Below are 115,343 nucleotides of genomic sequence, written 5' to 3' on the forward strand. Positions count from 1 at the left end.
TTTGAATCTTGCCAGCAGTTTATCGGCTTGTGGTGGCAGGAAGGCTATGAAAAAGGCGAAAGAAGATATCGATTAAAGCTACACTAAGACAAGCATAAACTTTCCTCTTGTCCCATATAAGTAATTAGAGGGACTAGCTGGAGGAGGAAAGGTATGAAGAGAATTCGAATTATCTCTTTTGCGCTCGCTGCGGTTGTTTTGTTTTTTTTAGTTAAACAAGAATTTCAAATTACAAAATCGTGGCGAGCTTGGAATTTACCCTTATCAGGGAAAGTGATTGTACTAGATGCTGGGCATGGTGGGCCAGACGGAGGGGCTGTTGGTGGAAAGGATATTGTAGAAAAAGATATTACACTTGAGATTACAAAAAAGGTACAAGATTATTTACAAGAACAAGGTGCTTTAGTTATTTTAACGCGTGAAGGAGATTATGATTTAGCTAATAAAGATACAAAGTCATATAGTAGACGTAAAGCAGAGGATTTAAAAAAGCGTGTTGAGATCATTAATAAGCCTGATGTAGACTTTTTTGCGAGTATTCATTTAAATGCCCTAACTAGTAGTGGATCTAAGGGCGCACAAACGTTCTACTATCGTTCTTCTATTGAAAATGAACGGGCTGCGAAATTTATACAAGCTGAATTGAGAACAAGCTTAGAAAATACGAATCGTTCTGCTAAAACAATTCCTCACGTGTATTTATTGAAGTATGCCAAAACACCAGGTGCTTTAATTGAGGCTGGCTTTTTATCGAATGTGAATGAAAGATATATGTTAAATTCGGAGAAATACCAACAAAAAGTAGCTGCTGCAATATATCGTGGTATATTACGTTATTTTACGGAAAAAGGAAATCCTCCAGAATAAGGAGGATTTTTTCGAGTTTCTCTCGTTAACGAAGTTTTCCGAAAATATGTTATACTGGAAATGTAAACGCATTTATTTCAAAAATAAAGAGAGATAAATTTAATTAACAATACGTTATTTTTCATACAGGGGGCTGGGCTAATTATGGTAACAAAAGAGCAGGTAGTGGAAGCATTGGAAGGGATTGTAGATCCGTTTATACATAAAACGTTAAAAGAAACAAATGCAATTAAAGAGGTGACAGTCAAGCCTGAGAAGGAACATGTAAGTGTTAAAATTGCAATTGTAAAGACGGGTACAGCGGAACAAATGCAGTTGCAGTCTGGAATTGTAAAGTTAGTAAAAGAACTTGGAGCAACAACAGTGGGACTTCGTTTTGCAGAATTTACAGAAGAGGAATTAGCTCAGTTTGCACCACCGCAAGAGGAAGAGAAAAGTGAATCCTTATTATCACCGAACTCAAATACAACATTTTTAGCAGTGGCAAGTGGAAAAGGTGGAGTAGGGAAATCAACTGTTTCTGTTAACCTTGCAATTGCTTTAGCTCGTTTAGGCAAAAAGGTTGGTATCATCGACGCGGATATTTACGGTTTTAGTGTACCGGATATGATGGGTATAGAAAAACGTCCAATCGTAAGAGGTGATAAGATAATACCAGTGGAGCGTCTAGGCGTGAAAGTAATCTCAATGGGATTCTTTGTAGAAGATAACGCACCTGTTATTTGGAGAGGACCGATGCTTGGGAAAATGTTAAATCACTTTTTCACAGAAGTAGAGTGGGGTGATTTAGATTACTTAGTATTGGACCTACCACCAGGTACGGGTGATGTTGCTTTAGATGTACATTCGATGTTGCCGGCTTGTAAAGAGATTATTGTAACAACGCCGCATCCAACAGCGGCATTTGTAGCAGCGCGCGCTGGAGCCATGGCTTTACGTACAGAACATAGTATTCTTGGTGTTGTTGAAAATATGGCGTATTTTGAAAGTAAAGCGACTGGTGAAAAAGAGTATGTGTTTGGAAGAGGTGGAGGAGATAAATTGGCTACGGAACTCCAAACGGATATACTTGGCCGAATTCCACTTCAACAACCTGATTGGAATAAAGAGGACTTTGCGCCGTCAGTATATGAAGATACACATACAACGGGTCTCATTTATCGTACGATAGCTGAGACAGTTATTGATAAAACAGCTGTTACACAAAAATAAAGTAGTAATGAGTGGACAATATATACATTGTCCACTCAGTGCTATAATTTTTATTATTGTTCTTTGTTCCCATCTTGAGAACCGCCTTCACCACCTGCGCCTTTCTTATCAGACCCACCTTTTTCGGCTTTTTGTACACCTTTACTAATGATGTCAATCATCTTAGCTTGGAAGAGAGGACTTTCGGCAGTTTCAGTTAGTACTTGCTGTAAATATTGACGATATTCTTTACTCTTCATTGTTTGTAACATAATTTTCTCTACTTCAGGATTTTTCATAATCTCTATAACACCTGATTGGTATTCAGGATCTTTTAGTAAAGTTTTCATTAAGTTTGTTTGTTCTTTTCCCATACTTTTAGCAAATTTCGATGAGAACTCAGGGTCTTTAAAGAGCTTTTCCCAGAATTGTTGCCCTTTTTCAGATACCAGTGCATCTTCAATCGTTTTCTTTACTACTGTTTCATCTAGTATGAGTGCTTGTTTCATTTTTTCATCAGTTAATACATCTTGGATCGCTTTTTTTCCTTGATCGGTTTTTAAAATATCAACAATCATTTTTTTTGTTTGATCATAATCAAGTTCGGATTTTGCTTCTTTTTCTTGTGCACATGCCGCTAGTGCTATAAATAGAAAAGAAGAAATCAAAACGAGCAGCATCCGTTTCATAAGTTGGAGCTCCTTTCAGCAAAGTTCTCTTTTTTTAATATAAATCTCTTTAAGGAATTTATACATTAACATGGCTAGCTTTTTGAAATTGTCATTGTTACAATTTAATTAGAAATATAAGAATAATGGGGGATGTGTTGTGAATAGCCGCAAGTGGGTACGACTATTTTTTACGACGTTGTTTCTTGGTGGGATTAGCACAGTCTTTATTGGTTTTGTTTTAGAGTGGGACAAGTACGCTAAATTTTTTCAAAATTTCGACGGAAAAGAGATTTTAGCAATTTCCTTTTGGTTGATGGGCGTAGGATTTATTTTTAGTGTTATAAGTCAAATGGGGTTCTTTGCGTATTTAACGATCCATCGTTTTGGATTAGGGATGTTTCGGTCATCTTCTTTATGGAATACAGTGCAACTGTTCTTTATTGCGTTCGTATTGTTTGATTTCGTTTATTTAAGGTCAGTACTTGTTGCAAATGGGGAAGTTTCATTAGGGAATAACATACTTGTTGCTGGGATGTTATTTATGTTTGGGGCAATTGTCGCTTATATAAAGAGTAAAGAAACGAATAAAAAAGCATTTGTTCCCGCTCTGTTCTTTATGGTTGTTGTAACAATTCTTGAATGGGTACCAGCGCTCCGGATTAATGATACAGATTGGTTATATTTAATGGTGATACCACTTTTATTATGTAATTCATATCAGTTACTTGTATTGCATCGTTTAATTGGACAAAAGAGTAAGTCAGCTTAATGAGGAGAGTGGATTTTTAATTATCCAGATTCTTATCGTCTGTAAATGCTAGGATAAAAAAGCTCTGCTATCTTAACAAAAGATAGCAGAGCTTTTTATGTGTGAAGAACCGTGTAGAAAGGAACTACTTAATATCTTCACTTTTTGTACTTGTGTTGGAAATAAGTTGTGATACAGATGTTTGTTCATATCCGTCGCTCTTTAATTTTTGTAAGAGTAATGGTAAAGCCTTATTTGTTTGAAGGGCAGAATCAGAAGCATGTAATAAGACGATATCTCCACCCTTTAAATTGCTAGAGACTGTGGAAATGATTTTATTTACGCCGGGATTTTTCCAGTCATTTGAATTGTTACTCCAATGAACGATGGTGTATCCGAGTGATTCCGCTATTTTAAGAGTTGTTTTGTTAAAATCGCCACTAGGTGGACGTAATAGCTTGACTTGTTTTACGCCAAGTTTCGTAAAAACATCTTGTGCCCGCAAAAGATCTCGTCGTATTTCATTTGCTTCTAGTGAAGTGTAGGATGTGTAATTATAGCCCATACTACCAATCTCATGTCCATCTTTCATGATGCGTTCGACAATATCAGGGTGTCTTTCAGCCCATGCAGCAGAGAGAAAGAAGGTTGCATTCTTAATTTCTCTTTCTTTGAGTGTATTAAGGATTGGAATAGCTTTTTTGTCCCCCCAACTAATGTCAAACGTGAATGCAACTTGTTTTTTTGCAGTGTCCCCTTTGTAAATCACTTTAGGGCCAGTAGCAGTTGAAAAAGCAGATTCATGTGAATATGTTTTTAAAAAGAGTAGCCATGCTGTAAATAAGGAAAGTACGATTATTAAGCTAATGTGTTTAAATGTTCTTTTACTCGTAATAAAAAAGAAAAACATAATATTACGCCCCTTTGTCCAATCCTTTTCAGTTACATATATGCTTTAAATTAAAAAAAGAGAACAAGGGATTAATATCGTAAGTGGTGGATATAATGAGTGATAGAATTTTGTTTTTTGATGATACAGTATTGATAATTGAAAATAAGTGGGGCGTTTATCGGTACACGTAAGGAGTTATTGGGGTGATAATTTGCTTGGGATTATGTTGACGAAGGAAGAGAGAAAAGAAATTGAATACATACTGAAGAGAGAGTTAGAGGAATTTTTATTTGATTTTGAAGATGAGCGTATACATAGCGTTGTAAAAAAGGCGATGGAAGAAAGGTATAAAATCATTTTTTGTTTATTTCGGAGAGTTGCTAATAGGGAAGAATGTATTCGTTATGTAAGAAAAAGAATTTTTTATTAAAAAGTGTTGACGCTAAGAGTAAGGATATGATAAATTAATAAACGTCGCTGATGCAGAAACGCAGAAAACGACAAAAAAGAAATTAAAAAACTTAGTTGACATCGAAAAATGAAGATGTTAACATAAGGAAGTCGCAAATGAGCGACCAAGTAGTTCTTTGAAAACTGAACGAAACAAACAACGTGAACGTCAATTTTTATTTTTAGATGCTAGACAAACTAACTTTATTGGAGAGTTTGATCCTGGCTCAGGATGAACGCTGGCGGCGTGCCTAATACATGCAAGTCGAGCGAATGGATTAAGAGCTTGCTCTTATGAAGTTAGCGGCGGACGGGTGAGTAACACGTGGGTAACCTACCCATAAGACTGGGATAACTCCGGGAAACCGGGGCTAATACCGGATAATATTTTGAACTGCATAGTTCGAAATTGAAAGGCGGCTTCGGCTGTCACTTATGGATGGACCCGCGTCGCATTAGCTAGTTGGTGAGGTAACGGCTCACCAAGGCGACGATGCGTAGCCGACCTGAGAGGGTGATCGGCCACACTGGGACTGAGACACGGCCCAGACTCCTACGGGAGGCAGCAGTAGGGAATCTTCCGCAATGGACGAAAGTCTGACGGAGCAACGCCGCGTGAGTGATGAAGGCTTTCGGGTCGTAAAACTCTGTTGTTAGGGAAGAACAAGTGCTAGTTGAATAAGCTGGCACCTTGACGGTACCTAACCAGAAAGCCACGGCTAACTACGTGCCAGCAGCCGCGGTAATACGTAGGTGGCAAGCGTTATCCGGAATTATTGGGCGTAAAGCGCGCGCAGGTGGTTTCTTAAGTCTGATGTGAAAGCCCACGGCTCAACCGTGGAGGGTCATTGGAAACTGGGAGACTTGAGTGCAGAAGAGGAAAGTGGAATTCCATGTGTAGCGGTGAAATGCGTAGAGATATGGAGGAACACCAGTGGCGAAGGCGACTTTCTGGTCTGTAACTGACACTGAGGCGCGAAAGCGTGGGGAGCAAACAGGATTAGATACCCTGGTAGTCCACGCCGTAAACGATGAGTGCTAAGTGTTAGAGGGTTTCCGCCCTTTAGTGCTGAAGTTAACGCATTAAGCACTCCGCCTGGGGAGTACGGCCGCAAGGCTGAAACTCAAAGGAATTGACGGGGGCCCGCACAAGCGGTGGAGCATGTGGTTTAATTCGAAGCAACGCGAAGAACCTTACCAGGTCTTGACATCCTCTGAAAACTCTAGAGATAGAGCTTCTCCTTCGGGAGCAGAGTGACAGGTGGTGCATGGTTGTCGTCAGCTCGTGTCGTGAGATGTTGGGTTAAGTCCCGCAACGAGCGCAACCCTTGATCTTAGTTGCCATCATTAAGTTGGGCACTCTAAGGTGACTGCCGGTGACAAACCGGAGGAAGGTGGGGATGACGTCAAATCATCATGCCCCTTATGACCTGGGCTACACACGTGCTACAATGGACGGTACAAAGAGCTGCAAGACCGCGAGGTGGAGCTAATCTCATAAAACCGTTCTCAGTTCGGATTGTAGGCTGCAACTCGCCTACATGAAGCTGGAATCGCTAGTAATCGCGGATCAGCATGCCGCGGTGAATACGTTCCCGGGCCTTGTACACACCGCCCGTCACACCACGAGAGTTTGTAACACCCGAAGTCGGTGGGGTAACCTTTATGGAGCCAGCCGCCTAAGGTGGGACAGATGATTGGGGTGAAGTCGTAACAAGGTAGCCGTATCGGAAGGTGCGGCTGGATCACCTCCTTTCTATGGAGAATTGATGAACGCAGTTCATCAATAAACGTTGACTTGTTTTGTTTCGTTCAGTTTTGAGAGAACTATCTCTCAAGTTTAAATGTATGTTCTTTGAAAACTAGATAACAGTGTAGCTCATATTTTTTTAATTTTAGTTTGGTTAAGTTAGAAAGGGCGCACGGTGGATGCCTTGACACTAGGAGTCGATGAAGGACGGGACTAACGCCGATATGCTTCGGGGAGCTGTAAGTAAGCTTTGATCCGAAGATTTCCGAATGGGGAAACCCACTATACGTAATGGTATGGTATCCTTACCTGAATACATAGGGTATGGAAGACAGACCCAGGGAACTGAAACATCTAAGTACCTGGAGGAAGAGAAAGCAAATGCGATTTCCTGAGTAGCGGCGAGCGAAACGGAATCTAGCCCAAACCAAGAGGCTTGCCTCTTGGGGTTGTAGGACATTCTATACGGAGTTACAAAGGAACGAGGTAGACGAAGCGACCTGGAAAGGTCCGTCACAGAGGGTAATAACCCCGTAGTCGAAACTTCGTTCTCTCTTGAATGTATCCTGAGTACGGCGGAACACGTGAAATTCCGTCGGAATCTGGGAGGACCATCTCCCAAGGCTAAATACTCCCTAGTGATCGATAGTGAACCAGTACCGTGAGGGAAAGGTGAAAAGCACCCCGGAAGGGGAGTGAAAGAGATCCTGAAACCGTGTGCCTACAAATAGTCAGAGCCCGTTAATGGGTGATGGCGTGCCTTTTGTAGAATGAACCGGCGAGTTACGATCCCGTGCGAGGTTAAGCTGAAGAGGCGGAGCCGCAGCGAAAGCGAGTCTGAATAGGGCGTTTAGTACGTGGTCGTAGACCCGAAACCAGGTGATCTACCCATGTCCAGGGTGAAGTTCAGGTAACACTGAATGGAGGCCCGAACCCACGCACGTTGAAAAGTGCGGGGATGAGGTGTGGGTAGCGGAGAAATTCCAATCGAACCTGGAGATAGCTGGTTCTCCCCGAAATAGCTTTAGGGCTAGCCTTAAGTGTAAGAGTCTTGGAGGTAGAGCACTGATTGAACTAGGGGTCCTCATCGGATTACCGAATTCAGTCAAACTCCGAATGCCAATGACTTATCCTTAGGAGTCAGACTGCGAGTGATAAGATCCGTAGTCAAGAGGGAAACAGCCCAGATCGCCAGCTAAGGTCCCAAAGTGTGTATTAAGTGGAAAAGGATGTGGAGTTGCTTAGACAACTAGGATGTTGGCTCAGAAGCAGCCACCATTTAAAGAGTGCGTAATAGCTCACTAGTCGAGTGACTCTGCGCCGAAAATGTACCGGGGCTAAATACACCACCGAAGCTGCGAATTGATACCAATGGTATCAGTGGTAGGGGAGCGTTCTAAGTGCAGTGAAGTCAGACCGGAAGGACTGGTGGAGCGCTTAGAAGTGAGAATGCCGGTATGAGTAGCGAAAGACGGGTGAGAATCCCGTCCACCGAATGCCTAAGGTTTCCTGAGGAAGGCTCGTCCGCTCAGGGTTAGTCAGGACCTAAGCCGAGGCCGACAGGCGTAGGCGATGGACAACAGGTTGATATTCCTGTACCACCTCTTTATCGTTTGAGCAATGGAGGGACGCAGAAGGATAGAAGAAGCGTGCGATTGGTTGTGCACGTCCAAGCAGTTAGGCTGATAAGTAGGCAAATCCGCTTATCGTGAAGGCTGAGCTGTGATGGGGAAGCTCCTTATGGAGCGAAGTCTTTGATTCCCCGCTGCCAAGAAAAGCTTCTAGCGAGATAAAAGGTGCCTGTACCGCAAACCGACACAGGTAGGCGAGGAGAGAATCCTAAGGTGTGCGAGAGAACTCTGGTTAAGGAACTCGGCAAAATGACCCCGTAACTTCGGGAGAAGGGGTGCTTTCTTAACGGAAAGCCGCAGTGAATAGGCCCAAGCGACTGTTTAGCAAAAACACAGGTCTCTGCGAAGCCGTAAGGCGAAGTATAGGGGCTGACACCTGCCCGGTGCTGGAAGGTTAAGGAGAGGGGTTAGCGTAAGCGAAGCTCTGAACTGAAGCCCCAGTAAACGGCGGCCGTAACTATAACGGTCCTAAGGTAGCGAAATTCCTTGTCGGGTAAGTTCCGACCCGCACGAAAGGTGTAACGATTTGGGCACTGTCTCAACCAGAGACTCGGTGAAATTATAGTACCTGTGAAGATGCAGGTTACCCGCGACAGGACGGAAAGACCCCGTGGAGCTTTACTGTAGCCTGATATTGAATTTTGGTACAGTTTGTACAGGATAGGCGGGAGCCATTGAAACCGGAGCGCTAGCTTCGGTGGAGGCGCTGGTGGGATACCGCCCTGACTGTATTGAAATTCTAACCTACGGGTCTCATCGACCCGGGAGACAGTGTCAGGTGGGCAGTTTGACTGGGGCGGTCGCCTCCTAAAGTGTAACGGAGGCGCCCAAAGGTTCCCTCAGAATGGTTGGAAATCATTCGTAGAGTGCAAAGGCATAAGGGAGCTTGACTGCGAGACCTACAAGTCGAGCAGGGACGAAAGTCGGGCTTAGTGATCCGGTGGTTCCGCATGGAAGGGCCATCGCTCAACGGATAAAAGCTACCCCGGGGATAACAGGCTTATCTCCCCCAAGAGTCCACATCGACGGGGAGGTTTGGCACCTCGATGTCGGCTCATCGCATCCTGGGGCTGTAGTCGGTCCCAAGGGTTGGGCTGTTCGCCCATTAAAGCGGTACGCGAGCTGGGTTCAGAACGTCGTGAGACAGTTCGGTCCCTATCCGTCGTGGGCGCAGGAAATTTGAGAGGAGCTGTCCTTAGTACGAGAGGACCGGGATGGACGCACCGCTGGTGTACCAGTTGTTCTGCCAAGGGCATAGCTGGGTAGCTATGTGCGGAAGGGATAAGTGCTGAAAGCATCTAAGCATGAAGCCCCCCTCAAGATGAGATTTCCCATAGCGTAAGCTAGTAAGATCCCTGAAAGATGATCAGGTTGATAGGTTCGAGGTGGAAGCATGGTGACATGTGGAGCTGACGAATACTAATAGATCGAGGACTTAACCATATAATATGAAGCTAATGTTATCTAGTTTTGAAGGAATATATATTTAAAATTCCTTTGGACATTCTCAAAAGAATGTGTATAATGATAAAAGTCTGGTAATGATGGCAGAGAGGTCACACCCGTTCCCATACCGAACACGGAAGTTAAGCTCTCTAGCGCCGATGGTAGTTGGGACCTTGTTCCTGTGAGAGTAGGACGTTGCCAGGCTTATATTGTTCCGCAGTAGCTCAGCGGTAGAGCTATCGGCTGTTAACCGATCGGTCGTAGGTTCGATTCCTACCTGCGGAGCCATTATGCTTCCATAGCTCAGCTGGTAGAGTACTTCCATGGTAAGGAAGAGGTCACCGGTTCAAGCCCGGTTGGAAGCTTGGGAAAAGTTTTGTTTTTTTTTGGCCCGTTGGTCAAGTGGTTAAGACACCGCCCTTTCACGGCGGTAACACGGGTTCGAATCCCGTACGGGTCACCACTTTTGGAGGATTAGCTCAGCTGGGAGAGCACCTGCCTTACAAGCAGGGGGTCGGCGGTTCGATCCCGTCATCCTCCACCATATATTTTTAAATGTCGGAGGGGTAGCGAAGTGGCTAAACGCGGCGGACTGTAAATCCGCTCCTTTGGGTTCGGCAGTTCGAATCTGCCCCCCTCCACCATTTTCTTTAAAATAACCTGAGAGGGTTTATTTTTTTGAAAAGATAACCATACTAGTAAATATTAATGGGCTATAGCCAAGCGGTAAGGCAACGGACTTTGACTCCGTCATGCGCTGGTTCGAATCCAGCTAGCCCAGCCATTTACGAGCCATTAGCTCAGTTGGTAGAGCATCTGACTTTTAATCAGAGGGTCGAAGGTTCGAATCCTTCATGGCTCACCATTTTCGCGGAAGTAGTTCAGTGGTAGAATACAACCTTGCCAAGGTTGGGGTCGCGGGTTCGAATCCCGTCTTCCGCTTAATTACTAAGGGGTCTTAGCTCAGCTGGGAGAGCGCCTGCCTTGCACGCAGGAGGTCAGCGGTTCGATCCCGCTAGGCTCCATATAAATAGGAAAAGCTTACATCAAATGATGTAAGCTTTTTTTGTGTTTAAATTCCACTCAAAAAGGAAACTTTTCCGTATATCGTTTAAAATGAAAAAAAGGGATTGAATAAGGGGGGATAATTATGAAAGTTGTCATTGCATCGGATTCATATAAAGAAAGCCTGAAAGCTATAGAGGTATGTGAAGCTATTGAAAGGGGCTTTGCAGCAGTTTTTCCTAAAGCAGAGTACGTTAAAGTACCAATTGGAGATGGAGGTGAAGGAACGGTCGAATCTCTTGTTGGTGCTACAATGGGGGAAATTATATCACTTAATGTGACAGGGCCGCTTGGGGAGAGTGTGCAAGCCTATTATGGTATGTCTAAGGATAAGGAGACAGCATTTATTGAAATGGCGGCAGCATCAGGATTACAACACGTTCCAACTGAAAAGAGAAACCCACTTATTACAACGACAAAAGGGACAGGTGAACTGATATTACATGCATTAGATCAAGGAGCTAAACACATTATTTTAGGGCTTGGAGGAAGTGCTACAAATGATGGTGGGGCAGGTATGTTGTCTGCTTTAGGCGTAGAGTTTATTAATAGGAAAGGTGAAGTAATTGAGCCCTCTGGAGGAACATTACATTTGATTACTGCTCTTAACCTTTCTCGTATGGATACACGTTTGAAGGATATAAAGCTAGAAGCAGCATGTGATGTCGACAATCCATTAGTTGGACCAAAGGGAGCGTCTTTTGTATTTGGGAGACAAAAGGGTGCGAATGTAGAGATGATGAAAGAGCTAGACGGGAATTTAAAACATTATGCTAATATACTTAAACAGTATGTATCTTTTGATGTGTCCCTAATACCTGGTGCAGGGGCAGCTGGAGGAATGGGAGCGGCTGTCGTTGCAGTACTAAAGGGACAGCTAAGAAAAGGGATTGAAATTGTATTAGATTATACAAATTTTGATAAGTGTATAGAGGGTGCCGATCTTATTGTAACTGGTGAGGGAAGGATAGATGAACAAACAGCTTATGGAAAAGCTCCTGTTGGTGTCGCGAAGCGGGCGAAATGTCGTCATATTCCTGTAATTGCTATTGGTGGATCTGTATCCTCGAATTATACGACTGTTTACGAAAAGGGAATTGATGCAGTGTTTAGTATTACGGCTAGCCCAATGACATTAGAAGAAGCATATAAAGCGGCAGAAGAGAATATCGAAATGACAGCAAAAAATATTGCAGCAGTGTGGAAACTAGCATCAGAAAAACGCTTCTAAGTGTAGAAGTGTTTTTTAAATTCAGTTATTTGAGGATATTTTGTGTAATTCTAGGTATTGATGGAGAAAGGCACGGATAAAAATATTAGCTGATAGAAAAGTTAGTTGGTTCATTAAGTTAACTTTATACATAGAATAGTTTAAAAATCGGGAGTCCAACATAAATATAAGTGAATAAAATGTATATCCATGCAGAAAAATGTCGAGTTGAGTCAGACTATATAAAAGATTTAAAATATTTAGTGAAGGCATAAAAGGGGGATACTATCTATGAAAAAAGAAATCTCAGTTATTGGAGTTCCAATGGATTTAGGACAGATGCGTCGCGGGGTTGATATGGGACCAAGCGCGATCCGTTATGCAGGGGTAGTTGAAAGAATTGAACAAATTGGATATGACGTAAAAGATATGGGAGATATATGTATAGAGAGAGAAAAAGAAGTAGATGAAAATACAAAGTTACGAAACCTTACTCAAGTTGCAACTGTATGTAATGAACTAGCGACTAAGGTTGATCATATTATAGAAGAAGGTCGTTTTCCACTTGTATTAGGCGGTGATCATAGTATTGCTATCGGTACGCTAGCTGGTGTGGCGAAACATTATAAAAATTTAGGTGTTATTTGGTATGATGCACACGGTGATTTAAATACAGAAGAAACATCACCATCTGGAAATATTCACGGTATGTCACTTGCTGCAAGTTTAGGTTATGGACATTCTTCACTTGTAGATTTATATGGGGCATACCCGAAAGTAAAAAAAGAGAACGTTGTAATTATAGGTGCACGTGCATTAGATGAAGGGGAAAAAGACTTTATTCGTAATGAAGGCATTAAAGTATTTTCAATGCATGAAATTGATCGTATGGGTATGACGGCTGTTATGGAAGAAACAATGGCTTACTTATCTCATACTGACGGTGTTCATTTATCATTAGATTTAGATGGTCTTGATCCTCATGATGCACCAGGAGTTGGGACGCCTGTAATTGGTGGTTTATCGTATCGTGAAAGCCACCTAGCGATGGAAATGTTAGCAGAAGCTGATATTGTTACATCTGCTGAATTTGTTGAAGTAAATACGATTTTAGATGAGAGAAATAGAACAGCAACAACAGCGGTTGCTTTAATGGGTTCTTTATTCGGTGAAAAACTAAAATAAATGTAAGAAAAGCAACTGAGAAGTTGCTTTTTTTATTTGAAAATAGGCGTATAATAATGACTTATATTATACTGTAGGATAAGTAGGATAAGAAAGTTTGACATCTTACCAATTTAAGCTAAAGGGGGGCGTTTGTAATTGTCGTTTGGTTCATGTATGGTATAATTAACTAGTTGTTGGAAATACATACAGATAGAGCATAAAATAATATTTCAATATATGGATAGAATTGCTCGTAAGTAGGAGGAAGGGTTAGCATGCCTTTTGAAGATACGACCATTTTGAAATATCTTAGTACGGCATTAGATATTGCTGTTGTATGGTTTATTATATATAAGCTAATTCTTATAATTCGGGGCACGAAGGCTGTGCAACTTTTAAAAGGTATTACAGTTATTATTGTCGTCCGGATGATTAGTATTTTACTTGAATTGCATACGCTATATTGGCTAACGGAACAAGTATTAACGTGGGGATTTTTAGCCGTTATTATTATCTTCCAGCCAGAATTGAGAAGAGCACTTGAGCAGCTAGGACGGGGTAGCTTATTTTCGCGTGTGGGAACTCACGAGGACGATGAACCTGAAATTGTTGCAACAGCGATAGCGAAAGCAACGGAATATATGGGAAAACGTAGAATTGGTGCACTAATTACTTTGTCAAAAGAGACTGGGGTGGATGATTATGTAGAAACGGGTATTCCGCTAAATGCAAATGTGTCATCGGAATTACTCATTAATATTTTTATCCCTAATACCCCTCTTCATGATGGAGCAGTAATTATGCAGGGAAGTACAATTAAAGCAGCAGCATGTTACCTTCCGTTATCAGAAAGCCCATTTATTTCTAAGGAGTTAGGAACTAGGCATCGCGCTGCAATGGGAGTTAGTGAAGTCACTGATAGTATTACAGTAGTTGTATCGGAAGAAACAGGCCAAATTTCTTTAACGAAAAACGGTAAGTTACATCGTGATTTGAAGACAGAACAGCTGAAGGACATGTTGTTAGCAGAATTTAGTGGGAATGAAAAAACGACTTCTTCGTCTTTATGGAATTGGAGGAGAAAGCGTCATGGATAAGTTAATGGAGAATCATTGGTTTTTAAAAGGAATCTCATTACTATTGGCGTGTATGCTTTTCATGTCAGCAACTTTAACTGAAAAAAATACGACATCGAGTATATTACCTTTCGTAAATGAAACGAAAGAAACATTAACTGATTATCCTATTACCCTTAAGTATGATGAAGAGAAATATATTGTAAGTGGTATTCCATCAGGTGGAGTCAAGGTGAAGTTGGAAGGTCCAAAATCAGCAGTTGCTACAGCAAAAGCAAAAAAACAATTTGATATATCAGTTGATTTGCGAGATAGTCAAAAAGGAACGTATGAAGTTTCTTTAAAAGCGAACGGGCTTCCAGATGATGTGAAGGGGACAGTTCAGCCAGCAACAATTAAAGTCACTCTTCATGAAAAAGCGAAAAAGTATGTTCATGTAGATTTAAAATTATCAAATGAAGACCAGATGACAGCAGGTGCTACCATTGAGAAATCAAGTATTAAGCCTGACACTGTTGAAGTAGTTGGAACAAAAGAAGAAATAGAAAGTATTTCATCTGCTAAGGCATATATAGATTTAAAAGGTGTTAATAAAACAGTTACAAAAACAGCAGACGTTACATTATACAATAAAGAAGGAAAACGTTTAAATGTAAAAACAAGTCCATCTAAAATAAGTGTAACGGTGAATGTAGCAACACAGGCTACAGCAAATAATGTCGAAAAAACAGTTCCTTTAACATATTCGAAAAAGGGGAATTTACCAGAAGGTTTAGCTGTTACAAATATTAGTGTTGAACCAAAAGAAGTAACGATAGCAGGTCCAAAAGACATTTTGGATAATATACAATCTATAGAGGGGGTCGAGGTAGATTTTAGTCAATTGACGGATTCTACAACATTCGATGCCTCTGTTTTATTGCCAAAAGGTGTAACAAGTGCAAAACCAAATCAAGTGAAGGTTTCCGTAGGGGTACAAAAGGTAAAACAAACGAAAAGTAAAACTATTGATGGTATCCCGATTCAAAAAAGTGGAATTCCGAATGATGTTACTGCGCAGCTACTTTCGCCACAAGATGGAAAGATAAGCGTTGATATTTCAGGAGAAGCAAGTATAGTAGATAAAATAACAGCTGCTCAAATAACAGCGGCGATTAATCTGCAAAATATATCTCCGGGGACGAAAGATGTTTCTATTCAAGTGAGTGGTCCTGGTAATATTTCGATAGAAGCAAAACAAAAAAGTGCTAAAGTCACAATTGTGAAGAAAGAAAAGCCGGATAAAGAAGTACAGGGTAATATTGAACAACCAGATTCAAAAAACAATCAAGAAAATCAAACTGAAAAACCAAAAAATCCTGAACCAGATCCAGAAAAGGATCAGGAAAAAGACAAAGAAAAAGAAAAAGAAAAAGAAAAAGACACAGAAAAAGAAAAAGAAAATGGCCAAGAAACGAGCCAAGAACCAACAGTAGATAATCAAAAAGAGCACGAAAAAGGAGCGAATAATAATGGGTAAATATTTTGGTACAGACGGAGTACGCGGGGTTGCAAATAAGGAATTAACACCTGAATTAGCTTTTAAAATAGGACGTTTTGGCGGCTATGTATTAACAAAAGATACAGATCGTCCAAAAGTAATTATTGGCCGTGATACACGTGTATCTGGACATATGCTAGAAGGAGCTTTAGTAGCAGGCCTATTATCAACTGGAGCGGAAGTAATGCGCCTTGGTGTTATTTCTACACCAGGTGTGGCTTATTTAACAAAAGCTTTAGGGGCGCAAGCAGGTGTTATGATCTCTGCATCTCATAACCCAGTACAAGATAATGGAATTAAGTTCTTCGGTTCAGATGGATTTAAATTAACAGATGAGCAAGAAGCAGAAATTGAAGCGTTATTAGACAAAGAAGTTGATGAGCTACCACGTCCAACAGGTACTAACCTTGGACAAGTGAGTGATTACTTTGAAGGTGGACAAAAATATTTACAATACATTAAACAAACTGTAGAGGAAGATTTCTCTGGTTTACATATTGCTTTAGATTGTGCACATGGTGCTACATCTTCTTTAGCTCCATATTTATTTGCAGATTTAGAAGCTGATATTTCAACAATGGGAACTTCACCGAACGGTATGAATATTAACGCTGGAGTAGGTTCTACGCATCCAGAAGTGTTAGCTGAATTAGTAAAAGAAAAAGGTGCTGACATTGGTCTTGCTTTTGATGGTGACGGAGACCGTTTAATCGCAGTAGACGAAAAAGGAAACATCGTTGATGGCGATCAAATTATGTTTATTTGCGCGAAGTATATGAAAGAAACTGGTCAATTGAAACATAATACAGTTGTTTCAACAGTTATGAGTAACTTAGGTTTCTACAAAGCGCTTGAAGCAAACAATATTACAAGTGATAAAACAGCAGTTGGTGATCGCTACGTAATGGAAGAGATGAAACGTGGTGGATATAACCTGGGCGGAGAACAATCAGGTCATATTATCTTACTTGATTACATTACAACTGGTGATGGAATGTTAAGTGCACTTCAACTTGTAAACATCATGAAAATGACGAAAAAGCCATTATCTGAGCTTGCAGGCGAGATGACAAAATTCCCACAATTACTAGTAAACGTTCGTGTAACAGATAAAAAACTAGCATTAGAAAACGAGGAAATTAAAGAAATTATTCGTGTTGTAGAGGAAGAAATGAACGGAGACGGTCGTATTCTTGTTCGTCCATCTGGAACAGAACCACTTATTCGTGTAATGGCAGAAGCACCGACACAAGAAATTTGTGATGGGTATGTACATCGTATTGTAGAAGTTGTGAAAGCGGAAGTTGGAGCTGAATAATTTACCAAATTTGTTTTAAAAGGAGCACAAGAAGTGCTCCTTTTTCATATGTTTTATAGACAATGAAAAAAATTTCATTGACGATTTATATTGTTTGTTATACGATGGTCTTGTTCTTTTTCTCAAAGGAAATATTGTAAATTATAAAAGCGCCAGAACTACAAGTAGTGTAGTTGACGAGGTGGAGTTTATCGAGATTTCGGCGGATGACTCCCGGTTGTTCATCACAACCGCAATCTTTTACTTAAAACATTAAGGTGACTTAGTGGACAAAGGTGAAAGTGTGATGAGAGAAAAGGAACGGATGAATACTAGCTGTATAAGTATATACGGACTTTAACCCAATCGAGAGGAAGGTGAAAGCCGTTACAAGCTTACAGGGCTAGCAATATGTAATCCGTTTTTTTAATATAAATAAATGGTATCGGACTATGTCGTTACATGTTCGCAAAGCAGTGTAAGCATTTGTAACGGCGACTAAACATGTGTGGAATCGTAGGATTTATTGGAGAGCAAGATGCAAAGGAAATTTTATTAAAAGGTTTAGAAAAGCTAGAATATCGCGGATATGATTCAGCAGGTATTGCAGTACAAGCAGAGAACGGTGTTGTTGTATACAAAGAAAAAGGCCGTATTGCAAAACTTCGCGAAGTCGTAGAAGAAAACGTAGCAGCAAGCGTGGGAATCGGTCACACACGCTGGGCTACACACGGTGTTCCAAGCAAACTAAACGCGCATCCGCATCAAAGTACATCAAAACGCTTTACACTAGTTCATAACGGTGTAATTGAAAACTATGAGTTAGTGAAAAAGGAATATTTACAAGATGTAACGTTCGTAAGTGAAACAGATACAGAAATTATCGTGCAACTTATGGAACAACAAGTAAGTACAGGACTAAGTGTAGAAGACGCGTTCCGTCAAACGTTATCTCTTTTACATGGTTCTTACGCAATCGGACTACTTGATGCTGAAAATCCAAACATGATTTATGTTGCTAAAAACAAAAGCCCGCTATTAGTAGGTGCTGGTGATAACTTTAATGTTATTGCAAGCGACGCTATGGCGATGTTACAAGTTACAGATCAATTTATCGAGTTAATGGATAAAGAAATGGTAATCGTAACAAAAGAAAGCATTACAATTAAAAACTTACAAGGTGAAACGATTGAACGTGCACCGTTTACAGCGGAATTAGACGCAAGTGATATTGAAAAAGGAACGTATCCTCATTTCATGCTAAAAGAAATCGACGAGCAACCACTTGTAATCCGTAATATTATTCAAAAGTACCAAGATGAAAATGGCGAAATTGAATTAGATCAAGATATCCGTAACGCAATTTTAGATAGCGATCGCATTTACATCATTGCATGTGGAACAAGTTATCATGCAGGTCTTGTTGGAAAGCAATTCATTGAGAAATTTGCGAAAGTACCAGTTGAAGTACATGTAGCAAGTGAATTCTCTTACAACATGCCATTATTAACAGAAAGACCATTCTTCATTTACATTTCACAAAGTGGTGAAACAGCTGATAGCCGTGCAGTACTTGTGCAAACAAATGAAATGGGTCATAAAGCATTAACAATTACAAACGTACCTGGTTCTACGCTTTCTCGTGAAGCTGATTATACACTTCCTTTATATGCAGGACCAGAAATCGCAGTTGCATCGACGAAAGCATACACAGCACAGCTTGCAGTACTTTCAATCTTAGCGGCTGACATTGCAAAAGCAAAAGGTGAGGTTCTTGATTTCGATTTAACACATGAATTAGGACTTGTAGCAAATGCAATGGTAGTACTTTGTGATCAAAAAGAAGAGATGGACGCATTAGCAAAACAATTTTTAGCAACAACGCGTAACTGCTTCTTCATCGGACGTAGCGTAGACTTCTTCGTAGGTTTAGAAGGTGCGTTAAAACTAAAAGAAATCTCTTACATCCAAGCAGAAGGATTTGCTGGAGGAGAATTAAAACACGGTACAATTGCCTTAATCGAAAACGGTACACCAGTTATCGCACTTGCTACACAAGAGCACGTAAACCTTGGAATTCGTGGTAACGTGAAAGAAGTAGTAGCACGCGGAGCTAACCCATGTATCATCTCAATGAAAGGCTTAGAAATGGAAGGTGACAGCTTCGTATTACCAGCTGTACACGAAGCACTAGCACCGTTAGTAGCAGTTATTCCATTCCAACTTATCTCATACTACGCAGCGCTTCACCGCGAATGTGACGTTGATAAGCCACGTAACTTAGCTAAGTCTGTTACTGTTGAGTAGGAGATTGGTAGAGTAACTAGATTATTGTAAATTTAAAATAAAGTCACGACGTTTATAAAAAAGTTGTGAAGCTTTGCCCCTTTGGATATGATTATCTAAAGGGGCATTTTTGTGTCGAAAAAAAGAACATCTAAAATCGATAAGTGGATTAAAGAGGGGCAAGGAACTGGCAGTGGGAGAGATTATCAGCCTTGTCTTGAAATTCAAGATGATCCCTCATTAGATCGGTCAGTGGGATTTAAAAAGTATAAAAACCGGCAGACAGCATGAGGTTTTATCGGATTTGGGACGGAACTACTTTTATTTAACTGAATTTTCTGTTGTTATTCCGGATATTCGTTGATGGAAAAAAACACTGATTAAAGTTTCACTTTATTGAACAAATTAGATTACTAGACATTACAAGGGGGTTTATTAATGAAGGTGAAAGAAAAAACATATTTAAGTATAGAAGAGATTATTTCATTACCAACCTTATCAGGTGCAAATATAAGTGATGACGGCAAAGGCGTAGCATTTGTTAAGAAGACGACTAACTGGAAAGACAATACATATAGGAATCATGTATGGGTATATGAAAAAGATAAGGGGCAGAGTTACCCATTAACAAATGGGGATATAGATAGTACATGCTCGTTATGGTCTCCAAATTCTAGGGATATTGCATACCTTAGCCCTGTCGGTAATGGGAAAAATCAAATCTTTGTTAAGTCACTAGATGGTTATAGTGAGTTACAAATTACTGATGAGAAAGAAGGGGTCAGTACATTCAAATGGGAGCCTACTGGTAAAGGTTTTTATTATGTTGCACAGTCAAAAGAATGTGAGGAAATAAAGAAACGTAAAGAGCTATATGGGGACTTCCAACATGCAGGTAAGGAACATCGGAATAATTGTTTATATTACATTAAAATAGAAAAAGGGATACAAAATGATAAAGAGGAACGTGAGATTAGCGGTGTTTATCAACTAACGGATGGTAAGGATTTTTATATACATAACTTTGATATTTCAAATGATGGGACAAAGGTTGTATTTATGGCTACACCAAGCCTAAACGATCATATGAATGGTGATCTATACATATTAGATGTTGAAGCTGAGGAACTACAAAAGATGAATGTAGATAAGTTGTTGGGCGGGAGCGTTTGCTTTTCTCCTGAGGGCAGCAAAATATGTTACTCAGCAAGCATAAGGGAGAAGGAGTACTATAGAAACCATATACAAGAAAGTGCATTAGAGATATATGATATGAATACTGGAGAGGTAATTCAGCCTCTAACAAACTTTGATAGTACGGTTATGCCATTACAGTGGACAGATAAGGGGATTTTAATTAGATGGCAGGATAAAACTAATTATCTCATTGGGTTGCTATGTGAAGATGGCACTGTGGAAATGTTAAGTGACAAAGTAGATGGCTTTATAATGGATGCTTCTATAACAAGGGATGGACATCATATATCCCATAGTAAGGCTATAACAAATGAAACCTTTGAAATCTATTTAGACGATAAAAAAATAACGGATGAAAATAGCTTTTTTAAAGGGAAGCTGAAAAGTAACAGGGAAATAATCTCATGGCAAAGTAGTGATGGTTTTGAAATAAAGGGTGTTTTATCAACCCCAGTAGATTTTGATGCCAACAAAAAATATCCCTTATTAGTAGTAATCCATGGTGGTCCGGCTTGGGCATCTTTTCCGATATTCTCAGACTGTTTTAATGAGAAATATCCGATTGAGCAGTTTATCGAAAAAGGCTTTATAGTTTTAGAGCCAAACTATAGAGGAAGTTCTGGCTATGGTAATGAGTTCTTAAAAGCCAACTATAGAAAACAGGGAATTGCTGACTACGATGATGTTATATCTGGAGTGGATAAACTAGTTGAGCAAGGGATTGCAGATAAAGATAGAGTAGGGGTTATGGGATGGAGCAACGGGGGATATATATCAGCTTTCTGTTCTACATTTAGTAATAGATTTAAAGCTATTTCAGTTGGAGGTGGAATTACTAACTGGAGTACCCATTATGTGAATACAGATATACCTTACTTTATTAGAATGCATTTAGGAAATACTCCATGGAATGATCCAGAGATATATACGAAAACATCACCAATGACGTATATTAAATCAGCCTGTACGCCTACCTTAATCCAACATGGCGAAAAGGATGCAAGGATTCCAACTTCCAATGCATATGAGCTATATCAAGGGTTAAGGGATATGGAAGTTGATACAGAATTAATTATTTTTAAAGGAATGGCATATAGTTCTGATCAGCCAGGAATTAATGTGGCCATTATGAAGCAGAATTTGATGTGGTTTTCACACTATATTCTTGGAGAAAGTATGAAAGGTTTTAGGGTTTTATAATGGCTTGTTTTAGTCTTTAAGCTTTTTAGGTGCTTGAAATAAAGTCGTACACATTTATCCGGTTATATATGATTGAGTTTAACATTTCGGATAAGGCAAACTGTGAAATATTTTGGTGTAAATGAGAAAAGAGCCTGAATGTAGGCTCTTTCCTTATTTATATTTAAAAGATGAACTATTCTTATGCAGTTTTACTTAATTTATATGCTTCACGGTTATTTTTTTTGAAAAGTTTTGGGAAAACATAACCATCTAATCCAATACGTCCAGCATTATGTCCTGCAACTAAAATGAACATAGTTAAAATAAGCAGGTTTGGGTTTACACTAACAGTTCCGCTTAATAAAAATGAAAGGTTCATTATGATGCCGAAAAATGCAGCTGTTTTTGTTAATCCACCTAAAATCAAACCTAGCCCTACTAAAATTTCTCCCCATTGAACTAAAAAGCTAAATAGGTCTGCGTTTGGAAGAACAAAATGTTGAAGAAAATCTGCCCACCAACCTTGTACTGCAGGGTGGTCACCTGATGCTTGAGCGATAGCTCCTTTTAGAAAACCACTTGCATCAAAAGACTGTCCAAAAACTTTTCCTATTCCAGCAGCGAGCCATGCATATCCTATGTAAAGTCGTAAAAATAATAATATGAAAGTAGCGCGTTTATCAGTTCTTAAAAAATTGATAACCATTGAAATCCCTCCAATGTATTGTATTTACATGTTTATTATATATCCATTGTGAATAAATTCACAATGGAGGAAATGTGAACAAAGATAGGTTAGGAGTAATTGTTTTATTTTTTGTAACATTTCATCTATTTTGGTAGACTAATAATGGAGATATATCAAAAGGAGGCAAAGAGTAGATATGTGGATGAACTTGTAATGATTAGAAATTAGATAGATGAATTTTTCTCTCGTAAGTGAGGGTTTATTTACCTATCTGTAAATCATTCAAGGACTGCATATTTAGCTTGTACATCCCCTTTGTAAGGGTAGATGCCTATGTGGGGAAATTTATATCTCTTATATAAAATATGCGTCCTTTAAACTTGGAGGAGTATATGATGAATCAATTGAAAAATAAAGTAGCTGTTGTTACAGGCGTTAGTCGTCTAGACGGTATAGGAGCAGCTATTTGCACGGAGTTAGCAGAGGCTGGATACGATATATTTTTTACGTATTGGACAGAATACGATAAAGAGATGCCTTGGGGCGTTGATAAAAATGAACAAATACAATTAAAAGAAAAGTTGATACAAAACGGTGTCAAAGTATCGAGCATGGAGTTAGATCTAACTCAGAATGATGCATCAAATCAGCTTATAAATAAAGTTACTGAACAATTAGGGTACCCTCATATATTAATTAATAATGCAGCATATTCTACAAATAATGATTTCTCTAATTTGACTGCTGAAGAACTAGATAAGCACTACATGGTAAATGTTCGTGCGACTACATTGTTAAGTAGTCAATTTGCCCAAGGTTTTGATAAGAAATCTGGTGGTAGAATTGTGAATATGACGTCGGGACAATTTAAAGGACCTATGGCAGGAGAATTAGCGTATGCAACAACGAGGGGAGCAATTGACGCTCTTACTAGTACGTTGTCAGCGGAAGTGGCCCATTTAGGGATAACAGTGAATGCAATTAATCCAGGTCCAACTAGTACAGGATGGATGACTGAGGAGATAAAGCAAGGATTAAGACCGATGTTTCCTTTCGGCAGAATTGGTGAGCCAAAGGATGCAGCAAGACTTATTAAGTTTTTAGTGAGCGAAGAAGCCGAATGGATTACAGGGCAAGTTATTCATTCAGAAGGTGGATTTAAGAGATAATTTTATAATTAAAAAGAAGGTATCTCATTTCAATGAGATACCTTCTTTTTAATCTTTCTTCAATCTTCGTGCTATACCATTCCCTAATGACTGTAATCCTTGAACGAGGATAATCAAAATAAAGACTGTTGCATACATTACTTCAGGTTCGTAGCGTAAATGTCCGAATCGATATGCTAAATCACCAAGGCCGCCAGCACCTACAAGTCCAGCCATTGCTGTTGCACCGATTAAGCCGATCGTTGCGATTGTTAATCCAAGTACGAGAGACGGGCGAGCTTCTTTAACCATAACGTGCCAAATGATTTTTAAAGTAGAGACTCCCATTGCTTGATATGCTTCAATGACACCGCGATCCACTTCTAATAAAGCAGTTTCCATTAAACGGGCAATGTAAGGGGCTGTGAAGACAACAAGTGGTACGATAACACCTTGCACGCCAATGGACGTTCCCATTAGAAACTTTGTAAAAGGTAAAATGAAGAATAATAGAATGATAAACGGAAGAGAACGAATGATATTAATAACTGTATTAAGAATAGGATAGATAATTTTATTTTCTCGCTGTCCACCAGGTCTCGTTAAAACAAGTGTGACACCGAGTGGTAATGCAATAAGAATAGAGATAAGTAGTGAAATAGATGTCATTTGAAATGTTTGAATTGTTGCTTCCCATATTACGTTACCCCACTCATCCAAAAAGGACTTGTTTCCCATAATCTGTTCTACCTCCTTCTACGATGATCCCTTGTTCTTGTAAAAATGATAAGGCACGGTGTACTTCACTTTTTTCACCTTGCATATGAACGATCAGTTTTCCATATGCCTCATGTTTTAACTGCGTAATATTGCCTGATAAAATATTCGGATATACGTGGAAACGTTTTGTAGCGATAGCTAACGCTGGTTCTCCTGAAGCGGTTCCTATAAATGAAAGTGTTACGATTTCCCCGGTGCTTTGTAGTTCTTTCTGTACATCTTCTGGAATTTTAGCTGCAAACGCGCTATTTACAAATTTCTTCGTTGTTACATGTTGTGGGTTTGTGAAAATATCTTTTACGGTTCCACTTTCGACTACAGCCCCATGTTCCATTACAGCAACGTGGTCACAAATACGCTGGATGACATTCATTTCGTGTGTAATTAGCAAAATCGTAATTCCGATGTCTTCGTTGATCTTTAATAATAAATCAAGAATAGAATCGGTCGTTTCCGGATCTAATGCGCTCGTTGCTTCATCACTTAATAAAACTTCAGGCTCATGAGATAGTGCGCGAGCGATCGCTACACGTTGTTTTTGACCACCAGATAATTCACTTGGATAGGCATCTTTTTTATTAAAGAGATCAACAATGCGTAAATACTTTTCTACCCTTTTTTCAATTTCATTTTTGGGAAGACCAGATAGACGTAAGGGTAGTGCGATATTTTCATAAACGGTAACGGTTTTAAGTAAATTGAATCCTTGAAAAATCATGCCGATCTTTTTTCTCGCCTTTGCGAGTTCTTTTGTCGATAAGGTTGTTAACTCTTGTTCATTTACAATGATATCTCCTGTCGTTGGTTTTTCTAATAAATTTACACAACGGATTAATGTACTTTTACCAGCGCCACTATATCCGATGATTCCAAATACTTCGCCCTTTTTTACTTTAAGGGAAGTTGATTTAAGAGCCTCAACATTCCCTTTTTTTGTTGTAAATACTTTGGAGACGTTTTTTAATTCAATCATTATAGTCAGCTCCTACCAAGACGGTAAAACAGAACCATCGAATTTTTTCTCAATGAAATCTTTTACTTCTTTAGATTGATAAGCTTTCTTTAATTTATTAACAACAGCATCATCTTTATTTTCAGTACGAACAACGACCCAATTTACATATGGTGAATCTTTTCCTTCGCGGAAAATAGAATCTTTCGCTGGGCTTAATTTTGCACCTAATGCAAAGTTTGTATTAATTGCAGCTGCCTTTACTTCACTTAGCTGTGTTGGTAATTGAGATGCCTCTAATTCAACAATCTTTAAATTTTTCGGGTTTTCAATTACATCTTTTGCAGTCGCTTTTTCTGTAGCTTTTGGATCAACCTTTAAAACACCTGCTTTTTCAAATAGCTTTAAAGCACGAAGCTCATTTGTTGGATCATTTGGGACAGCGATTGCATCGCCCTCTTTTAATTCTTTTACATCTTTTAAGCTTTTAGAATATACACCCATAGGGAATGTTACTGTGGAAAATACTTCGGTTAATTTCATGTTGCGTTCAGCTTTAAATACGTCTAAATAAGATTTAGTTTGATAGCTATTTACATCGAGGCTTTTTTCATCTAAAGATACGTTTGGTGCTACATAATCATTAAATACCTTTACATCAATTTCGAGACCATCTTTTGCTGCCACTTCTTTTACCTTTTCAAAAATTTGTTCATGCGGTCCACCCGTTACGCCGACAGTAATCTTTTTCTCATCTAATGCTTTTACCTCTTTATCAGAATTAGCACCACATGCACCTAACAATAATACCGCTCCACTTACAATACTTAATAACACCTTTTTCATCTATAATTCCCCCTTAATATACGTTCCAAAATAAAAAGCACCTCTCAAAAATAAGAGAGGTGCCGAATAGACGAAATAGGTTCCTCTCTTATCTTCCAAAACGAAAATCGTTCTGCAGGAATTAGCACCTTAGCTTATACGTTATAAGCTCGGTTGCCGGGCATCATCGGGCCAGTCCCTCCGCCACTCTTGATAAGAGTATGTGTATGTAGTTTTTTAATATGGTACTAATAGTAAATCTTACAAAAAGAATTGTCAATATTATTTTCTGAATATATTTTATTTTAAGGTAATCGAAACGTTCCCTTTTTTATGTCCCTTTTCCACATACATATGAGCTTCAGCAATTTCTTCTAATCGGTAAGTTCTATCAATAACGGGCTTTAGTTTTTCCGTTTCGACTAGTTTTTTTAATAGAATCATATCCTCTTTACTTACCTTGGCCATCATTCCATTAACAGATACATATTTTCCATTGGGTGTTAATGTATTTGTACAAAGGGATTTTTTATACTTCCCAACTGCATCAAATATAATATCGTAGCATTTGCCTTGCTTAGTAAAATCTTCTTTCGTATAATCAATTACTTTATCAGCTCCTAAAGATTGCACGAGTTCAAAATTTGAATTACTACAAACAGCCGTAACGGTCGCGCCGAAATATTTAGCAAGTTGTACAGCAGCTGTTCCTACTGATCCGGAGGCACCATATATGAGCACTTGTTGCCCTTTTTTTATACGGCCCTTTCTCAGGAAATGTAATGCTGAAGTTCCACCAAAAGGAATAACTGCCGCTTCTTCATACGTCACATTGGTAGGTTTTAATGTTATTAATCCACTTTCATGTACGCATGTGTACTCGGCATAACTACCGAGGTTTAGTTCTGTTAATGCAAAAATTGGATCACCTTTTTTAAATTGAGTTACATCTGTTCCTACTTCTTCGATTTCACCGGATAACTCTACGCCGAGTACAGGTTTTCTCGGTTTTCTGAAACCTAATATGATCCGCATAGGAATCCAAAATAAGAGGGGGCTATTAAAGCCGCGTATTCTACAATCTCCAGTCGTTACACTTGTTGCGTGAATTTTAATTAATACTTCGTTCTTTTTAGGTGTAGGTTTCTCTATATTTTGAAGCTGAAGAACGTTAGGTGGTCCATACTGTGTGCAAATGATCGCCTTCATAATGACCTCCTGAAATGAGTTGTTGTTATTTACATCATATTTAAAATCTTCATTAAACATGTCGCTATATAGCGAATATAGATTGAAAATTGTATAGATTTCATAGGGAAAGAGGTGATATTATTTTGGGAAAGGGGGCGACGTTATGAAAAAAAATATTTTTATTTCAAGTTTAGTGCTTGCAATCAGTCTAGGGGTAGGGTGTAGCAATGAGAAAACAACAAAGACTGATGAACCGAAAAAAGAAGCCATGCAAAAAGAAAAGGAATTAGAAGCGAAGGATGTTTTCAAGAAAACGAACGAAGCTTTTAAAAATGAAGAAAATGTAACGATGACATATGATGTAGGGTTAAAAGCTGAGGGAACAGAGATGGATATATTAAAGGCTAAGATGCAATTAGAGCCAAAGACAAAGAATTCTCGTTCTGAAATGAATATTTCTGGTACAGATGTTGTAGTGTATACTGTGGATGGTAAAGTTGCTGGTGAGGTGAAAAACCCTAATACAGGAGAAGTTATAACCGTACCAGAGGAGCAATTAAACGCTGGTGGAATGAAAGCGACTCAAGATATTATAGATAATTTAGAAGTACCAGCAGTAGTTTTAGATAAAATGAAGATGGAGAAAAGCGGAGATAAATATAAACTGAAATTTACATTAAAAGGGCAAGAAACAGAAAGTATGTTAACTAGCATGGATGAAACGCAGAAGAAAATGTTACAAGCACAAAATGCGAAGATAGAAGAAGTGGATGCAGAATATATCATTACAAAAGATTTTAAATATGAATCAGCGAAGATAGATATGATTATGAGTAGTAATGGTAAGGATAAGGCACACATTATTACGAATGCAAAATATACGTCGTACGAAAAGTTCGATCCAATACAATTGCCGGCAGCAAAGTAACAGTTTTGATCAGGGGGGACCTAAAATAAGGTGCCCTCTCTTTTTTATACTTTCTTCTTAGGAAAATAGGTACAATATGAAGAGGGAAAACTGTGGAAGAGGAGAGTGTCATTTGAAAAAAAGAAAGATAGCGGTGGTCATTGTAGCTTATACAGTGTTGCTTGCGACATCTATAAATACATATAAAGAGCAACTAGAACATCCTATTATGAGCGATGTAGGAAAGTTGCTTCCAACGAAAATTAAACGTGTTGAAAATGCTGAGGATGAACGTTCATTAAAACAGTTAGTGCAAGATGCAAATGTTTCTGGAGAGAAGATTTCTATTGCAGGTATGCAACATAGCCAAGGCGGACAGACGTATTATCCGAACGGTACGATGCTTGATATGAAAGGATATAATGAAATATTAGAATTCGATCCGGAGAAGAAGAGGATTAGGGTGCAAAGCGGTGTCACATGGAATGACATTCAAAAGAAAATCAATCCATATGGTCTTGCGGTTCAAGTAATGCAATCTCAAAACATTTTTACTGTTGGTGGTTCATTAAGTGTAAATGTACATGGGCGTGATATTCGTCATGAAGCATTGATTGATACAGTAGAGTCGTTCAGATTGTTAATGGCAGATGGTACGGTGCGTAATGTAAATAGAGAAGAAAATGCTGACTTGTTTCCATATGTAATTGGGGGATATGGATTATTTGGTGTGATTTTAGATGTGACGCTACAGTTAACAAACGATGAATTGTATGAAACGCATACGAAAGTACTAGATTATAAAGAATACTCTTCATACTTTAAGAATAAAGTGCGAAGGGATGAGAATATACGTATGCATTTAGCACGTATTTCTGTTGCCCCAAATTCATTTTTAAAAGAAATGTATGTAACAGATTATGTACTGGCAGAAGATCAACAGAAGCTGGGAGAATACAGCAAATTAAAAGAAGAAAATATTATAGCTGCGCCGAAATTCTTACTTGGGTTATCACGTTATAGTGACTGGGGAAAGGGCGCATTTTGGGATATACAAAGAAGTTATTTTGAACGTACAGATGGTAAGTACGAAACTCGAAATAACGTAATGAGATCTGATAGTGCTTTTATGGAATACGATAATCCAAACTTGACCGAAGTTTTACAAGAGTACTTTGTACCGATAGATGGTTTTGCAGCGTATATAGATGATTTGCGAAGTGTTTTAAATGAAGAGGAATTAAACCTTCTTAACATTACAATCCGCTATGTAGAAAAGAATGAGAATGCGGTGCTATCTTATGCGAAAGATGATATGTTTGCGCTTGTGCTTCTAATTAATCAAGGGCGTTCTGAAGATGAAATAAAGAAAACAAAAGTGGTCATTCAAAAGATGATTGATGTTACGTTAAAGCATAATGGAAGTTATTATTTACCGTATTATTCTTATCCGGAAAAGGAGCAACTAAAGAAAGCGTATCCTCGCATAGAAGAATTCCTTCAGAAGAAGAAGGAAGTAGACCCAGAGGAAAGGTTTGTGAATTTATTTTATAAGGAGTATAGCAAATGACATATAGAAGATTTGTAGCCTCACAAAGCATTATTATGATGGCGGGTAGTATGGTATTTCCTTTTTATATACTATTGCTTCGAAATGTAGGAAATAGTTTCTCGCAATTTGGCTGGGCGTACGGCTTATTTGCCTTAACTTCAGCTCTAGTATATCCGTTAGTTGGAAGAATCTCTGATAGGGTAGGTGATAGAAAGTTATTAATTATATACGCATGGTCCATGGCTATATTAATGCTTTTTTTTCCTATTGCAACAGAAGTTTGGCATGTATACATTCTCCAAATTTTAATGGGTATTTTAGGTGCTGTGCAGCGTAATACAGAGAAGACATCGTTAGCACGAAAGGTAGCGCATAAGGAAGCTGGTTACGAAATTGGAAAATACCATGTATGGACATCAATTGGGGGCGGAGTAGCTATAATTGCAACTGGTTACCTAGTGGATTTCTTTACGATAGGGACTATTTTTTACATTGCTTCAGTGTTATATGTAGTTAGTGGATTTGTATTAAGCCGCGGTGATAAGTAATTAAAAGTATTTCCATTCCCATTTTTACCTGATTACCCTTTATTTGTTATACTTATAGAGAAGACAAAAGAAAAGGGGACATTGCCTTTGATGAAATTTATAGTTTTAGCTATTCTCACTTTGTTTTTGATTCCATGGACTAGAAGCGGTAATAAAATTCGCGCGGTGGATAAAGGAGGAAATGAGAAAGTTGTAAAGGGTAAGAAATCATCTATTTTAGTTATTCCTGTTTTATTTTGGATAGGTATTGCAATCTATGAATATTTCTGGCTAATTGATGATCGAGCAGATTCTATTCTTACTCATTATTCTGTTGCAGTAGCGATTTTAATTGGGCTTGTTTTATTCTCACAAGAGCAGGTAGGGAAATTAGAAGGTACGTTAAAAGGACTTCTAATGTTTGTTTTACTCGCAAGTTACGGCTATTTTGGTTATTTGCACGATATAGTAATCTCGCAAAAGAAATATGATTCGGTCGTGAAGGTAGAGAAAGATATTTCAGAGCCATTTACTGAAAATGATCAGCCGTTTACAGTGCCGCCTAAAACAGCGGAAAATAAAATGAAAAAGGTATTTGGTGATATTCCGAAAGTAGCTTATTTTGAGCTAGGGGAATTAACGCCACAAATGGTAAATGGTGAAGCCTTGTATGTAGCACCGATAGAAGTTTCAGGATTTTTTAAAGCACGTAAAGCTGAGACAATTCCAGGGTACGTAACGATGTCAGGTACGAATCCTGATGCGGAAGCGAAACTGCACCTTGGTTATAAAATGAAATATGTGCCAAGCATGTTTTTTGGTAATAAATTAGAACGTGTCGTTCGAAAAGCAGAACCGGATTTAATTTTTAAAGGGAAACCTAAATTTGAAGTGGATGATAAAGGGAAACCGTATTATACAATGACGTATGGTGAATTTATTTCAGGAAGATCTGGATTTGAAGTAGAAGGTGTTGTAGTAGTAGACGCACAAACAGGTGAAGTGAAAAGATACGACAAAGGAAAGGCACCTAAATTCGTTGATGGCGTATTAAATCACGAGACTGCATCTACATTAAATACGTATTTCGGTAAATATATTCACGGATTTTGGAATACAAAATTCTCACAAACGGATATGAAGATTCCGACTGAGTGGGGAACGAAAGAAGGAGTTACACCAATCTTCGGTAAGGATGGAACGTTATATTATTTTACTGATTTCACCTCTCCGAAAGAAGGAGTAGATTCTGCACTAGGCTATTCGCTTATTGATGCGCGTACAGGTAAGTTGTATTACTATAACGGAAAAGAAGTAAAGGGAATTATGGATGGTTCGGCTGCTACAGAAGTAGTGGATAATTCCTTTAAGAGAGAGAAATGGCACGGAACGATGCCGGTTATTTATAACGTGTACGGTAAACCTTCTTGGATTGTACCTGTTATTGATGACGGAGGATTAGTACGTGCTCACACGGTTATCTATGCTTCTAATGCGAAAATATTTGCAACAGGTTCGACGCAAAAAGAAGCACTTGAGAATTATAAAAATGCGCTAAGCGGAAGTGGAGATTCATTTAGACCGACTTCAAATGGTAAAGAAGCACAAAAAGAAGGCGTTGTACAACGTGTATATAAAGAAAAATCAGGTGAAAATACAATTGTGTACGTACTGATAGAGAATGAACAAAAAGTATTTATGATACCTGTGAAGAAATTCCCATATGCTATGTTTACAGAAGTGGGAGATCCAATTCAAATCACATATTTAGATACAGGAGAGGCGATGTCTTCCGTATCTAAATTTACAAATAGCAATTTGAAAAAGTAAAGCGATAGAAATTCTATCGCTTTTTTTACGGTATGAAACAGGAAAATGCACTATACTTGACGTATGTTTATGTTGTAACTATAATTGTTACGATTTAGTATTTATCGGAAAGGGTGAACGGAAAAAGTGAATGGAGTTAATCACGAAATATATAAACCTGTAAAGACAAATAGGTTATGGATGATTCTTGTATTAGGGACACTTACGGCGATTGGGCCATTATCTATTGATATGTATTTGCCTTCTTTACCAAAATTAACGGATGATTTACAAACAGGCGCATCTCTTGCACAGCTTACATTGACAGCTTGTTTGCTTGGGCTTTCAGTAGGACAATTATTTGTTGGTTCAATTAGTGACATTTACGGAAGGCGCAAACCTCTTATTATCGCTCTTATTATTTATGTTGCTTCTTCTTTACTTTGTGCTATTGCACCATCTATTTGGAGTTTAGTGTTATTGCGCTTCTTACAAGGGGCTTCAGGATCGGCCGGGATTGTTATATCACGTGCAATGGTACGTGACATGTATTCAGGTTCTGAAATGACGAAGTTTTTCTCACTGCTCATGTTAGTAAACGGAGCAGCGCCTATTTTGGCACCGATTATTGGGGGACAATTACTACAGTTCACAACATGGCGCGGTGTCTTCATCGTTCTTGGAGCAATTAGTGTATTCATGTTAATATCAGCTACTTTCGTATTACGTGAAACATTACCTCCTGAAGAAAGAGAAACAGGTGGTTTGTCAGGGACATTGGCGACATATGGAAAACTGTTAAAGGATCGTTTGTTTATGGGATATGCATTGTCACAAGGGCTAGTAACGGCGGCAATGTTTGCTTACATTTCGGGCTCACCATTTGTGTTGCAGAACATATACGGAGCATCACCACAGCAATTTAGCTTATTCTTTGCGATTAACGGTATCGGTATTATTATTGCTAGTCAGGTTACGGGCCGTTTAGCAGAGAAAGTGAATGAGAAAACGTTATTTGTTTCCGGTATTATTATTGCAGCTATTGGTGGTCTATCTTTATTACTGACAATCTTACTAGGAATAGGTTTAATTGGTGTTTTATGCTCGTTATTCCTTGTTGTATCAAGTGTCGGGGTTGTATCAACAACTGGGTTCTCGTTAGCGATGAGAAATCAGAAAAAGGCTGCAGGAACGGCATCGGCTTTATTAGGTTTATTACAGTTCATTTCAGGAGCACTTGTTGCACCATTAGTAGGTATTGGCGGAAGCAATACCGCATTACCGATGGGGGTTGTGATAGCGCTTTGTGAAATTGGTGCTGTGTTATGTTATCTATTTATGGCCAGAAGAAGTGAGAAGCAGTTTGAACTGCAACAAAGACAAAATTTAGAGGCTTAATTTATAAAAAAGAGCTGATTCAAACATGTGTTGAATCAGCTCTTTTTTCATTTCTTTGAAATAACTTATACAGTGTTGTAAGGTGATGCAAAAGTTATTTGCATAAAGTGACGATACTGTGACAAAAATGTTGGTGTGTATATTAAGATCTCGTCTTAAGTGTAAAAAGTAGGGTGTTCTCGGTATAATAACAAGTGGAGATAAAAGAAACTATAATGAGTAATAGCTGTAGATAAAAGGAGAAGAAGAGATGAAGAAGGTTTTGGGTATTGCTGTAATGGGAAGTATGCTCCTTCTAGCAGGGTGTAATGGAAATAAAGATACGAAAGAACCGAAAGAAAAGGTAGAGCAATCTACTGAACAAACAGAGGAGATGAAAGAATACCTTGCAGTACATGAAAAATATGATATAAAAATGAATAAAGAAATTAATAAAGCACTGCAGTTATTTGAAGTGGCAAAAGAAAAGGGCGGTAAGGAAATAACGAATGCTACATATAAAGAAGATGTGCAAAAGGTAACAACGAGCATGTTAGAGGATATTGATCATATACGTAAAGAAATTCGTGTACCAAAGTCGAAAGAGAAAGAACATGAGGTATATGTTGGTTTCTTGGATGAATCGGAACAAGCGATGAAAAAATTACAGAAGTTAGCTAAAGAAGAAGACTCATCGTTGATTCGTGATATAGAAATTCATTTTTCAACAGCATCGACATACTATAAACGTTTTCAAACAGAGGCGAAAAAATAACCTTGCGCATGCGCAAGGTTATTTTTTCTTTTTACCATCTCCGTCTTCATCCTCGGATACTAATATCTTCTGTTCTTCGTGAAATTCTGAAATTGTTTGTCCAGTAATATTATCGAATGGAGTGTAAAAAGAAGTGATGCTTTTCTTTTTAATGAAGAGTTTATCCCGCATTAACGGGCAGTAAGACCCCCACCTCAAAGTTCAGTGAAAGCAAAGAAGTTAGGTAGGGGATCAACTGCCCGTAAAAGCCCGATTGGTGAGGGCTGATAATCAGTGGGGGATGAACAAAACCCCCACTGATTAAAGTTTCACTTTATAGAAGCCGATGATGACAAGTACAAGTATTACGATTGTTAATGGTAATCCTATAGTAGCAAGAAGTAAGGGATCCATCTTATAACGCCTTTAATACAATTTCTTTTTATTATAAGCGAAAGATTGTAATTTCAATAACTAATATAACAGAAAACTGATTTTTCTAAATATATCCAATTAGATTGACTTTTTAATTTTTCAGAATTATAATTCAAAATATACAATTTGAACCAAATAATAATATAGCAATTTACTTATCCAGAGAGGTAGAGGGACTGGCCCTATGACACCTCAGCAGCGGGTTCTGTAACAGGAACACCGTGCTAATTCCAGCAAGCAAGTCTTGAAAGATAAGTGATGGGCATAGTTTTATTAAGCCTTGATCTTATTTTTTAAGATCAAGGCTTTTTGTGTTTTAAGAAGTGGAGAAGGAGTAATGGGAACAAATATGTCAATAAAACAAAGTAAATTCATTTGTTTAGGGGGTTATTGAAGTGTATGTTATTAAAAAACTATCGGTTATGGTATTCACGCTATGGGTCATTACGACAGTAACATTTTTAATTATGCATATTATTCCAGGTGATCCGTTTTCATCAGATGCGAAAATCTTTCCTGAAGAAGTAATACAAAACATGAGAGCGAAGTATCACCTTGATGAACCGTTATGGAATCAGTATGTTGCTTATTTGGATGGGGTAGTTCATTTTGATTTTGGCGAATCTGTTCAATCGACAGGTCAAGGTGTATCGGAAATTATAACAACTGGTTTTGGACCATCGGCAATTATTGGTTTACAAGCACTTGTTATTTCATTGTTAGTCGGAATTGCCGCAGGTACATTTGCCGCGCTATATCATGGGAAAGTGATTGATTATAGTGTGAGCTTGCTTGCGATTCTCGGTATTTCTATTCCTAGTTTTATTTTAGCACCACTATTTATACAAGTATTCGCCATACAATTTGAATTACTACCAGTGGCGTCTTGGGGAACATTTGAGCATACTGTATTACCCTCCTTCGCATTAGCGTTAGGACCAATCGCAGTTATTACAAGATTTGTTCGCTCTAATATGATTGAAGTGTTGCAGAGTGATTATATTAAGCTAGCGAGAGCGAAAGGTATACCAATTAAGAAAATCATTATAAGACATGCTCTTCGAAATGCGATTGTTCCGGTACTTACATTTGTTGGCCCATTAATGGCTGGACTTTTAACAGGGACTTTCGTTATTGAAAAAATCTTTTCAATTCCTGGTTTAGGAAAATATTTTGTAGACAGTATTTTCAACCGAGATTATCCGGTGATTATGGGAACAACCATTTTCTATAGTGCGCTATTAATTGTATGTATTTTTATTACAGATATCATTCATCGTATTGTTGATCCGCGCATTCGTTCTATTACGTAAGGAGGGTGATGTTTAAATGGGGGCTTATGAAATTAATGACCAGTTATTAACGAATGAAGAGAAAAAAGAATTAACGATAAATAAAGATCAGCAAACGATTGGCCGGAAAAAGGAAGTGTTTCGCAAGTTTATATCAAACCCTATAGCAGTTTTAGGGGCAGTGACGTTATTACTAATTATTGTTTTCTCGCTTATTGGCGAAAGTTTAACGCCATTTACTGCGAGTGAACAAGTAAAAGAAGCAACTAATTTACCGCCTAGTAGTGAGCATTGGTTCGGAACAGACGATTTAGGGAGAGATATTTGGGCACGTACTTGGGCTGGTGGGAAAATTTCATTAACAGTTGGATTAGTAGCAGCAGCTCTTGATATAGGGCTTGGTGTACTTATCGGTGGCTTTAGTGGATATGTGAGAGGACGTAATCGTCTTGGAACGTTAATTGATGAGTGGATTATAAGAGGGATTGAAGTGTTATACGGTATCCCATATTTACTGATTGTTATTTTACTATTAATCATTATGAAACCAGGACTTTTTACAATTATTATAGCTCTTGCGTTAACGGGATGGATTGGCATGGCACGTCTCATTCGGGCGCAAGTACTTTCATTGAAACAAAGAGAATTTGTTATTGCAGCAGAGCGATTAGGTACACCTCATATGAAAATTATATACGGACATTTAATTCCAAACTTAACAGGGATTATTATCGTAAATTTATCATTTACAATTCCAGCAGCTATTTTCTCAGAATCATTTTTAAGTTTTATCGGACTTGGAGTACAATCACCAGCAGCGAGCTGGGGCACGATGACAAACGATGCACTCGGGACATTACTAAGCGGAGAGTGGTGGCAACTTTTCTTCCCGGCAATCATGATTGCATTCATCATGTTCGCATTTAATGCGATTGGTGATGGTTTGCAAGATGCGATTGATCCGAAAATCGTAAAACGTAATCGAAAGGAGAAAAAACATGGCACAAATCTTATCTTTAGAAAACGTAACGTTGGCCGTTGAAAAAGAGAATAGTAAGCAAGCAATTGTGAAGCATGTTTCCTTTTCTATTAACGAAGGTGAAATAGTTGCACTTGTCGGAGAAAGTGGTTCAGGGAAAAGTGTTACAGCACAATCAATTATCGGCTTAAATCAAGAATCGATTCATATTGATGATGGAAATATATCTTTCCAATCAAAGGAATTAACGGATTTACAAGAATCAGAATGGAATCAAATTCGCGGGAAAGATATTTCCTTTATCTTTCAAGACCCGCTTTCATCTTTAAATCCGACGATGAAGGTTGGAAGACAAATTACAGAAGTAATTGTGCAGCATGAAAAGAAATCGAAAAAAGAGGCAAAAGAAATTGCGATTAACTTACTAAATGATTTAGGCATACATGAAGCAGAGAAACGCTTTGAACAATACCCGTATCAGTTAAGCGGTGGTATGAGGCAACGTATTTGTTTGGCTATTGCGTTTGCATGTCACCCGAAGCTCGTTATTGCAGATGAACCTACAACGGCATTAGATGTAACGATTCAAAAGCAAATTATGGGGTTATTAAAAGAGAGAAAAGAAAAACAAAATACGAGTATTTTATTAATTACACATGATTTGGCACTTGTACGTGAAGTAGCTGACCGAGTAGTAGTTATGTACGGGGGACGTGTTGTTGAAAAAGGAACGATTCAAGAAGTAATTGGCTCACCTAAGCACCCTTACACAAAAAGTTTATTGCAAGCAATTCCGAATATGGATGATTCAGAAAAGGTACTTAGAGCAATTGAGGGAACAACACCTTCAATTGAAACGTTAAATAGTTTTGGATGCCCGTTTGTGAATCGTTGTCCTGTAGCGATAAAAGAATGTATTCATCGCTTCCCAGAGAGAACAACATATTCTGAGGAGCATAGTTCACATTGCTGGCAGCATATTCTGGAGCATAATAAAGCGAAATCAAAAGAGAGGGTGAATGCCTCATGACGACAGATTTAATTACTGTAAAGCAAGTAACGAAAACGTATGGAAGTAAAAATAAAGAAATCGCAGCGTTAAAAGGTATATCACTTTCTATCCCAAAAGGAACAACGCTTGGCATTATTGGAGAAAGTGGTTCTGGAAAGACAACACTTGGTAAGCTCATAGCTGGGATCGAGCGTCCAACGTCTGGTGAAATTGATTATAACGGTCAAGTTGTTCACAAGCTGAAGTCAGCTCATAAGCGGGATTTCTTGCAGAAAGTACAGTTCATTTTTCAAGATTCCACAGCTGCATTAAATCCGCGCTGGAAAGTACGCGATATTGTAACAGAAGGCTATATTTCATTCGGTTTAGGCGATAAAGGATTGAAAGATAAAGTCGCAGGTGATGCACTAGAGCGTGTTGGATTAGATAGACGATATATTGATCGCTATCCACACGAATTTAGCGGAGGACAACGTCAACGTATTGCCATTGCAAGAGCGCTATTATGTGAGCCAGAAGTATTAATCCTTGATGAACCAATTTCAGCATTAGATGTTTCACTGCAAATCCAAATTGTACATTTACTGCAAAAGATTCAAAAGGAACAAGGCTATACATATTTATTTATCGCACATGATTTACCGATGGTTCACTATTTATGTGAAAAAGTGGCTGTCTTATACAAAGGAGAACTTGTTGAATTTGGATATACGGACGAAGTATTCCGTAATCCACAACATTCTTATACAAAAACATTATTAGCATCAACACCAAAAATTTCAGGTTAAAGGAGAATGTAGGATGAAGAAGTTTTTATTATTTGTCATTATGACTGTTTTAGCAATTACTTCTGTTGCTTGCGGTAAGAAAGAGACGCAAAAGGCGAGTGCTGGTAAGGGAGACGGGGATCGATTAGTAACGAATATTAGCAGTGATCCGTATACGCTTGATTCTGCCATTGCGACAGATAGCACGTCAGGTTACATAATTGGACAGTTGTTTTCAAGTTTATATACGCAAGATAGTGATGGGAAATATCAAAATGAATTGGCAGAGAAAGAAGAAGTAAATGCGGATGGAACTGAATATACAATTCATTTAAAGAAAGATATTAAATGGTCAGATGGCTCTTCTATTACAGCAAATGATTTTGAGTTCGCATGGAAGCGATTATTAAACCCGAAAACAGGTTCTATGAATGCGACAGAAATGTATTTTATTAAAGGAGCAGAGGCATATAATACTGGAAAAGGTGAAGAAGGACAAGTTGGTATTCAAGTCGTTGATCCTCAAACATTAAAGGTAACACTTGAGCACCCAGTTGCTTCTATTAAACAAAAATTAGCAAGTTCATTATTTATTCCATTATCTAAAAAATCAATTGATGATAATAATAAATTAAAAACAGATCCAAAAGAGTTAATTACGAACGGACCATTCACGTTAAAAGAATGGAAGCATAACCAAGCTATTACAGTACAAAAAAATAAAGAATACTATGATAAAAAGGTAACATTAAAAGAAATTGAGTTTCGTATTATTCCAGATTCTAAAACAGCGTACCAATTGTACAAGTCAAAAGAATTAGATTTGCTAAGTAGCTTACCACAAGAGATGATTGAAAAAGAAAAAGGAAACAAAGAATATAAGCGTGTTGCAGGATTCTCATCTTATATTTATTCGTTTAACGTAGAAAAAGAGCCGTTTACAAATGCAAAAGTACGTAAAGCATTTTCATTAGCGGTTGATCGTAAGTTTATCGTTGAAAAACTGTATAAAAATAATGCACAAGAAGCATATGCTTTTGTTCCAGAAGGGGCAAAAACACAAGGTGGTCGTGATTTCCGTAAAGAAAAAGGCGATTACGTAAAATTCGATTCAGCAGAAGCGAAAAAATTATTAGAAGAGGGCATGAAAGAGCAAGGTTGGTCTACATTACCTGAAGTAACATTAAAATTCACTACAGATACACAACATAAAAAAGTAGCAGAAGCAATGCAAGAAATGTTTAAGAAAAATCTTGGTGTAGATATTAAATTAGAAAATAAAGAGTGGAAGAGTTACATCGACACATATAAGCAAAGTGATTTCCAATTAGCTTATATGGGATGGGGCGGCTCTCTATTGGATCCGATTACTAAACTAGATTTATATGCAGGTGATGGTCCAAACAACTATGCAAAATGGCATAATAAAGAATTTGATGCTTTAGTAAAAGAGGCAAAAGTTGAACAAAACGAAGATAAGCGTTTTGACTTATTGCATAAAGCAGAAGATATTATGTTTGATGATACACCATTAATCCCAATTATTTTCCCAAGCTCTTCATATTTACAAAAATCATCAGTATCTGGCGTCCAATTCATTATCGGTTCTAGTCCAGAACTAAGATACGTAAAAATTAAAAAATAAAGAAGTAGGCAACCGCCTACTTCTTTATTTTATTTCTCTTTTATATTCTTTTTTCGTTCCATCAGAGAAGACAACTTCTAAATCGAATTTTTGGTAGTCTTTATCAAGTTTGAATACATTTACTACTTGATCAATTACTTCTTGATCTGGTGTGTTTTTATCGAATTTTAATTCTTGTAGAAGAGGGCTTAATTTTGTAATAGCTTCGTCGCCTGTGAACTTTACATCTGTTTTATGGTCTTCAATTTTTGCTTCCATTTTCTTATCCGCTGCTACATTTTTATAATCAGCTTCGTAGTCTTTCTTCGTATCTTGATAGTCTGCCTTTAAATCGAATTCATTAAAGTTTAGTTTTAAATCTGCAGGAGCCTCATTTTTTGCTTCTTCAGTCGTTTTCTTATTAGAAGTTGTATCTTCTTTTGCAGGAGCTTTACATCCTGTTAATGCAGGTACTAGCATAAGAGCTAATAAAATTGATAGTAAAATTCTCATTATAAATTCCTCCTTATGTAACTTCTTTCTATACAAGTTTTTCCTAATTTTATGTAATTATGTATAAACCTAATAAATTATTTCCTTAAGGGGGACACACATGCTTATTAATTAAATTGAAAGTAATTTGTATGTATATGGAGATTTTAAAAAAATATCTTTGCGCTTTCTAATCATTAACACAAATAAGCATCGCAGTATTTGGAAATACAGTGATGCTTTCTAAAACATATTAAACAATCGGTGGATTATTTCCCACAACATATGCAGCGAATGGTTATTACAAAATAATATTTGGTGGAGTTAATTTAGCAGGAAATATTATTTCATTATTACTTATTATACTAGTTATACAATTGGTAGCGGGAATCACTATAGGTATAAAAGGAATAGTAAAGAGGAGAAGTTCTGTAGTTAAAGAAGCATAAAGTAAAAAAGGTATCCTTCGTGGGATACCTTTTTTACTAGCGTTTATTATTTTGCAACTTCTGTCCACTTGTAGTTAAACTCACCGCCGAAGTCTGTTGTTACAAGTCCTTTAATAAATCCGCGTTGTAGGTAAGAACGACCTTGTTGGTATAAAGGAGCAACAGCACCATCTTGTAATAAGATTTTTTCAGCTTGCTTCATTGCTTCCCAGCGACCTTTTTCATCACCAGCTAAATCAGTTTTTACTTTACGAATAAGCTCGTCGTACTCTTTGTTAGAGTATTTATCGAAGTTATAAGCACTATCTGTTGTGAATAGATCTAAGAATGTAATAGGGTCTGCGAAGTCAGGGCCCCAGCCATCGATTCCGATTTCGTAATCACCACTTAATAGTAGTTTTAACTGCTGTTTACGTGGTTGAGGTTTTAAAGTCACTGTTAATCCATCTAGATTCTTTTCTAGTTCACCTTTTAAATATTCGCCAGTTTTCTTAGCTAAAGCATTATCGCTTGTTAATAGTTCAATTGTTACTTTGTCAGTACCAAGTTCTTGTTTCGCTTTTTTCCAGTTTTCTTTTGCAGATTTCACATCATCTTTGACTAAATTTCCATTCTCTTTACGGAAGTCATTACCGTCTGGACTTTTTGCGAATTTCGCAGGAACCATTCCTTCTGCTGGGATTGCACCGTTATTTAAAATTGTTTCTACGTACGCTTTTTTATTCATTGCTTCGTTAATAGCGAGGCGTGCATGTTGATTTTTTAATACTGCATTTTTCTGATTTAGTCGTAAGAATTGGATACCGACTTCAGCGCGTTCCTTGAAGTTGGAATCGTTCTTATACTTATCAACAAACTCCGCAGTTAAAGCAACACGATCAATTTGTCCTGAATCATATAAGTTAACTTCTGTAGATTTATCTTTAACGACATTGAAGTTGATTTCTTCTAGTTTTACAGTTTTAGCATCCCAATAGTTAGGGTTCTTCTTCAATTGGAAGCTTTGTTCATGTTTCCAGTTATCTAATGTGAAAGCACCATTGTAAATTAAATGATTTGTTTCTAAACCGTATTTATCGCCTTGAGATTTTAAATACTCTTCATTGATTGGTAAGAATGTTGCAAATGTCGTTAAGCTTAAGAAGTAGGGAACAGGGCGGTCCAGTTGTACTTCTAAAGTTTTATCGTCAAGAGCTTTAACGCCTAATTGATCGATTGCTACTTCTTTTTGGTTTATTTGTTTTGCATTCTGTATATCGAAGAATAAGAATGCATATTCAGCTGCTGTTTCAGGGTTTACGGCACGTTGCCAAGCAAAGACAAAGTCTTTTGCTGTAACAGGAGTACCGTTTGACCATTTTGAATCACGAAGATGGAAAGTATACTTTGTTTTATCCGGACTAATGTCAACTGAATCAGCGACACCAGGGATTGGTTTATTATCTTCTCCCATTGCATACAAACCTTCAAAAACATTTCTCATTACGTTCATGGATTCCCCATCCGTCGCTTTTGCAACATCCATTGTTGGAATTTCTGAAGCAAATGATAAGTTAATCGCTTGTTTATCAGGTGCTTTATCGTTCGCTTTCGCTCCGCCTGCATTATCTTTATTTCCCCCGCAAGCAGTTAGTAGTAGACTTGCCCCTAAAACAGATGCAACAACAGGTACAACTTTTTTCTTCATTGTTCTTTCCTCCCTAAATGTGTTGTTCGTAACGTCATAATGTCCATGTCTTGAAGTGTAGCTATAGAAGGAGAGAAAACCTATTATAAATATGTGTATATAGGTAATCAGGTATTCTATATGTATATACATGTTGAACCATAATCTATCGTTATATGTTTCAACTTAGTAGACATTACATTTTAATGGTAAAATATTTTGTTTCTTTGATTATTTAGAATATTAACACTGGAAAGAACTATATGTCAATAATAAAAAGTGGAGTGTTAATTTCTTGGAATAATATATTGAAAAAGCAAATTTCCTCATATTAGGGAATCTGCTTTTAATATATTTTGCTAAAAAAACAATGGGTGTGGGTGGGAACACAATGATCTAAGTTGCATTTTATCCCGCATTAACGGGCAGTAAAATCCTCACCTCAAAATTCAGTGAAAGCAAAGAAGTTAGGGGGGATCAACTGCCCGTAAAAGCCCGATTGGTGAGGGCTGATAATCAGTGGGGGATGAAGGCCCCCCACTGATTAAAGTTTCACTTTATTTTTCAATTTTTGCCCATTTGAAGTTTAATTGACCTGCAAAGTCTACTTGCACAATGCCTTTCACATAAGAACGCTCTAAATAAGATTCTCCTTTTTGGTAAAGAGGAGCGATAACAGAGTCCTTAAATAAGATTTTTTCTGATGCTAGTAACGCTTCCCAGCGAGATTTTTCATCACCAGCCAAGGTAGTTTTAACTTTTTCAATTGTGTCATCAAACTCTTTATTCGAGTAATGATCTAAATTGTAAGGGTTATTCGTCGTAAATAGTTCAAGGAATGTAATTGGATCAGCAAAGTCAGGGCTCCAACCGTCAATTCCAATCTCGTAGTCACCTTTTAATAAGAGTGAAACTTGTTGTTTACGTGGTTGCGGTTTTATATTTACCGTTAAGCCATCTAAATTCTTTTCTAGTTGTCCTTTTAGGAACTCACCAGTTTTCTTCTCAAGGTCACCATCACTTGTTAATAATTCTAATGTTATCTTTTCAGAACCAAGTTCTTTTTTTGCTTTCTTCCATAATTCTTGTGCAGATGTTGTATCAACTTTTGTTAAATCGCCGTTTGCAGTACGGAAGTCTTTTCCATCAGGCCCTTTTGCGAAGTTTTTCGGCACGAGACTAAAGGTTGGTGTAGAGCCATCATTTAATAACGTATTTACAAAAGATTTTCGATCAATTGTTTGATCGATTGCTTGGCGTGCAGAAACGTTTTGAAGTACTTTGTTTTGCTGATTCATACGTAAAAACTGTACCCCTACGTTCGGACGTTCTTTAAAGTTAGCATCCTTTTTATATTTATCAACGAAGTCAGATGTTAGTTTTATACGGTCTAATTGTTTGGATTCGAATAAATTTACTTCTGTTGATTTCTCTTTCACAACGTTGAAATTGATTTCTTCGAGTTTGACATTATCTTTATCCCAATAGGTAGGGTTTTTCTTAAATTTAAAGCTTTGTTCATGCTTCCAATCGCTTAGTGTAAAAGCTCCGTTGTACAAGATTTTGTTATCTTCTAAAGCGTACTTATCACCTTGTGCTTTAAAGAATTCCTCGTTGATTGGTAGAAATGTTGGGAACGCCGTTAAGCTAATAAAATACGGAACAGGGCGCTCTAATTCTACTTCAAACGTATGGTCATCAACTGCTTTTATACCAAGTTGATCGGATGGGAGTTCTTTGCTATTAATTTTTTTAGCGTTTTTAATATCCAGGAATAAAAAAGCATATTCAGAAGCTGTTGCTGGATCGACAGCTCTTTGCCAAGCGAAGACAAAATCTTTCGCTGTTACAGGTGTGCCGTTCGACCATTTTGAATCTCGTAAATGGAATGTGTATTTCGTTTTATCAGCACTTACTTCATGAGATTTCGCAACGCCAGGAACAGGTTTATTACCTTCACCAAGATTGTATAAACCTTCAAATACGTTTCTCATTACTTGACCAGAATCAGTATCTGTAGCACGAGCCGTATCCATTGTTCGAATCTCAGTAGGTGAAGATAAGTTTAAAACTTGCTTACTAGGTGCCTCATCTTTTGCATTTGCTCCGCTCGCTTCGTTTTTATAACTACCGCAACCAGATAATAAAATACTTACTCCTACAACTGATGCAATACCGGGTACAAACTTCTTTTTCATTTGATTTTCCTCCTAAATAGTTAATAAGATTGGATGATGATGAGGGAAATGAAAAACAAAAAATCCCTCTTTTCGTATTGAGAAAGAGGGATTTTTACGTACAAGTTATGCACCCGTATATAAACGAAGTCCCTCATTCTATCTTTCAAGCACAAAGCTTGCAGGAAGTGGCACAGTATTCAAAATGAACCTGCTGCCGAGGTTTCAAAGGGCCAGTCCCTCCACCTCTCTTGATACAATGAGTAAACAAATGAATTTTATTAATTTTTGTGTTTCTTTGATAATTCAAAATCTTACACCTTAGATAATAAAGTGTCAATCAAATGGAATATAGTTTAAATTTTCAGTTTTATTAAAAATAAAAAAACCACTGCATATGGCAGTGGTTTTCCTACTAGAAGTTAAAGTTATCTGGATCTGGACCAACGCGATGATTTTCATTTAAAGCTTGAATTGCTTTCATATCATCCGAGCTTAATTCAAAGTCAAAGATGTTTGCATTTTCAATAATGCGGTGTTCTTTAATAGACTTAGGGATTGTTACAACTTCATTTTGTAGATCCCAACGTAAAATAACTTGTGCAGTCGATTTATTATATTTCGTAGCGATTTCTTGTAATGTTGGGTGATTAAGTAGCTGCCCCTGCATTAATGGTGACCAAGCTTCAAGCTGGATGTTATGTTCTTTACAGAAGGCATGTAATTCTTCTTGTGCTAAACGTGGGTGGTATTCCACTTGGTTAACCATTGGTTTAATTTCTGCAATTTCAAATACGTCTTGCAAATGGTGAATATGGAAATTACTCACACCGATAGCACGAACACGACCATCTTTATAAAGCTGCTCTAAAGCTTTCCATGATTCAGTGTATTTTCCTTTTACAGGCCAATGTACTAAATATAGATCTAAATATTCTAGACCTAATTTTTCTAATGTAGTTTCAAATGCTTGTAGTGTTGACTCATAACCTTGATCACTATTCCACACTTTTGAAGTGATGAATAACTCTTCACGAGGAATACCAGATTCTTGAATTGCCTGTCCAACGCCTTCTTCGTTTTTATATATCGCAGCAGTATCGATACTACGGTATCCATTTTTTATAGCTGCTTTTACAGAATCAATTACTTCTGTACCATCTTCAACTTTAAAAACACCCAAGCCGAACCAAGGCATTTTTACGCCGTTATGTAATGTTGTATAGTCGTTTAAACTTGTTAAAGTCATATTAATTCCCCCCTAGCTTTTTTATTGGTCGCTTCAACTGCTTGTTGAATGACTTCTGAAAAATTATTTTCATATAGAACTTTTAAGCCTTCAGCCGTTGAACCTCCTGGTGTTGTTACTTGTTCGCGGAGCATAGCTGGATCCTGATTTTGCTGGAGCATAGCGGCAGAGCCAGCAATCATTTGAATGACAAGGTGTTTTGCTGTTTCCTCATCAATACCATAGCTTTTCGTTGCTTCAATTAAACCTTCAGCAAAGTGATAGAGAAAAGCGGGTGCACTACCAGTAACTGCGGTAAGTTGGTGAACTTCCTCTTCGGTACAAAACTGTGAGGTACCGATACCTTTTAAAAGAAGTTGTAACGTTTCTTGATGTGTTTCATCTACAGAATGTCCCGTCGTATATAAGGAGATAGACTTTCCAATCCCAGCAGCTGTATTTGGCATAATCCAAGCAACAGGTGTCCCTTGGGGAAGTCTTTCTTCTAGATAAGATGGTCCGATTCCGGCAGCAACTGTCACGACAAATTGATTAGTTAGAAGAGGGGATAGATCCGCTAATAGCTGTTCATGTGCGACAGGCGGCATTGCTAAAACGATTGTATCTACAGATTTAATATGCTGTTTCCAATCTGTTGTAATCGATAGATCATATTGAGTTTGTAATTGCGTTAGTTTTTCTATGTTACTTCGGTTGGAAACAATAATTTCTTCGATGTATTCTTTACTTGTTGTAAGTAGTCCAGCAAATATAGCTTCTGCCATACGACCGGCACCAATAAATAAAATTCGATGTTTATTAGGCATATCCTTTATTCCTTTCTGATGAGAATATGTTATAAAAAACGATACCATTTTTAAGAGAATTTTGTAAAAAGAAACGGCTTATCGTAAGTGGAATAGATGAGTGGGGAGTTTTACAGGAGAAAATTTATAGTAAGTATAAGAGTTATTTCTTATACTGTTGATAGGGAGTTTATTACATATCTGGGGAGAGATAAATATGGTTAGAAGTCCACTTTTTTTACTCATTTCTAGTATTATTTGCATATTAGTTGGATTCTATATCCGATCAAGTTATATTGAAATTTTCGCATCGGTTATGGGGATTATTAATGTTTGGTTACTTGCAAGGGAAAAGGTATCAAACTTTTTATTTGGGATGATTACAGTTGCGGTATTTCTGTATATTTTCACTACACAAGGCTTATACGCAATGGCAGTATTAGCAGCCTTCCAATTTATATTTAATGTGTACGGTTGGTATTACTGGATTGCGCGTAGTGGGGAGGAGAAGGTAAAACCGACAGTTCGCTTAGATTTGAAAGGATGGATTATTTATATACTTTTTATTTTAGTTGCTTGGATTGGTTGGGGATATTATCAAGTCCGTTATTTAGAATCGACAAGTCCATATTTAGATGCTTTAAACGCTGTATTAGGATTAGTAGCTCAATTTATGCTGAGCCGAAAAATCTTAGAAAATTGGCATTTATGGATTTTGTATAACATAGTTAGCATTGTGATTTATATTTCAACGGGCTTATACGTCATGTTAGTATTAGCTATTATTAATCTATTTTTATGTATGGATGGCCTACTAGAATGGAAGAAAAACCATAAAGAGCGAGAACGTGTAAATAATTATATTTAGAAAATAATTGTAATCAAAAACCCCCCTGAAGCATATACGTTTCAGGGGGGTTAAATATAGTGTGAATTTATGCTTTTGTCATACCAAGCAATACAGCGCCGCCGATAATTAAAACACTACCTAGAGCAATAAAGATCAATTGACGTTTTGTTTTCTTTTCACCTAAGAAGACAATCGCACCGAATGTTGAGATAACGATTCCAGTTTGAGATAATGGGAAGCTTGTCGCTACTCCGACACGTGGTAATGAAAGAAGTAAGAATAAGTTTCCTGTTCCCCAAAGTAAACCAGATACAGCATTACGAATTGCATATTTGTTAAATGGTTTATGTTTAGACGTCAGTACAACCGCACCAACGAACATACCAACTGCCTGTGGTAAAATAGCAGACCAACCATCGATATTATACCAACGAATAATAATTACATATACAAGATAGCCGAAAGTAGAAACAATTAAAGTAAGAAGTCCCTTTTTCAATTGTCCTGGTGGCTGTGCATTTTCTTTATCATCTAGTGATGTGAATACTACACCAATTACGATTAATAGGATTGCAATCGTTCCCAGAACAATCGTTGTAGTAGTAGTCCACTCACGAAAAGCGATAACTCCAAAGATAGAAGTTGCAACAAGTTGCATACCAGTAGAAATAGTTACAGTAGTTGAAACACCTAGTTTTTCAACTGTTTTTAATTGGTTTACTTGTCCTAAAGCCCAGAATAAACCTGAAATAAAGCCAACAATCAAGACTGTCATTGTTAAAGTTGGTTGAGTAAATACATACATAGTTGTTGCGAAGAATAGAGCACCGATTGTCATACCTACCGTTTGGCTATATGCACCACCGCCCATTTTTACGCTTACTAATAAGATGTTTCCCCATGCGATTGCAGGAAGAAGCGCTAATAAAATGTCCATTACAAGACTCCCTTCGGTTTTCTATACCAATATAATTACATATCGTTCTAACGATCGGTAATGCCCCACTAATAGAGTAGAAGATTACCGATCGCTAAAACAGGATGAAGAATTTACGATATAAATGCGTTTTCATTTCTTCATTTTTTGAAACACTTTCATATAATAACAGGAAATTACCTATTTTAGAAAGTGAATTCAAATAAAATGTATATTTAAATAAGAGAAAAAATTCAGTTATTAATCAAATCATTTTATTTTCCGGGAAATAAAAAGCAACTTTTGTCGAAAGTTGCTTTAAGAAGTAGTAATTCTTCTATTAATGAGTTGAATGCATAGTAAGAATAGAAGGGACATACTAATCGTTATGATTACAAGTGTCCAAGCTAGTTGCATATTACTCGCATCAATAGCCATATAAATCGCCGTTGGAATCGTCTGAGTTTTGCCAGGTATATTTCCTGCAAACATTAAAGTTGCACCAAATTCACCGAGTGCGCGAACAAAGCTTAAAATCATACCGCTAAGTAGTGCGGGGAATGCAAGCGGGAGTGTAACATGTAGAAAAACTTGATATTCACTTGCACCAAGATCGCGCGCGCCATCTTCAATTTGTACATTTGCGATAGAAAATCCTGTTTTTGCTGATTGGTACATGAGCGGAAATGCAACGACTGTAGAAGCAATGATAGCAGCAGTAGATGTAAACATAATGGACTGCTGAAATAATGATTCAATCCACTTTCCAATGGGACTGTTATTTCCAAAAATGATAATTAGAAAAAAGCCGATAACAGTTGGTGGAAGCACCATTGGTAATAAGAAAATAGTTTCTAGTAGTACTTTATATCGCCACGAGGAGCGCGCTAATGCTCGTCCAATAATCGTTCCTAAGATCGTAACGATTATTGTGGCGCACGCAGCTACTCGCAAGGATAGAAAGACAGGTGACAAAATTGCATCAAAGCTCATAGCGATTATGGCAGGATTGTAAATCCATATTTCTTAAAGATAGATTGTGCATCTTTTGATTGTAAATACTCATAGAATGAAGTCGCCTCTTTCTTATGCTTAGATTCCTTTATAACACCTAAAGGATAGTGGATTGGCTCATGAGAATTAGCTGCTACCGCTTCTACAATTTTTACCTTGTCTGAAACGAGAGCGTCTGTTTTATATACAATACCAGCATCAACATTACCTGTTTCTACATATGTTAACACTTGGCGAACATCTTTTGTAAATACGATTTTATTTTGAACGTCATTCCAAAGATTTTCATATGTGAGAGAAGCTTTTGCATATTTTCCTGCAGGTACAGATTCGGGTGTACCAAGTGCGATTTTCTTGATTTTCTCATCCTTTAAATCTTGAAATTTTGTAAGAGCACTATCTTTTGGAACGACTAGAACTAGTTCATTTCCAAGAAGGTTTTTCCCTTCTTTTTCATTAATAAATCCTTTTTTAACAAGAGTTTGGAATTTATCCTCTGCTGCAGAGAAGAATAAATCAGCAGGTGCACCTTGCTCAATTTGTTGTTGAAGTGCACCAGAAGCACCGAAGTTAAAAGAAAGTTGAATAGTTGGTTCTTTCTCTTTATATTGCTTTTCAATTTCTTTTAATGCATCTTGTAAACTTGCAGCCGCTGATATAGTCAGCTCCACTGATTCTCCCTCTTTAGCAGCTGACTTTTCTTCACTTGAACAAGCTACACTGAATATAAGAAGAAAAGAAAGTATAAGTACCCCAATGGATCGTAAAGTAAATTTGTTCATAAAAAATCTCCCTTCGTTTACTAAGTTAATTATAACTAAATATAACTAATTATAACTAGTTATAATTGAATATAATTTGAACGATATAGTTGTTTTTAAAAACTAGGAGAAATATTCTTTTCTTTGTTACAATGAAGGAAGAAAGTGAGGAATCGTCTATGGATCATCATTCCTACACAACGGAAGAAGTAGCAAAGCAATTAAAAGTATCAAAATTAACTGTATACGACCTAATTAAAAAAGGAGAACTTCCTTCTTATAGGGTTGGTAGACAAATGCGCATTGATGCAGCTGATTTAGAACAATATATAAAGCAAATGAAAACAGGGAAGGTACAATTTACTCCTGTAAAGAAGGACGAAATTAGTAGTTCGAATACACGCATCATTAGTGGTCAAGAACTAACGTTAGATATGTTGGCAAAGCATATAGAAAATCGATTGCCAAATTCTAATATATTGAGAGCGTATCAAGGTAGTTTAACGAGTTTAGTGAAGATGTACCAAGGAGAAGGAAGCGTCGTTAGTTTACACTTATTTGATGGTGAAACGGGTACATATAATGTTCCTTACGTAAAACGTATTTTAGTTGGACAACCATATATTATGATGAATTTATTAGCAAGAAATGTTGGGTTTTATGTGCAAAAAGGGAACCCACAAAATATAAAAACATGGGCTGATTTAGCTCAGTCATCTATACGATTTGTAAATCGAGAAAAAGGTTCTGGTATTAGGGTGTTAGTGGATGAGCAATTGCGAATTCAAAAATTAAGTAAAGAAGATATTAACGGGTATGAATGGGAAGAATCGAATCACCTTGGCGTTGCCTCGCAAGTCGCGAATGGAAAAGCTGATGTTGGGGTAGGATCAGAAAAGTTTTCCCAAATTGTGAACGTAGACTTTATTCCAATAATGAAAGAACAGTATGATTTAGTACTTCTGAAGAATAAAGAAAATGAGGAACTTATTGAGGTTATAAAAGAGGTTTTGCAATCTGAAGAGTTTCACAATGAATTAAAAGCAATTGGTGGATATGATATAAGCAAAACCGGCCAAATTATATATGAAATAAACTAAAAGGCTGCTTGTCTATAAGACGAGCAGCCTTTTCTATATATAAAGGGGTTGGGGGAAACAAAGTGTTAAATAAGACTTTGAGCAAGTGCATAAATGAATGCAGTAAGAAGAGTAGCTCCACTTGCAAGTCCGATAAAGTGAAACTTTAATCAGTGAGGGCGGGGTATCCCTCGCTGATTATTAGTTGAACCAATCGGGCTTTTACGGGCAGTTGATCCCAAACCTAACTTCTTTGATTTCGCTGAATTTTGAAGTGGGAGTCTTACTGCCCGTTAATGCGGGATAAAGTCTGATTTGTTGAAGGTAATGTTGTTCATCATAATCTCTCCTTATTTGTTTAATGTAGTTGCAACTGCTTTTGCATCGATAAGTGCGGATAGCACCATGCCCATTGTATTAAAAAATTTGTTTGATTTCATTTTGTTCATCATGCGTATCCGCTCCTTTTCGAATTGTTGTTGCCCTGCTTTCTGTCTTAATTATATGAAATATAGCAGCCTGCAACTATCGAATTGGCTTACGTAAGACTTACACTTTTGTAAGAAAAAAAGACATTCGTGTAAGAATGTCTTTTAAAGCATATTGATATGATGGTGCTCTTTAATTGTTTTTAAAAAGCTGCGCATCGAATTGGTCATGTAACTATCTTTACGGCGTATGAAAACAGTTGAAATACTGCCGTATTTCTCCGGAATTGGATGGCAGTGGACTTTACCTGCTGTAGAAAGGTGCTGCACCGCAGACTGGGGGACGAGTGTAATCCCAAGACCGAGCGCTACGCTATTTAATATAGTTTCTAATATGTTAAATTCCATAATTCTTTTTGGTAGCAAACCTTCATCTTTAAGCCATCGTTCAAGCTTGGAACGGTATCCACATCCTTGATTAAAAACGAGTAGGGGCGTCGTAGTAAATTCTTCTATATGAAAAGCTTTATTTTGTGTAACAAGCATTAATTTCTCAGTACTAACATCGTATTGTTCAATTAGTGGATGTTTAATAGGACCTGATATAAAGGCGCCATCTAATTGATGATCAAGTACTTCTCTAATAAGTTCTTCCGTTAGACCGGCTTGTAATGATAAATCGACATTTGGATAGCTTTTATAGTAAGAAGACAAGATGGTAGGTAATGTACTGACTGTTTCGACTGTACCAATTTTTAATATGCCAGATGGTGTTTCACTATCTAAAAACACTTGTTTTAGCTCTTCAACATCTTGCAAAATTTTATGAACGTAAACGAGCATTTTTCTTCCTTCAGCTGTTAAAGTCATGCCTCGCTTATGACGGTAAAAGAGAGGTGTTTTCAGCTCGTTTTCTAATTGTTTAATACGTGCGGTTACATTTGATTGTACATAATTTAATTCCTTTGCTGCGCCGCTTACACTACCGCGGTCGGCAACGCTCTGGAAGATTTGTAAGTCTCGTAATTCCATTTTATGCTCCTCCTTGATGTTAACTATCATTATAAATGATAGTTAACATCATTTTGAATCATTTTACGTGATATATTTTTTCTTTTACAATTCTCTTTGTGCAAATAGAAAGAAGCGGGGGATTGTGGTGAGAAAAGGTCAAATGATAATAGGTGCTTTGGCATGTTTAATTGCAAGTATGTCATGGGGAGCGATGTTTCCGGTTGCTGATCATGCGTTAGAATACATAGATCCGTTTTATTTTTCGCTTATTCGCTATGGAGCGGTGGCGATCGTATTAATTGTATTATTGCTAATGAAAGAAGGAAAGAAAGCATTTCGCTTAGAAGGAAGAGGAAAGTTACTCGTCTTTTTTGGAACAATGGCGTTTACCGTATATAATGTATTAATTTTTCTAGGACAAATGTTAATGGGAAAATCAGGTGTAATGGTAGCTTCTATTATGGAGGCACTGATGCCGATGATTTCAATTTGTATTTTATGGGGATATAAAAATATAAAGCCGAAGAAGTATATGATAACGAGCATGATTATCGCGTTTGTAGGGGCTATATTTGTTATTACGAAAGGTGATATGAGTTTCTTTTTAACATTGAAAGATAACATGTTTTCGCTAGCATTTATATTTGTTGGTGTTGTAGGATGGGTGATTTATACGATGGGTGGTCAAACGTGTAGCGATTGGTCAACATTACGCTATTCTACTTTGACATGTGTATTGGGTACAACTGTCACAGGGATTATAACTGTGGTCATTACAGTGCTTGGATATGTATCTGTTCCAAGTATGGAAACGATTTCTATTGTGAAGTATGATTTGTTATTTATGATGACATTACCAGGTATCGTAGCACTACTTGCTTGGAACTACGGTGTGAAAATCTTATCATCCATTAATGGTATTTTATTTATTAACTTTGTGCCAATTACTACTTTAGTTATTATGATGATGCAAGGGTATAAAATAACAACATTTGATATTGTAGGAACATTATTTGTTATTGCAGCGCTTATTCGTAATAATGTTTGTCAGAGAAAAGAAGAAAATATAAATAAACAAATTTTGCAAGAAAAGCAATTGCGTCAAGCTGTTTAATAGGTAACTGGAGGATTTTATATGTTAGAAAGTTTATTGTTTTTCTTTGCTGCTGGAGTTGCCTGCGAGCTTGCAGCAATTAATCGAAACGGTCGTAAAAATATAAAACAACAAGCTGAACTGATACAGCTTTTAAAAGACTTGAAGGAAAGAAAAAATTAAAAAGACGACCGGGCATAGACGGTCGTCTTTTCTATTATTATTTATATAAAGGGGAAAGGGGACACAAAGTTATATAAGCGTAGCAGCGTAAATGAAAGCAGTAAGAAGAATCGAGCCGCTAGCTAGTCCTAAAAAATCTAATTTATTAAAAGTCATGTTATTCATTATAAATTCTCCTTACGTGTTTAATATAGAAGCAACAGCTTTTGCATCGATAAGAGCGGAGAATACCATGCACATTGTATTTAAGAAATTGTTCGTTTTCATTTTGTTCATCATATAGATCCGCTCCTTTTCAAATGGTTGTTGTTACTTTCTGACTTAATTGTATAAGATAGTGGAGGGAGCCACTATCGAATTAGCTTACAAGAAAATTACACTTTTGTAAGAATTGAAAGTTAACAATAAATACTTATTTTTATTACCAACTCCTAAAACTTAGTGTTATAATCGTTGTAAGAAAATAATTATACTTCGGATATTCAGAAAGGAACGAAACAAATGTATAAACCAATTACATTTTCGTTGAAATATATATTTAAAATGGCTGGGAAGGTAGAAGTACAAGGGAGAGAGAAATTACCGGAAGATGGCCCTTACGTTGTTGCATGTACACATACAAGTTTTATGGATGTTTTAATGTTAGCGGCAGGAATGTACCCAACCCAAATTCATTACATGGCAAAAAAAGAATTGTTTGAAGGGAAATTTAAAAATTGGTTTTTTAAAAATGTAAATGCATTCCCTGTAGACCGTGCGAATCCAGGGCCAAGCACATTGAAAATTCCATCACGTTTATTAAAAGAAGGAAAAGTAGTAGGGATTTTCCCGAGTGGGACGAGGTCATCAGAAGACGTTTCACTAAAAGCTGGGGCTGTTACGATTGCAATGCGTTCTAACGTTCCGTTAATACCGGCAGCTTATGTTGGTCCATCAAGTATAAAAGAATTGATAAAAGGAAAAAAAGCGCGATTAGTTTTTGGAGACCCAATTCAAATCGATGCTGAAGAACAAATAGATCGAAAAACGGCTATGAAAATGATGACAGATGAATTAAATGCAAAGTTTGAAGAACTAAAGGAAGTTTTGCAGCCAAATCAAAAATAAGAAAAGACGATCGTGCATAGACGGTCGTCTTTTCTATTATTATTTATATAAAGGGGAAAGGGGACACGAAGTTATAGTGTAGCAGCGTAAATGAAAGCAGTAAGAAGAACCGTGCCGCTAGCTAGTCCTAAAAAATCTAATTTATTAAAAGTGATGTTGTTCATAATGTATTCTCCTTACTTGTTTAATGTAGAAGCAACAGCTTTTGCATCGATAAGAGCGGAAAATACCAAGCTCATTGTATTTAAGAAATTGTTCATTTTCATTTTGTTCATCATATAGATCCGCTCCTTTTCAAATGGTTGTTGCCCTGTTTCTGACTTAATTATATGAAATGTTGCGGAGAGTCACTATCGAATTAGCTTACAGGGAAATTACACTTTTGTAAGAAAAACGAATGAAAGTGTCATGATGAGAAGATTTGACATATGTTCATGTGATTCATTAAGTTAAAAGTAGAGGTGAGTGTATGGCTAATATTAAAGATATTGCAAAGATGGCTGGGGTTTCAGTTACGACTGTTTCGAGGGTATTAAATGATCATCCATATGTAAGTGAAGAAAAAAGGAAAGTTGTTTTAGAAATAGTTGAGAAATTGAATTACTCGCAAAATGCAAATGCTGTTCATTTATCAAAAGGGAAGACGAATATTGTTGGCGTGATTTTACCTTATATTAATCATCCGTCTTTTGATGCGATGGTGGGTGGAATGATGGAAGTTGCGTTAGCTCACAACTATCGAGTGCTTCTTTGTCAAACGAACTACAATAAAAAAGAAGAAATGAAAAGTTTACATATGTTGAAAACAAAGCAACTAGACGGTCTTATCATTTGTTCTCGTGCCAATGAGTGGGAAACTATAGAGCCTTATGCAGCGTATGGGGCGGTTATTGCTTGTGAGGATAATGATATTGAAAGCATATCGAGTGTATATACAGATCATTTTAATGCCTTTCAATTAGGGATGAGTTACCTTATTGAAAAAGGTTATAAGAAGATTGGATATTGTACGGGAAGAAAGTTAGGGCCAAGTAGTAAGAAACGTTTTGATGCTTATAAACAACAGCTACAATTAATAGATGAAGAAGTGATGGAAGATCGGATTTTCACAGAATGCTTTACGTTAGAAGATGGTGTAAGAGTTGCACATCAATTCAAGGAGATGGAGAATCCTCCGGAAGCATTAATAGTGGCAGGAGATGAAGTTGCTATTGGGATCATGACAGAAGTTGAAAAATTAGGTATTGAAGTTCCTGAGGATTTAGCGATTATTGGTTTTGATAATCAACCGATTTCTCAAGTTTTACAACTGACAACCATTGACCAAAATTTAAAGGGAATAGGTAAGACTGCTTTTGAAATGTTTTATAGGCAAGTAAGTGATGAGAGTTCTAAACAAGAAAAGATGGAAATTCCGTATAAACTTGTGGAACGCTCCACGGTTTAGTGTTAATCCGTTATGTGTATAATCACATAACGGATTATTTTTTGAAATGTCTTTGACAGGAAACGCGTTTCATACTTTATAAAAGAGTTACACCGGTCTGTAATAATCCATGGATTCTTTTCAAGTGTTAAAACAATGAATAGAATTTGGAGGGATATGCATGAATGAACTTTTATTAAGTATGAAAAAATATGTAGAGGATGACGAAAAGATTTTAGTGTTTGTCGTAGGGATATTTGAAAAGGATGACTTTACTTTATGTTATCAACATGGGATTTTTGTTGCCACTACTAGACGTCTTCTATTTTACGGGAAAATTCCGTGCTATCCTGCGATATTTGAAGAGTATTCGTATTTGCATATAGATGACATAGATTTCCGTCCATATTTCGAATGTACTTGTAATCGTGAAACCATTAGAGCTAAGTATATTCAGAGTGGGAATGTGGAGCGCTTTGTCCGTACAGTTAGAGCGAATATGAATAATTAATCACCCCTTTGTTTAAACATAATATCTTGGTCTTTGTGAGGGGAAATGCGGAATAAAAACAACTTCTAAACCTCTAGGAGATAGTGATACAATGTCAAATGGGGGGAGGTATGAACTATGGTTAATCAACGTATAAAGGAAATAACACTAATTACAATTGGTTCATTATTATTCGCAATTGGTATTAATTACTTTGCAATTCCAAACCGTTTATCAGAGGGTGGAATTATTGGTTTAACGGTTGTTACGTACTATTTATTTGATTGGTCACCAGGAATTGTGAATTTTGGTTTGAATGCAATTTTATTAGCTGTAGGTTATAAATTTTTTGATAAGAAAACGATGGTTTACACAATTATAGGTATTGTGGAAACCTCTTTGTTTTTATATGTTACAGAACATATCGAATATCAAGTAAATAGTGATACGTTACTAGCAGCTTTATTTGCTGGTGTATTTGTAGGTATCGGATTAGGCTGTATGTTCAAAGCTGGAGGTACATCAGGAGGATCGGCAATTTTAGCTCGACTAGCAAATCAATATTTAGGTTGGAGCGTTGGTAAAGGCGTACTTATTATTGATATCGTTGTAATTGCGGGTTCTGTATTTATAATAGGACAAGAAAAGGCAATGTATACACTTGTAGCTGTATTTGTCGGAGCGAAAGTAATTGATTTCATCGTGGAAGGTATGGATACAAAAACAGCTGTTACAATCATTTCAAATCAACCGGATTTAATACGTGAAACTATTACGAAAAACATGACACGCGGTGTCACTGTATTAGAAGGACGCGGCGGATATACTGGTAAAAATAAAGAAGTTTTATATATCGTTATTAATAAACAAGAGCTTGTTAAGTTAAAGCAAGTTATTAGTAGAGTTGATGAAGATGCCTTCGTTGTCATTCACGATGTGCGTGATGTACTTGGCGGTGGCTTTAAAGCAAGCTAAAAGATGAACGAGAAAATTCGTTCATCTTTTTTTATCCCGTAAACCCCCACTGATTAAAGTTTCCCTTTATTCTTACAAAAATGTAAGGGTAATGTAATGGGATTGAATGGTAGATTAAATTCCTGCTCTTTAGAATGGATGTATAAGTATCCTGCAGAGGAGGAAGATCAGTATTATGAAGAAAAAAATAATTACTACTGTAATAGCTATGGTAGTGATAGTAGTAGTATTACTACCTACGAAACTTGGACCAGTTATTGATAAATATAATCCGCTTTATACGACGAAAGAATACTATACAATTGTGGATGCGATTGGTCAGCATGTCGGTGATGAATGGTATGAATATGAATTTATTGCATTTGATGAACGTGGAAGAGAACAAAAAATAAAGAAGACTGTTAAGCATATGTTAAAGAGAGATGAAGCATTAAAGGTGTACGCAAAAGGACGCTACGGCGAGGCAATTGAAGAAATTGAAGCTGTAAATATTCCTATTAATGCGAAGAGTAAACTTTTAACGATGAGATAGCGAATTATACCCCCGCCTATTTTTTGTCGAAAATAAAAATACTAGGTAGGGGTATTTTAGGTTCGTGAAAAAGCCTTAGTCCATATGGACTAAGGCTTTTCTTATTATATAAAGGGGAAGGGGGTACATTGTAGTAGCATGAGTGAAAGGTATAAGAAGAGTCGGCTACTAGCAATGTAATTTGGTTATGTGAGTGTTCTTCTTATTTGGCTTACTTTCTAACTTTATTGTACGAAATATAGGTAAGGGAAACTATCGAATTACATTACACATAGCTTACAAACATGTAAGCCTTCTGTAATGTAATTCGATGGTTAAAATATAGTAAATTTCATATAGTGTAACTAGAAAGTCTCACTGTATCACTTTCTGTTTGTAATGTTAATGAAGAATGAAAAACCAACTAATTTTTAATAGCCCTCATCTCTATTTAGATGAGGCTCTTTTTCAAACCTTACAACATTGTAAGGTTTACGTAAGTTAATTCGATAGTAATTTTGTCATATTTTTTGCATAATAGATACAAATAGATAAAAAATAATTAGGGATATATTAAGAAGGGAGAAAACGGGGATGCGTAAAGAAGAAGTAGTGAAGTTTCCAATTAAAGATTTTTGTAGCTACTTTACTGTTGCCATAGTATGTATTGGATTATTTGATATAATAACAAATTTAATTGTTAACTAATATAGATGATAAAACAAGAAGGGAGACCCTTTCTTGTTTTTTTTATGGGGGCATAAAGATGAAATGGATTGATAGCCATATACATGTTGATCAATATCAGGATGAAGAGAAAAGTAGATTAATTACAGATGTGGAAAACAGTAAAGAGATACAAGGGCTTATTGCAGTATCTATGAATTATCAATCATGTCTAGAAACTTTATCTTTAGCAAAGCGATATCCTTTTGTACATCCAGCAATAGGTTTTCATCCGGAGCAGCCGATTCATAAAGAGGAATGTGAGCAAATTTATAAATTAATTGAAGATCATGTAGATGAAATTGTTGCGATTGGTGAAGTGGGACTCCCATATTATTTAAGGAAAGAAGATGAAAATATTGCTATTGATCCATACATAGCGGTGTTAAAAAAGTTTGTGGAACTAGCTAGTAAATATGATTTACCAATTATATTGCATGCGGTTTATGAAGATACTGACACTGTATGTGGTTTACTTGAAGAATATAAAGTTTCGCGTGCACACTTTCATTGGTTTAAAGGAAGTGAAGAGACAATGAAACGGATGATGAGGAACGGTTATTATATTTCTATCACACCGGATGTTTTACATAAGGAGAAAATTAGAAAAATAGTTTCGTATTATCCGCTTGAATATATGATGGTAGAAACAGATGGGCCGTGGGAATTTCAGAAGGATACGATGACACATCCTTATATGATAAAAGATGTATTACAAGAAATTAGTATAATAAAAAAAATATCAGTAGAGAAAGTTACTGAGCAAATATATGCGAATACGGTGCGATTTTATAAAGTTAGTGAGTCATAAAAAAACACCAAGCATCTCGCTTGGTGTTTTTTTATGACTCTAATTTTTTCGCACGTCTTAATAATAAAAGAAAGACAATTATAATGAACCCAATTATAAGGAAGAACCCATATTGTTTTATATAATCAATTATGTCATTCGCACTTGTTGGTTTTTCAATGTGAATGCCTTCTTTATTAGTAGTAATATGAATATCTTTCATTTTTACTTCATTCGTTTCCTTTTGTAAATCAATCCACTCTATGTTTGGAATACTTTCTAGTTCTTTTAATACTTCTTTTAATGGTTCAACGCCCAAGTAAGGATGATAAAATGCACCGATAATTCCATCAGATAGTTTAGTGATAGATAAAGCGCGTTCTTTCATTTTTGCTATAGCTTGTGGCTTACCTTCTTCAATAAAGCCAACAGTTTCAGGAATTAATTTCATCCCATGTAAAAATGACGGTGTACTTATATAAGCCGGTGAGTGCATTGATTTCCAAGTTGTATCGTTTAGTTGTATTTGTCCTACATAAGTTGAAAAATATTGTGATAGTATTTCATATCCTTTTTGAGACATTGTATAGTGCGGAGCTTCAAAGGCAACTGGATATAATTTAGCTTCTACAAGCTCTGTAATCCCTTTTTCAATATGATCTTTAATATATTTTTCTTCGAAGGCTTTCCCGTTTTTTACGTATTTATTATAGTCTTCTGTAGACTGAAAATCTTTTTTTGTTTTTGATTTTTCATGGTTTGGTTGGCGAATTGGTTGATCTGTTTTTACATCCCAAAATTCAAAACCTTCGCCAGTTTCACTATCATAAAACTGATGTGTGTAACCATGCATAACGATAGAGCCACCATTATCTTGCATAAAGTGTAAAACATCGATTAATTCAGAGTTATCCTTTAAATGTACTGTTTTTCCTGTGTCTGGATCTTTGTAAACAGGGATAACGGTAATCATATAAGGGAGCTTTTTCTCTTTTAGTAATTCAGCGATTTCTTTTAATTGCTTTACATCTACAGCTGGATGAACGTCTTCAAGACGTAAATAAGCTGAAGTTTTATTTGTTTCAGGTTTTTGTCCGAAATAAGAAAATAACATTTCACCGACGTAATGAGACATCCAATCGAAAAGGTTTGGAGTTGCAACATAATAGGATGTTCCTTGCTGAATGATTAACGGATGAGTTCCATCAGCACTCAAGGCGTAAGCAAGAGTTGTTCCTTTTGTTTCAATTTTCTTCATTAAGCGTTCTTCATGTAATTCATTTTTTAACTGGTTAGTCGGATATTCTATAGTGTGAATTCGTATATCGGTTTCTTTCGAGGTAATGAAAGAAAAACGATTAGATAATTGTTCAACATTTTGTCCTAAAACTAATATGGGACCTGAGAAGTTTTCTAGAAATTGTTTTGCTGCAATAGAAAAATCTTCTTTTTTCTCTCCGATATAAACGATATGTGTATAAGAAGATGAGTTAGTAATTTCATTTATCTCTTTTAAACTTTTCACTGTTATATCTTTTGTAAAGTGCCCTAACTGAGTATTAAGGATTTGTACATTGTTTGTAACTGTATTATTTTCTGTACTATATAAAATAAGTACCTTTGGTTTTGATGATGTTTGTGCGGATGTGTGTACAGGTATGAGTAGTAAAATACTGAACAAGAGTATTAGGCATTTTTTCATTTTGTGTGCTCCTATTCTATATGTAGAATTCAATTTACAATTATATACAAGAAATAAGTTATAGTCCATGTAAGTTACATTTTTGCACGTATTTACCATATGTTTTTTCGCAAAATCGGTCTAAAGCATGATGATAATATGTATAGTAATTTGCTATGATTGAAAGGTAAGAGAATGATAGAGTGTTGGTAATTGTAAAAGAAAGGCTGAAAGGGGACAAATTTCAGCGGAGAAAGAGGTAGAGGTAGTGAAGAAATTCTTTGTAGGATTTTTAGTTGTTCTTGGAGTGTATTTATATTTCCAAGGAAAGTCTGAAGGAATGGGTAAGCTAATGAATGAGACAAGCTATGTTGATTCAGAAGAAGCAAAACAGATGAAACAAATCATTATAGAGGAAGCAAAGAAAGTAAACCTTCCGGAATGGATACCTCTTACAATTGCCGAACATGAAAGTAGGTTAAATCCAAGAAGTGTTGGAGATAACGGAACTTCATTCGGATTGTTTCAATTACACCGCGGTGGTGGGCTTGCGCCAGATCATTTAACTGATGAAGAGCTGAAAGATCCACGTACAAATGCGCAAATTGCAATGCCGCATTTAATGAAAGGTTATAAGCGCGGGGTGCAAAAAGGTTTGACTGATTTTGCATTACTGAAATATATAGCGAATACATCTGGATGGCCAGGGAATTTAGGACCAGAGTGGACGGATAACAATATGAAGTATAACATCGGATTAGAGGATGTATACTATCGAAATAAAGGTGTAATCAAAGAGTAGGTTTTCTATACCTACTCTGTTTTTTTATGAATAATTTCATCCTTTTCTTTCGTGAAATACTGCGCTAGTTGTATTTTCACATCTTCTAGTTTTGTAGAAACTTGAGGTATTTTATATCCTACATACAACGGTGAAACGACAAACCTAGGAACAACTTTACAAATGATTTTCCTGTTTAAGTGATAGAAGAATAAGTTATAACTACTACATCCTTTATGGAAATCTGTCAGTATGTAACGTACAGTTTGCTGAATATAATTGGCCATTTCATCTATACATGCAATATCTTCAATGATGATATTAAATTCAGTAAAGCCGATAATAGGACGCTCTGAAATGTTGAGTTCAATGCGTTCATTTTTTTGAACAATTACCCCTTGGAAATTTGCTTCCTCAATATTTTCAAGATAGTCTACATGTTTCATTCCGATAATTTGCATATGTGCATGGTGCAAACTTCCGCCTGAAAATGGACCATGATTTTTGTATAAAATCGCAGAAGTGAATTCTTCATTTTCCTGTAAGTTTAACCAATGGAGAATAGAGAAGCGAATTAGTTTTCTCATATGTTCTTCTGTATATGTTGCGATATGGTCTTCGCAATTATCTGTTTCGATTAGCACGGTTTGAAAGGTATCCTTTAATGTAGGGAATTTATTTTTCAACCAAATAATAGAGCCCTCAGTTGCTAAAATATCCGTTAAATTTTCTCTGTCACAAAAAGGACATGCAGTGTTTCTGTTCCGAATACTTTCTGGTTTTTGTTTACCGATATCGTTTAAAAAATATAGTTGTTGTGTATCCATTTGTATATATGCCCCTTTAAAATATATGTAAAAATCCCGCTTAATACATTCGGGAAAAGGAGAAGGAAATCCTTTAAAGGGAATAGGGAAAAATAAAAGACAAGATATCCTCATTGCAATAGGGTACCTTGTCTTTTATTTTTTCTTTAATAGTGTGTATGGATAATATAGAGCATTTTCATTTTGTTTCTTTTTTCTATTTTTTATTGTGTATAAGGCAATTGCTGTACTTGCGATTACAATAATGGCTTTCTTCATATTCATATACCCCTTTTTATTGTTGGTTTAATTCTTGGCTAACTGCTTTCGCATCAACTAAAGCATGTAAGATCATTTTTACCATGTTCATCATAGTTCTTTCCTCCCTTTTATAGTTCGTTTAGTTCTTTTACAACTGCTTGTCCGTTCACTAATACCTCAAAGATTGCTTTTACGATTTCTTTCATCATGATTGTTTCCTCCTTGTTTTTGTCTCTCTTGTTTATATCTTTATTGTATAGGGAGGCATCTTTTCGTACTATCGCTTTCCATTACGTGAACATAACAGTTTTGTAAGATTTGATGTCACTTATTGAAATGTTTAGTCTATCTTCATTATTTTCAGAAAAATGACTATTCAAACATAAATCGGGGAAGTATAATAAAGAAGTAAGTATTAAATTCCGTACGAAAGGAGTGAATGAGATGAAATGTTCTTTAGCTACGCGCGCAAAATTTTTAGATTATATCTATATTTGTCGTGCGATTTTTCATGATGCAGTTGTTAACGGGATACGTATGCCCTTTTTTAACAATTGCATAGTAGCTATTGAACGATAGAAGTCTCTTCACCCATTTTTGATAAACGTGTGAAAAGGGAGCTATTTGGCTTCCTTTTTCTATGACAAAAACCATGGGGAATGTTTCTTTCCCATGGTTTTTTATATTGAAAGGAGTACGGAAAATGACAATTTGTAGTGTAAATAATGTAAAGAAATCTTTTGGTGGAAACATCATATTTGAAAATATATCGCTTGAAATAAAGAATGGAGAACGTATTGGATTAGTTGGTCGTAACGGTAGTGGGAAGACAACTATCTTTCAGCTTTTAATAGGAATTGAGGGTTTGGATGCGGGAGCTATTCATGTGAAGAAAGGTACGCGCATTGGTCATGTAGCGCAAATTTCAAAATTTAACAATGAAATGAATGTATATGATGTATTAAGCTCCGCTTTTAAAAAGGAAAAAGAGTTGGAGATAGAAATGCATGCTTTAGAAAAAAATATGGCGGAAGAACAGGAATCATCTGCTTTACAAAAATTGATGGAGAGATATGGAGTAATTCAAGAAAGGTACGCGTTTCTCGGTGGTTATGAAATAGAAGCGAATATTATGAAGGTAGCAAATGGTCTACAGGTGACGGAACTATTTCCAAGATCATTTATGGAGTTAAGTGGTGGAGAACAAACAAAAGTAAGCCTTGCGTATATGCTATTGCAGAAACCAGATCTACTTTTGTTAGATGAACCAACAAATCATTTGGACTTATTTGCAGTCGAGTGGTTAGAGCAATTTCTAAAAGAATATACAGGAACAGTTATGGTCATTTCGCATGATCGCTATTTCCTTGATGAAGTTGTAACGAAAATTTTTGATTTAGAAGATGGAGAAATTCACGTATATCATACGAACTATTCACAGTTTGTTGAGGAAAAGGAAGAAAGGCTGCTTCAAGAATTTCAAGCGTATCAAGAACAGCAAAAGAAAATAAAGAAAATGAAAGAAGCAATTAAGCGTCTACGTGAATGGGCAAATCAAGCGAATCCGCCGAATGAAGGATTGCATAAGAGAGCCAGAAATATGGAACGTGCATTAGAGCGCATAGAGAAACTAAAGAGACCCATTTTGGATAGAAAACAGATGGGACTTCAGTTTGAAGGGCAAGAGAGAAGCGGGAAAGATGTTGTTGTAATGAAAGAAGTGAGTAAAGGATTTGATGAACGATCTTTATTCGAGAAAGTAAATTTGCATATTCGTTTTCAGGAGCGCGCAGCTATCGTTGGACGTAATGGTACAGGAAAGACTACGTTATTAAAACTATTACTAAAAGAAATGCAGCAAGATGCTGGAGAAATTCGGATTGGTAGTAGTGTGAAAATCGGTTATTTATCGCAACATGCGTACGGGAATATGAAGAACAATGTATTGGAAGCTTTCAGAGATTGCGTGGCTGTAACAGAGGGAGAAGCAAGACATATATTAGCTCGTTTCTTATTTTATGGTCCAGCTGTTTTTAAGAAAGTAACACAACTTAGCGGTGGAGAAAAAATGAGGTTAAGGCTCGCGCAACTTATGTATCAAGATGTTAACTTTCTTATTTTAGATGAACCGACGAATCATCTTGATATTGAATCAAGGGAAGTTTTAGAGGAAGCCCTTGAACAATATAATGGGACGATTTTAGCTGTTTCACATGATCGTTATTTCTTAAATAAATTGTTTGAAAAGACATATTGGATTGATGAGCACAAATTATTTGAGTTTGCAGGGAACTATGCATGGGCTCGTCAAAAGTGGGAAGAAAGAATTGAGAAACAAGTAGTAAAACAGAAGCAGCAACAGCAAGGGAATAAAGCGTTAGAAGTAATGCCTATAAAAAAGAAGAAGTCTAGGGATTTAGAGGCAGTTGAAAACGAGTTAATGCATATAGAAGAAGATATATATGCACTCGAATGTAAAATGGAAAATGTAGTTGATGTTGAAATGCTTGAACAATTATATGAAGAAAAAACGAAAAAAGAGTTTTTACGAGCGGAGTTATATAATGAGTTAGAGAACATTGTGGAGTAAAAAGTAGAAAGCTAATTCCTTTCAGTTTTGCTGAAGGGATTAGCTTTCTTTTTTATCCCGCTATTTGCGGGGCAGTAAGACTCCCACCTCAAAATTAGGTGGGAGCCCTGCTGCCCGTAAACGCCCGATTGGTGAGGGTTAATAATCGGTGGGGGATGAACAAAACCCCCACTGATTAAAGTTTAACTTTATAATAATATTTTACGTAAGGGATAAATAAAAAATGTGTTTCACGTGAAACAGTAATTTTGATAAATTTATGTTACGCAATTTTCATCCAGCAAAAATTCCATATCGAAATTGAAGAACTGGTAAAGAGAAAAATAAATGTTATCAAAAGCTTTTTCAATAATAGTAATTACAGAAGTGTAGGCTAATTATTTCCCGAGACATAAGTATGCGTGATAGAGACTCATGGTTGAAAGTAAAAAAGAAAGCAGAGTTACAGCTTTACGCGCTGAACTCTGCTTTCTTTTTGTGTGGTATCTTCCCTCGTTGAAATTATAATAGCGATCCCGAGCATAATAAAAAAAGCTAAAAAGAGGACGAACTTTGGGAAGAAAGGGAACAGTAATAACGCCCCGACTATTATGATTGTTAATAATACATAGTGCAGGACATATTGGAATAGGTTGTCCATATTTTCGCCCCCTTCTTGGTAGTTAATTGTTATTATTCTATGCGGGACTATTAGGTAATAGAAGGTGTTTTTTATTTTTTGAAAGAAATCAATTAGCGAGGATTGACATAACTAATGAAAAGGAATAATCTTGAAATTAATTCATACTATTTTTATAGGATAAATAAGGATGGCTACAGAAAGGATCTTTATGTTACTACTTAATTAGAAAACAGGAAAGTAAGGGTGAGAATTATGCGAAAGGCTTTGAAAGGGTTATTTGCTACATTCCTTAGTACATCGGTTTTATTAGCAGGATGCGCTCAAGAAGAGAAAAGTACAAATGAAGCAGCAAAGATGCCGAAAGTAAAAGATGAGTTTATTAAGGCGAGTGACAAAGTAAAAAGTCCAGCAAAGGCAAAAGAAAGAAAGGATACCTTTGTAGTGGGAATGCCGAGCCCTGGCGGGATATTCCTTCCGCATTTTATGGAAAATGGGTGGGACGGTAATATAACACAAGCTATCTTTTCTCCTCTCGTTGGATTGGATAAGGAGGGGAAACCAATTCCAATTCTAGCGAAGAAATGGGATATTTCGGAGGATCAGCTTACATATACGTTTCATTTGAAGGATGATTTAAAGTTTAGTGATGGTTCACCGTTAACAGCGGATGACGTAGCATTTACATTAACTGTACTACATGATCCAACTTATAGTGGTGCAACGGATATAAGCCAAACAGCAATAAAGGGTGGGCAAGCATATAAAGAAGGAAAGGCTACATCTATTGAGGGGATTCAAGTCATCGATCCGAAAACAATTACGATTACAACTGAAAAGGTAAATGCCCAAACATTATCGTTAATTGGTGGAGAAGTTATATCAAAAGCTTATTACGGTAAAGAATATAAGCAAGGGAATTTAGAGTATTTAAAAGAGTTATATGGAAAACCGATGGGAGCAGGAGCTTATAAACTAGATAAATATATTCCAGGTCAAGAAGTTCGTTTTGTAGCAAATGAAAATTATTTTGAAGGTAAACCGAAGATTGAGCACTTTATTTATAAAATTACAAAAGGTGATACGAAGCTGCAACAATTTCAAGCGGGCGAAGTAGATTATGATGGCTTCACGACAAATGCGGAGACGATTGAACAATTAAAAGAGTTAGGCTTTGCTAATGTTAATGTGTATACGGGAAGTTCATACGGTTACATTAAAATGAATTATAAGAAGTCATACTTTAAAGATAAACGTGTACGCCAAGCGTTTATTTATGGATTAGAGCGTCAAAAGGCCATTGATACATATTTCCAAGGATACGCTTCACTCGTTAATGTACCAATTACACCAGTTTCGTGGGCGTATACAGAAGAAGGAATCAATAAATACGAATATAATTTAGAAAAGGCGAAGAAATTGCTCGATGAAGCTGGGTGGAAAGCTGGATCAGATGGTATTCGTGAAAAAGATGGCCAAAAATTGAAGGTAAGTTATTTTGCTTCTTCTGCAAGTAAAATCAATGATGTGATGATCCCCGTTATGAAGGAGGATTATAAAAAGATTGGGGTAGATTTCAATCCTGAATACATGGACTTTAATACGATGATTTCCAAGGTAATTAAAGGAGATTATGATTTAGCGATGGTCTCCACACCGATGATTGATGATCCGAGCGGAACAATTGAGGAGTTTGTTTCGACAAGTAAGCGTAATTATGATGGATATCATAATCCGAAAGTAGATGAATTAGCTAAGCAGGCATTAGAAACATTGGATATTGAAAAACGAAAAGAAATCTATAAAAAACTATATCAAGAGTTAAGTGAAGATCCACCTGTTATTTTCTTAAACAATAGTAAAGTCGTGTCTGCACATAATGCACGAATTCAAGGGTTACAAGAAGATAATTATAATGGTATTTTGTTAAGTTTACCTAAATTGAATATTGCTCAATAATTTTTGGGGAATTATCGAAATATTTATATAGAAATAATTGACAAAATATACTGAAAGATATAAGCTAATAACCATAAAGTCTACCGGAAAGGTCGGAATAAGATTGTTACCCCTCAAAAACAACTATTTTTTTATAACCAAAACCGACTTTTCCGATTGGCTATAAAATGTTGCTGTGGGAGGCATACATTAGGCAAGCAGTTCATAAGGTGTAATTATTAAAAAAAAGTTAGGGTGGGGACAATGAAGAAAAAGACAAAAAAATGGGCTGGTGTATTTTCGGTATTACTGAGTAGTTCGCTTGTGTTATCTGCTTGTGGGGGACAGGAGGATACGGCTTCTACAGAACCAGTAAAACAGCAAGATTTAAAAAATATAAAAGTTGAAAATATTGCTGCGACAGATAAGACGAAAGTACCAGATAAAGCGAAGAATAGAAAAGATACGTTAGTAGTTGGCATTAGTAAACCAGGCGGCGTATTTTTACCATATTTCCAACAAAATGGTTGGGATGGAAACGTCACTTCAGTTATTTTTGCATCCCTTGTATCTACAGATAAACAAGGAAAACCAACTCCAGAATTAGCTGAGAAGTGGGATATTTCCTCTGATCAGTTAACATATACATTCCATTTACGTAAAGATTTGAAATTTAGCGATGGTTCACCATTAACAGCAGATGATGTAGCGTTCACATTGACGCTTTTACATGATAAGGCATATGAGGGTGACAAAGACATTTCTCAATATGCTGTTAAAGGTGGTAAAGAATATAAAGAAGGAAAAGCAACTTCTATTGAAGGAATTCAAGTTGTTGATCCACAGACAATTAAAATTACAACTGAAAAAGTTAATTCACAGGCACTAACAGCCTTAGGTGGAGAGGTATTATCAAAAGCTTATTATGGAAAAGATTACAAACAAAATACAAGCTTAGATTACTTAAAAGCGTTATATGAAAAACCGATAGCTGCGGGTCCATATAAATTTGAAAAGTATATCCCAGGGCAAGAAGTGCGATTTGTAGCAAATGAAAATTATTATGCGGGTAAACCAAAAATTCCAAACTTCATTTATAAAATTACTTCTGGTGATACGAAGCTTCAATTATTCCAAACAGGTGAGGTTGACTACACTGGCCTAGGTACTGGTGACGAAGTTCTTGAACAGGCTAAGGCTTTAGAATTTGCAAATATCCAAATCGAAACAGCAGCGTCATTTAGCTATATTTATATGAATAATAATAAGCCGTACTTAAAGGATAAAAAGGTTCGTCAAGCACTTATTTACGGATTAGATCGTAAAAAATATGTTGATACAGCATTGAAAGGATACGGTACGGTAGCTAATGTACCAATTCATCCAACTTCTTGGGCTTATACGGAAGAAGGAGTTAATAAATATGAATACGACAAAGAAAAAGCGAAAAAATTATTAGATGAAGCAGGATGGAAAGTTGGTTCGGATGGAATTCGTGAAAAAGATGGTCAAAAATTAAAGCTTTCTTATTTCGGCCCAAGTTCGGCTAAAGATAGCGATTTATTAATTCCGATTGCAAAAGAGAATTATAAAGAAATAGGTGTAGAATTTAACCCTGAATTTATGGACTTTAATACTATGCTTTCGAAGGTAAACAAAGGTGATTATGATTTAGCTTCTGTTTCGACACCAATTACAAGTGATCCGAGTGAAACAGCTGGTGAATATTTGTCGGGTGTCAATGAGAAGAGTCTTGGTTATAAAAATGCAAAAGTAGATGAGTTAATTCAAAAGGGTATTGAAACGGTAGATATTGAAAAACGTAAACCAATCTATAAAGAACTGTATAAAGAATTAAGTGATGATCCACCAGTAATTCTATTAAACTATCGTAGAACAATTACTGGTTATAACGGGAATATAAAAGGAATTGACCCTGAAAAATACAATAGTATTAGTGCAAACTTACCAGCTCTATCTATCGAAAAATAACGAGAAGAATGTATAAGTAGAAGACATTTTTTCATTCGGCAAGTAGTGTGCCGCTTTGAAAAAATGTTCTTCTATTTTAAGCATAAGATTGGAGAGAAAAAGGGTGAAAACATATATCATTCGTAGGCTGTTACAAATGATTCCTACACTGTTGGGGACATCGATTATTATCTTCTTCCTGTTCGCACTTCTTCCAGGAGATTATATTGATTCAAACCCGAAGATTACACCGGAAAGAGCAGCTGAACTTAGGGAATTGTATGGATTGAATAAACCAATTGTTGAGCGATATTTTCACTGGCTAGGTAATGCATTGCAGGGGGACTTTGGTTTTTCTCTTCAATATCAAGAATCTGTAACGTCATTATTAAATAAATTTATATGGAATTCGTTTATTGTTGCGATTATTGCATTGTTCTTTATTTGGCTAATTGCACTGATTATCGGTGTATTTTCAGCGACAAAGCAACATTCTTTATTCGATAAGCTTGTAACAATTGGTGTATTTGCAGCGATGTCATTTCCTTCATTCTTTATCGGTTTGTTTTTAATTAAAGTGTTTGCGGTTGACTTTAAGCTGTTACCGATAGGCGGGATGATTGATGTTGGGAGTAATTCAACTGGGCTTGCTTACGGAATAGAAGTTGCAAAGCATATGGTTTTACCCGTATTTATTTTAACTCTTCTTGGAGTTGGCTCATTAACTCGTTATTTTAGAACGAGTATGTTAGAGGTTGTACGGCAAGATTACATTCGAACGGCTAGAGCAAAAGGTTTAAAGGAGAAGACCGTTATTTATAAACATGCATTAAAAAATGCAATTTTGCCGGCTATTACATTGCTTGCATTTGAATTACCAGGGTTGTTTTCAGGGGCAATTATTATAGAACAAATTTTCAACTGGCCAGGTATCGGTAATATTCAATTAGAAGCATTAAATTTTCGTGATTATACGGTATTAATGGCATTTACGATGTTTCTTTCGTGTTTGACAATTGTTTCAAACTTTTTAGCGGATATTGTATATGCAGTTGTTGATCCACGTATTCGGTTGAAGTAAGGGGGGGAAAGAGATGGAAACTGTTACAGCAACTACGGAAAAAAAAGAAAAAAAGAAAAGAAGGAATGAATCATCGCCGTGGAGGCAAGCTTTTAAAAGGATAAAGAAAAATAAAATGGCACTTATAGGATTTTACGCATTAGTTTTTATGTTTTTATTTTGTTTTATTGGTCCATTCTTTTCACCGTATGCATCAGGAAAAATACAAGTTACGCTAATTAACAAACCACCTAGTTTTTCTCATTGGCTTGGCACAGATCAATTAGGAAGAGACATTTTAACGAGGCTTATGCAAGCAGGACGAATTTCATTAACAATTGGCTTAGCCTCAATGGTGTTATCCGTTATACTAGGTGCTTTATTAGGAGCGATTGCAGGTTTCTACCGTGGTATCGTCGATAATATTATAATGCGTCTTGCGGATATTTTAATGTCGATGCCAGGATTACCGTTACTTATTATAATGGGAGCTATTTTATCAGAATGGAAAGTACCATCTGATTATCGTCTTTATGTCATTATGATCATTTTAAGTTTAGTAGGTTGGCCAGGACTTGCACGCCTCGTACGAGGTCAAATTTTATCGCTGCGAGAACAATCGTTTATGCAAGCTGCTGATGTACTCGGGATAAACGATTACCGGAAAATTGTATATCATTTAATCCCAAATGTCCTGCCGATATTAATTGTTGTATCCACATTAGGTGTTGCAGGTTCTATTTTAGGAGAGTCTGCACTAAGTTACCTAGGACTTGGCGTTGTCCCGCCTACACCATCGTGGGGAAATATGATTAGTGCAGCAAACTCATTAATCGATTTCCAAAAGCGTCCTTGGTTATGGATCCCGCCTGGTTTTGCAATCTTTATAACAGTTGTATCAATTAATATACTTGGCGATGCACTTCGTGATGCATTAGATCCAAAGATGAAGCGGTAGGTGAGAAAGCATGAGTAGAGCAGTAGTAGAGCTAAAGGATTTACAAACACACTTTCAGACGGAAGAAGGTACAGTAAAGGCTGTCAATCATGTTAGCTTTTCAGTTCGAGAAGGTGAAACAGTTTGTGTAGTAGGCGAATCAGGTTGCGGGAAAAGTGTAACGGCTTTATCTATTATGGGACTTATTGCTGAATCTGGCGGCATCGTTGGTGGTGATATTCTTTATGAAGGAAAAAGTCTTTTAGGAATGAAAGAGAAAGAACTTCGTAGTTTAAGAGGAAATGATATCGCGATGATTTTCCAGGAACCGATGACATCACTTAATCCGGTCTTTACTGTTGGAGAGCAAATTGTTGAGACGTTAAGAGAGCATGAACTACTTAGCAAAAACGAAGCATACAAAAAAGCAATTGAATTAATTCGTAAAGTTGGTATTGCTCGTGCTGATGAAATTGTCCATTCTTATCCGCACGAATTAAGCGGTGGTATGTTACAACGTATTATGATTGCTATTGCACTTAGTTGTAATCCAAAGTTATTAATTGCAGATGAACCGACAACAGCTCTAGACGTTACGATTCAAGCGCAAATATTAGACTTACTAAGACAAGTAAAAGAGGAATTTAAAACGTCCATTTTATTAATTACACATGATCTAGGTGTTGTAGCGGAAATGGCTGATTACGTTGTTGTTATGTATGGTGGAAAAGTTATTGAAGAGGCACCGGTACTAGAAATATTTCAAAATCCGAAACATCCATATACGCAAGGGTTGCTAAAATCAAAACCAGTAATGGGGAAACGAACAGATAAACTTTATTCTATTCCAGGGCAAGTTCCAAATTTAGTTGGCTTAGATGAGTTTTGCTACTTTAGTGGTCGCTGTGAACATTGCATGGAAATATGCAAAAATGAAGCGCCAAATCTTAATGTGCATGACGAGGATCATAAAGTAGCTTGTTGGTTATATGAGGAGCGTGCTGGGCAATGAGTGAACCATTATTAGAAGTGAAGAACTTAAAAACGTATTTTCCGATTAAGGGCGGCGTATTTAGTAGAACGATTGGACATGTGAAAGCGGTAGATGGGGTAAGCTTTACAATTGATAAAGGAGAAGTGTTTGGCCTTGTAGGAGAGTCTGGAAGTGGGAAAACGACGATAGGAAAAACAATTCTCCGTCTCGTTCAAAAAACAGAAGGTGAAGTGAAATTTAAAGGTCAAGATGTTCATGCTTTATCAAAAGAAGAGCTGAGAAAGCATCGTCCTAATATGCAGCTCGTCTTTCAAGATCCATTTAGCTCATTAAATCCAAGAATGAGAATTGGAGAAGCGCTTGGTGAGCCAATGTTGGCTCACGGACTAGCGACGAAAGAAAATGTCCGTGCAAAGGTGATAGAAGTATTGGAGTTATGTGGTTTAGCGCCGTATCATATTGACCGGTACCCTCATGAGTTTTCCGGCGGGCAACGTCAACGTATCGTTATTGCAAGGGCAATGGTATTAGATCCAGAATTTATTGTGGCTGATGAGCCTGTTGCGGCATTAGATGTATCTATTCAAGCGCAAATCATTAATTTATTTAGTGAATTACAGGAGAAAAAGGGATTGTCCTATTTATTCATTTCACATGATTTAAGTGTTGTGGAGCACTTATGTACGAAAATTGGAATTATGTATTTAGGAACTATTGTGGAAACAGCACCACGTGATGAGTTATTTGCGAATCCACTTCATCCATATACAAAAGCATTATTATCAGCAGTGCCAATACCTGATCCAACGGTTAAGCGAGAACGGATTATTTTAGAAGGGGATATTCCAAGTCCGGCAAATCCGCCGTCAGGTTGCCGTTTTCATACGCGCTGCCCCTTTGCTACAGATATTTGTAAAACGAATGTACCAGAATTCCGTAATGTGGGTGAAGATCATTTTGTTGCTTGTCACCATGTGTAAAAAAAGGACTCTTTCAAAAAGTGAAAGAGTCCTTTTTTTACCCCGCATTAACTGCCCGTAAAAGCCCGATTGGTTCAACTAATAATCAGAGGAACCCCGCCTCTGATTAAAGTTGAACTTTATTTACTAGATGAAGTTTGTTTCAATACAAATTGCTCGATTGCATGAGCAACACCGTTTTCATTATTTGTTAATGTAACAACGTCACATAATTTTTTTACGTCTTCTTCAGCATTTCCCATTGCAACTGATAAGCCGGCTACTTGTAGCATTGGCACATCATTAAAGTTGTCACCGATTGCAACAGTATCTTCAATTGGTATATTGAAATAAGCTGCCATTTCTTGCAAACCATTGCCTTTATGGCCATGCTTATCCATAATTTCTACATTAGTAGGAGCTGATGCCGTAACTGAAATGTCCGTATCTTCTTGTAAAGTTTGTAATAGCTGTGAACGATGAGCAGCATTAAATGTTAAAATGAAGAATTTAGATATTTCTAATTCTGGATTATTTACGACATCTTCTATTTTTTGGAAATCAGTAATTAAGTTAGATTTCTTTTGTTTTTCTGTAATTCTTTCAAGCTCCTCAAGTGTAACATCTAGTGTATGCTTGTTTTCTTCGAATGCCTGCATAACTTGATCTTGCCATGTATAAGGAGAGTAAACCCCTTTATTTGTGTACAACTTATATGGAAAACCTTCAGATTCTAGTAATTTTGCAAGCTTGTATACTTTATCATTTTGTAAACAACGCGAGTTAATTACTTTTCCGTCCACATAAACAATTGCCCCATTGCTTGCTCCAACTGGAAGAGATAGTTTATATTCTTCCAATAATTTCAAAGCATCCTCTTTCGCGCGGCCAGAACAAATCATTACAATATGACCAGCCTCTTTTGCGGTTTGGATAGCTTGTAAGTTCTCTTTGGAGATTTCAAGATTAGATGATAGTAGCGTACCATCCATATCTAGTGCGATTAATTTCAAAATGACCACCTCTTTGTTTCCATTATACATAGTTATATAGAGGAAACATATAAACTTATCTTGGAAAGATAGTATTTTATCCCGCATTAATTTCTAGTAAAAGTGCGATTGGTGAGGGGAATAATTAGTAGGGAATGGAACTCTCGTTGATTAAAGTTTCACTTTGGTTTTTAACAAAATAGAGATGAATAATATTATATTTCGCTTTATGACCTTAATGTTACACTAGTGTTACAAATGTGATTGTAGTAGAAAACGCATTAAAACAAGGTTTTTGAGTGTTTATTTAAAAAAACGTAAAAAAAGTGTAATAAAATTTACGTAATTATATTGCAACGTAATAATAGTTATGTTACATTAGTGTTACAAACGTTACGTAATTAATTTCAATGTAACGTTAACATGAAAACTATGAACTAATCATTTCTTAGTAATTACATATAGATAACTTATAAAAAAGGAGAATGAATGATATGAACAACGAGCAAGTATTAAACGTAACAAAAGGTGACTTCTTAGGATCAGCAAGCGGAGCAGTAGTATTAACAGCATTAATCGTATTTCTATCAAGCGTATTAGTATAATAGAAGTTTTGTAACAAAAATAAGAGAAGGGAGAATGAAAATTATGAACAACGAGCAAGTATTACAAGTAACAAAAGGTGACTTCGTAGGATCAGCAAGTGGAGCGGTAGTATTAACAGCATTAATCGTATTTCTATCAAGCGTATTAGTATAATAGAAGTTTTGTAACAAAAGATAAATGAAGGGAGAATGAAAGATATGAAAGAGCAAGTATTACAAGTAACAAAAGGTGACTTCGTAGGATCAGCAAGTGGAGCGGTAGTATTAACAGCATTAATCGTATTTCTATCAAGCGTATTAGTATAATAGAAATTTTGTAACAAAAGATAAATGAAGGGAGAATGAAAGATATGAAAGAGCAAGTATTACAAGTAACAAAAGGTGATTTCTTAGGATCAGCAAGCGGAGCAGTAGTATTAACAGCATTAATCGTATTTCTATCAAGCGTATTAGTATAATAAAAGTTTTAAATTGTACAAAATGAAAGGAGAATGAGGAATATGAACAGTGAACAAGTGTTACAAGTAACAAAAACAGATTTATTAGGATCATTAGGCGGAGCGGTAATATTAACATCATTTATTCTATTCCTTGCAAATATATTAGTATGAAAAATATAAATACAATCATTCAAAAAAAATAAAGACTCTAACGTATTAGTAAGTAGTTAATATGTTGGAGTCTTTTTTGTTTTCCTCTCATATATACCTTCAAGTATTAATATTTTCCCCTTACTTTAAAGAGAAAAAAGTCGAATTTTATATGTAAGAAAAAAAGAGGAATTTGACAGAAAAGATAGAAAATTTTAAAGGTCGGAAATTGTTAGCTTGCTAACTAATTTCTATTAATTGATGTTGGAAGCGTTTTCGGTTGGTTTTAAGTATGGACCATTTAATCTATTTACAGGGGGATGAAGATATTATGAAACAAAAATCTATGGATACGCTAGCTGCACAAATGGAGGACTTTTTTCCGGTACGTGATGTAGATCATTTGGAATTTTACGTAGGGAATGCAAAGCAATCAAGTTATTATCTTGCGAGAGCGTTTGGATTCAAAATTGTAGCTTATTCTGGATTAGAAACAGGAAACCGTGAAAAGGTATCTTATGTTCTTGTGCAAAAAAATATGCGTTTTGTTGTGTCTGGAGCTTTAAGTAGCGATAGCCGTATTGCAGAGTTTGTAAAGACTCATGGTGATGGAGTGAAAGATGTGGCTTTACTTGTTGATGACGTTGATAAAGCCTACTCTGAAGCTGTAAAACGTGGCGCTGTTGCGATTGCTCCACCTGAGGAGTTAACAGATGAGGACGGTACATTGAAAAAAGCGGTTATTGGTACGTATGGTGATACAATTCACACGCTTGTAGAGCGTAAAAATTATAAAGGAACATTTATGCCAGGATTCCAAAAGGTTGAGTTTAATATTCCATTTGAAGAGTCTGGTTTAATTGCTGTAGACCATGTAGTTGGTAACGTTGAGAAAATGGAAGAGTGGGTTAGTTATTACGAGAATGTTATGGGATTTAAACAAATGATTCACTTTGATGATGACGATATTAGCACAGAGTATTCGGCATTAATGTCAAAAGTTATGACGAATGGAAGCCGTATTAAGTTTCCAATTAATGAACCAGCAGACGGAAAAAGAAAGTCACAAATTCAAGAATATCTAGAGTTCTATAACGGAGCAGGTGTACAGCATCTCGCTTTATTAACAAGTGACATTGTAAAAACAATTGAAGTGCTTCGTGCGAATGGCGTGGAGTTTTTAGATACGCCAGATACGTATTACGATGAGTTAACTGCACGAGTGGGGAAAATTGATGAAGAAATTGATAGATTAAAAGAATTGAAGATTCTAGTAGACCGTGACGAAGAAGGTTATTTATTACAAATCTTTACGAAACCAATTGTAGATCGTCCAACTCTATTTATTGAAATCATCCAACGTAAAGGTTCTCGTGGATTTGGCGAAGGGAACTTTAAAGCGTTATTCGAATCAATTGAAAGAGAACAAGAGCGTCGCGGAAATTTATAAAATTTGTATCCACCAGCAAGAGTTCCTTTGTTGGTGGAAATTTCATTTTCATAGGGAGGAATCACGATGAAATTTGTTACATTTCGTCTCCCATCGAAAGAAATGCGAGCTGGATGGCTTGAAGGTGACAAAGTAATCGATATGAATCTTGCGAGTGATGGACAATTACCTTCTTCTATGTTCGCCTTTTTAGAGAAAGCAGATGAGTATGTAGAAGTATTGCGTAATATTAAGAATCCTGAAAAGGGTATATATTCCTTAGAGGAAGTTCAATTAGCAGCGGCAATTCCTAATCCGAGTAGCATTCGAGATTTTTATGCATTTGAACAGCATGTAAAAACAGCTCGCGGACGAAGAGGGCTAGATGTTGTACCTGAATGGTATGATATCCCGGTTTTTTATTTTACTAACCACCGTGCTGTTATTGGGCCAGATGATTTTGTTATTGGTCCGAAGAAGTCTAAAAAGCTTGATTATGAGTTAGAGATTGCTTGCGTAATTGGGAAAGAAGGACGAAACATTTCTCGTGAACAAGCAGAGGAATATATTTTTGGTTACTGCATTATGAACGACTGGAGTGCAAGGGACTTACAAGCAACAGAAATGAAAGTGGGACTCGGTCCAGCGAAAGGAAAAGATTTTGCAACTTCATTAGGAGCGTATCTCGTTACGAAAGAGGAATTAGACGTTTATCGTAACGGTGATCGTTATGATTTAGAGATGACTGCTCATGTAAATGGGCAACTGTTATCAAAAGGGAATTTCCAAGATATTTATTATGCATTCTCTGAAATGATTGAAAGAGCTTCGGAAGATGTTACGTTATATCCAGGGGATGTTATCGGGTCTGGCACAGTAGGAACGGGCTGTATTTTGGAGCTTGGTACGGAAGAGTGGTTGCAAGATGGAGATGTTGTAGAGCTGTCGATTACTGGTTTAGGTACGTTACGTAATACGATCAAAAAAGAAATGGAAGCAGGTGATGGGCATGTTTTATCGTCACATGGGGGAGCTACCTCATAAACGACATGTACAATTTCGTAAAAAAGATGGATCGCTTTATCGTGAGCAGGTAATGGGGACAAAAGGTTTCTCTGGTACCCAGTCTATTTTGTATCATCATTATATGCCAACAGAAGTAGGGCATGCGGCATTATCGCATTCTTGTCAGTTACAGTATGAAGAGGATGTTACTCTTGCTCATCGCCACTTCCGTACGAAAGAAAATAAAAAAACTGGTGATGCAGTAAGCGGAAGAAACTTTATGCTTGGGAATGAGGATTTATTAATTGGAGTAGTGAGTCCAACAGAAAAAATGGATTATTTTTACCGTAATGGTGATGGCGATGAAATGTTATTTGTTCATTATGGAACAGGAAAAATTGAAACGATGTTTGGAACGATTCACTATAGAAAAGGTGATTATGTAACAATTCCAATTGGAACGATTTATCGTGTTATTCCAGATGAGGGAGAGACTAAGTTTCTTGTTGTAGAGGCAAATAGCCAAATTACAACACCAAGTCGCTATCGCAATGAATATGGGCAATTGTTAGAACATAGTCCGTTTTGTGAAAGAGATATGCGTGGACCGGAGAAATTGGAGACATATGATGAAAAAGGTGAGTTTGTCGTAATGACAAAGTCGAGAGGTTATATGCACAAGCATGTGTTAGGGCACCATCCGTTAGATGTTGTTGGATGGGATGGGTATTTATATCCGTGGGTCTTTAATGTGGAGGATTTTGAACCAATTACAGGTCGTATTCATCAGCCGCCACCAGTACATCAAACATTCGAAGGGCATAATTTCGTCATTTGCTCTTTCGTACCGCGGTTATACGATTATCATCCAGAATCTATTCCGGCACCATATTATCATAGTAATGTGAATAGTGATGAAGTACTGTACTATGTAGAAGGTAACTTTATGAGCCGAAAAGGTGTAGAAGAAGGTTCTATTACGCTTCATCCAAGCGGGATCCCGCATGGGCCACATCCAGGGAAAACAGAAGCGAGTATAGGGAAGAAAGAGACACTTGAACTGGCTGTTATGATAGATACATTCCGTCCGCTTCGTATTGTAAAACAAGCACATGAGACGGAAGATGAAAAATATATGTATAGCTGGATTGAAGAGGATTCATATACTGTGAAATAAGTAAAAAGAGGCATGCTCACTACGGGAGCATGCCTCTTTTATGGAATCGACATGTATAATAATACCAAAAAAAGTTATAGAAAGATATATAGAAAGAGTGATAAAGATCGTGCATATTCAGAAGAATTTCTACTTATTTCGACAGGGATTGTTATGGCTAGATTTTGTGTTTGAAAATTTACATTTTTCTAATTATATATAATATAATTGTTGGGGAACTAAGGGGGGAATTTATGAAAAATACATGGCGTGAGTTAAGAGAGATGGATCGTAACGTATGGATTCGATTTATCGGTGAGACATTGAACGGAATTGCGATGATGATGTTAATGCCTTTTTTTGCACTATATTTAAAAGATAAGGTAGATTCTTTATTACAAGTTGGAATCATTATGGCGCTTTCTCCAATAGCTGCAAGTTTTGGTTCGCTTATAGGCGGAAGAATAGCTGATATATATGGAAGAAAGCCAATTATGATATTTTCAATGGCGAGTAATGCATTACTAATGCTCGGTTTTTTATTTATAGAAGGGTTTATTCCATATGCCATTTTATCTATTTTTTTAGGGTTAAGTAATTCGCTATTTCACCCAGCGGCATCAGCGATGGTTGCAGATGTGACGGCGCCAGAAAAAAGAACAGAAGCATATGGTTTATTGCGAATGGGACACAATATTGGTGCTGCAATTGGACCGATAATGGGAGCATCAGTAGTTGTTTTATCAAAGAACCTCGTGTTTATTATTGCTTCATCCGCTATGTTGTTTTATGCGCTACTAGTGTTAGTACTTATTAAAGAAACAATGCCAAAAATTACGGATATGACGGAAAAAAATAAAGAGAAGGAATCCGGAGCAGTTTGGAAAATTTTAATGAGAGATAAGGCGTTAATGATTTATTTGTTAGCGGGGATCATTATTTCTATGGGGTTCTCTCAAACAGAAGGCATGTTACCGCTTCACTTTGATAACGAAATGAAGGATATTTTTGGAGTCAACAATCCATACCCATATTTAATGGCATTAAATGGTCTATTAGTTGTTTTATTTCAATTTCAAATTTCAAAATGGGCGACAGATAAACCTGTTGGAAAGACGATGTTATACGGTGCGTGTTTGTTCGGAATTGGTTTGTTTTTTATAGGATGGTTACCGAAGTGGTTTGGAGAATTTGATACAAATGCTACAATTATTTTAATGACGTTAATGTTTGTTTATGCCATATATACGTTAGGCGAGATGATTATGTCGCCTGTACAGATGACGTTTGTAGCGAATTTGGCCCCTGAGCATTTGAGAGGAACCTATATGGGGGCGGCGAGTTTGCAGTGGATTACAGGAAGTGCATTCGGTCCACTTCTTGGTGGTTTTCTATTGGATCGTTTGCTTGGTCACTACTTATTTACAATTTTAAGTATAGGGTGTGTAGTTGCAGGCTTTGTATATGTTTCTTTAGATCGTCTTGTTGAGCAGAGGCAAAAAGATACGCCTACAAAACAGTCTTCTTAATAAAATGAAACTTTAATCAATGTTTTTTCACCCTCCACAAATGGTAGGGTAATATAGATGCCATACACACAAAGTGGATTTCTACATATTTTAGGTACATAACTAGATTAGATAGCAATTTTGCTCTAAAGTTTAATTTTGTTTAGGTGTGTAGAAATTAAAGAGAAAAAGTGTAGAAAACCAATAAGTGGTGTCTTTTAATTATTTGTGGAAGTTACATTTTATTTCAAATAGGAACTACCTATTTTTATAAAAAGTGCTAAAATAGAAAAATGAAAACAATTGGTTAGGGTGATTTCAGTGACAAAAATTAAATTAGGTTTATTATACGGTGGAAAATCAGCTGAGCATCAAGTTTCGTTACAAACGGCTCTTGCTGCTATTAAAGCATTAAATCAAGATAAATTCGAGATTCATCCAATTTATATTACAGAACAAGGCCAATGGATGCGTGGAGAGCGTATTGAAGGCGAAGTAACAAATGTTGAGGCATTACAAATGAGTGGGGAAGAGAATACAATTTCTCCTGTATCATTAAGTACAGAAATTATCCCAACGGCAACTTCTAAACAAGAAGATGCAATTGATGTTATTTTCCCATTATTACATGGACCGAATGGTGAAGATGGAACAGTACAAGGGTTATTAGAATTACTAAACATTCCATATGTAGGTAACGGTGTATTAGCATCATCTGCTGGTATGGATAAAGTTGTTATGAAAAATATCTTTGCAGAAGCTGGATTGAAACAAGCGAAATATGCATCTTTCATTCGTAGCGCATGGGAAAAAGATCGTGAAACAGCGTATGAAAAAGTAGAAGAAGTATTAGGATATCCTTGCTTCGTAAAACCAGCAAACCTTGGTTCAAGTGTTGGTATTAATAAGTGTAACAATCGTGAAGAGCTTGAGAATGCATTCGAAGAGGCATTCCAATTTGACCGTAAAATTATTGTAGAAGAAAATATTGTAGGTCGTGAAGTAGAAGTTGGTGTATTAGGTAATGATGAGCCGAAATGTTCAGTTGTAGGTGAAATTGTACCGAAAAAAGATTTTTATGATTACAAATCGAAATACATCGATGGTGATACAGCGTTAATTATTCCAGCTGAAATGACAGAAGAAGAGTCTAATGTAATTAAGCGAGATGCAATTATCGCATTCCAATCATTAGATGGTTCGGGCTTAACACGAGCTGATTTCTTCTTAACAAAAGATGGAGAAGTATATATTAACGAAGTAAACACAATGCCAGGATTCACGCCGTTTAGTATGTTCCCTCTATTATGGCAACATACAGGGTTACCGTATCCGGAATTAATTGAAGAGCTAATTCGCTTAGCGATTGAGCGTCACGAAGAAAAACAAAAAATTAAATATACAATCTAACAAAAAAGGAGGAAGCACTATTCGAAGGAATAGTGCTTCCTCTATGTAAGGAGTGTTTTCATGATAAATCGAACGTTAAAACAAGTAGAGCAGATGATAAATGGTACTGGATTAGCAGAGCAGTATGAGGGAATTACTATACAAGGAGTGTCTATTGATACGAGGAAAATTGAAAATGGAAATTTATATGTTCCAATTCAAGGTGAACGTTTCGATGGACATGCTTTTGTAGACAAAGCTGTTGAAAATGGGGCGATTGCTACATTATGGATGAAAGATGTAGAAAACCCACCTGAAAATCTTCCGGTTATTTTTGTAGAAGATACACTAGCAGCATTGCAAATGTTAGCGAAAAACTATCGTGATCAATTGGATGTAAAAGTTGTTGGTGTAACGGGTAGTAATGGTAAAACATCTACGAAAGATATTGTAACAAGTATTCTTGCGACTAAATTTAAAGTTCAAAAAACAGAAGGTAATTTCAACAACCACATCGGTTTACCTCTTACTATTTTAAATTTAGAGGAAAATACAGATGTAGCTGTATTAGAAATGGGCATGTCAAGCCGAGGAGAAATTGAATTTCTATCTAAGTTAGCTCGTCCTAATGCAGCTATTATTACGAACATTGGTGAGGCGCACTTAATGGATTTAGGCTCTCGTGAGGCGATTGCTGAAGCGAAGTTAGAAATTGTTACAGGTTTACAAAAGGGTGGCGTGTTCGTATATAATGGAGATGAGCCACTATTAACGAATCGTGTTCCAGAAATGAATTTAGCAGCTGAAACAGTTACATTTGGTGATGCGAGAGCAAATGATTACTATCCAACTACTGTAACATTGCAGGCTACTGGGACACACTTTAAGATGAACAGGGATGAAACTTTGTCATTCTATTTGCCAGTACTAGGAAAGCATAATGTATATAATACGCTTGCTTCAATGGCAATTGCAAAACATTTTGGTGTAACGTGGGAAGAAATGAAACAAGGTTTAGTAACACTTCAAATGACAGGTATGCGTATGGAAATTGTAAAAACAGATAGTGGTTTAACAATTATCAATGATGCTTATAATGCTAGTCCAACAGCTATGGAAGCTGCGTTCCACCTAATGAATGGTTTAGATGGATTTGCTAAAAAAATTGTTGTGCTTGGTGATATGTTAGAACTTGGAAATCAAGAAGTGCAATTTCATTATGAAGTAGGTAAATTAATTGATCCAGCAAAAATTTCATATGTATTCACATATGGTAAATTAGGGGCTCAAATTGCTGAAGGTGCAAAAATTAATTTCCCTAAAGACCGTGTAAAAGCGTATGATAGTAAAGAAGAGTTAATAAAAGAGTTGCAAGCAGTAGTCGGTACGAAAGATGTTGTATTAGTAAAAGCATCTCGCGGCATGAAATTAGAAGAAGTAATTACGATGTTGAAATAATTGGTGTATATAAATAGGGATGATAGCCACGAAAATAGTGGAAACTTATAATAAGCGCTTACAGTAAACGATAAAAAAATAAAAGTAAAGAAAAAAGCTCTGAATATGAAATAAGGTAACAGTTGGGGTTTGCTTTTTACACCTACAAAACTTATAATTGATAAAGTGTAATAACGTTTAGAAGTATTTTCGTGAAGAATATACGCCCGGTTATATACGTAAGTATTCAGGAAAATGGCTTTTCCGCAAGTTCGGAAAACGCCTTTTTTTAAATGATAAGTATAGGATAGAAAAGGAGAAGTAACATTGACAACATTTCGAGAACTAGGATTAAGTGAGTCTTTACTACAATCTGTTGAAAGTATGGGCTTTGAAGAGGCTACGCCGATTCAAGCTGAAACAATTCCACATGCATTGCAAGGTAAGGATATTATTGGGCAAGCGCAAACAGGTACAGGGAAAACAGCAGCATTCGGATTACCACTATTAGATAAAGTGGATACAAATAAAGAAGCAGTTCAAGGTATTGTTATCGCGCCAACGCGTGAATTAGCAATTCAAGTTGGAGAAGAGCTATACAAAATTGGTAAACATAAACGTGTTCGTATTCTACCAATTTATGGTGGTCAAGATATTAACCGCCAAATTCGTGCTCTAAAAAAACACCCACACATTATTGTAGGTACGCCGGGTCGTATTTTAGATCATATCAACCGTAAAACACTTCGCTTACAAAACGTAGAGACTGTTGTTCTTGACGAAGCGGATGAAATGTTAAACATGGGCTTCATTGAAGATATTGAAGCGATTTTAACAGATGTGCCAGAAACACATCAAACATTATTATTCTCAGCGACAATGCCAGATCCAATCCGTCGTATTGCTGAGCGTTTCATGACTGAGCCTCAACACATTAAAGTAAAAGCAAAAGAAGTAACAATGCCAAACATTCAGCAGTTCTATTTAGAAGTGCAAGAAAAGAAAAAGTTTGACGTGTTAACACGCTTACTAGATATTCAATCTCCAGAGCTTGCAATCATATTCGGTCGTACAAAGCGTCGTGTTGATGAATTATCAGAAGCATTAAACTTACGTGGTTATGCAGCAGAAGGTATTCACGGTGACTTAACACAAGCGAAGCGTATGTCTGTATTACGTAAATTTAAAGAAGGTACTATTGAAGTTCTTGTTGCAACAGACGTTGCTGCACGTGGTCTTGATATTTCAGGCGTAACACACGTATACAACTTCGATATCCCACAAGATCCAGAATCATACGTTCACCGTATCGGTCGTACTGGCCGTGCTGGTAAAAAAGGTATTGCAATGTTATTTGTAACACCACGTGAATCAGGACAATTAAAAAATATCGAGCGTACAACAAAACGTAAGGTTGATCGTATGGACGCACCGACACTTGACGAGGCGTTAGAAGGTCAACAACGTTTAATCGCTGAAAAACTTCAAAGCACAATTGAAAATGATAACTTATCATACTACAAGCGTATTGCAGAAGAAATGTTAGAAGAGAATGATTCTGTAACAGTAGTAGCTGCTGCTTTAAAAATGATGACAAAAGAGCCGGATACAACTCCGATCGCTTTAACATCAGAACCACCAGTTGTTTCAAGAGGTGGCGGTGGCGGTTCTAAAAAACGCGGTGGTAACGGAAGTGGATACCGTGATGGTAACCGTGATCGTAATCGTAGTCGTGATGGACGCGGCGGTGGCGATGGTCGTAACCGTGATCGCAATCGTGATGGACGTGGAAGCGGAAGTGGCGATGGTCGTAACCGTGATCGTAATCGTGATGGCGGTAGCCGTGATGCTGGTAGCCGTGATGCTAACCGTGGTCGTAAAGGTGAAGGTCGCCCTGGATCTTCAACTGGACGCGGCGAAAGAAAACATCATAGCCGTCCACAAGCTTAATAAAAAAGAGAATGCCCTTTTGCAGTGACCCCTGTCAAGTAGACAGTATTTAAAAAGCGCAACTAAGCAACCTGAGTTCTATATTTATATGGACTCAGGTTATTTAATTTCTTTTGAAATCTTTGATGATTATAAAAGTGCATATATTTACGCACGGCAAGTTTGACCTCATTCGCTTTATGGAAGGAGTGTAAATGAAAACACTCTGCCTTAAAGTGACTGAAGAAGTTTTCCATACAAGCATTATCCCAACAGTTGCCTCTTCGAGACATACTTGCCTTCATCTGATATTTTTTAAGTAATTGATTATATTGACGAGATGTATACTGGGACCCTTGATCACTATGTAAGAGAATTCCCTTCACATTTCGTTTTTTCTTTGCCTTTTTCAGTGTATCTAACACAAGTTTCAAGTCGTTTCTACGACTGGTTTCATAGGCAACAATTTCATTATTGTATAAATCCTTAATAGCGGATAAGTACAAGCGCTGTCCATTGAAAATCAAATAGGTAATATCGGTTACCCATTTCTCATTCGGTTTTGAAGCTTGAAACTCCCTATTTAGATGGTTCTCTGAAATCACATAAGCTTCTTTTTTTCCGTAATAAGGTCGTTTTTTCCTAATTACGGCTTTGATACCTAGTTCACTCATCAATCTTTGGATGCGCTTATGATTCAAATAAAGGTTATATGTGGCTTTCAGCCACACTTGTATTCTTCTATATCCATAAATTCCTCTTAATTTTTTATGACACGCCAATATCTTTTTCTTAATTTCGATATCCTCTGATTGTTTTTTTGAAGGCGTCGTATGCCGTTTTATCCATTTGTAGTACCCACTTCTGGTTACACCAGCAATATCGCATAGAATAGTCACTGTATAACCTGTTTTTGTCATTTCATGGATGACTTCGAATTTTTTCGTTTTGGATACGACTTTCATTCCTCCTTTTACATCCCTAAGAGCTTTTTTAACATTTCATTTTCCGCTTCTAATCGTCTGATCTTAGCTTCTGGATCTTCGGGTCTAACCCTTGGTCTACCTAAACCTGGTCCTTTCGCTTTACCGCGTTTTTCTTCTAGTCCTTTGATTCCTTCAGCTTCAAAGTGTTTCACCCAACGACTTACAACCGAGTGATGAATACCTAATTCTTTCGCAATGGTTTTATAACTCATGCCTTCTTTTAAGTATAAATCTATAGCTTGTTTCTTAAATTCTACATCGTAAGTAACTCTAATTTTTCCCATAAAAAAATCCCCTCCATAGTAAACAGGTTAATGTGCTTTCTTTTTCCTGTCTACTATAAGGGGATCATATCATTTGCGGGCATTCTCTTTTTTTATTTCTGTAATTGTGCATACTACATAGTAACTCGTATAGAAATGAGGTGCTATATGCTTGTAAGACTTGGGTATGTTGCGATGAGTGTACATTTGAAGAATGCTTCTCCATCTCAAACGATGACGTATGCACAGTTTCAGCGGATTGATGATCGAGAGGCTGCGATTCGTAAACTTGAAAGAATCGCTAATTCGAATTTGGAAAATTGCTTACGGTTATTAAAACATAATAAAGGGCATGATATATCTTTCTTTCGACTTAGTTCCAAACTTATTCCTTTAGCGAATCATGAGGAGTTGTTAGATTGGAACTATATTCGTCCGTTAAAAGAAAATCTGAAAGAATTAGGTGAATATGCAATTCGTATGAATATGCGAATTGACTTCCATCCAGATCACTTTGTTGTACTAAATTCACCTGAGGAGAGTATTTTCAAACAATCTGTAAAGACATTGCAGATGCACAAAAAATTGTTAAAGGGTATGGGAATTGAACATAAGCAACGATGTGTATTACATGTGGGAGGAGGTTATAAAGATAAGGAGCTTGCATTAGAACGCTTTATAGAAAATTGGTCAACTGTTCCAAGAGGTATTCAAGAGATGATTATATTAGAAAATGATGACACGACCTTTTCTTTAGAAGAAACATTGTATTTAGGTGAGAAATTAGACATTCCAGTCGTGTTTGATTTGCACCATCATATGATGAATAATGACCAGGAAGATTGGCATGAAGATTGGGCGCGTGTTGTACATACGTGGGAATCGTCTTTGTTACCGGTTAAAATGCACATCTCCAGTCCTAGAGATGGAAAAAACCCGAGAGCACATGCAGATTTTATTGATGTAGATACTTTCTTATCTTTTTTGAAAAAGATAAAGGGGAGTGTTCCGCGAATTGATTGTATGATTGAGGCGAAGAAAAAGGACGAGTCTTTATTTCAACTAATGAGAGAGTTAAGTAAACAAACAGATGTGGAAATTATCGATGGTGCGAGCTTCTATATTAAATAAGCTCTGCGCCATCGTTTTTTTTTGTTAAAAAAGGGGTGCACATGCCGCCAATGATCAGTCCTGTTAAATGGCTTATAGGATTGGCAGAGGGATTAAAGAAAGTAAATAGTAGTAATATAAGTATCATTATTGAAAAAATAGCGATGTCTCTTGGTTTTGAAGAACGATATCGACTATACAATAAAAATAATTGGGCGCCTAGTAATCCGAAAATACCACCAGATGCTCCGGCGTGAATATATTCAAGAGGCATAATAATATAAGAAGAAATATTCCCGAGAATGCCAGAAAGGAAAAAAATAATGATGAAAGAAAAGTGTCCTAGTTGTTTTTCGATAGAAGAACCAAATACGAATAAACAAATACTATTAGAAAGGAAATGTTGTAAGTCTACGTGTACAAGTAAGGAAGTTATGACACGCCACCATTCTCCTTTAGCGATATATTCATTGTAGGCTGCCAGGTGAAAGAGGGAAAAGTCGCTCAATATAATCATGACTAATTGTATAAGAAGTAAAGAAATGATAATCGGTTGTAAGGAAATGCGAGTGGATGGTATTAGCATGTTGTTAGTATCACTCCTTTTGCATCAGAAAGATTCCTGTTATTCTTACAATATGAATGAAGAAAGCTAAATAGAAGAAGGGGATTTTGAAATGATTGTAGGGATTGGAATCGATATTATTGAGTTAAATCGAATTGAAAAAATGCTAGATGGAAAGCTTAAATTTATGGAACGTATTTTAACTGAAAGAGAACGTGGTGTTGCCGAGGGGCTGAAAGGAAGTCGTCTTACAGAATTTGTAGCTGGAAGATTTGCAGCAAAAGAGGCGTATTCTAAAGCGGTAGGGACCGGTATCGGGAAAGAAGTGAGTTTTTTAGATATTGAAGTAAGGAATGATGATAGAGGTAAGCCGATTATCATTACAAATACAGAGCATATTGTTCATTTATCAATTAGTCATAGTAAAGAATTTGCCGTTGCTCAAGTTGTTTTGGAAAGCTCGTCACGCTAGTCTGCATATTTTATATCTTTGTCTCATATATTTGAGGTAGCGATAAGGAAGGCATATCTTCCATTCATTTATAGGGGCAAAGGGGCTGAAGTGATGAAAAGGCGTCTGTTTTTAGTTCTTGTCGGTTTATTGACCGTTTTTGTGTTGGCGGGTTGTATGGAAAAGAAACAGGAAGATGTTGTGAGAGATTTAGAAACGAAAGTTAAAAGTATGAAGAGTTATCAAGCTGAAGCGAAATTATCTATTAAAACAGGAAATGAACCTCAAGAGTACAATGTAGAAATTTGGCATAAAGAACCTTCGTATTATCGTGTGAATTTGCAGAATGCGAAAAAGGATCAGAGTCAAATTATTTTAAGGAATGATGAAGGTGTATTTGTATTAACACCGGCACTTAATAAGAGTTTCCGTTTTCAAAGTGATTGGCCGCAAAATAGTAGCCAGGCTTATTTATATGAATCACTTGTAAGAGATATTTTGCAAGATAAGAAAAATCTCTCTTTCGAGAAAACAGATAAGTATTATGTGTTTAAAACAAAAACAAATTATCAACATCAAAATATGTTGCCGAAACAAGAAATTAAGCTGAATAAAAGTGATTTAACACCAGTTTCTGTGAAACTGATGGATAATGATCAAAATGTCCTTGTAAAAGTAGATTTCACTAAAGTAAAGTTTGATGCAAAGTTTGATAAAGGTGCATTTGATACGAAACAAAATATGTCTAGAGCACAAGTGGATGTTCAGACGGCAGCGAAAGAAGACAAACCGTTTGCTATTTTGTATCCACGTGATACACCGCAAGGTATGACTTTGAAAGAGGAAGAAGAGTTGAAGACAGACAGTGGCAAGCGTGCAATACTCACATACACTGGAAGTAAGAAATCCTTTACTTTAATACAAGAAAAGTCAAAAGTTGCAGAGGCCTCATCGGCGGTAAGTGTAAGTGGAGAGCCGGTTGATCTTGGTTTCACGATTGGTGCATTGACGAAAGACTCTGTAACGTGGTCACATAACGGAGTAGAATATATGCTCGTGTCTAAAGGTTTAGAGACGAATGAGTTGTTGATGGTTGCTCGTTCGGTTACAGCGAAGCAGGTGAAGTAAACTTCTTAGACGTGGTGATATATGTGCACCACGTCTTTTCTTAGTTTGAAGGTAGATTTCATAAAAGAAGCATATAAAAGAATAAGCTTCGCATATCGTGTATAAGGAAGTGTATTTATGGAAGAAGCGCCGTTTTACCGTGACACGTGGGTGGAAGTGGATTTAGATGCGATCTATAACAATGTTACACATATTAAAGAGTCCATTCCAAGTGATGTAGAGATTTTTGCTGTAGTTAAAGCGAATGCATATGGGCACGATTATGTACCGGTGGCTAAAACTGCATTAGAAGCAGGAGCAACAAGATTAGCAGTTGCTTTTTTAGATGAAGCTTTAGTGCTTCGGAGGGCTGGTATTACTGCACCGATTTTAGTATTAGGTCCTTCCCCGCCCCGTGATGTAAATGTAGCTGCTGAAAATGATGTAGCATTAACTGTTTTTCAAAAAGAATGGGTGGAAGAAGCGATAAAGCTCTGGGATGGTTCATCAATAATGAAATTCCATATTAATTTTGATAGTGGTATGGGGAGAATCGGAATACGTGAACGAAAAGAATTAAAAGGGTTCTTAAAGAGTTTAGAAGGTGCGCCATTTTTAGAGTTAGAAGGAGTATATACGCATTTTGCAACAGCGGATGAGGTTGAGACTTCTTATTTTGATAAGCAATATAATACATTTTTGCAGCAGTTACGTTGGTTGAAAGAATTTGGAGTGAATCTTAAATTTGTCCATACAGCCAATAGCGCCGCAACGTTAAGGTTTCAAGGGATTACATTTAATGCGGTGCGAATTGGTATTGCGATGTATGGATTATCCCCATCTGTAGAAATACGTCCTTTTTTACCATTTAAATTGGAACCGGCGTTGTCACTTCACACGAAAGTTGCTCATATTAAGCAAGTGATTAAAGGAGATGGGATTAGTTATAATGTCACATACCGAACGAGAACTGAAGAATGGATTGCGACAGTTGCAATTGGATATGCAGATGGCTGGCTTAGAAGATTGCAAGGGTTTAAGGTACTTGTAAACGGTGAAAGAGTACCGATTGTAGGGCGAGTGACAATGGATCAATTCATGATACATCTTCCTTGTGAAGTGCCACTTGGTACGAAAGTTACACTCATTGGGAGACAAGGTGATGAGTATATTAGTGCTACCGAGGTTGCTGAATATTCCGGGACTATTAATTATGAAATTATTGCAACGATAAGCTTCCGTGTACCGAGAATATTTATACGACATGGTAAAGTTGTAGAAGTAATCAATTATTTGAACGATATATAGAAGAAGGTATTATTACTCAGCATCTCGTCATTTGGAGGAGTTTCACTAATAAAGAATAGGCTCTTTTTCGCTGGGGAGCTTCTTTTTATACTTGTTATTAATATAAGTTGCAATGAAATATTACTGAAGGATTGCTTTATTTCTTGTTTGAAAGAGATAAAAAGTAAAAGAAGATGAATGTTTTATTTATGAATTGGAAAACATAAGCAAGGAATAAGGAAGTCTTTGCAACAGGCTCCATACAATGGTATTATTACAATAGGTGTCATATATATATTTGGGTGTGTAGTTGACGGTGGAGGTGTATTTTTGTGTCCGAATCAAGTGTAACTACTGAAATCGTGGTTCGGTTGCCAAAGCAAATGGTAACGGAATTGGACGGAATTGGAAAACAAGAGAATAAGAATCGCCATGAACTAATTTGCCAGGCAACACAACTGTTATTGCGTCAACATAAGACGAAGAAACGCTACCAACATGAATCAATGCGACGTGGGTACATTGAAATGGGAAAAATTAATCTTGGTATTGCATCTGAAGCTTTCTTAGCAGAGTATGAAGCAGCTCATACAGTAGAACGCTTAGTTAGCGGGGGGTAATATTTTGATTGTAAAACGCGGCGACGTGTATTTTGCAGACCTTTCCCCAGTTGTTGGTTCTGAGCAAGGAGGCGTTCGTCCGGTTCTTGTCATTCAAAATGACATCGGAAATCGTTTTAGTCCGACTGTGATTGTAGCGGCTATTACTGCACAGATTCAAAAAGCGAAATTACCCACTCATGTGGAAATTGATGCGAAAAAGTACGGTTTTGAGAGGGATTCTGTTATTTTACTTGAGCAGATTCGAACAATCGATAAGCAACGCTTAACGGACAAAATCACTCATTTGGATGAAGTGATGATGAGTCGTGTAGATGAAGCGTTACAAATTAGTTTAGGACTAATAGATTTTTAAATCGGCAGTTTAAGTTGCTCTCTTTACAGGGCAACTTTTTTTTATTATAGAGGAGGTTACGGTTGGATATGGAAATGGTAGATAATCGACAAGGGTTAATGAAAATGTTAGTGAAAGAATTAGGCTTTACAGAAAAGCAAGTTCGTCATGTTATTCAATTAACAGAAGAAGGTAACACAGTTCCATTTATCGCTCGTTACCGAAAAGAATGGACAGGGTCTCTTGATGAGGTGCAAATTCGTGCAATCTTAGAAAGATGGCAATATATGATGCAACTAGAAGATAGGAAAGAAGAGGTTCTTCGTCTTATTGGTGAAAAGGGTAAACTAACCGAAGAGTTGCGTCGTCATATTGTGGCTGCAACAAAACTTCAAGAAGTAGAAGACTTATATCGTCCATATAAAGAGAAAAGAAGAACGAAAGCTACAATTGCTAAAGAAAAGGGATTAGAACCGTTAGCTGAGTGGCTATTATTATATAAAAAAGAAAATCCAGCAGAGAAGGCTATGGAATTTGTTAATGCAGAAAAGGAAGTGGCGTCTGCAGAAGATGCGTTGCAAGGTGCGCAAGATATTATTGCGGAACTTGTTTCGGATAATGCAGCATATCGTAGTTGGATTCGCAATACTACTTTCCGAAAAGGAATTATGTCTTCATCTGTAAAAGATAAAGAAAAAGATGAAAAGAATATATATGAAATGTATTATGGCTATGAAGAACCGTTGCAAAAAGTAGTGCCGCATCGTGTACTAGCTATGAATCGTGGTGAAAAGGAAGAAGTATTAAGAGTTTCTGTTATCACACCAATTGAAGAAATTCTTCAGTTTTTACATAAAAAAATGATTCTTGATGAAGCTTCTAAAAGTGCGCATTATGTACAATTAGCGATGGAAGATGGATATAAGCGATTAATTCAACCTTCAATAGAAAGAGAAATTCGTAAAGAATTAATGGAAACGGCCGAAGAACAAGCGATTCATATTTTCTCTGAGAATTTACGTAATTTATTATTACAACCTCCGATGAAAGGGAAAGTTGTGTTAGCGGTAGATCCAGCATATAGAACTGGTTGTAAATTAGCTGTAGTAGATGATACAGGAAAAGTTCTTCACATAGATGTTATTTATCCGCATCCGCCTGCTCGTAAATATGAGGATGCAAAAAAGAAAATCATTTCAATTATAGATAAATATGAAGTTGAAATGATAGCAATTGGAAATGGTACAGCTTCGAGGGAAACGGAAGAATTTATAGTAGATGTATTACAAAATGTAGAACGAGATGTATTTTACATTATTGTAAATGAAGCGGGTGCTAGTGTGTACTCAGCATCTGATGTAGCTCGCGAGGAGTTTCCGAATTTACAGGTTGAAGAAAGAAGTGCTGTTTCAATTGGGAGACGTCTACAAGATCCACTTGCAGAGCTTGTGAAAATTGACCCTAAATCTGTTGGGGTGGGACAATATCAACATGATGTATCTCAAAAGAGATTAAATGAATCATTAACATTCGTAGTAGAGACAGCAGTTAACCGAGTTGGTGTTAATGTAAATACAGCTTCAGTTGCATTGTTGCAATATGTTTCGGGATTATCAAAAACAGTTGCGAAAAATATTGTAGCTAAGCGTGAGGAAGATGGGAAATTCACGAAGCGTACTGAATTAAAGAAAATCCCACGTTTAGGTGCGAAAACTTATGAACAATGTATCGGGTTTTTACGTATATTAGAAGGAGCAAATCCGTTAGATCGCACAGGGATTCATCCAGAACAATATAAAAATGTTGAATTGCTATTGAAGAGCTTAGGGTTATCAAAGAATGATGTGGGGAAACCAAACTTGCAAAAGAGTTTCGAAGGAGTAGATATTTCTAAATTATCTCAAGAGACGGAGATTGGTGAGCCGACGTTAGTTGATATTATGGATGCTTTAATTAGCCCGGAGCGAGATATGAGGGATGAGTTGCCAAAGCCACTTTTGAAAAAGGGGATTTTAAAATTAGAAGATTTAAAGCGTGGTATGGAATTAGAGGGAACGATCCGCAATGTTGTTGATTTCGGTGCCTTTGTTGATATTGGTGTGAAGCAAGATGGTTTAGTACATATTTCTAAACTAAGCAAACAATTTGTAAAGCATCCATTAGATATTGTATCCGTGGGACAAATTGTAAAGGTATGGGTAGATGATATTGATATGAAAAAAGGTCGTGTGGCATTATCAATGTTACCGATTGAATAGTAAGAAAAGAGAGCAGATGAAACTGCTCTTTTTTTATGAACTGGAAAGTTTAATTGATTATGAGCTTTGGTGTATTTTACTATAATAAAACCAGCATTCATTTAGTAACTTGATTTGATACCGGTTTTTCTCAAAATATGCACGTTGCATTTGTTTCTTTAGCCACGTGGGCATAGGAATCCCTCCTTGTTTAATCCTGCTCTCAAAAAAGTAGCTCCTTTTAGTTAAAGTAACTTTAATGAGAGGTTGGTGAGTGGATTTCTAGCAATGCTGCATTTTTAGAAATCACGCTTCTTGAATGAGGATGGGTATATGTACTATTTACTATATGTATAAGAAGGGAGAAAAGTGTGGAAATATTTTTTAGTTTAGGAGGAATGAGAATGGATGAGCAAGAAATTCAGCGGTTAGTGGAAGAGGTATCGTTACAATGCTTTGGAATGCCGTTTTTACATAAAGCGATGTTTAATAGTAGGTTACGTACAACTGGTGGGCGCTATCTATTGAAGAATCATAATATAGAATTGAATTATCGATATTACGAAGTATATGGAAAAGAAGAGTTAGTCGGGATTGTTAAACATGAACTTTGTCATTATCACTTACATATCACAGGAAAAGGGTATAAGCATCGAGATAGAGATTTTCGTGAGTTATTAAAGAAAGTAGGTGCACCACGTTTTTGTAAACGAATGATTAGTGAGGAGGAAACGAGAGTTTCTATGTATGAATGTATGGGGTGTTCTTTTCAATATGTAAGAAGACGTCAAATAAATACACAAAGATATGTATGTGGAAAGTGTAAAGGACAACTAAAACTGGTAGTGAAAACATCTTGACAGTGAAAACGCAATCCAGTATATTATAAACATGTCACGTTTGCGCAAGATGTTGTGAAAAAACTTCTTGACTTACGATGAGAATTTTTATAAGATACAAATTGTCTTCATTATTCCGCAGTAGCTCAGTGGTAGAGCTATCGGCTGTTAACCGATCGGTCGTAGGTTCGAGTCCTACCTGCGGAGCCATACAGAGAAGTACCCAAGTGGCTCAAGGGGCTCCCCTGCTAAGGGAGTAGATCGCTAACGCGGTGCGAGGGTTCGAATCCCTTCTTCTCTGCCATACATATTGGCCCGTTGGTCAAGTGGTTAAGACACCGCCCTTTCACGGCGGTAACACGGGTTCGAATCCCGTACGGGTCACCACTTCGGAGGATTAGCTCAGCTGGGAGAGCACCTGCCTTACAAGCAGGGGGTCGGCGGTTCGATCCCGTCATCCTCCACCATATAAATTATATAAATAATATTATCGCGGGGTGGAGCAGTACGGTAGCTCGTCGGGCTCATAACCCGAAGGTCGCAGGTTCAAATCCTGTCCCCGCAACCAAATGGTCCCGTGGTGTAGTGGTTAACATGCCTGCCTGTCACGCAGGAGATCGCCGGTTCGACCCCGGTCGGGACCGCCATTTTAACTTCTGCTATATAGCAGTTGTTTTTTATTGGACATTATGGTAAAATAACATTTGTCTTTGAAAAGAAGATAACTATTTCGATGGGCTATAGCCAAGCGGTAAGGCAACGGACTTTGACTCCGTCATGCGCTGGTTCGAATCCAGCTAGCCCAGCCATTTACGAGCCATTAGCTCAGTTGGTAGAGCATCTGACTTTTAATCAGAGGGTCGAAGGTTCGAATCCTTCATGGCTCACTTTTGTTTTTTTCGCGCGGTCGTGGCGGAACGGCAGACGCGCTAGGTTGAGGGCCTAGTGGGGGAAACCCCGTGGAGGTTCAAGTCCTCTCGGCCGCATCAAAAAATCTTTTAAAAAGTACTTGCATTTGAAAATGTAGTATGGTAAGATAATTGAGTCGCCAAAATACAACGACGAAAAAACATCATGAATAAGCGCCCGTAGCTCAATTGGATAGAGCGTTTGACTACGGATCAAGAGGTTAGGGGTTCGACTCCTCTCGGGCGCGCCATAACGGGAAGTGGCTCAGCTTGGTAGAGCACCTGGTTTGGGACCAGGGGGTCGCAGGTTCAAATCCTGTCTTCCCGACCACGCGGGTGTAGTTTAGTGGTAAAACAAGAGCCTTCCAAGCTCTGGTCGAGAGTTCGATTCTCTTCACCCGCTTTTAGTTCTTTGAAAACTGAACGAAACAAACAACGTGAACGTCAATTTTTATTTTTAGATGCTAGACAAACTAACTTTATTGGAGAGTTTGATCCTGGCTCAGGATGAACGCTGGCGGCGTGCCTAATACATGCAAGTCGAGCGAATGGATTAAGAGCTTGCTCTTATGAAGTTAGCGGCGGACGGGTGAGTAACACGTGGGTAACCTACCCATAAGACTGGGATAACTCCGGGAAACCGGGGCTAATACCGGATAATATTTTGAACTGCATAGTTCGAAATTGAAAGGCGGCTTCGGCTGTCACTTATGGATGGACCCGCGTCGCATTAGCTAGTTGGTGAGGTAACGGCTCACCAAGGCGACGATGCGTAGCCGACCTGAGAGGGTGATCGGCCACACTGGGACTGAGACACGGCCCAGACTCCTACGGGAGGCAGCAGTAGGGAATCTTCCGCAATGGACGAAAGTCTGACGGAGCAACGCCGCGTGAGTGATGAAGGCTTTCGGGTCGTAAAACTCTGTTGTTAGGGAAGAACAAGTGCTAGTTGAATAAGCTGGCACCTTGACGGTACCTAACCAGAAAGCCACGGCTAACTACGTGCCAGCAGCCGCGGTAATACGTAGGTGGCAAGCGTTATCCGGAATTATTGGGCGTAAAGCGCGCGCAGGTGGTTTCTTAAGTCTGATGTGAAAGCCCACGGCTCAACCGTGGAGGGTCATTGGAAACTGGGAGACTTGAGTGCAGAAGAGGAAAGTGGAATTCCATGTGTAGCGGTGAAATGCGTAGAGATATGGAGGAACACCAGTGGCGAAGGCGACTTTCTGGTCTGTAACTGACACTGAGGCGCGAAAGCGTGGGGAGCAAACAGGATTAGATACCCTGGTAGTCCACGCCGTAAACGATGAGTGCTAAGTGTTAGAGGGTTTCCGCCCTTTAGTGCTGAAGTTAACGCATTAAGCACTCCGCCTGGGGAGTACGGCCGCAAGGCTGAAACTCAAAGGAATTGACGGGGGCCCGCACAAGCGGTGGAGCATGTGGTTTAATTCGAAGCAACGCGAAGAACCTTACCAGGTCTTGACATCCTCTGAAAACTCTAGAGATAGAGCTTCTCCTTCGGGAGCAGAGTGACAGGTGGTGCATGGTTGTCGTCAGCTCGTGTCGTGAGATGTTGGGTTAAGTCCCGCAACGAGCGCAACCCTTGATCTTAGTTGCCATCATTAAGTTGGGCACTCTAAGGTGACTGCCGGTGACAAACCGGAGGAAGGTGGGGATGACGTCAAATCATCATGCCCCTTATGACCTGGGCTACACACGTGCTACAATGGACGGTACAAAGAGCTGCAAGACCGCGAGGTGGAGCTAATCTCATAAAACCGTTCTCAGTTCGGATTGTAGGCTGCAACTCGCCTACATGAAGCTGGAATCGCTAGTAATCGCGGATCAGCATGCCGCGGTGAATACGTTCCCGGGCCTTGTACACACCGCCCGTCACACCACGAGAGTTTGTAACACCCGAAGTCGGTGGGGTAACCTTTATGGAGCCAGCCGCCTAAGGTGGGACAGATGATTGGGGTGAAGTCGTAACAAGGTAGCCGTATCGGAAGGTGCGGCTGGATCACCTCCTTTCTATGGAGAATTGATGAACGCAGTTCATCAATAAACGTTGACTTGTTTTGTTTCGTTCAGTTTTGAGAGAACTATCTCTCAAGTTTAAATGTATGTTCTTTGAAAACTAGATAACAGTGTAGCTCATATTTTTTTAATTTTAGTTTGGTTAAGTTAGAAAGGGCGCACGGTGGATGCCTTGACACTAGGAGTCGATGAAGGACGGGACTAACGCCGATATGCTTCGGGGAGCTGTAAGTAAGCTTTGATCCGAAGATTTCCGAATGGGGAAACCCACTATACGTAATGGTATGGTATCCTTACCTGAATACATAGGGTATGGAAGACAGACCCAGGGAACTGAAACATCTAAGTACCTGGAGGAAGAGAAAGCAAATGCGATTTCCTGAGTAGCGGCGAGCGAAACGGAATCTAGCCCAAACCAAGAGGCTTGCCTCTTGGGGTTGTAGGACATTCTATACGGAGTTACAAAGGAACGAGGTAGACGAAGCGACCTGGAAAGGTCCGTCACAGAGGGTAATAACCCCGTAGTCGAAACTTCGTTCTCTCTTGAATGTATCCTGAGTACGGCGGAACACGTGAAATTCCGTCGGAATCTGGGAGGACCATCTCCCAAGGCTAAATACTCCCTAGTGATCGATAGTGAACCAGTACCGTGAGGGAAAGGTGAAAAGCACCCCGGAAGGGGAGTGAAAGAGATCCTGAAACCGTGTGCCTACAAATAGTCAGAGCCCGTTAATGGGTGATGGCGTGCCTTTTGTAGAATGAACCGGCGAGTTACGATCCCGTGCGAGGTTAAGCTGAAGAGGCGGAGCCGCAGCGAAAGCGAGTCTGAATAGGGCGTTTAGTACGTGGTCGTAGACCCGAAACCAGGTGATCTACCCATGTCCAGGGTGAAGTTCAGGTAACACTGAATGGAGGCCCGAACCCACGCACGTTGAAAAGTGCGGGGATGAGGTGTGGGTAGCGGAGAAATTCCAATCGAACCTGGAGATAGCTGGTTCTCCCCGAAATAGCTTTAGGGCTAGCCTTAAGTGTAAGAGTCTTGGAGGTAGAGCACTGATTGAACTAGGGGTCCTCATCGGATTACCGAATTCAGTCAAACTCCGAATGCCAATGACTTATCCTTAGGAGTCAGACTGCGAGTGATAAGATCCGTAGTCAAGAGGGAAACAGCCCAGATCGCCAGCTAAGGTCCCAAAGTGTGTATTAAGTGGAAAAGGATGTGGAGTTGCTTAGACAACTAGGATGTTGGCTCAGAAGCAGCCACCATTTAAAGAGTGCGTAATAGCTCACTAGTCGAGTGACTCTGCGCCGAAAATGTACCGGGGCTAAATACACCACCGAAGCTGCGAATTGATACCAATGGTATCAGTGGTAGGGGAGCGTTCTAAGTGCAGTGAAGTCAGACCGGAAGGACTGGTGGAGCGCTTAGAAGTGAGAATGCCGGTATGAGTAGCGAAAGACGGGTGAGAATCCCGTCCACCGAATGCCTAAGGTTTCCTGAGGAAGGCTCGTCCGCTCAGGGTTAGTCAGGACCTAAGCCGAGGCCGACAGGCGTAGGCGATGGACAACAGGTTGATATTCCTGTACCACCTCTTTATCGTTTGAGCAATGGAGGGACGCAGAAGGATAGAAGAAGCGTGCGATTGGTTGTGCACGTCCAAGCAGTTAGGCTGATAAGTAGGCAAATCCGCTTATCGTGAAGGCTGAGCTGTGATGGGGAAGCTCCTTATGGAGCGAAGTCTTTGATTCCCCGCTGCCAAGAAAAGCTTCTAGCGAGATAAAAGGTGCCTGTACCGCAAACCGACACAGGTAGGCGAGGAGAGAATCCTAAGGTGTGCGAGAGAACTCTGGTTAAGGAACTCGGCAAAATGACCCCGTAACTTCGGGAGAAGGGGTGCTTTCTTAACGGAAAGCCGCAGTGAATAGGCCCAAGCGACTGTTTAGCAAAAACACAGGTCTCTGCGAAGCCGTAAGGCGAAGTATAGGGGCTGACACCTGCCCGGTGCTGGAAGGTTAAGGAGAGGGGTTAGCGTAAGCGAAGCTCTGAACTGAAGCCCCAGTAAACGGCGGCCGTAACTATAACGGTCCTAAGGTAGCGAAATTCCTTGTCGGGTAAGTTCCGACCCGCACGAAAGGTGTAACGATTTGGGCACTGTCTCAACCAGAGACTCGGTGAAATTATAGTACCTGTGAAGATGCAGGTTACCCGCGACAGGACGGAAAGACCCCGTGGAGCTTTACTGTAGCCTGATATTGAATTTTGGTACAGTTTGTACAGGATAGGCGGGAGCCATTGAAACCGGAGCGCTAGCTTCGGTGGAGGCGCTGGTGGGATACCGCCCTGACTGTATTGAAATTCTAACCTACGGGTCTCATCGACCCGGGAGACAGTGTCAGGTGGGCAGTTTGACTGGGGCGGTCGCCTCCTAAAGTGTAACGGAGGCGCCCAAAGGTTCCCTCAGAATGGTTGGAAATCATTCGTAGAGTGCAAAGGCATAAGGGAGCTTGACTGCGAGACCTACAAGTCGAGCAGGGACGAAAGTCGGGCTTAGTGATCCGGTGGTTCCGCATGGAAGGGCCATCGCTCAACGGATAAAAGCTACCCCGGGGATAACAGGCTTATCTCCCCCAAGAGTCCACATCGACGGGGAGGTTTGGCACCTCGATGTCGGCTCATCGCATCCTGGGGCTGTAGTCGGTCCCAAGGGTTGGGCTGTTCGCCCATTAAAGCGGTACGCGAGCTGGGTTCAGAACGTCGTGAGACAGTTCGGTCCCTATCCGTCGTGGGCGCAGGAAATTTGAGAGGAGCTGTCCTTAGTACGAGAGGACCGGGATGGACGCACCGCTGGTGTACCAGTTGTTCTGCCAAGGGCATAGCTGGGTAGCTATGTGCGGAAGGGATAAGTGCTGAAAGCATCTAAGCATGAAGCCCCCCTCAAGATGAGATTTCCCATAGCGTAAGCTAGTAAGATCCCTGAAAGATGATCAGGTTGATAGGTTCGAGGTGGAAGCATGGTGACATGTGGAGCTGACGAATACTAATAGATCGAGGACTTAACCATATAATATGAAGCTAATGTTATCTAGTTTTGAGAGAATATAAAAAACTTATTGACTTTAAATGTCGAATGAGTTATGATGATTCTTGTCTTAAATGAATATAGTCTGGTAATGATGGCAGAGAGGTCACACCCGTTCCCATACCGAACACGGAAGTTAAGCTCTCTAGCGCCGATGGTAGTTGGGACCTTGTCCCTGTGAGAGTAGGACGTTGCCAGGCTATTTATATCATCGCGGGGTGGAGCAGTACGGTAGCTCGTCGGGCTCATAACCCGAAGGTCGCAGGTTCAAATCCTGTCCCCGCAACCAAATGGTCCCGTGGTGTAGTGGTTAACATGCCTGCCTGTCACGCAGGAGATCGCCGGTTCGACCCCGGTCGGGACCGCCATTTTATATAAAGAAAAGAACGAAACAAGTTGTTTCGTATTTTTTTATTTGTTTTAACAAAAAACTAATAAAGACAGTCAAACTATCCTTAGGAAAACTCCTAAGGACTTTTTTATATATTTAAAACCTGTATAATAAAGAGCAGAGAACATTGTGAGTAAAGTAGGTGAAGTCTGTGAGTAAATATGAAATAACAACAAAATCTTCCGAAGAAACCCAGCGATTATCAGAAAAATTAGGGAGACTTGTAAAGGAAAAAGATGTAATTATTTTAGAAGGTGATCTTGGAGCTGGCAAGACGACTTTTACAAAAGGACTAGCAAAAGGTCTTGGAGTGAAAAGAGTCGTAAATAGTCCTACCTTCAATATTATTAAAGAATATAAAGGAAGATTACCGCTATATCATATGGATGTGTATCGTTTAGCGGAAAGTGAAGAAGATTTAGGATTTGATGAGTATTTCTATGGTGAAGGGATTACAGTAGTAGAATGGGCTCATTTAATAGAAGCATATTTACCGAATGAGAAGTTGCAAATTAGTTTATTCCATGCTGGAGATGATACAAGAAAAATTGTACTCGAGCCAATTGGAGATCGCTATATTAGATTATGTGAGGAGCTATTACAAGATGAAAGTACTAGCAATTGATACTTCAAATTACGTAATGGGTGTATCCCTTATTGAGGAAGGGAACGTGATTGGGGAAATCATTACAAATTTAACAAAAAACCATTCTGTACGTCTTATGCCAGCTGTAGAGAAACTGTTAAAAGAATGCGGTGTAAAACCGAAAGAATTGACTAAAATTGTTGTAGCAGCTGGACCGGGATCATATACAGGTGTTCGTATAGGTGTGACAGCGGCAAAAACATTAGCTTGGTCACTTCAAATACCAATTGTAGGTGTATCAAGTTTGGAAGTGGTGGCTGCAAATGGTACTAATTTTAATGGACTAATTTGTCCTTTATTTGATGGCCGACGTGGTCAAATTTACACGGGGTTATATACATATGAAGGAGAGCGTATAACTTCAATAGAAGAAGACCGAATTATTCTTATTGTTGACTGGTTGCAAATGTTAAAAGATAAAGAACAGCCTGTTTTATTTATTGGTAACGATGTTAAATTGCATAAAGAAACAATTGTAGAATATTTAGGTGATCAAGCTGTATTTGCTTCGTTCACTAAGAATAACCCAAGACCAAGTGAATTAGCATGTTTAGGATTACAAAAAGAAGAACAAGACGTGCATACGTTTGTTCCTAGCTATCTTCGCTTAGCTGAAGCTGAAACAAAATGGTTAGAAAGTCAAAAACAATAGGGGCCTACAGAAGATGGATATGATATTTAGAAAGATGGCACTCGATGATATTGCTCAAATTGTAGCTATTGAAGAAGCATCTTTTTCAACCCCTTGGACTGCAGATGCCTTTCACCGTGAATTAGAGGTGAATGAACATGCACATTATGTCGTGCTAGAAAAAGATGGTCTCGTAATTGGATATTGTGGATTGTGGATAATTATTGATGAATCACATGTAACAAATATAGCTATCCTGCCGGAATACAGAGGTCAAAAGCTAGGGGATGCCTTATTAAAAGAAGTCATTTCCGAAGCGAAAGGTTTAGGAGTAAAAACAATGACACTTGAAGTACGCATGTCAAATGAAGTAGCAAAGCAGTTATACAGAAAATACGGATTTCAAAATGGTGGGATTCGTAAACGATACTATGCAGACAATCAGGAAGATGGTCTTGTAATGTGGGTGAATATATGATGGAAAAAAATATAATTATACTTGGTATTGAAACAAGCTGTGATGAAACAGCTGTAGCAGTTGTTAAAAATGGAACGGAAATCATTGCGAATGTCGTTGCATCGCAAATTGAAAGTCATAAGCGTTTTGGCGGAGTAGTACCAGAGATTGCATCCCGTCATCATGTAGAAGAAATCACAGTTGTGTTAGAAGAAGCTTTAAAAGAAGCGAATATCACTTTTGAGGATATTGATGCAATTGCTGTAACAGAAGGCCCAGGTTTAGTCGGAGCACTTTTAATAGGTGTAAATGCAGCGAAAGCTGTGGCTTTTGCTCATGATATCCCTCTAGTTGGTGTTCATCATATTGCTGGTCATATTTATGCGAATCGTTTAGTAAAAGAAGTACAATTCCCGTTACTATCGCTTGTTGTATCCGGTGGACATACGGAGCTTGTTTATATGAAAGAACATGGTTCATTTGAAGTGATTGGTGAAACGCGAGATGATGCGGCAGGAGAAGCTTACGATAAAGTAGCTCGTACATTATCAATGCCTTATCCAGGTGGTCCTCATATTGATCGCCTTGCGCATGAAGGAAAACCAACAATTGATTTGCCTCGTGCGTGGCTAGAACCTGATTCGTATGATTTCAGCTTTAGTGGATTGAAATCAGCAGTTATCAACACTGTGCATAACGCAAAACAGCGCGGTATAGAAATTGCACCAGAAGATTTAGCAGCAAGTTTCCAAGAAAGTGTAATAGATGTACTTGTAACGAAAGCGTCTCGTGCAGCAGATGCTTATAATGTAAAACAAGTGCTTCTTGCTGGTGGAGTAGCTGCTAATAAAGGGCTTCGTGCACGTTTAGCAGCAGAATTTGCACAAAAAGAAAATATAGAGCTAATTATTCCTCCTCTATCTTTATGCACAGATAATGCAGCGATGATTGCGGCTGCAGGTACAATTGCATACGAACAAGGAAAACGCGCTACATTAGCTTTAAATGCAAATCCAGGATTAGATATTGAAGCATAGTTATACACAAAATTAACCACAGCTTGTGGATAAAACCCAAATTATCTGTTGATAATTTGGGTTTTTTTGTGTACATAAAATGTGTATAACTTTTTATTCAGTTGTGGATAATGTGGAAAAGTTATTCGGAAGTTTATATTATAAAGGTGGATATGTGCATAACCTTGTGGATAACATAGAGGAAGTCTGACCTTTGAAGAAATTCTTTTTTGGGAAATAAAAAACAAGGAGATGCCAAAAAAAAATTTGAAACATCCTCCACTTATTATATAAGGTGCTACTATTGTCAATCCTTGTCGAATCGGTTATATAATTTTATTTACTATGGTATTGATTCCAAAAAAGAAGATAAAAAGGAGGTCATCTCGTCAAAAAGCCCGACTTATGAGACAGCCTCCTCTTTTAAATTCTCTTATATATGCAGTTCTTCCCATTCTGCCATACAAGCTTCAAGCTGTTCTTGCAGTGTTTGCTTTTTAGTTGTAATTTCACTAGCCTTTTCATAATCTGCATATATTTCTGGTAAGCAAAGCTGATCTTCTAACGTAGCAATTTCTTCTTCTAAGCCTACGATATTTTGTTCCAGTTCTTCAATCTTTCGAGTACGTTGACGCTCTAGCTGTTTACGTTCTTTTTCTTCGAGATAATTTAATTTTTCTTGTGCCACCACTTTTTGAACAGGTACTTCATCTTCTTGCTCTAGTTCCGCACGTTCAATCATTTCATTTTTCTTTTCAACGTAATAATCGTAATCACCTAAATATTCTTGTGCACCTTCTGTTGATAACTCAACAACGGTTGTCGTTACGCGATTAATAAAGTAGCGGTCATGAGAGACGAATAGAAGAGTACCTGGGTAATCAATTAAAGCATTCTCCAAAATCTCTTTACTATTTAAATCAAGATGGTTTGTTGGCTCATCGAGAATTAATAAATTGGATTTTTGCATCATAAGTTTTGCAAGAGCTAGTCGAGCCTTTTGTCCACCACTAAGAGAAGATACGGGTTTGAGTACATCATCCCCTGTGAATAAAAAGTTACCTAGTATAGTGCGAATTTCTTTTTCGGGCTGCAATGGATATTCATCCCATAATTCATTTAAAACTCGCTTCGAAGATGTTAAGTTGGCTTGTTCTTGATCATAATAACCAACAGATACGTTTGACCCAAAAGCAACGTTTCCATGTAATAGCTGTAACTTATTCACAATGGATTTTAATAATGTAGATTTTCCAATTCCGTTTGGCCCAACTAAGGCAACACTGTCACCGCGAGTTAAGCGCATATTTACATGTTCAATAATCGGTTCCTGATAATAGCCAATGGTTGCATCTTTCACTTGTAAAACATCATTTCCACTTTGTTTTTCAATATCGAAGTGGAAGGAAGCTGATTTAGAATCGCCTAATGGTCTAGTTAATACTTCCATTCTGTCTAATTGTTTACGGCGACTTTGAGCGCGTTTTGTCGTAGATGCACGAGCTATATTTTTTTGTACAAAGTCTTCCAGTTTAGAAATTTCATCTTGTTGTTTTTCAAAACGCTTCATTTCTTGCTCGTATAGAGCTGATTTTGAGTCTAAATATTGACTGTAGTTACCAACAAATCGTCGGCTTTCCTTATTAGAAATTTCGTATACTTGTGTAACGAGTTTATCTAAGAAATAACGGTCATGGGAAACGATTAAAATCGCGCCAGGATAGCCTTGTAAATATTGTTCAAGCCATGTTAGTGTCTCAATGTCCAAATGGTTTGTAGGTTCGTCTAAAATAAGTAAGTCTGGTCTAGTTAATAATAATTTCCCAAGAGCTAATCGAGTCTTTTGTCCACCACTTAATGTGGAAATTTTCGTCTGATGCGTTTCAACTGGGAAGCCAAGACCGCTTAAAATTGAGCGTATATCCGCTTCGTACTGATAGCCGCCTTGATCTTTATAATCTAATTGTAATTGGTCATAATCAGCTAATAATTTCTCATATATAGCCGCATTTGAAAAGTTTTCTTCTTTTCCCATCTCTTGCTCTAGCCTTCGAAGTTTTGTCTCCATCTGCTGCAAGTGTGTAAAGACGGTTAACATTTCATCCCAAATTGTTAAAGACGTTTCTAATCCGGTATTTTGAGCTAAATACCCCATTGAGACATCTTTCGGTTTTATAATTTCACCACCATCATGAGATAACTCGCCAGCTATTATTTTTAATAATGTAGATTTTCCAGCTCCATTTCGTCCGACTAATGCGATACGATCTTTTGTTTGTACTTCCAATTTTATGTTTGCAAGAATCGTTTCTGCACCGTATAATTTCGAAAGCCCATTCACTTGTAATAATATCAATGTTTTCACCTCAAATAATTTCTTAACTTTGCCATGTTTATATTTCTCAATCATACTAAAAATAGTGTATAGTTTAAAATAAAGAGAGAATACTTCTTCTCTTTATTATACAAGGAAATTCATGAGTACTAAACTTCTGTATTTGATTCAAGTATAAGAATAAAGATAGGAAGAGAGGAGAGGTTATATGGATCAGCAAAAAATTCCACAGGCCACTGCCAAACGATTGCCTCTATACTATCGATTTATCCAAAACTTATCTCTTTCTGGTAAGCAACGTGTTTCATCAGCCGAATTGAGTGAAGCGGTAAAGGTTGATTCCGCAACTATTCGAAGAGATTTTTCATATTTTGGAGCGTTAGGGAAAAAAGGATATGGATATAACGTAAATTATTTATTATCATTTTTCCGTGAAACACTCGACCAAGATGATATAACACGCGTGGCACTTATTGGAGTAGGTAATTTAGGGACCGCTTTCTTACATTATAATTTCACGAAAAACAATAATACAAAAATTGAAATGGCGTTTGATGTTAGTGAAGAGAAAGTTGGAACAGAAATCGGAGGCATTCCTGTATATCATTTGGATGAACTAGAAGAACGTTTATCAACTGATATACAAGTGGCAATATTAACGGTACCCGCTACAGTAGCGCAATCTGTGGCAGATAGATTGGCAGAAACGAACGTGCATGGTATTTTAAATTTCACACCAGCACGCTTAAATGTGTCAGAGAATATAAGGATTCATCACATTGATTTAGCTGTAGAGTTACAAACACTTGTTTACTTTTTGAAGAATTATCCACAATAAAACGCAGAGGAGATGACCTCTGCGTTTTATTATTGTTTTTTCTTTGTGAATTTAACTAAGATAAGGCGAAGTGCCAAATTAAAATCAATTGTTGCCATAACTGCAAATAGTATTGTCCACATATTCCAGATTGTATCTGTTACGTTCGTAATGGCGAAGCGTGTAAAGATACATCCAAGAAGAAAGTACAATGCAGCCATGAACAATGGTGAGTTTCTCATACTAAAAATCCTCCGATAAAGCCTTGCATTTTTTCAGCTTCTTTAATCATTTCTTGAATTTGCTCATTGCTCATAAAAATTTGTCCAATAGCGACTAATGTATTCATTGCCACATGGGCTGCTATAGGAACGATAATGCGTTTCGTTTGTACATATAAAAAGGCGAATACGAGCCCCATAGAAGTGTATACCAATAAGTGAGTAAAATCAAAATGAATCGCCGCGAATACAAGTGAACTAATGATAGCAGCAACAAAGAAATTAAATCTCTTATAAAGTGTGCCAAATAAAATTTTTCTAAATACGATTTCCTCTAAGATAGGTCCGATTATAGATACAACAATGAGGAACCAAGGTGTCGTTCTTGCAATTTCCATCAGCTTCATTGTATTTTCCGAACCTTGTTTAATTCCTAGTAGACGCATTTCGATCATACCGGCAATTATTTGGGAAGAGAAAGCTAAGAGAATACCGATTATAATCCAACCAACTGTAGCTGGGATCGTAACACGCATTTTATCTAAATGCCTGTCACGAATATCTATTCTAAGTAACCAAAGCACGATACATAATGCAACAAAGAAGCTAATGATTGCCCAATGTCCCGTTATGATTTGACCTTTTTCCTCCATGGTAAATCCCCTATTATCATAGAGTCCTGTTTTTAGGAGTAGTGGTAAGCCAACAATTCCAGATAACTGCATTAAAATGTATGTAACGATAATCCACCAATATTGTTTCTTCAAATGGTTTAACCATCCTTTCTAACGCTAGTGTATGAGATAAGGTAGGATAACATGTAAATATGCTACCTACGATATAAACTTTCATTTGAATTATATTTTTTTTGTAAATAAGTATTTGAAAATAAAATAGGAGACAGGAAAAAGTTGTACGTTTAGCGAAAACAACTTAGGGTGTCTTTCATATTGTAACATACAAGAAGTGGGAACAACGATTCATATAGTAAAGGCAGTAGAAGAAGTAATGATATCAGGAAAGTGCATAAAGTAATTTGCGAAAAAATTATGATTTTTTTACTTGCAAAAGAAATTGAGATTATTTATTATTAGAAGTGTGTTAGCACTCGTGTGACTTGAGTGCTAATAAATAAAATTTACATAACAAAATGAGGAGGTTATTGTTCATGCTAAAGCCATTAGGTGATCGCGTTGTAATTGAACTTGTTCAAGCAGAAGAAAAAACAGCAAGTGGTATTGTATTACCAGAAACTGCAAAAGAAAAACCACAAGAGGGTAAAGTTATTGCAGTAGGTACAGGCCGAGTGCTTGAAAATGGTGAGCGTGTTGCTTTAGAGGTAGCAGCAGGTGATCTTATCATCTTCTCAAAATATGCAGGTACTGAAGTGAAATACGAAGGTACAGACTACTTGATTTTACGTGAAAGTGACATTTTAGCAATTATCGGTTAATTATATACATTTTAAAAATCCAAGGGGGTCAATTATTATGGCAAAAGATATTAAATTTAGTGAAGAAGCACGTCGTTCGATGCTTCGCGGTGTCGACACTCTTGCAAACGCAGTAAAAGTAACGCTTGGACCAAAAGGTCGTAACGTTGTACTTGAGAAAAAATTCGGTTCACCACTTATTACAAATGACGGTGTAACAATCGCAAAAGAAATCGAATTAGAAGACGCATTCGAAAACATGGGTGCGAAATTAGTAGCAGAAGTTGCTAGCAAAACAAACGATGTAGCTGGTGACGGAACGACAACTGCAACTGTATTAGCGCAAGCTATGATTCGTGAAGGTCTTAAAAACGTAACAGCTGGTGCAAACCCAATGGGTCTTCGTAAAGGTATCGAAAAAGCTGTTACTGCTGCAATTGAAGAATTAAAAGCGATTTCTAAACCAATCGAAGGTAAATCTTCTATCGCACAAGTAGCTGCTATTTCTTCGGCTGACGAAGAAGTAGGTCAATTAATCGCTGAAGCAATGGAGCGCGTTGGTAACGACGGCGTTATTACTTTAGAAGAATCTAAAGGATTCACAACAGAATTAGACGTAGTAGAAGGTATGCAATTTGATCGTGGATATGCATCTCCTTACATGATTACTGATTCTGACAAAATGGAAGCAGTTCTTGATAACCCATACATTTTAATTACTGACAAAAAGATTTCTAACATTCAAGAAATCTTACCAGTATTAGAGCAAGTGGTACAACAAGGTAAACCACTTCTTATCATTGCTGAAGATGTAGAAGGCGAAGCGTTAGCTACATTAGTAGTGAACAAACTTCGTGGTACATTCAATGTAGTTGCTGTTAAAGCTCCTGGATTTGGTGACCGTCGTAAAGCAATGCTAGAAGATATCGCAATCTTAACTGGTGGCGAAGTAATCACTGAAGAATTAGGACGTGACTTAAAATCTGCTACAGTTGAATCTTTAGGACGTGCTGGTAAAATTGTTGTAACGAAAGAAAACACAACTGTAGTTGAAGGTATTGGAAATTCACAACAAATCGAAGCTCGCATCGGTCAAATCCGCGCGCAATTAGAAGAAACTACTTCTGAATTCGATCGTGAAAAATTACAAGAGCGTCTTGCTAAACTTGCGGGCGGTGTAGCAGTAATTAAAGTAGGTGCAGCAACTGAAACTGAGTTGAAAGAGCGCAAACTTCGCATTGAAGATGCACTTAACTCAACTCGTGCAGCAGTAGAAGAAGGTATCGTTGCAGGTGGTGGTACTTCACTTATGAACGTATACACAAAAGTAGCTTCTATCGTAGCTGAAGGCGACGAAGCAACAGGTATCAACATCGTACTTCGTGCACTAGAAGAGCCAGTTCGTCAAATCGCAATCAACGCTGGTCTAGAAGGATCTGTAGTTGTAGAGCGTCTAAAAGGCGAAAAAGTAGGCGTTGGTTTCAATGCAGCTACTGGCGAATGGGTTAACATGCTTGAGTCTGGTATCGTAGATCCAGCTAAAGTAACTCGTTCTGCACTTCAAAACGCAGCATCTGTTGCAGCTATGTTCTTAACAACTGAAGCTGTAGTTGCTGACAAGCCAGAACCAAATGCACCAGCAATGCCTGACATGGGCGGCATGGGCATGGGCGGTATGGGCGGAATGATGTAATTCCGTTCTCCCGAAAAACATCCACTTCTATATAGAAGTGGATGTTTTTTTATGTTTTTGAGCGCAGGAAAATAATTTCTGTAGAATTTTGTCGCTTTCTCTCTTGACCATACCGATACTTCATTGTTAGAATCTAGGAAGATAATATAAAACAATCCTTCATATATCCTCGATGATATGGTTTGAGAGTCTCTACCGGGTTACCGTAAACAACCTGACTATGAAGGCAGTGCGTCTTATATTTATAAAGAGCGGAAGACTATCTTTCTTTATAAAGCCAGACCCCTGCCTTTTCTTTGTCATGAGACTAGAGGCGGAGGACTGGCTTTTTTTATTATATTAGTAATGCTTTTCGCTAAATTGGTGAAAATATTTATATACGAGAACTAACGTTGGGGTGATTATTTTGAAGAAGCAGCATGATACAATTATCGTTTTAGATTTTGGGAGTCAGTACAATCAGTTAATAGCACGTCGAATTCGTGAGTTCGGTGTATACAGTGAACTTCATCCACATACAATTACTGCAGAAGAAATTAAAGCAATGAATCCAAAAGGGATTATCTTCTCTGGTGGACCAAATAGTGTATACGGTGAAGGTGCATTACATTGTGATGAAAAAATCTTTGAACTAGGATTACCGATTTTCGGTATTTGTTACGGTATGCAGCTTATGACACAACACTTCGGTGGTAAAGTAGAACGTGCAAACCACCGCGAGTACGGAAAAGCTGTTCTTAAAGTAGAGAACGAATCAAAATTATATACGAACCTTCCAGAAGAGCAAGTTGTATGGATGAGCCATGGTGATTTAGTAACTGGTTTACCTGAAGGATTCGTAGTAGATGCAACAAGTGAGTCTTGTCCAATTGCTGGTATGAGCAATGAAGACAAAAACTTATACGGTGTACAATTCCACCCAGAAGTACGTCACTCTGAGCACGGTAACGATTTAATTAAAAACTTCGTATTCGGCGTATGTGGTTGTTCTGAAGGATGGAACATGGAGAACTTTATCGAAGTAGAATTAGAGAAGATCCGTGAAACTGTTGGAGACAAAAAAGTACTATGCGCACTTAGCGGCGGTGTAGACTCTTCTGTTGTAGCAGTATTAATTCATAAGGCGATTGGCGACCAATTAACATGTATTTTCGTGGACCACGGTTTACTTCGTAAAGATGAAGCAGAAGGTGTTATGAAAACATTTAGCGAAGGCTTCCATATGAACGTTATTAAAGTGGATGCACAAGAGCGCTTCATGAACAAGTTAAAAGGTGTAGAAGATCCAGAGCAAAAACGTAAAATCATCGGTAATGAATTCATTTACGTATTTGATGATGAAGCTTCTAAATTACAAGGAATGGACTTCCTAGCGCAAGGTACACTTTATACAGACATCGTTGAAAGTGGTACAGCAACTGCACAAACAATTAAATCTCACCATAACGTTGGTGGACTTCCAGAAGACATGCAGTTCAAATTAATTGAGCCTTTAAACACTTTATTTAAAGACGAAGTACGTGTATTAGGATCAGAACTAGGAATTCCTGATGAAATCGTATGGCGTCAACCGTTCCCAGGTCCAGGACTTGGTATTCGTGTATTAGGTGAAATTACAGAAGAGAAATTAGAAATCGTTCGTGAATCAGATGCGATTTTACGTGAAGAAATTATAAAAGCAGGATTAGACCGCGAAGTTTGGCAATACTTTACTGCGCTTCCTGGTATGCGTAGCGTAGGTGTTATGGGTGACGAGCGTACTTACGATTACACAGTAGGTATCCGTGCAGTAACATCTATCGATGGTATGACAGCTGACTGGGCACGTATCCCTTGGGACGTATTAGAGAAAATCTCTGTACGTATCGTAAACGAAGTAAAACACGTTAACCGTATCGTGTATGATATAACGAGTAAGCCACCAGCAACTATTGAGTGGGAATAGTATTGTAATAAAAAAGATCCATCTATCGTTCATGTATAGATGGATCTTTTTGTTTTTGCCATTAATACGAACGAAAATATAAAAGTTTATAAAAATGTTCGTTTTTAAATTGACAAAACCACCTCCTCGAGTTAATATGAGTATGTAATTCAAACGAAAAGTGAATATTATGCCGTCGTATAATATCGGGGATATGGCCCGAAAGTTTCTACCTAGCTACCGTAAATGGCTTGACTACGAGGCGTTTTGATAAAGATGAGGGGAAACTTGTCTTTATTCATAGAACGCTTCCATATATATGCAATGGAAGCCTTTTTTATTTTTATAGATAAAAGAGGGCTAGGGTGAAATACGGCGAGTAATCATATAACGGGGGAAACGTAAGATGAAACGCTATTTTCAGTTTGATGAACTCGGCACAAATTATAAAACTGAGTTCATAGCAGGTTTAACGACATTTCTATCTATGGCTTACGTACTATTTGTCAATCCTGCTACGCTGTCGCTTGGAAATGTTAAAGGATTACCGGCAGGTACAGGAATGGATCCAGGTGCAGTATTCGTTGCTACAGCATTAGCAGCGGCGATTGGTTCGTTAATTATGGGGATATTTGCGAAGTATCCGATTGCTTTAGCGCCAGGTATGGGAATAAACGCGTTCTTTGCTTATACAGCGGTGTTAACGATGGGAATTCCGTGGCAAACGGCGATTGCTGGAACATTAATGTCAGGTATTATCTTTATTATTCTTACTGCTTCAGGTATTCGTGAAAAAATTATTAATGCAATTCCAGTAGAGTTAAAGTTTGCAGTAGCGGCGGGTATTGGATTA

At 37.5% G+C, this 115,343-nt stretch carries 103 protein-coding genes, 23 tRNA genes, 6 rRNA genes, 4 pseudogenes and 5 riboswitches (2 of these 141 cut by a window edge); of the genes and pseudogenes, 104 read left to right on the forward strand and 32 right to left on the reverse strand.

Features of this window, described 5'->3' with window-relative positions:
• The 3 genes from NSS97_RS00845 to NSS97_RS00855 form a co-directional block, all read left to right on the forward strand.
• A protein-coding gene (locus NSS97_RS00845) for a DUF2521 family protein (RefSeq protein WP_002029335.1) crosses the window boundary here: on the forward strand, positions 1–87 show its 3' end. 342 nt of this gene lie to the left of the window's left edge; the window shows 87 of its 429 coding nt (coding positions 343–429); its start codon lies off the left edge, out of view; its stop codon occupies positions 85–87.
• 66 nt (positions 88–153) lie between these two features.
• On the forward strand, positions 154–867 hold the full coding sequence (gene cwlD, locus NSS97_RS00850; protein ID WP_002009721.1) for an N-acetylmuramoyl-L-alanine amidase CwlD: 714 nt from the start codon (positions 154–156) through the stop codon (positions 865–867).
• A 144-nt stretch (positions 868–1,011) separates the two neighbouring features.
• Positions 1,012–2,079: an Mrp/NBP35 family ATP-binding protein gene (locus NSS97_RS00855; RefSeq protein ID WP_002009718.1), complete on the forward strand. Its 1,068-nt coding sequence runs from the start codon at positions 1,012–1,014 to the stop codon at positions 2,077–2,079.
• Between the two features lie 53 nt (positions 2,080–2,132).
• Here the strand turns inward: NSS97_RS00855 and gerD are convergent, their stop codons facing one another.
• A complete protein-coding gene (gene gerD, locus NSS97_RS00860; RefSeq protein WP_002009716.1) occupies positions 2,133–2,747 on the reverse strand; it encodes a spore germination lipoprotein GerD in 615 nt (204 codons plus the stop codon).
• A 139-nt stretch (positions 2,748–2,886) separates the two neighbouring features.
• Between gerD and kbaA the strand changes: the two genes are divergently transcribed.
• The gene (gene kbaA / locus NSS97_RS00865; protein WP_002091555.1) at positions 2,887–3,498 is read left to right on the forward strand and encodes a KinB signaling pathway activation protein KbaA; all 612 of its coding nucleotides are present in this window, start codon (positions 2,887–2,889) and stop codon (positions 3,496–3,498) included.
• Between the two features lie 124 nt (positions 3,499–3,622).
• Here kbaA and pdaB read toward each other — a convergent pair whose 3' ends face one another.
• Positions 3,623–4,387 carry a polysaccharide deacetylase family sporulation protein PdaB gene (gene pdaB, locus NSS97_RS00870; protein WP_002091556.1) on the reverse strand — a complete coding sequence of 255 codons (765 nt, stop codon included), beginning with the start codon at positions 4,385–4,387 and terminating at the stop codon, positions 3,623–3,625.
• A gap of 193 nt (positions 4,388–4,580) precedes the next feature.
• Here pdaB and NSS97_RS00875 point away from each other — a divergent pair, with 193 nt between their 5' ends.
• From NSS97_RS00875 to NSS97_RS00975, 22 genes and pseudogenes are all read left to right on the forward strand, one after another.
• A complete protein-coding gene (locus tag NSS97_RS00875) occupies positions 4,581–4,799 on the forward strand; it encodes a hypothetical protein (protein ID WP_341111211.1) in 219 nt (72 codons plus the stop codon).
• 224 nt (positions 4,800–5,023) lie between these two features.
• A 16S ribosomal RNA gene (locus NSS97_RS00880) occupies positions 5,024–6,575 on the forward strand.
• 146 nt (positions 6,576–6,721) lie between these two features.
• Positions 6,722–9,643 (forward strand): 23S ribosomal RNA (locus NSS97_RS00885).
• A gap of 91 nt (positions 9,644–9,734) precedes the next feature.
• Positions 9,735–9,850 (forward strand): 5S ribosomal RNA (gene rrf / locus NSS97_RS00890).
• The 16S, 23S and 5S rRNA genes sit together here with 9 tRNA genes alongside, the layout of an rRNA operon.
• A gap of 9 nt (positions 9,851–9,859) precedes the next feature.
• Positions 9,860–9,934, forward strand: a tRNA-Asn gene (locus NSS97_RS00895).
• Between the two features lie 4 nt (positions 9,935–9,938).
• Positions 9,939–10,011: transfer RNA gene (locus NSS97_RS00900), tRNA-Thr, on the forward strand.
• Between the two features lie 23 nt (positions 10,012–10,034).
• Positions 10,035–10,109 (forward strand) — tRNA-Glu (locus NSS97_RS00905).
• A gap of 5 nt (positions 10,110–10,114) precedes the next feature.
• A tRNA-Val gene (locus NSS97_RS00910) sits at positions 10,115–10,190 on the forward strand.
• Positions 10,191–10,206: 16 nt separating this feature from the next.
• Positions 10,207–10,290 (forward strand) — tRNA-Tyr (locus tag NSS97_RS00915).
• A gap of 65 nt (positions 10,291–10,355) precedes the next feature.
• Positions 10,356–10,430: transfer RNA gene (locus NSS97_RS00920), tRNA-Gln, on the forward strand.
• Positions 10,431–10,435: 5 nt separating this feature from the next.
• A tRNA-Lys gene (locus tag NSS97_RS00925) sits at positions 10,436–10,511 on the forward strand.
• Between the two features lie 5 nt (positions 10,512–10,516).
• A tRNA-Gly gene (locus tag NSS97_RS00930) sits at positions 10,517–10,588 on the forward strand.
• Between the two features lie 10 nt (positions 10,589–10,598).
• Positions 10,599–10,671 (forward strand) — tRNA-Ala (locus NSS97_RS00935).
• Positions 10,672–10,796: 125 nt separating this feature from the next.
• A complete protein-coding gene (locus tag NSS97_RS00940; protein ID WP_044440584.1) occupies positions 10,797–11,942 on the forward strand; it encodes a glycerate kinase in 1,146 nt (381 codons plus the stop codon).
• A gap of 270 nt (positions 11,943–12,212) precedes the next feature.
• Entirely contained in the window at positions 12,213–13,106 is an 894-nt protein-coding gene (rocF, locus tag NSS97_RS00945; RefSeq protein ID WP_044440586.1) for an arginase, read from the forward strand.
• Between the two features lie 257 nt (positions 13,107–13,363).
• A complete protein-coding gene (gene cdaA, locus NSS97_RS00950; protein ID WP_002191712.1) occupies positions 13,364–14,185 on the forward strand; it encodes a diadenylate cyclase CdaA in 822 nt (273 codons plus the stop codon).
• Entirely contained in the window at positions 14,178–15,683 is a 1,506-nt protein-coding gene (locus tag NSS97_RS00955) for a CdaR family protein (RefSeq protein WP_341111216.1), read from the forward strand. The genes cdaA and NSS97_RS00955 overlap by 8 nt, the downstream gene beginning before the upstream one ends.
• On the forward strand, positions 15,676–17,022 hold the full coding sequence (glmM, locus tag NSS97_RS00960; protein WP_016121346.1) for a phosphoglucosamine mutase: 1,347 nt from the start codon (positions 15,676–15,678) through the stop codon (positions 17,020–17,022). Before NSS97_RS00955 ends, glmM begins: the two co-directional genes overlap by 8 nt.
• Positions 17,023–17,308: 286 nt before the next feature.
• A pseudogene (locus NSS97_RS30395) lies at positions 17,309–17,493 on the forward strand (hypothetical protein).
• A gap of 12 nt (positions 17,494–17,505) precedes the next feature.
• Complete coding sequence (glmS, locus tag NSS97_RS00965) at positions 17,506–19,308, forward strand: glutamine--fructose-6-phosphate transaminase (isomerizing) (RefSeq protein WP_002091471.1); 1,803 nt, start codon at positions 17,506–17,508, stop codon at positions 19,306–19,308.
• A gap of 111 nt (positions 19,309–19,419) precedes the next feature.
• A pseudogene (locus tag NSS97_RS00970) lies at positions 19,420–19,648 on the forward strand (TnsA endonuclease N-terminal domain-containing protein); the annotation flags it as partial.
• A 77-nt stretch (positions 19,649–19,725) separates the two neighbouring features.
• On the forward strand, positions 19,726–21,684 hold the full coding sequence (locus NSS97_RS00975) for a S9 family peptidase (RefSeq protein ID WP_044440626.1): 1,959 nt from the start codon (positions 19,726–19,728) through the stop codon (positions 21,682–21,684).
• A 181-nt stretch (positions 21,685–21,865) separates the two neighbouring features.
• Here the strand turns inward: NSS97_RS00975 and NSS97_RS00980 are convergent, their stop codons facing one another.
• On the reverse strand, positions 21,866–22,372 hold the full coding sequence (locus NSS97_RS00980; protein ID WP_002029373.1) for a DoxX family membrane protein: 507 nt from the start codon (positions 22,370–22,372) through the stop codon (positions 21,866–21,868).
• Between the two features lie 374 nt (positions 22,373–22,746).
• On the opposite strand from NSS97_RS00980, the gene NSS97_RS00985 reads away from it, so the two are divergent.
• Entirely contained in the window at positions 22,747–23,523 is a 777-nt protein-coding gene (locus tag NSS97_RS00985) for an SDR family oxidoreductase (protein WP_341111220.1), read from the forward strand.
• Positions 23,524–23,571: 48 nt separating this feature from the next.
• Here NSS97_RS00985 and NSS97_RS00990 read toward each other — a convergent pair whose 3' ends face one another.
• From NSS97_RS00990 to NSS97_RS01005, 4 genes are all read right to left on the reverse strand, one after another.
• The gene (locus NSS97_RS00990; RefSeq protein WP_002140120.1) at positions 23,572–24,240 is read right to left on the reverse strand and encodes a methionine ABC transporter permease; all 669 of its coding nucleotides are present in this window, start codon (positions 24,238–24,240) and stop codon (positions 23,572–23,574) included.
• Entirely contained in the window at positions 24,215–25,255 is a 1,041-nt protein-coding gene (locus NSS97_RS00995; protein ID WP_044440632.1) for a methionine ABC transporter ATP-binding protein, read from the reverse strand. Before NSS97_RS00995 ends, NSS97_RS00990 begins: the two co-directional genes overlap by 26 nt.
• Before the next feature lie 12 nt (positions 25,256–25,267).
• Positions 25,268–26,080, reverse strand: a complete 813-nt coding sequence (locus NSS97_RS01000) for a MetQ/NlpA family ABC transporter substrate-binding protein (protein ID WP_000756967.1) — start codon at positions 26,078–26,080, stop codon at positions 25,268–25,270.
• Positions 26,081–26,165: 85 nt separating this feature from the next.
• Positions 26,166–26,279, reverse strand: a riboswitch (SAM riboswitch).
• Between the two features lie 80 nt (positions 26,280–26,359).
• Positions 26,360–27,268: an NAD(P)-dependent alcohol dehydrogenase gene (locus tag NSS97_RS01005; protein WP_044440633.1), complete on the reverse strand. Its 909-nt coding sequence runs from the start codon at positions 27,266–27,268 to the stop codon at positions 26,360–26,362.
• Between the two features lie 145 nt (positions 27,269–27,413).
• On the opposite strand from NSS97_RS01005, the gene NSS97_RS01010 reads away from it, so the two are divergent.
• The 6 genes from NSS97_RS01010 (at position 27,414) to NSS97_RS01035 (ending at position 34,197) form a co-directional block, all read left to right on the forward strand.
• Positions 27,414–28,178 carry a DUF6612 family protein gene (locus NSS97_RS01010; RefSeq protein WP_044440635.1) on the forward strand — a complete coding sequence of 255 codons (765 nt, stop codon included), beginning with the start codon at positions 27,414–27,416 and terminating at the stop codon, positions 28,176–28,178.
• Positions 28,179–28,290: 112 nt separating this feature from the next.
• Positions 28,291–29,727 (forward strand): FAD-binding oxidoreductase, encoded by a 1,437-nt coding sequence (locus NSS97_RS01015; protein WP_044440637.1) that lies wholly within the window; start codon positions 28,291–28,293, stop codon positions 29,725–29,727.
• A complete protein-coding gene (locus NSS97_RS01020; RefSeq protein ID WP_002091456.1) occupies positions 29,724–30,257 on the forward strand; it encodes an MFS transporter in 534 nt (177 codons plus the stop codon). Before NSS97_RS01015 ends, NSS97_RS01020 begins: the two co-directional genes overlap by 4 nt.
• A gap of 90 nt (positions 30,258–30,347) precedes the next feature.
• Positions 30,348–32,066, forward strand: a complete 1,719-nt coding sequence (locus NSS97_RS01025; protein ID WP_044440640.1) for a DUF3981 domain-containing protein — start codon at positions 30,348–30,350, stop codon at positions 32,064–32,066.
• A 126-nt stretch (positions 32,067–32,192) separates the two neighbouring features.
• Positions 32,193–33,443, forward strand: coding sequence for a multidrug effflux MFS transporter (locus tag NSS97_RS01030; RefSeq protein ID WP_341111232.1), 1,251 nt, complete (start codon positions 32,193–32,195; stop codon positions 33,441–33,443).
• Between the two features lie 250 nt (positions 33,444–33,693).
• Complete coding sequence (locus NSS97_RS01035) at positions 33,694–34,197, forward strand: hypothetical protein (RefSeq protein ID WP_341111235.1); 504 nt, start codon at positions 33,694–33,696, stop codon at positions 34,195–34,197.
• Positions 34,198–34,215: 18 nt separating this feature from the next.
• Here the strand turns inward: NSS97_RS01035 and NSS97_RS01040 are convergent, their stop codons facing one another.
• Entirely contained in the window at positions 34,216–34,368 is a 153-nt protein-coding gene (locus NSS97_RS01040; RefSeq protein ID WP_002009827.1) for a DUF3951 domain-containing protein, read from the reverse strand.
• 395 nt (positions 34,369–34,763) lie between these two features.
• Positions 34,764–34,869: riboswitch (SAM riboswitch) on the forward strand.
• A gap of 137 nt (positions 34,870–35,006) precedes the next feature.
• On the opposite strand from NSS97_RS01040, the gene NSS97_RS01045 reads away from it, so the two are divergent.
• The 5 genes from NSS97_RS01045 to NSS97_RS01065 are packed head-to-tail and all read left to right on the forward strand — an operon-like array spanning position 35,007 to position 40,306.
• A complete protein-coding gene (locus tag NSS97_RS01045; RefSeq protein WP_002140132.1) occupies positions 35,007–35,924 on the forward strand; it encodes an ABC transporter permease in 918 nt (305 codons plus the stop codon).
• A 16-nt stretch (positions 35,925–35,940) separates the two neighbouring features.
• Entirely contained in the window at positions 35,941–36,945 is a 1,005-nt protein-coding gene (locus tag NSS97_RS01050; RefSeq protein WP_044440646.1) for an ABC transporter permease, read from the forward strand.
• Positions 36,902–37,912, forward strand: coding sequence for an ABC transporter ATP-binding protein (locus NSS97_RS01055; protein WP_044440648.1), 1,011 nt, complete (start codon positions 36,902–36,904; stop codon positions 37,910–37,912). The genes NSS97_RS01050 and NSS97_RS01055 overlap by 44 nt, the downstream gene beginning before the upstream one ends.
• Positions 37,909–38,682: an ABC transporter ATP-binding protein gene (locus NSS97_RS01060; protein WP_002091442.1), complete on the forward strand. Its 774-nt coding sequence runs from the start codon at positions 37,909–37,911 to the stop codon at positions 38,680–38,682. The genes NSS97_RS01055 and NSS97_RS01060 overlap by 4 nt, the downstream gene beginning before the upstream one ends.
• A 13-nt stretch (positions 38,683–38,695) precedes the next feature.
• A complete protein-coding gene (locus NSS97_RS01065) occupies positions 38,696–40,306 on the forward strand; it encodes a peptide ABC transporter substrate-binding protein (RefSeq protein WP_002140135.1) in 1,611 nt (536 codons plus the stop codon).
• A gap of 24 nt (positions 40,307–40,330) precedes the next feature.
• On the opposite strand, the gene NSS97_RS01070 is transcribed toward NSS97_RS01065, so the two are convergent.
• Entirely contained in the window at positions 40,331–40,798 is a 468-nt protein-coding gene (locus NSS97_RS01070) for a YusW family protein (RefSeq protein WP_001221531.1), read from the reverse strand.
• Positions 40,799–41,013: 215 nt separating this feature from the next.
• Between NSS97_RS01070 and NSS97_RS01075 the strand changes: the two are divergent.
• Positions 41,014–41,226 (forward strand): annotated as a pseudogene (locus NSS97_RS01075) (hypothetical protein).
• A gap of 46 nt (positions 41,227–41,272) precedes the next feature.
• Here NSS97_RS01075 and NSS97_RS01080 read toward each other — a convergent pair.
• The 4 genes from NSS97_RS01080 to proC all read right to left on the reverse strand — a co-directional run bounded on the left by NSS97_RS01080 (position 41,273) and on the right by proC (position 47,124).
• Positions 41,273–42,913, reverse strand: coding sequence for an ABC transporter substrate-binding protein (locus NSS97_RS01080; protein WP_107888034.1), 1,641 nt, complete (start codon positions 42,911–42,913; stop codon positions 41,273–41,275).
• A 536-nt stretch (positions 42,914–43,449) separates the two neighbouring features.
• A complete protein-coding gene (locus tag NSS97_RS01085; protein ID WP_341111246.1) occupies positions 43,450–45,090 on the reverse strand; it encodes a peptide ABC transporter substrate-binding protein in 1,641 nt (546 codons plus the stop codon).
• 135 nt (positions 45,091–45,225) lie between these two features.
• Positions 45,226–45,330, reverse strand: a riboswitch (SAM riboswitch).
• 154 nt (positions 45,331–45,484) lie between these two features.
• Positions 45,485–46,318, reverse strand: coding sequence for an aldo/keto reductase (locus NSS97_RS01090; RefSeq protein ID WP_002063472.1), 834 nt, complete (start codon positions 46,316–46,318; stop codon positions 45,485–45,487).
• Entirely contained in the window at positions 46,315–47,124 is an 810-nt protein-coding gene (gene proC, locus NSS97_RS01095; protein WP_341111248.1) for a pyrroline-5-carboxylate reductase, read from the reverse strand. Before proC ends, NSS97_RS01090 begins: the two co-directional genes overlap by 4 nt.
• 196 nt (positions 47,125–47,320) lie before the next feature.
• Between proC and pnuC the strand changes: the two genes are divergently transcribed.
• Positions 47,321–47,971 (forward strand): nicotinamide riboside transporter PnuC, encoded by a 651-nt coding sequence (pnuC, locus tag NSS97_RS01100; protein ID WP_341111251.1) that lies wholly within the window; start codon positions 47,321–47,323, stop codon positions 47,969–47,971.
• Between the two features lie 67 nt (positions 47,972–48,038).
• Here the strand turns inward: pnuC and NSS97_RS01105 are convergent, their stop codons facing one another.
• The 3 genes from NSS97_RS01105 to modA all read right to left on the reverse strand — a co-directional run bounded on the left by NSS97_RS01105 (position 48,039) and on the right by modA (position 50,665).
• The gene (locus NSS97_RS01105) at positions 48,039–48,890 is read right to left on the reverse strand and encodes a GRP family sugar transporter (RefSeq protein WP_002140141.1); all 852 of its coding nucleotides are present in this window, start codon (positions 48,888–48,890) and stop codon (positions 48,039–48,041) included.
• Between the two features lie 297 nt (positions 48,891–49,187).
• Positions 49,188–49,862 (reverse strand): molybdate ABC transporter permease subunit, encoded by a 675-nt coding sequence (modB, locus tag NSS97_RS01110; RefSeq protein ID WP_002029397.1) that lies wholly within the window; start codon positions 49,860–49,862, stop codon positions 49,188–49,190.
• A 5-nt stretch (positions 49,863–49,867) separates the two neighbouring features.
• Positions 49,868–50,665, reverse strand: coding sequence for a molybdate ABC transporter substrate-binding protein (gene modA / locus NSS97_RS01115; protein WP_113735262.1), 798 nt, complete (start codon positions 50,663–50,665; stop codon positions 49,868–49,870).
• Between the two features lie 131 nt (positions 50,666–50,796).
• Between modA and NSS97_RS01120 the strand changes: the two genes are divergently transcribed.
• On the forward strand, positions 50,797–51,744 hold the full coding sequence (locus NSS97_RS01120) for a substrate-binding domain-containing protein (RefSeq protein WP_044440721.1): 948 nt from the start codon (positions 50,797–50,799) through the stop codon (positions 51,742–51,744).
• Between the two features lie 65 nt (positions 51,745–51,809).
• Here the strand turns inward: NSS97_RS01120 and NSS97_RS01125 are convergent.
• Both NSS97_RS01125 and NSS97_RS01130 read right to left on the reverse strand, forming a co-directional pair.
• A pseudogene (locus NSS97_RS01125) lies at positions 51,810–51,890 on the reverse strand (DUF3948 family protein); the annotation flags it as partial.
• Between the two features lie 426 nt (positions 51,891–52,316).
• On the reverse strand, positions 52,317–53,183 hold the full coding sequence (locus tag NSS97_RS01130; RefSeq protein WP_002063480.1) for a LysR family transcriptional regulator: 867 nt from the start codon (positions 53,181–53,183) through the stop codon (positions 52,317–52,319).
• A 127-nt stretch (positions 53,184–53,310) separates the two neighbouring features.
• Here NSS97_RS01130 and NSS97_RS01135 point away from each other — a divergent pair, with 127 nt between their 5' ends.
• Together NSS97_RS01135 and NSS97_RS01140 are read left to right on the forward strand one after the other, a co-directional pair.
• Positions 53,311–54,279, forward strand: coding sequence for a DMT family transporter (locus NSS97_RS01135; protein ID WP_044440725.1), 969 nt, complete (start codon positions 53,311–53,313; stop codon positions 54,277–54,279).
• 21 nt (positions 54,280–54,300) lie between these two features.
• Positions 54,301–54,441: a YrzO family protein gene (locus NSS97_RS01140; RefSeq protein WP_002063481.1), complete on the forward strand. Its 141-nt coding sequence runs from the start codon at positions 54,301–54,303 to the stop codon at positions 54,439–54,441.
• 69 nt (positions 54,442–54,510) lie between these two features.
• Here the strand turns inward: NSS97_RS01140 and NSS97_RS01145 are convergent, their stop codons facing one another.
• Positions 54,511–54,606, reverse strand: coding sequence for a DUF3948 family protein (locus NSS97_RS01145; protein WP_002124767.1), 96 nt, complete (start codon positions 54,604–54,606; stop codon positions 54,511–54,513).
• Positions 54,607–54,942: 336 nt separating this feature from the next.
• On the opposite strand from NSS97_RS01145, the gene NSS97_RS01150 reads away from it, so the two are divergent.
• Positions 54,943–55,548 (forward strand): lysophospholipid acyltransferase family protein, encoded by a 606-nt coding sequence (locus NSS97_RS01150; protein WP_002091412.1) that lies wholly within the window; start codon positions 54,943–54,945, stop codon positions 55,546–55,548.
• 71 nt (positions 55,549–55,619) lie between these two features.
• On the opposite strand, the gene NSS97_RS01155 is transcribed toward NSS97_RS01150, so the two are convergent.
• Positions 55,620–55,712, reverse strand: a complete 93-nt coding sequence (locus NSS97_RS01155) for a DUF3948 family protein (protein ID WP_012260201.1) — start codon at positions 55,710–55,712, stop codon at positions 55,620–55,622.
• Between the two features lie 305 nt (positions 55,713–56,017).
• Here NSS97_RS01155 and NSS97_RS01160 point away from each other — a divergent pair, with 305 nt between their 5' ends.
• From NSS97_RS01160 to NSS97_RS01180, 5 genes are all read left to right on the forward strand, one after another.
• The gene (locus tag NSS97_RS01160; protein ID WP_002009913.1) at positions 56,018–56,995 is read left to right on the forward strand and encodes a LacI family DNA-binding transcriptional regulator; all 978 of its coding nucleotides are present in this window, start codon (positions 56,018–56,020) and stop codon (positions 56,993–56,995) included.
• A 160-nt stretch (positions 56,996–57,155) separates the two neighbouring features.
• Positions 57,156–57,485 carry a PH domain-containing protein gene (locus NSS97_RS01165; RefSeq protein WP_044440730.1) on the forward strand — a complete coding sequence of 110 codons (330 nt, stop codon included), beginning with the start codon at positions 57,156–57,158 and terminating at the stop codon, positions 57,483–57,485.
• A gap of 117 nt (positions 57,486–57,602) precedes the next feature.
• Positions 57,603–58,439, forward strand: coding sequence for a YitT family protein (locus tag NSS97_RS01170; protein WP_002009911.1), 837 nt, complete (start codon positions 57,603–57,605; stop codon positions 58,437–58,439).
• Between the two features lie 175 nt (positions 58,440–58,614).
• Positions 58,615–58,971: a YxeA family protein gene (locus tag NSS97_RS01175; protein WP_002029403.1), complete on the forward strand. Its 357-nt coding sequence runs from the start codon at positions 58,615–58,617 to the stop codon at positions 58,969–58,971.
• Between the two features lie 745 nt (positions 58,972–59,716).
• Entirely contained in the window at positions 59,717–60,487 is a 771-nt protein-coding gene (locus tag NSS97_RS01180) for a TatD family hydrolase (protein WP_044440733.1), read from the forward strand.
• 31 nt (positions 60,488–60,518) lie between these two features.
• On the opposite strand, the gene NSS97_RS01185 is transcribed toward NSS97_RS01180, so the two are convergent.
• Complete coding sequence (locus NSS97_RS01185) at positions 60,519–62,168, reverse strand: polysaccharide deacetylase family protein (RefSeq protein WP_341111260.1); 1,650 nt, start codon at positions 62,166–62,168, stop codon at positions 60,519–60,521.
• A gap of 247 nt (positions 62,169–62,415) precedes the next feature.
• On the opposite strand from NSS97_RS01185, the gene NSS97_RS01190 reads away from it, so the two are divergent.
• Positions 62,416–62,949, forward strand: coding sequence for a transglycosylase SLT domain-containing protein (locus NSS97_RS01190; protein WP_000713256.1), 534 nt, complete (start codon positions 62,416–62,418; stop codon positions 62,947–62,949).
• 11 nt (positions 62,950–62,960) lie between these two features.
• Here the strand turns inward: NSS97_RS01190 and NSS97_RS01195 are convergent, their stop codons facing one another.
• On the reverse strand, positions 62,961–63,755 hold the full coding sequence (locus tag NSS97_RS01195) for a DUF4931 domain-containing protein (RefSeq protein WP_445285978.1): 795 nt from the start codon (positions 63,753–63,755) through the stop codon (positions 62,961–62,963).
• A gap of 135 nt (positions 63,756–63,890) precedes the next feature.
• Complete coding sequence (locus NSS97_RS01200) at positions 63,891–64,019, reverse strand: hypothetical protein (protein ID WP_002029408.1); 129 nt, start codon at positions 64,017–64,019, stop codon at positions 63,891–63,893.
• A gap of 420 nt (positions 64,020–64,439) precedes the next feature.
• On the opposite strand from NSS97_RS01200, the gene NSS97_RS01205 reads away from it, so the two are divergent.
• Entirely contained in the window at positions 64,440–64,574 is a 135-nt protein-coding gene (locus NSS97_RS01205) for an RAxF-45 family protein (RefSeq protein ID WP_000650295.1), read from the forward strand.
• A 124-nt stretch (positions 64,575–64,698) separates the two neighbouring features.
• Positions 64,699–66,585, forward strand: coding sequence for a ribosomal protection-like ABC-F family protein (gene abc-f / locus NSS97_RS01210; RefSeq protein WP_341111264.1), 1,887 nt, complete (start codon positions 64,699–64,701; stop codon positions 66,583–66,585).
• 442 nt (positions 66,586–67,027) lie between these two features.
• Here the strand turns inward: abc-f and NSS97_RS01215 are convergent, their stop codons facing one another.
• Positions 67,028–67,225, reverse strand: a complete 198-nt coding sequence (locus tag NSS97_RS01215) for a hypothetical protein (RefSeq protein WP_002115459.1) — start codon at positions 67,223–67,225, stop codon at positions 67,028–67,030.
• 234 nt (positions 67,226–67,459) lie between these two features.
• Here NSS97_RS01215 and NSS97_RS01220 point away from each other — a divergent pair, with 234 nt between their 5' ends.
• The 6 genes from NSS97_RS01220 to NSS97_RS01245 all read left to right on the forward strand — a co-directional run bounded on the left by NSS97_RS01220 (position 67,460) and on the right by NSS97_RS01245 (position 75,084).
• Positions 67,460–69,163 carry an ABC transporter substrate-binding protein gene (locus NSS97_RS01220; protein WP_341111266.1) on the forward strand — a complete coding sequence of 568 codons (1,704 nt, stop codon included), beginning with the start codon at positions 67,460–67,462 and terminating at the stop codon, positions 69,161–69,163.
• Between the two features lie 243 nt (positions 69,164–69,406).
• Positions 69,407–71,134 (forward strand): ABC transporter substrate-binding protein, encoded by a 1,728-nt coding sequence (locus NSS97_RS01225; RefSeq protein WP_000730686.1) that lies wholly within the window; start codon positions 69,407–69,409, stop codon positions 71,132–71,134.
• A gap of 103 nt (positions 71,135–71,237) precedes the next feature.
• Positions 71,238–72,194, forward strand: a complete 957-nt coding sequence (locus NSS97_RS01230; protein WP_002091399.1) for an ABC transporter permease — start codon at positions 71,238–71,240, stop codon at positions 72,192–72,194.
• Positions 72,195–72,207: 13 nt separating this feature from the next.
• Positions 72,208–73,131, forward strand: a complete 924-nt coding sequence (gene opp4C / locus NSS97_RS01235) for an oligopeptide ABC transporter permease (protein WP_000451066.1) — start codon at positions 72,208–72,210, stop codon at positions 73,129–73,131.
• Positions 73,132–73,141: 10 nt separating this feature from the next.
• Positions 73,142–74,122 (forward strand): ABC transporter ATP-binding protein, encoded by a 981-nt coding sequence (locus NSS97_RS01240; protein WP_002091396.1) that lies wholly within the window; start codon positions 73,142–73,144, stop codon positions 74,120–74,122.
• Positions 74,119–75,084, forward strand: a complete 966-nt coding sequence (locus NSS97_RS01245) for an ABC transporter ATP-binding protein (RefSeq protein WP_078176780.1) — start codon at positions 74,119–74,121, stop codon at positions 75,082–75,084. Before NSS97_RS01240 ends, NSS97_RS01245 begins: the two co-directional genes overlap by 4 nt.
• A 119-nt stretch (positions 75,085–75,203) precedes the next feature.
• Here the strand turns inward: NSS97_RS01245 and NSS97_RS01250 are convergent, their stop codons facing one another.
• Positions 75,204–76,076 (reverse strand): Cof-type HAD-IIB family hydrolase, encoded by an 873-nt coding sequence (locus NSS97_RS01250; RefSeq protein WP_002091393.1) that lies wholly within the window; start codon positions 76,074–76,076, stop codon positions 75,204–75,206.
• Positions 76,077–76,540: 464 nt separating this feature from the next.
• Here NSS97_RS01250 and NSS97_RS01255 point away from each other — a divergent pair, with 464 nt between their 5' ends.
• The 12 genes from NSS97_RS01255 (at position 76,541) to NSS97_RS01310 (ending at position 87,124) form a co-directional block, all read left to right on the forward strand.
• A complete protein-coding gene (locus NSS97_RS01255) occupies positions 76,541–76,660 on the forward strand; it encodes a DUF3948 family protein (RefSeq protein WP_002009865.1) in 120 nt (39 codons plus the stop codon).
• Positions 76,661–76,694: 34 nt separating this feature from the next.
• The gene (locus tag NSS97_RS01260; RefSeq protein ID WP_000700010.1) at positions 76,695–76,814 is read left to right on the forward strand and encodes a DUF3948 family protein; all 120 of its coding nucleotides are present in this window, start codon (positions 76,695–76,697) and stop codon (positions 76,812–76,814) included.
• A gap of 35 nt (positions 76,815–76,849) precedes the next feature.
• Positions 76,850–76,966 (forward strand): DUF3948 family protein, encoded by a 117-nt coding sequence (locus tag NSS97_RS01265; protein WP_000654250.1) that lies wholly within the window; start codon positions 76,850–76,852, stop codon positions 76,964–76,966.
• A gap of 35 nt (positions 76,967–77,001) precedes the next feature.
• Complete coding sequence (locus NSS97_RS01270) at positions 77,002–77,118, forward strand: DUF3948 family protein (RefSeq protein ID WP_002029425.1); 117 nt, start codon at positions 77,002–77,004, stop codon at positions 77,116–77,118.
• Between the two features lie 42 nt (positions 77,119–77,160).
• On the forward strand, positions 77,161–77,271 hold the full coding sequence (locus NSS97_RS01275) for a DUF3948 family protein (RefSeq protein WP_001083697.1): 111 nt from the start codon (positions 77,161–77,163) through the stop codon (positions 77,269–77,271).
• A 310-nt stretch (positions 77,272–77,581) separates the two neighbouring features.
• A complete protein-coding gene (gene hppD / locus NSS97_RS01280) occupies positions 77,582–78,700 on the forward strand; it encodes a 4-hydroxyphenylpyruvate dioxygenase (RefSeq protein ID WP_000810917.1) in 1,119 nt (372 codons plus the stop codon).
• Positions 78,701–78,766: 66 nt separating this feature from the next.
• Positions 78,767–79,723 carry a fumarylacetoacetate hydrolase family protein gene (locus tag NSS97_RS01285; protein WP_044440762.1) on the forward strand — a complete coding sequence of 319 codons (957 nt, stop codon included), beginning with the start codon at positions 78,767–78,769 and terminating at the stop codon, positions 79,721–79,723.
• Positions 79,689–80,861 carry a homogentisate 1,2-dioxygenase gene (locus NSS97_RS01290; RefSeq protein WP_044440764.1) on the forward strand — a complete coding sequence of 391 codons (1,173 nt, stop codon included), beginning with the start codon at positions 79,689–79,691 and terminating at the stop codon, positions 80,859–80,861. The genes NSS97_RS01285 and NSS97_RS01290 overlap by 35 nt, the downstream gene beginning before the upstream one ends.
• A gap of 233 nt (positions 80,862–81,094) precedes the next feature.
• Positions 81,095–82,369 carry an MDR family MFS transporter gene (locus NSS97_RS01295; protein WP_341111271.1) on the forward strand — a complete coding sequence of 425 codons (1,275 nt, stop codon included), beginning with the start codon at positions 81,095–81,097 and terminating at the stop codon, positions 82,367–82,369.
• Positions 82,370–82,669: 300 nt separating this feature from the next.
• Positions 82,670–83,758 (forward strand): D-alanine--D-alanine ligase, encoded by a 1,089-nt coding sequence (locus NSS97_RS01300; protein ID WP_061689864.1) that lies wholly within the window; start codon positions 82,670–82,672, stop codon positions 83,756–83,758.
• Between the two features lie 60 nt (positions 83,759–83,818).
• Positions 83,819–85,195, forward strand: coding sequence for a UDP-N-acetylmuramoyl-tripeptide--D-alanyl-D-alanine ligase (gene murF / locus NSS97_RS01305; RefSeq protein ID WP_044440768.1), 1,377 nt, complete (start codon positions 83,819–83,821; stop codon positions 85,193–85,195).
• A 306-nt stretch (positions 85,196–85,501) separates the two neighbouring features.
• Positions 85,502–87,124 (forward strand): DEAD/DEAH box helicase, encoded by a 1,623-nt coding sequence (locus tag NSS97_RS01310; RefSeq protein ID WP_044440770.1) that lies wholly within the window; start codon positions 85,502–85,504, stop codon positions 87,122–87,124.
• A 62-nt stretch (positions 87,125–87,186) separates the two neighbouring features.
• Here NSS97_RS01310 and NSS97_RS01315 read toward each other — a convergent pair whose 3' ends face one another.
• Together NSS97_RS01315 and NSS97_RS01320 are read right to left on the reverse strand one after the other, a co-directional pair.
• Positions 87,187–88,068: an IS3 family transposase gene (locus NSS97_RS01315; protein WP_341111275.1), complete on the reverse strand. Its 882-nt coding sequence runs from the start codon at positions 88,066–88,068 to the stop codon at positions 87,187–87,189.
• Positions 88,069–88,076: 8 nt separating this feature from the next.
• Positions 88,077–88,373 carry a transposase gene (locus NSS97_RS01320; RefSeq protein WP_002135468.1) on the reverse strand — a complete coding sequence of 99 codons (297 nt, stop codon included), beginning with the start codon at positions 88,371–88,373 and terminating at the stop codon, positions 88,077–88,079.
• Between the two features lie 147 nt (positions 88,374–88,520).
• Here NSS97_RS01320 and uvsE point away from each other — a divergent pair, with 147 nt between their 5' ends.
• The gene (gene uvsE, locus NSS97_RS01325; protein ID WP_002029436.1) at positions 88,521–89,483 is read left to right on the forward strand and encodes a UV DNA damage repair endonuclease UvsE; all 963 of its coding nucleotides are present in this window, start codon (positions 88,521–88,523) and stop codon (positions 89,481–89,483) included.
• Here the strand turns inward: uvsE and NSS97_RS01330 are convergent.
• Positions 89,476–90,048 (reverse strand): rhomboid family intramembrane serine protease, encoded by a 573-nt coding sequence (locus NSS97_RS01330; RefSeq protein WP_002167128.1) that lies wholly within the window; start codon positions 90,046–90,048, stop codon positions 89,476–89,478. The two genes, uvsE and NSS97_RS01330, sit on opposite strands and share 8 nt — an antisense overlap.
• 91 nt (positions 90,049–90,139) lie before the next feature.
• Here NSS97_RS01330 and acpS point away from each other — a divergent pair, with 91 nt between their 5' ends.
• The 6 genes from acpS (at position 90,140) to NSS97_RS01360 (ending at position 96,084) form a co-directional block, all read left to right on the forward strand.
• Positions 90,140–90,499: a holo-ACP synthase gene (acpS, locus tag NSS97_RS01335; RefSeq protein WP_002009969.1), complete on the forward strand. Its 360-nt coding sequence runs from the start codon at positions 90,140–90,142 to the stop codon at positions 90,497–90,499.
• A 156-nt stretch (positions 90,500–90,655) separates the two neighbouring features.
• Complete coding sequence (locus tag NSS97_RS01340; RefSeq protein ID WP_002124820.1) at positions 90,656–91,606, forward strand: LolA family protein; 951 nt, start codon at positions 90,656–90,658, stop codon at positions 91,604–91,606.
• A gap of 117 nt (positions 91,607–91,723) precedes the next feature.
• A complete protein-coding gene (gene alr / locus NSS97_RS01345; RefSeq protein ID WP_044440774.1) occupies positions 91,724–92,893 on the forward strand; it encodes an alanine racemase in 1,170 nt (389 codons plus the stop codon).
• A gap of 311 nt (positions 92,894–93,204) precedes the next feature.
• Positions 93,205–93,492, forward strand: coding sequence for an antitoxin EndoAI (locus NSS97_RS01350; RefSeq protein ID WP_000004570.1), 288 nt, complete (start codon positions 93,205–93,207; stop codon positions 93,490–93,492).
• 4 nt (positions 93,493–93,496) lie between these two features.
• Entirely contained in the window at positions 93,497–93,847 is a 351-nt protein-coding gene (ndoA, locus tag NSS97_RS01355; RefSeq protein ID WP_000635965.1) for a type II toxin-antitoxin system endoribonuclease NdoA, read from the forward strand.
• A 68-nt stretch (positions 93,848–93,915) separates the two neighbouring features.
• The gene (locus NSS97_RS01360; RefSeq protein ID WP_341114594.1) at positions 93,916–96,084 is read left to right on the forward strand and encodes a Tex family protein; all 2,169 of its coding nucleotides are present in this window, start codon (positions 93,916–93,918) and stop codon (positions 96,082–96,084) included.
• 57 nt (positions 96,085–96,141) lie between these two features.
• On the opposite strand, the gene cmpA is transcribed toward NSS97_RS01360, so the two are convergent.
• Positions 96,142–96,258 carry a cortex morphogenetic protein CmpA gene (cmpA, locus tag NSS97_RS01365; RefSeq protein WP_001143642.1) on the reverse strand — a complete coding sequence of 39 codons (117 nt, stop codon included), beginning with the start codon at positions 96,256–96,258 and terminating at the stop codon, positions 96,142–96,144.
• Between the two features lie 209 nt (positions 96,259–96,467).
• On the opposite strand from cmpA, the gene NSS97_RS01370 reads away from it, so the two are divergent.
• The 22 genes from NSS97_RS01370 to tsaD all read left to right on the forward strand — a co-directional run bounded on the left by NSS97_RS01370 (position 96,468) and on the right by tsaD (position 106,089).
• Positions 96,468–96,923 carry a SprT family protein gene (locus NSS97_RS01370; protein WP_016095131.1) on the forward strand — a complete coding sequence of 152 codons (456 nt, stop codon included), beginning with the start codon at positions 96,468–96,470 and terminating at the stop codon, positions 96,921–96,923.
• A gap of 114 nt (positions 96,924–97,037) precedes the next feature.
• A tRNA-Asn gene (locus tag NSS97_RS01375) sits at positions 97,038–97,112 on the forward strand.
• A gap of 3 nt (positions 97,113–97,115) precedes the next feature.
• A tRNA-Ser gene (locus NSS97_RS01380) sits at positions 97,116–97,206 on the forward strand.
• Between the two features lie 8 nt (positions 97,207–97,214).
• Positions 97,215–97,289: transfer RNA gene (locus tag NSS97_RS01385), tRNA-Glu, on the forward strand.
• 4 nt (positions 97,290–97,293) lie between these two features.
• A tRNA-Val gene (locus NSS97_RS01390) sits at positions 97,294–97,369 on the forward strand.
• A 24-nt stretch (positions 97,370–97,393) separates the two neighbouring features.
• Positions 97,394–97,470 (forward strand) — tRNA-Met (locus tag NSS97_RS01395).
• A 3-nt stretch (positions 97,471–97,473) separates the two neighbouring features.
• Positions 97,474–97,549 (forward strand) — tRNA-Asp (locus NSS97_RS01400).
• An 87-nt stretch (positions 97,550–97,636) separates the two neighbouring features.
• Positions 97,637–97,711, forward strand: a tRNA-Gln gene (locus NSS97_RS01405).
• Between the two features lie 5 nt (positions 97,712–97,716).
• Positions 97,717–97,789: transfer RNA gene (locus NSS97_RS01410), tRNA-Lys, on the forward strand.
• Between the two features lie 16 nt (positions 97,790–97,805).
• Positions 97,806–97,888: transfer RNA gene (locus NSS97_RS01415), tRNA-Leu, on the forward strand.
• A 96-nt stretch (positions 97,889–97,984) separates the two neighbouring features.
• Positions 97,985–98,061: transfer RNA gene (locus NSS97_RS01420), tRNA-Arg, on the forward strand.
• Positions 98,062–98,064: 3 nt separating this feature from the next.
• Positions 98,065–98,141 (forward strand) — tRNA-Pro (locus tag NSS97_RS01425).
• A 1-nt stretch (position 98,142) separates the two neighbouring features.
• Positions 98,143–98,213 (forward strand) — tRNA-Gly (locus tag NSS97_RS01430).
• 76 nt (positions 98,214–98,289) lie between these two features.
• Positions 98,290–99,841, forward strand: a 16S ribosomal RNA gene (locus NSS97_RS01435).
• A gap of 146 nt (positions 99,842–99,987) precedes the next feature.
• Positions 99,988–102,909, forward strand: a 23S ribosomal RNA gene (locus NSS97_RS01440).
• Positions 102,910–103,011: 102 nt separating this feature from the next.
• Positions 103,012–103,127: ribosomal RNA gene (gene rrf, locus NSS97_RS01445) — 5S ribosomal RNA — on the forward strand.
• Between the two features lie 12 nt (positions 103,128–103,139).
• Positions 103,140–103,216 (forward strand) — tRNA-Met (locus NSS97_RS01450).
• A 3-nt stretch (positions 103,217–103,219) separates the two neighbouring features.
• Positions 103,220–103,295, forward strand: a tRNA-Asp gene (locus NSS97_RS01455).
• 174 nt (positions 103,296–103,469) lie between these two features.
• The gene (gene tsaE / locus NSS97_RS01460; RefSeq protein ID WP_002009995.1) at positions 103,470–103,943 is read left to right on the forward strand and encodes a tRNA (adenosine(37)-N6)-threonylcarbamoyltransferase complex ATPase subunit type 1 TsaE; all 474 of its coding nucleotides are present in this window, start codon (positions 103,470–103,472) and stop codon (positions 103,941–103,943) included.
• Complete coding sequence (gene tsaB / locus NSS97_RS01465; protein WP_113735938.1) at positions 103,924–104,616, forward strand: tRNA (adenosine(37)-N6)-threonylcarbamoyltransferase complex dimerization subunit type 1 TsaB; 693 nt, start codon at positions 103,924–103,926, stop codon at positions 104,614–104,616. Before tsaE ends, tsaB begins: the two co-directional genes overlap by 20 nt.
• 13 nt (positions 104,617–104,629) lie before the next feature.
• The gene (gene rimI, locus NSS97_RS01470; protein WP_002063534.1) at positions 104,630–105,073 is read left to right on the forward strand and encodes a ribosomal protein S18-alanine N-acetyltransferase; all 444 of its coding nucleotides are present in this window, start codon (positions 104,630–104,632) and stop codon (positions 105,071–105,073) included.
• Positions 105,073–106,089 (forward strand): tRNA (adenosine(37)-N6)-threonylcarbamoyltransferase complex transferase subunit TsaD, encoded by a 1,017-nt coding sequence (tsaD, locus tag NSS97_RS01475; protein ID WP_002029447.1) that lies wholly within the window; start codon positions 105,073–105,075, stop codon positions 106,087–106,089. Before rimI ends, tsaD begins: the two co-directional genes overlap by 1 nt.
• A 412-nt stretch (positions 106,090–106,501) precedes the next feature.
• Here tsaD and NSS97_RS01480 read toward each other — a convergent pair whose 3' ends face one another.
• Positions 106,502–108,424, reverse strand: a complete 1,923-nt coding sequence (locus tag NSS97_RS01480; protein ID WP_341111279.1) for an ABC-F family ATP-binding cassette domain-containing protein — start codon at positions 108,422–108,424, stop codon at positions 106,502–106,504.
• Positions 108,425–108,611: 187 nt separating this feature from the next.
• Between NSS97_RS01480 and NSS97_RS01485 the strand changes: the two genes are divergently transcribed.
• Entirely contained in the window at positions 108,612–109,241 is a 630-nt protein-coding gene (locus NSS97_RS01485) for a redox-sensing transcriptional repressor Rex (RefSeq protein WP_000372704.1), read from the forward strand.
• A gap of 29 nt (positions 109,242–109,270) precedes the next feature.
• On the opposite strand, the gene NSS97_RS01490 is transcribed toward NSS97_RS01485, so the two are convergent.
• Positions 109,271–109,462: a YdiK family protein gene (locus NSS97_RS01490; protein ID WP_001246201.1), complete on the reverse strand. Its 192-nt coding sequence runs from the start codon at positions 109,460–109,462 to the stop codon at positions 109,271–109,273.
• The gene (locus NSS97_RS01495; protein WP_002063533.1) at positions 109,459–110,208 is read right to left on the reverse strand and encodes a CPBP family intramembrane glutamic endopeptidase; all 750 of its coding nucleotides are present in this window, start codon (positions 110,206–110,208) and stop codon (positions 109,459–109,461) included. The genes NSS97_RS01490 and NSS97_RS01495 overlap by 4 nt, the downstream gene beginning before the upstream one ends.
• 401 nt (positions 110,209–110,609) lie before the next feature.
• Here NSS97_RS01495 and groES point away from each other — a divergent pair, with 401 nt between their 5' ends.
• From groES to NSS97_RS01515, 4 genes are all read left to right on the forward strand, one after another.
• Positions 110,610–110,894: a co-chaperone GroES gene (gene groES, locus NSS97_RS01500; protein ID WP_002009985.1), complete on the forward strand. Its 285-nt coding sequence runs from the start codon at positions 110,610–110,612 to the stop codon at positions 110,892–110,894.
• 37 nt (positions 110,895–110,931) lie between these two features.
• Positions 110,932–112,566 (forward strand): chaperonin GroEL, encoded by a 1,635-nt coding sequence (gene groL / locus NSS97_RS01505; RefSeq protein ID WP_002029451.1) that lies wholly within the window; start codon positions 110,932–110,934, stop codon positions 112,564–112,566.
• A 139-nt stretch (positions 112,567–112,705) separates the two neighbouring features.
• Positions 112,706–112,807: riboswitch (purine riboswitch) on the forward strand.
• A gap of 165 nt (positions 112,808–112,972) precedes the next feature.
• A complete protein-coding gene (gene guaA / locus NSS97_RS01510; RefSeq protein WP_131929478.1) occupies positions 112,973–114,511 on the forward strand; it encodes a glutamine-hydrolyzing GMP synthase in 1,539 nt (512 codons plus the stop codon).
• A 155-nt stretch (positions 114,512–114,666) separates the two neighbouring features.
• Positions 114,667–114,768, forward strand: a riboswitch (purine riboswitch).
• Positions 114,769–114,896: 128 nt separating this feature from the next.
• Positions 114,897–115,343 carry the start of an NCS2 family permease gene (locus NSS97_RS01515; RefSeq protein WP_002091603.1) on the forward strand. It continues 879 nt past the right edge of the window, so only the first 447 of its 1,326 coding nucleotides appear in the window; it begins with the start codon at positions 114,897–114,899; its stop codon lies off the right edge, out of view.

Origin of the sequence: Bacillus sp. FSL R12-0074, assembly GCF_038005725.1 — a bacterium.
Lineage (GTDB): Bacteria > Bacillota > Bacilli > Bacillales > Bacillaceae_G > Bacillus_A > Bacillus_A mycoides.

What these genes read in the sequence shown, in the direction of transcription:
- cwlD (WP_002009721.1), top strand. Translation starts at nt 154, where the DNA reads ATGAAGAGAATTCGAATTATCTCTTTTGCGCTCGCTGCGGTTGTTTTG.
- NSS97_RS00855 (WP_002009718.1), top strand. Translation starts at nt 1,012, where the DNA reads ATGGTAACAAAAGAGCAGGTAGTGGAAGCATTGGAAGGGATTGTAGAT.
- gerD (WP_002009716.1), bottom strand. Translation starts at nt 2,747, where the DNA reads ATGAAACGGATGCTGCTCGTTTTGATTTCTTCTTTTCTATTTATAGCA.
- pdaB (WP_002091556.1), bottom strand. Translation starts at nt 4,387, where the DNA reads ATGTTTTTCTTTTTTATTACGAGTAAAAGAACATTTAAACACATTAGC.
- NSS97_RS00940 (WP_044440584.1), top strand. Translation starts at nt 10,797, where the DNA reads ATGAAAGTTGTCATTGCATCGGATTCATATAAAGAAAGCCTGAAAGCT.
- rocF (WP_044440586.1), top strand. Translation starts at nt 12,213, where the DNA reads ATGAAAAAAGAAATCTCAGTTATTGGAGTTCCAATGGATTTAGGACAG.
- cdaA (WP_002191712.1), top strand. Translation starts at nt 13,364, where the DNA reads ATGCCTTTTGAAGATACGACCATTTTGAAATATCTTAGTACGGCATTA.
- NSS97_RS00955 (WP_341111216.1), top strand. Translation starts at nt 14,178, where the DNA reads ATGGATAAGTTAATGGAGAATCATTGGTTTTTAAAAGGAATCTCATTA.
- glmM (WP_016121346.1), top strand. Translation starts at nt 15,676, where the DNA reads ATGGGTAAATATTTTGGTACAGACGGAGTACGCGGGGTTGCAAATAAG.
- glmS (WP_002091471.1), top strand. Translation starts at nt 17,506, where the DNA reads ATGTGTGGAATCGTAGGATTTATTGGAGAGCAAGATGCAAAGGAAATT.
- NSS97_RS00975 (WP_044440626.1), top strand. Translation starts at nt 19,726, where the DNA reads ATGAAGGTGAAAGAAAAAACATATTTAAGTATAGAAGAGATTATTTCA.
- NSS97_RS00980 (WP_002029373.1), bottom strand. Translation starts at nt 22,372, where the DNA reads ATGGTTATCAATTTTTTAAGAACTGATAAACGCGCTACTTTCATATTA.
- NSS97_RS00985 (WP_341111220.1), top strand. Translation starts at nt 22,747, where the DNA reads ATGATGAATCAATTGAAAAATAAAGTAGCTGTTGTTACAGGCGTTAGT.
- NSS97_RS00990 (WP_002140120.1), bottom strand. Translation starts at nt 24,240, where the DNA reads ATGGGAAACAAGTCCTTTTTGGATGAGTGGGGTAACGTAATATGGGAA.
- NSS97_RS00995 (WP_044440632.1), bottom strand. Translation starts at nt 25,255, where the DNA reads ATGATTGAATTAAAAAACGTCTCCAAAGTATTTACAACAAAAAAAGGG.
- NSS97_RS01000 (WP_000756967.1), bottom strand. Translation starts at nt 26,080, where the DNA reads ATGAAAAAGGTGTTATTAAGTATTGTAAGTGGAGCGGTATTATTGTTA.
- NSS97_RS01005 (WP_044440633.1), bottom strand. Translation starts at nt 27,268, where the DNA reads ATGAAGGCGATCATTTGCACACAGTATGGACCACCTAACGTTCTTCAG.
- NSS97_RS01010 (WP_044440635.1), top strand. Translation starts at nt 27,414, where the DNA reads ATGAAAAAAAATATTTTTATTTCAAGTTTAGTGCTTGCAATCAGTCTA.
- NSS97_RS01020 (WP_002091456.1), top strand. Translation starts at nt 29,724, where the DNA reads ATGACATATAGAAGATTTGTAGCCTCACAAAGCATTATTATGATGGCG.
- NSS97_RS01025 (WP_044440640.1), top strand. Translation starts at nt 30,348, where the DNA reads ATGAAATTTATAGTTTTAGCTATTCTCACTTTGTTTTTGATTCCATGG.
- NSS97_RS01035 (WP_341111235.1), top strand. Translation starts at nt 33,694, where the DNA reads ATGAAGAAGGTTTTGGGTATTGCTGTAATGGGAAGTATGCTCCTTCTA.
- NSS97_RS01040 (WP_002009827.1), bottom strand. Translation starts at nt 34,368, where the DNA reads ATGCGGGATAAACTCTTCATTAAAAAGAAAAGCATCACTTCTTTTTAC.
- NSS97_RS01050 (WP_044440646.1), top strand. Translation starts at nt 35,941, where the DNA reads ATGGGGGCTTATGAAATTAATGACCAGTTATTAACGAATGAAGAGAAA.
- NSS97_RS01055 (WP_044440648.1), top strand. Translation starts at nt 36,902, where the DNA reads ATGGCACAAATCTTATCTTTAGAAAACGTAACGTTGGCCGTTGAAAAA.
- NSS97_RS01060 (WP_002091442.1), top strand. Translation starts at nt 37,909, where the DNA reads ATGACGACAGATTTAATTACTGTAAAGCAAGTAACGAAAACGTATGGA.
- NSS97_RS01065 (WP_002140135.1), top strand. Translation starts at nt 38,696, where the DNA reads ATGAAGAAGTTTTTATTATTTGTCATTATGACTGTTTTAGCAATTACT.
- NSS97_RS01070 (WP_001221531.1), bottom strand. Translation starts at nt 40,798, where the DNA reads ATGAGAATTTTACTATCAATTTTATTAGCTCTTATGCTAGTACCTGCA.
- NSS97_RS01080 (WP_107888034.1), bottom strand. Translation starts at nt 42,913, where the DNA reads ATGAAGAAAAAAGTTGTACCTGTTGTTGCATCTGTTTTAGGGGCAAGT.
- NSS97_RS01085 (WP_341111246.1), bottom strand. Translation starts at nt 45,090, where the DNA reads ATGAAAAAGAAGTTTGTACCCGGTATTGCATCAGTTGTAGGAGTAAGT.
- NSS97_RS01090 (WP_002063472.1), bottom strand. Translation starts at nt 46,318, where the DNA reads ATGACTTTAACAAGTTTAAACGACTATACAACATTACATAACGGCGTA.
- proC (WP_341111248.1), bottom strand. Translation starts at nt 47,124, where the DNA reads ATGCCTAATAAACATCGAATTTTATTTATTGGTGCCGGTCGTATGGCA.
- pnuC (WP_341111251.1), top strand. Translation starts at nt 47,321, where the DNA reads ATGGTTAGAAGTCCACTTTTTTTACTCATTTCTAGTATTATTTGCATA.
- NSS97_RS01105 (WP_002140141.1), bottom strand. Translation starts at nt 48,890, where the DNA reads ATGGACATTTTATTAGCGCTTCTTCCTGCAATCGCATGGGGAAACATC.
- modB (WP_002029397.1), bottom strand. Translation starts at nt 49,862, where the DNA reads ATGAGCTTTGATGCAATTTTGTCACCTGTCTTTCTATCCTTGCGAGTA.
- modA (WP_113735262.1), bottom strand. Translation starts at nt 50,665, where the DNA reads ATGAACAAATTTACTTTACGATCCATTGGGGTACTTATACTTTCTTTT.
- NSS97_RS01120 (WP_044440721.1), top strand. Translation starts at nt 50,797, where the DNA reads ATGAAGGAAGAAAGTGAGGAATCGTCTATGGATCATCATTCCTACACA.
- NSS97_RS01130 (WP_002063480.1), bottom strand. Translation starts at nt 53,183, where the DNA reads ATGGAATTACGAGACTTACAAATCTTCCAGAGCGTTGCCGACCGCGGT.
- NSS97_RS01140 (WP_002063481.1), top strand. Translation starts at nt 54,301, where the DNA reads ATGTTAGAAAGTTTATTGTTTTTCTTTGCTGCTGGAGTTGCCTGCGAG.
- NSS97_RS01145 (WP_002124767.1), bottom strand. Translation starts at nt 54,606, where the DNA reads ATGAATAACATGACTTTTAATAAATTAGATTTTTTAGGACTAGCTAGC.
- NSS97_RS01150 (WP_002091412.1), top strand. Translation starts at nt 54,943, where the DNA reads ATGTATAAACCAATTACATTTTCGTTGAAATATATATTTAAAATGGCT.
- NSS97_RS01155 (WP_012260201.1), bottom strand. Translation starts at nt 55,712, where the DNA reads ATGAACAACATCACTTTTAATAAATTAGATTTTTTAGGACTAGCTAGC.
- NSS97_RS01160 (WP_002009913.1), top strand. Translation starts at nt 56,018, where the DNA reads ATGGCTAATATTAAAGATATTGCAAAGATGGCTGGGGTTTCAGTTACG.
- NSS97_RS01165 (WP_044440730.1), top strand. Translation starts at nt 57,156, where the DNA reads ATGAATGAACTTTTATTAAGTATGAAAAAATATGTAGAGGATGACGAA.
- NSS97_RS01170 (WP_002009911.1), top strand. Translation starts at nt 57,603, where the DNA reads ATGGTTAATCAACGTATAAAGGAAATAACACTAATTACAATTGGTTCA.
- NSS97_RS01175 (WP_002029403.1), top strand. Translation starts at nt 58,615, where the DNA reads ATGAAGAAAAAAATAATTACTACTGTAATAGCTATGGTAGTGATAGTA.
- NSS97_RS01180 (WP_044440733.1), top strand. Translation starts at nt 59,717, where the DNA reads ATGAAATGGATTGATAGCCATATACATGTTGATCAATATCAGGATGAA.
- NSS97_RS01185 (WP_341111260.1), bottom strand. Translation starts at nt 62,168, where the DNA reads ATGAAAAAATGCCTAATACTCTTGTTCAGTATTTTACTACTCATACCT.
- NSS97_RS01195 (WP_445285978.1), bottom strand. Translation starts at nt 63,755, where the DNA reads ATGGATACACAACAACTATATTTTTTAAACGATATCGGTAAACAAAAA.
- NSS97_RS01200 (WP_002029408.1), bottom strand. Translation starts at nt 64,019, where the DNA reads ATGAATATGAAGAAAGCCATTATTGTAATCGCAAGTACAGCAATTGCC.
- NSS97_RS01205 (WP_000650295.1), top strand. Translation starts at nt 64,440, where the DNA reads ATGAAATGTTCTTTAGCTACGCGCGCAAAATTTTTAGATTATATCTAT.
- abc-f (WP_341111264.1), top strand. Translation starts at nt 64,699, where the DNA reads ATGACAATTTGTAGTGTAAATAATGTAAAGAAATCTTTTGGTGGAAAC.
- NSS97_RS01215 (WP_002115459.1), bottom strand. Translation starts at nt 67,225, where the DNA reads ATGGACAACCTATTCCAATATGTCCTGCACTATGTATTATTAACAATC.
- NSS97_RS01220 (WP_341111266.1), top strand. Translation starts at nt 67,460, where the DNA reads ATGCGAAAGGCTTTGAAAGGGTTATTTGCTACATTCCTTAGTACATCG.
- NSS97_RS01225 (WP_000730686.1), top strand. Translation starts at nt 69,407, where the DNA reads ATGAAGAAAAAGACAAAAAAATGGGCTGGTGTATTTTCGGTATTACTG.
- opp4C (WP_000451066.1), top strand. Translation starts at nt 72,208, where the DNA reads ATGGAAACTGTTACAGCAACTACGGAAAAAAAAGAAAAAAAGAAAAGA.
- NSS97_RS01240 (WP_002091396.1), top strand. Translation starts at nt 73,142, where the DNA reads ATGAGTAGAGCAGTAGTAGAGCTAAAGGATTTACAAACACACTTTCAG.
- NSS97_RS01245 (WP_078176780.1), top strand. Translation starts at nt 74,119, where the DNA reads ATGAGTGAACCATTATTAGAAGTGAAGAACTTAAAAACGTATTTTCCG.
- NSS97_RS01255 (WP_002009865.1), top strand. Translation starts at nt 76,541, where the DNA reads ATGAATGATATGAACAACGAGCAAGTATTAAACGTAACAAAAGGTGAC.
- NSS97_RS01260 (WP_000700010.1), top strand. Translation starts at nt 76,695, where the DNA reads ATGAAAATTATGAACAACGAGCAAGTATTACAAGTAACAAAAGGTGAC.
- NSS97_RS01265 (WP_000654250.1), top strand. Translation starts at nt 76,850, where the DNA reads ATGAAAGATATGAAAGAGCAAGTATTACAAGTAACAAAAGGTGACTTC.
- NSS97_RS01270 (WP_002029425.1), top strand. Translation starts at nt 77,002, where the DNA reads ATGAAAGATATGAAAGAGCAAGTATTACAAGTAACAAAAGGTGATTTC.
- NSS97_RS01275 (WP_001083697.1), top strand. Translation starts at nt 77,161, where the DNA reads ATGAACAGTGAACAAGTGTTACAAGTAACAAAAACAGATTTATTAGGA.
- hppD (WP_000810917.1), top strand. Translation starts at nt 77,582, where the DNA reads ATGAAACAAAAATCTATGGATACGCTAGCTGCACAAATGGAGGACTTT.
- NSS97_RS01285 (WP_044440762.1), top strand. Translation starts at nt 78,767, where the DNA reads ATGAAATTTGTTACATTTCGTCTCCCATCGAAAGAAATGCGAGCTGGA.
- NSS97_RS01290 (WP_044440764.1), top strand. Translation starts at nt 79,689, where the DNA reads ATGTTTTATCGTCACATGGGGGAGCTACCTCATAAACGACATGTACAA.
- NSS97_RS01295 (WP_341111271.1), top strand. Translation starts at nt 81,095, where the DNA reads ATGAAAAATACATGGCGTGAGTTAAGAGAGATGGATCGTAACGTATGG.
- murF (WP_044440768.1), top strand. Translation starts at nt 83,819, where the DNA reads ATGATAAATCGAACGTTAAAACAAGTAGAGCAGATGATAAATGGTACT.
- NSS97_RS01315 (WP_341111275.1), bottom strand. Translation starts at nt 88,068, where the DNA reads ATGAAAGTCGTATCCAAAACGAAAAAATTCGAAGTCATCCATGAAATG.
- NSS97_RS01320 (WP_002135468.1), bottom strand. Translation starts at nt 88,373, where the DNA reads ATGGGAAAAATTAGAGTTACTTACGATGTAGAATTTAAGAAACAAGCT.
- uvsE (WP_002029436.1), top strand. Translation starts at nt 88,521, where the DNA reads ATGCTTGTAAGACTTGGGTATGTTGCGATGAGTGTACATTTGAAGAAT.
- NSS97_RS01330 (WP_002167128.1), bottom strand. Translation starts at nt 90,048, where the DNA reads ATGCTAATACCATCCACTCGCATTTCCTTACAACCGATTATCATTTCT.
- acpS (WP_002009969.1), top strand. Translation starts at nt 90,140, where the DNA reads ATGATTGTAGGGATTGGAATCGATATTATTGAGTTAAATCGAATTGAA.
- NSS97_RS01340 (WP_002124820.1), top strand. Translation starts at nt 90,656, where the DNA reads ATGGAAAAGAAACAGGAAGATGTTGTGAGAGATTTAGAAACGAAAGTT.
- alr (WP_044440774.1), top strand. Translation starts at nt 91,724, where the DNA reads ATGGAAGAAGCGCCGTTTTACCGTGACACGTGGGTGGAAGTGGATTTA.
- NSS97_RS01360 (WP_341114594.1), top strand. Translation starts at nt 93,916, where the DNA reads ATGGAAATGGTAGATAATCGACAAGGGTTAATGAAAATGTTAGTGAAA.
- cmpA (WP_001143642.1), bottom strand. Translation starts at nt 96,258, where the DNA reads ATGCCCACGTGGCTAAAGAAACAAATGCAACGTGCATATTTTGAGAAA.
- NSS97_RS01370 (WP_016095131.1), top strand. Translation starts at nt 96,468, where the DNA reads ATGGATGAGCAAGAAATTCAGCGGTTAGTGGAAGAGGTATCGTTACAA.
- tsaB (WP_113735938.1), top strand. Translation starts at nt 103,924, where the DNA reads ATGAAAGTACTAGCAATTGATACTTCAAATTACGTAATGGGTGTATCC.
- rimI (WP_002063534.1), top strand. Translation starts at nt 104,630, where the DNA reads ATGGATATGATATTTAGAAAGATGGCACTCGATGATATTGCTCAAATT.
- tsaD (WP_002029447.1), top strand. Translation starts at nt 105,073, where the DNA reads ATGGAAAAAAATATAATTATACTTGGTATTGAAACAAGCTGTGATGAA.
- NSS97_RS01485 (WP_000372704.1), top strand. Translation starts at nt 108,612, where the DNA reads ATGGATCAGCAAAAAATTCCACAGGCCACTGCCAAACGATTGCCTCTA.
- NSS97_RS01490 (WP_001246201.1), bottom strand. Translation starts at nt 109,462, where the DNA reads ATGAGAAACTCACCATTGTTCATGGCTGCATTGTACTTTCTTCTTGGA.
- groES (WP_002009985.1), top strand. Translation starts at nt 110,610, where the DNA reads ATGCTAAAGCCATTAGGTGATCGCGTTGTAATTGAACTTGTTCAAGCA.
- groL (WP_002029451.1), top strand. Translation starts at nt 110,932, where the DNA reads ATGGCAAAAGATATTAAATTTAGTGAAGAAGCACGTCGTTCGATGCTT.